The 112,617-nt window shown below is 40.0% G+C and carries 132 protein-coding genes, 2 tRNA genes, 5 pseudogenes and 1 riboswitch (2 of these 140 cut by a window edge); of the genes and pseudogenes, 84 read left to right on the top strand and 55 right to left on the bottom strand.

Going from position 1 to position 112,617, the window contains the following annotated elements; genetic code table 11:
• Positions 1-480, bottom strand: partial view of a phosphotransferase RcsD gene (gene rcsD / locus B0X70_RS15425; protein ID WP_246593312.1) — the beginning only. The gene continues 2,277 nt to the left of window position 1, outside the view; 480 of the gene's 2,757 nt are visible here — the first part of the coding sequence; it begins with the start codon at positions 478-480; its stop codon lies beyond the left edge, outside the window.
• Positions 481-627: 147 nt separating this feature from the next.
• Between rcsD and B0X70_RS15420 the strand changes: the two genes are divergently transcribed.
• From B0X70_RS15420 to B0X70_RS15410, 3 genes are all read left to right on the top strand, one after another.
• Positions 628-715 (top strand) — tRNA-Ser (locus B0X70_RS15420).
• Positions 716-1,112: 397 nt separating this feature from the next.
• Entirely contained in the window at positions 1,113-2,282 is a 1,170-nt protein-coding gene (locus B0X70_RS15415; RefSeq protein WP_217471751.1) for an RNA-guided endonuclease InsQ/TnpB family protein, read from the top strand.
• Positions 2,283-2,415: 133 nt separating this feature from the next.
• The gene (locus B0X70_RS15410; protein ID WP_052105947.1) at positions 2,416-3,042 is read left to right on the top strand and encodes a hypothetical protein; all 627 of its coding nucleotides are present in this window, start codon (positions 2,416-2,418) and stop codon (positions 3,040-3,042) included.
• 39 nt (positions 3,043-3,081) lie between these two features.
• Here B0X70_RS15410 and B0X70_RS15405 read toward each other — a convergent pair whose 3' ends face one another.
• The 9 genes from B0X70_RS15405 to B0X70_RS15365 all read right to left on the bottom strand — a co-directional run bounded on the left by B0X70_RS15405 (position 3,082) and on the right by B0X70_RS15365 (position 10,092).
• Entirely contained in the window at positions 3,082-3,750 is a 669-nt protein-coding gene (locus B0X70_RS15405) for an RES family NAD+ phosphorylase (RefSeq protein WP_036814968.1), read from the bottom strand.
• Between the two features lie 258 nt (positions 3,751-4,008).
• Positions 4,009-4,635 (bottom strand): LysE family translocator, encoded by a 627-nt coding sequence (locus B0X70_RS15400; RefSeq protein ID WP_105398069.1) that lies wholly within the window; start codon positions 4,633-4,635, stop codon positions 4,009-4,011.
• Between the two features lie 150 nt (positions 4,636-4,785).
• Entirely contained in the window at positions 4,786-5,733 is a 948-nt protein-coding gene (locus B0X70_RS15395) for an ornithine cyclodeaminase family protein (RefSeq protein ID WP_036814963.1), read from the bottom strand.
• 21 nt (positions 5,734-5,754) lie between these two features.
• Complete coding sequence (locus B0X70_RS15390) at positions 5,755-6,297, bottom strand: carboxymuconolactone decarboxylase family protein (protein ID WP_036814960.1); 543 nt, start codon at positions 6,295-6,297, stop codon at positions 5,755-5,757.
• Between the two features lie 56 nt (positions 6,298-6,353).
• Entirely contained in the window at positions 6,354-6,932 is a 579-nt protein-coding gene (locus B0X70_RS15385; protein ID WP_044467200.1) for a prephenate decarboxylase, read from the bottom strand.
• Between the two features lie 21 nt (positions 6,933-6,953).
• The gene (locus B0X70_RS15380) at positions 6,954-7,901 is read right to left on the bottom strand and encodes a branched-chain amino acid transaminase (RefSeq protein ID WP_044467199.1); all 948 of its coding nucleotides are present in this window, start codon (positions 7,899-7,901) and stop codon (positions 6,954-6,956) included.
• Positions 7,898-9,301, bottom strand: a complete 1,404-nt coding sequence (locus B0X70_RS15375; protein WP_217469749.1) for a phenylacetate--CoA ligase family protein — start codon at positions 9,299-9,301, stop codon at positions 7,898-7,900. Before B0X70_RS15375 ends, B0X70_RS15380 begins: the two co-directional genes overlap by 4 nt.
• Before the next feature lie 13 nt (positions 9,302-9,314).
• Complete coding sequence (locus tag B0X70_RS15370; protein ID WP_036814954.1) at positions 9,315-9,737, bottom strand: PTH2-like family protein; 423 nt, start codon at positions 9,735-9,737, stop codon at positions 9,315-9,317.
• Entirely contained in the window at positions 9,727-10,092 is a 366-nt protein-coding gene (locus B0X70_RS15365) for a Dabb family protein (protein ID WP_040153963.1), read from the bottom strand. Before B0X70_RS15365 ends, B0X70_RS15370 begins: the two co-directional genes overlap by 11 nt.
• Positions 10,093-10,683: 591 nt before the next feature.
• Here B0X70_RS15365 and B0X70_RS15360 point away from each other — a divergent pair.
• From B0X70_RS15360 to B0X70_RS15270, 20 genes are all read left to right on the top strand, one after another.
• A tRNA-Thr gene (locus B0X70_RS15360) sits at positions 10,684-10,759 on the top strand.
• 1,241 nt (positions 10,760-12,000) lie between these two features.
• On the top strand, positions 12,001-12,420 hold the full coding sequence (locus B0X70_RS15355; RefSeq protein WP_217469748.1) for an antiterminator Q family protein: 420 nt from the start codon (positions 12,001-12,003) through the stop codon (positions 12,418-12,420).
• A gap of 205 nt (positions 12,421-12,625) precedes the next feature.
• Positions 12,626-13,081 carry an IS200/IS605 family transposase gene (gene tnpA / locus B0X70_RS15350; protein ID WP_036810487.1) on the top strand — a complete coding sequence of 152 codons (456 nt, stop codon included), beginning with the start codon at positions 12,626-12,628 and terminating at the stop codon, positions 13,079-13,081.
• Positions 13,082-13,560: 479 nt separating this feature from the next.
• Entirely contained in the window at positions 13,561-14,109 is a 549-nt protein-coding gene (locus B0X70_RS15345) for a phage neck terminator protein (protein ID WP_472853258.1), read from the top strand.
• Between the two features lie 3 nt (positions 14,110-14,112).
• Positions 14,113-15,582: a DUF3383 domain-containing protein gene (locus B0X70_RS15340; RefSeq protein ID WP_217469746.1), complete on the top strand. Its 1,470-nt coding sequence runs from the start codon at positions 14,113-14,115 to the stop codon at positions 15,580-15,582.
• A gap of 9 nt (positions 15,583-15,591) precedes the next feature.
• A complete protein-coding gene (locus B0X70_RS15335; protein ID WP_046395662.1) occupies positions 15,592-16,032 on the top strand; it encodes a DUF3277 family protein in 441 nt (146 codons plus the stop codon).
• 114 nt (positions 16,033-16,146) lie between these two features.
• Positions 16,147-16,557, top strand: coding sequence for a phage tail assembly chaperone (locus B0X70_RS15330; protein WP_040153955.1), 411 nt, complete (start codon positions 16,147-16,149; stop codon positions 16,555-16,557).
• Positions 16,558-16,634: 77 nt separating this feature from the next.
• On the top strand, positions 16,635-16,760 hold the full coding sequence (locus B0X70_RS25995; RefSeq protein ID WP_418889044.1) for a DUF6889 family protein: 126 nt from the start codon (positions 16,635-16,637) through the stop codon (positions 16,758-16,760).
• On the top strand, positions 16,750-18,801 hold the full coding sequence (locus tag B0X70_RS15325; protein ID WP_217469745.1) for a phage tail tape measure protein: 2,052 nt from the start codon (positions 16,750-16,752) through the stop codon (positions 18,799-18,801). The genes B0X70_RS25995 and B0X70_RS15325 overlap by 11 nt, the downstream gene beginning before the upstream one ends.
• A gap of 2 nt (positions 18,802-18,803) precedes the next feature.
• Positions 18,804-19,409: a phage baseplate protein gene (locus tag B0X70_RS15320; RefSeq protein WP_046395661.1), complete on the top strand. Its 606-nt coding sequence runs from the start codon at positions 18,804-18,806 to the stop codon at positions 19,407-19,409.
• Entirely contained in the window at positions 19,394-19,699 is a 306-nt protein-coding gene (locus B0X70_RS15315; RefSeq protein ID WP_046395660.1) for a phage baseplate plug family protein, read from the top strand. The genes B0X70_RS15320 and B0X70_RS15315 overlap by 16 nt, the downstream gene beginning before the upstream one ends.
• A gap of 402 nt (positions 19,700-20,101) precedes the next feature.
• A complete protein-coding gene (locus tag B0X70_RS15310) occupies positions 20,102-20,638 on the top strand; it encodes a hypothetical protein (RefSeq protein ID WP_217469744.1) in 537 nt (178 codons plus the stop codon).
• A gap of 94 nt (positions 20,639-20,732) precedes the next feature.
• Entirely contained in the window at positions 20,733-20,909 is a 177-nt protein-coding gene (locus B0X70_RS15305) for a hypothetical protein (protein WP_201445824.1), read from the top strand.
• A 203-nt stretch (positions 20,910-21,112) separates the two neighbouring features.
• Positions 21,113-22,069 carry a phage protein gene (locus B0X70_RS15300; RefSeq protein WP_217469743.1) on the top strand — a complete coding sequence of 319 codons (957 nt, stop codon included), beginning with the start codon at positions 21,113-21,115 and terminating at the stop codon, positions 22,067-22,069.
• Positions 22,066-22,821 carry a phage baseplate assembly protein V gene (locus B0X70_RS15295; RefSeq protein WP_217469742.1) on the top strand — a complete coding sequence of 252 codons (756 nt, stop codon included), beginning with the start codon at positions 22,066-22,068 and terminating at the stop codon, positions 22,819-22,821. Before B0X70_RS15300 ends, B0X70_RS15295 begins: the two co-directional genes overlap by 4 nt.
• On the top strand, positions 22,818-23,165 hold the full coding sequence (locus tag B0X70_RS15290; protein WP_036814925.1) for a contractile injection system sheath initiator: 348 nt from the start codon (positions 22,818-22,820) through the stop codon (positions 23,163-23,165). Before B0X70_RS15295 ends, B0X70_RS15290 begins: the two co-directional genes overlap by 4 nt.
• Positions 23,158-24,351, top strand: a complete 1,194-nt coding sequence (locus tag B0X70_RS15285; RefSeq protein WP_217469741.1) for a baseplate J/gp47 family protein — start codon at positions 23,158-23,160, stop codon at positions 24,349-24,351. The genes B0X70_RS15290 and B0X70_RS15285 overlap by 8 nt, the downstream gene beginning before the upstream one ends.
• Positions 24,348-24,920 carry a DUF2612 domain-containing protein gene (locus B0X70_RS15280; protein ID WP_217469740.1) on the top strand — a complete coding sequence of 191 codons (573 nt, stop codon included), beginning with the start codon at positions 24,348-24,350 and terminating at the stop codon, positions 24,918-24,920. Before B0X70_RS15285 ends, B0X70_RS15280 begins: the two co-directional genes overlap by 4 nt.
• Positions 24,921-24,922: 2 nt before the next feature.
• Complete coding sequence (locus tag B0X70_RS15275; RefSeq protein ID WP_246593311.1) at positions 24,923-26,125, top strand: tail fiber protein; 1,203 nt, start codon at positions 24,923-24,925, stop codon at positions 26,123-26,125.
• Positions 26,126-26,149: 24 nt separating this feature from the next.
• Positions 26,150-26,572: a tail fiber assembly protein gene (locus tag B0X70_RS15270; RefSeq protein ID WP_040153208.1), complete on the top strand. Its 423-nt coding sequence runs from the start codon at positions 26,150-26,152 to the stop codon at positions 26,570-26,572.
• Between the two features lie 43 nt (positions 26,573-26,615).
• Here the strand turns inward: B0X70_RS15270 and B0X70_RS25800 are convergent, their stop codons facing one another.
• The 5 genes from B0X70_RS25800 to B0X70_RS15250 form a co-directional block, all read right to left on the bottom strand.
• Positions 26,616-26,678 carry a hypothetical protein gene (locus B0X70_RS25800; RefSeq protein ID WP_336246323.1) on the bottom strand — a complete coding sequence of 21 codons (63 nt, stop codon included), beginning with the start codon at positions 26,676-26,678 and terminating at the stop codon, positions 26,616-26,618.
• 19 nt (positions 26,679-26,697) lie between these two features.
• Complete coding sequence (locus tag B0X70_RS25795) at positions 26,698-26,847, bottom strand: tail fiber assembly protein (protein ID WP_336246294.1); 150 nt, start codon at positions 26,845-26,847, stop codon at positions 26,698-26,700.
• A 190-nt stretch (positions 26,848-27,037) separates the two neighbouring features.
• A complete protein-coding gene (locus B0X70_RS15260) occupies positions 27,038-27,970 on the bottom strand; it encodes a glycosyltransferase family 2 protein (RefSeq protein ID WP_040153211.1) in 933 nt (310 codons plus the stop codon).
• Between the two features lie 32 nt (positions 27,971-28,002).
• Positions 28,003-29,085 carry a glycosyltransferase gene (locus B0X70_RS15255; protein ID WP_040153212.1) on the bottom strand — a complete coding sequence of 361 codons (1,083 nt, stop codon included), beginning with the start codon at positions 29,083-29,085 and terminating at the stop codon, positions 28,003-28,005.
• Positions 29,086-29,178: 93 nt separating this feature from the next.
• Complete coding sequence (locus tag B0X70_RS15250; protein WP_217469739.1) at positions 29,179-30,729, bottom strand: phosphoethanolamine transferase; 1,551 nt, start codon at positions 30,727-30,729, stop codon at positions 29,179-29,181.
• A gap of 990 nt (positions 30,730-31,719) precedes the next feature.
• Here B0X70_RS15250 and B0X70_RS15245 point away from each other — a divergent pair.
• Entirely contained in the window at positions 31,720-32,508 is a 789-nt protein-coding gene (locus B0X70_RS15245) for a glycosyltransferase family 32 protein (protein ID WP_217469738.1), read from the top strand.
• Between the two features lie 604 nt (positions 32,509-33,112).
• Entirely contained in the window at positions 33,113-34,054 is a 942-nt protein-coding gene (locus B0X70_RS15240) for a glycosyltransferase (RefSeq protein ID WP_217469737.1), read from the top strand.
• 627 nt (positions 34,055-34,681) lie between these two features.
• Here B0X70_RS15240 and B0X70_RS15235 read toward each other — a convergent pair.
• The 3 genes from B0X70_RS15235 to B0X70_RS15225 form a co-directional block, all read right to left on the bottom strand.
• Entirely contained in the window at positions 34,682-35,884 is a 1,203-nt protein-coding gene (locus B0X70_RS15235) for an IS256 family transposase (RefSeq protein ID WP_105395447.1), read from the bottom strand.
• A 373-nt stretch (positions 35,885-36,257) separates the two neighbouring features.
• Complete coding sequence (locus B0X70_RS15230; RefSeq protein WP_217469736.1) at positions 36,258-36,686, bottom strand: type II toxin-antitoxin system HicB family antitoxin; 429 nt, start codon at positions 36,684-36,686, stop codon at positions 36,258-36,260.
• A gap of 24 nt (positions 36,687-36,710) precedes the next feature.
• Complete coding sequence (locus B0X70_RS15225; protein WP_217469735.1) at positions 36,711-36,893, bottom strand: type II toxin-antitoxin system HicA family toxin; 183 nt, start codon at positions 36,891-36,893, stop codon at positions 36,711-36,713.
• Between the two features lie 768 nt (positions 36,894-37,661).
• Here B0X70_RS15225 and B0X70_RS15220 point away from each other — a divergent pair.
• Both B0X70_RS15220 and B0X70_RS15215 read left to right on the top strand, forming a co-directional pair.
• Entirely contained in the window at positions 37,662-39,212 is a 1,551-nt protein-coding gene (locus B0X70_RS15220; protein ID WP_217469734.1) for a phosphoethanolamine transferase, read from the top strand.
• A 100-nt stretch (positions 39,213-39,312) separates the two neighbouring features.
• Positions 39,313-40,218 (top strand): GNAT family protein, encoded by a 906-nt coding sequence (locus B0X70_RS15215; RefSeq protein WP_214069778.1) that lies wholly within the window; start codon positions 39,313-39,315, stop codon positions 40,216-40,218.
• A gap of 114 nt (positions 40,219-40,332) precedes the next feature.
• Here B0X70_RS15215 and B0X70_RS15210 read toward each other — a convergent pair whose 3' ends face one another.
• The 5 genes from B0X70_RS15210 to dmsD form a co-directional block, all read right to left on the bottom strand.
• Positions 40,333-40,959 carry a tail fiber assembly protein gene (locus B0X70_RS15210; protein WP_217469733.1) on the bottom strand — a complete coding sequence of 209 codons (627 nt, stop codon included), beginning with the start codon at positions 40,957-40,959 and terminating at the stop codon, positions 40,333-40,335.
• A complete protein-coding gene (locus tag B0X70_RS15205; protein ID WP_246593310.1) occupies positions 40,959-41,768 on the bottom strand; it encodes a tail fiber protein in 810 nt (269 codons plus the stop codon). The genes B0X70_RS15210 and B0X70_RS15205 overlap by 1 nt, the downstream gene beginning before the upstream one ends.
• 444 nt (positions 41,769-42,212) lie before the next feature.
• Entirely contained in the window at positions 42,213-42,785 is a 573-nt protein-coding gene (locus B0X70_RS15200; protein ID WP_217469732.1) for a hypothetical protein, read from the bottom strand.
• A 436-nt stretch (positions 42,786-43,221) separates the two neighbouring features.
• Positions 43,222-44,736 carry a trypsin-like serine peptidase gene (locus tag B0X70_RS15195; protein WP_217469731.1) on the bottom strand — a complete coding sequence of 505 codons (1,515 nt, stop codon included), beginning with the start codon at positions 44,734-44,736 and terminating at the stop codon, positions 43,222-43,224.
• A gap of 421 nt (positions 44,737-45,157) precedes the next feature.
• Positions 45,158-45,754 (bottom strand): Tat proofreading chaperone DmsD, encoded by a 597-nt coding sequence (gene dmsD / locus B0X70_RS15190; protein ID WP_217469730.1) that lies wholly within the window; start codon positions 45,752-45,754, stop codon positions 45,158-45,160.
• Between the two features lie 346 nt (positions 45,755-46,100).
• A riboswitch (cobalamin riboswitch) is annotated at positions 46,101-46,287 on the top strand.
• 101 nt (positions 46,288-46,388) lie between these two features.
• Here dmsD and B0X70_RS15185 point away from each other — a divergent pair.
• From B0X70_RS15185 to cobS, 15 genes are all read left to right on the top strand, one after another.
• Entirely contained in the window at positions 46,389-47,771 is a 1,383-nt protein-coding gene (locus tag B0X70_RS15185; protein WP_217469729.1) for a cobyrinic acid a,c-diamide synthase CobB, read from the top strand.
• Positions 47,768-48,727 carry an adenosylcobinamide-phosphate synthase CbiB gene (gene cbiB, locus B0X70_RS15180; protein ID WP_217469728.1) on the top strand — a complete coding sequence of 320 codons (960 nt, stop codon included), beginning with the start codon at positions 47,768-47,770 and terminating at the stop codon, positions 48,725-48,727. Before B0X70_RS15185 ends, cbiB begins: the two co-directional genes overlap by 4 nt.
• Positions 48,728-48,742: 15 nt before the next feature.
• Positions 48,743-49,375 carry a cobalt-precorrin-8 methylmutase gene (locus tag B0X70_RS15175; RefSeq protein ID WP_217469727.1) on the top strand — a complete coding sequence of 211 codons (633 nt, stop codon included), beginning with the start codon at positions 48,743-48,745 and terminating at the stop codon, positions 49,373-49,375.
• Positions 49,372-50,523, top strand: a complete 1,152-nt coding sequence (gene cbiD / locus B0X70_RS15170) for a cobalt-precorrin-5B (C(1))-methyltransferase CbiD (protein WP_217469726.1) — start codon at positions 49,372-49,374, stop codon at positions 50,521-50,523. The genes B0X70_RS15175 and cbiD overlap by 4 nt, the downstream gene beginning before the upstream one ends.
• Positions 50,520-51,122, top strand: coding sequence for a cobalt-precorrin-7 (C(5))-methyltransferase (locus B0X70_RS15165; RefSeq protein ID WP_040149063.1), 603 nt, complete (start codon positions 50,520-50,522; stop codon positions 51,120-51,122). Before cbiD ends, B0X70_RS15165 begins: the two co-directional genes overlap by 4 nt.
• The gene (locus tag B0X70_RS15160; RefSeq protein ID WP_036777392.1) at positions 51,112-51,681 is read left to right on the top strand and encodes a decarboxylating cobalt-precorrin-6B (C(15))-methyltransferase; all 570 of its coding nucleotides are present in this window, start codon (positions 51,112-51,114) and stop codon (positions 51,679-51,681) included. Before B0X70_RS15165 ends, B0X70_RS15160 begins: the two co-directional genes overlap by 11 nt.
• Positions 51,674-52,447 (top strand): cobalt-precorrin-4 methyltransferase, encoded by a 774-nt coding sequence (locus B0X70_RS15155; protein ID WP_217469725.1) that lies wholly within the window; start codon positions 51,674-51,676, stop codon positions 52,445-52,447. Before B0X70_RS15160 ends, B0X70_RS15155 begins: the two co-directional genes overlap by 8 nt.
• Positions 52,428-53,489: a cobalt-precorrin 5A hydrolase gene (gene cbiG / locus B0X70_RS15150; RefSeq protein WP_217469724.1), complete on the top strand. Its 1,062-nt coding sequence runs from the start codon at positions 52,428-52,430 to the stop codon at positions 53,487-53,489. The genes B0X70_RS15155 and cbiG overlap by 20 nt, the downstream gene beginning before the upstream one ends.
• Positions 53,483-54,208 carry a precorrin-3B C(17)-methyltransferase gene (locus B0X70_RS15145; RefSeq protein ID WP_217469723.1) on the top strand — a complete coding sequence of 242 codons (726 nt, stop codon included), beginning with the start codon at positions 53,483-53,485 and terminating at the stop codon, positions 54,206-54,208. The genes cbiG and B0X70_RS15145 overlap by 7 nt, the downstream gene beginning before the upstream one ends.
• On the top strand, positions 54,205-54,990 hold the full coding sequence (locus B0X70_RS15140) for a cobalt-precorrin-6A reductase (RefSeq protein WP_217469722.1): 786 nt from the start codon (positions 54,205-54,207) through the stop codon (positions 54,988-54,990). The genes B0X70_RS15145 and B0X70_RS15140 overlap by 4 nt, the downstream gene beginning before the upstream one ends.
• A 13-nt stretch (positions 54,991-55,003) precedes the next feature.
• Complete coding sequence (gene cbiK / locus B0X70_RS15135; RefSeq protein ID WP_217469721.1) at positions 55,004-55,798, top strand: sirohydrochlorin cobaltochelatase; 795 nt, start codon at positions 55,004-55,006, stop codon at positions 55,796-55,798.
• The gene (locus B0X70_RS15130) at positions 55,798-56,511 is read left to right on the top strand and encodes a cobalt-factor II C(20)-methyltransferase (protein ID WP_217469720.1); all 714 of its coding nucleotides are present in this window, start codon (positions 55,798-55,800) and stop codon (positions 56,509-56,511) included. The genes cbiK and B0X70_RS15130 overlap by 1 nt, the downstream gene beginning before the upstream one ends.
• Before the next feature lie 200 nt (positions 56,512-56,711).
• Positions 56,712-58,250, top strand: coding sequence for a cobyric acid synthase (locus B0X70_RS15125; protein ID WP_217471748.1), 1,539 nt, complete (start codon positions 56,712-56,714; stop codon positions 58,248-58,250).
• Positions 58,247-58,792: a bifunctional adenosylcobinamide kinase/adenosylcobinamide-phosphate guanylyltransferase gene (cobU, locus tag B0X70_RS15120; protein WP_217469719.1), complete on the top strand. Its 546-nt coding sequence runs from the start codon at positions 58,247-58,249 to the stop codon at positions 58,790-58,792. The genes B0X70_RS15125 and cobU overlap by 4 nt, the downstream gene beginning before the upstream one ends.
• Positions 58,789-59,535 (top strand): adenosylcobinamide-GDP ribazoletransferase, encoded by a 747-nt coding sequence (gene cobS, locus B0X70_RS15115; protein WP_217469718.1) that lies wholly within the window; start codon positions 58,789-58,791, stop codon positions 59,533-59,535. The genes cobU and cobS overlap by 4 nt, the downstream gene beginning before the upstream one ends.
• Before the next feature lie 46 nt (positions 59,536-59,581).
• Here the strand turns inward: cobS and B0X70_RS15110 are convergent, their stop codons facing one another.
• Positions 59,582-59,887: a HigA family addiction module antitoxin gene (locus B0X70_RS15110; RefSeq protein WP_040149073.1), complete on the bottom strand. Its 306-nt coding sequence runs from the start codon at positions 59,885-59,887 to the stop codon at positions 59,582-59,584.
• 753 nt (positions 59,888-60,640) lie between these two features.
• Between B0X70_RS15110 and B0X70_RS15105 the strand changes: the two genes are divergently transcribed.
• The 5 genes from B0X70_RS15105 (at position 60,641) to cobT (ending at position 63,268) form a co-directional block, all read left to right on the top strand.
• Positions 60,641-60,991 carry a hypothetical protein gene (locus tag B0X70_RS15105; protein ID WP_217469717.1) on the top strand — a complete coding sequence of 117 codons (351 nt, stop codon included), beginning with the start codon at positions 60,641-60,643 and terminating at the stop codon, positions 60,989-60,991.
• Entirely contained in the window at positions 60,981-61,274 is a 294-nt protein-coding gene (locus B0X70_RS15100; RefSeq protein ID WP_246593309.1) for a hemolysin XhlA, read from the top strand. The genes B0X70_RS15105 and B0X70_RS15100 overlap by 11 nt, the downstream gene beginning before the upstream one ends.
• A 23-nt stretch (positions 61,275-61,297) precedes the next feature.
• Positions 61,298-61,519 (top strand): hypothetical protein, encoded by a 222-nt coding sequence (locus B0X70_RS25265; protein WP_229000629.1) that lies wholly within the window; start codon positions 61,298-61,300, stop codon positions 61,517-61,519.
• 77 nt (positions 61,520-61,596) lie between these two features.
• On the top strand, positions 61,597-62,214 hold the full coding sequence (locus B0X70_RS15090; protein ID WP_105395112.1) for an adenosylcobalamin/alpha-ribazole phosphatase: 618 nt from the start codon (positions 61,597-61,599) through the stop codon (positions 62,212-62,214).
• Positions 62,215-62,218: 4 nt separating this feature from the next.
• Positions 62,219-63,268, top strand: a complete 1,050-nt coding sequence (cobT, locus tag B0X70_RS15085; RefSeq protein WP_217469716.1) for a nicotinate-nucleotide--dimethylbenzimidazole phosphoribosyltransferase — start codon at positions 62,219-62,221, stop codon at positions 63,266-63,268.
• A gap of 111 nt (positions 63,269-63,379) precedes the next feature.
• Here cobT and B0X70_RS15080 read toward each other — a convergent pair whose 3' ends face one another.
• Positions 63,380-63,682 carry an addiction module antidote protein gene (locus B0X70_RS15080; RefSeq protein WP_040149077.1) on the bottom strand — a complete coding sequence of 101 codons (303 nt, stop codon included), beginning with the start codon at positions 63,680-63,682 and terminating at the stop codon, positions 63,380-63,382.
• A 585-nt stretch (positions 63,683-64,267) separates the two neighbouring features.
• Between B0X70_RS15080 and B0X70_RS15075 the strand changes: the two genes are divergently transcribed.
• Together B0X70_RS15075 and B0X70_RS15070 are read left to right on the top strand one after the other, a co-directional pair.
• Positions 64,268-64,747 carry an Hcp family type VI secretion system effector gene (locus tag B0X70_RS15075; protein WP_217469715.1) on the top strand — a complete coding sequence of 160 codons (480 nt, stop codon included), beginning with the start codon at positions 64,268-64,270 and terminating at the stop codon, positions 64,745-64,747.
• A gap of 7 nt (positions 64,748-64,754) precedes the next feature.
• Positions 64,755-65,585 (top strand): DUF4225 domain-containing protein, encoded by an 831-nt coding sequence (locus B0X70_RS15070; protein WP_217469714.1) that lies wholly within the window; start codon positions 64,755-64,757, stop codon positions 65,583-65,585.
• An 895-nt stretch (positions 65,586-66,480) separates the two neighbouring features.
• Here B0X70_RS15070 and B0X70_RS15065 read toward each other — a convergent pair.
• Complete coding sequence (locus B0X70_RS15065; protein WP_105398194.1) at positions 66,481-66,900, bottom strand: hypothetical protein; 420 nt, start codon at positions 66,898-66,900, stop codon at positions 66,481-66,483.
• 320 nt (positions 66,901-67,220) lie between these two features.
• Between B0X70_RS15065 and B0X70_RS15060 the strand changes: the two genes are divergently transcribed.
• Positions 67,221-67,865: a hypothetical protein gene (locus tag B0X70_RS15060; RefSeq protein ID WP_036777360.1), complete on the top strand. Its 645-nt coding sequence runs from the start codon at positions 67,221-67,223 to the stop codon at positions 67,863-67,865.
• The gene (locus tag B0X70_RS15055; protein ID WP_040149084.1) at positions 67,847-68,074 is read left to right on the top strand and encodes a hypothetical protein; all 228 of its coding nucleotides are present in this window, start codon (positions 67,847-67,849) and stop codon (positions 68,072-68,074) included. Before B0X70_RS15060 ends, B0X70_RS15055 begins: the two co-directional genes overlap by 19 nt.
• Before the next feature lie 27 nt (positions 68,075-68,101).
• Here the strand turns inward: B0X70_RS15055 and eutC are convergent, their stop codons facing one another.
• The 3 genes from eutC to eutA are packed head-to-tail and all read right to left on the bottom strand — an operon-like array spanning position 68,102 to position 71,765.
• Entirely contained in the window at positions 68,102-68,956 is an 855-nt protein-coding gene (gene eutC / locus B0X70_RS15050; RefSeq protein WP_040149085.1) for an ethanolamine ammonia-lyase subunit EutC, read from the bottom strand.
• Positions 68,957-68,978: 22 nt separating this feature from the next.
• The gene (locus B0X70_RS15045; RefSeq protein WP_036814474.1) at positions 68,979-70,340 is read right to left on the bottom strand and encodes an ethanolamine ammonia-lyase subunit EutB; all 1,362 of its coding nucleotides are present in this window, start codon (positions 70,338-70,340) and stop codon (positions 68,979-68,981) included.
• Positions 70,341-70,352: 12 nt separating this feature from the next.
• Positions 70,353-71,765: an ethanolamine ammonia-lyase reactivating factor EutA gene (eutA, locus tag B0X70_RS15040; protein ID WP_217471746.1), complete on the bottom strand. Its 1,413-nt coding sequence runs from the start codon at positions 71,763-71,765 to the stop codon at positions 70,353-70,355.
• 436 nt (positions 71,766-72,201) lie between these two features.
• Here eutA and cobA point away from each other — a divergent pair, with 436 nt between their 5' ends.
• From cobA to cobO, 5 genes and pseudogenes are all read left to right on the top strand, one after another.
• On the top strand, positions 72,202-72,984 hold the full coding sequence (gene cobA, locus B0X70_RS15035) for a uroporphyrinogen-III C-methyltransferase (RefSeq protein WP_036777417.1): 783 nt from the start codon (positions 72,202-72,204) through the stop codon (positions 72,982-72,984).
• Between the two features lie 29 nt (positions 72,985-73,013).
• A complete protein-coding gene (gene cobD, locus B0X70_RS15030) occupies positions 73,014-74,087 on the top strand; it encodes a threonine-phosphate decarboxylase CobD (protein WP_217469713.1) in 1,074 nt (357 codons plus the stop codon).
• Complete coding sequence (locus B0X70_RS15025; RefSeq protein WP_217469712.1) at positions 74,080-74,940, top strand: GHMP family kinase ATP-binding protein; 861 nt, start codon at positions 74,080-74,082, stop codon at positions 74,938-74,940. The genes cobD and B0X70_RS15025 overlap by 8 nt, the downstream gene beginning before the upstream one ends.
• 19 nt (positions 74,941-74,959) lie before the next feature.
• Positions 74,960-75,589 (top strand): annotated as a pseudogene (locus B0X70_RS15020) (NAD(P)-dependent oxidoreductase); the annotation flags it as partial.
• A gap of 55 nt (positions 75,590-75,644) precedes the next feature.
• Entirely contained in the window at positions 75,645-76,202 is a 558-nt protein-coding gene (gene cobO, locus B0X70_RS15015) for a cob(I)yrinic acid a,c-diamide adenosyltransferase (RefSeq protein WP_040149091.1), read from the top strand.
• Here the strand turns inward: cobO and B0X70_RS15010 are convergent.
• Positions 76,195-76,362, bottom strand: a complete 168-nt coding sequence (locus B0X70_RS15010) for a hypothetical protein (protein ID WP_036777413.1) — start codon at positions 76,360-76,362, stop codon at positions 76,195-76,197. The genes cobO and B0X70_RS15010 overlap by 8 nt on opposite strands.
• 524 nt (positions 76,363-76,886) lie before the next feature.
• Between B0X70_RS15010 and B0X70_RS15005 the strand changes: the two genes are divergently transcribed.
• From B0X70_RS15005 to B0X70_RS26095, 15 genes and pseudogenes are all read left to right on the top strand, one after another.
• Positions 76,887-77,525 (top strand): hypothetical protein, encoded by a 639-nt coding sequence (locus B0X70_RS15005; RefSeq protein ID WP_036814467.1) that lies wholly within the window; start codon positions 76,887-76,889, stop codon positions 77,523-77,525.
• Between the two features lie 583 nt (positions 77,526-78,108).
• Positions 78,109-79,131: a hypothetical protein gene (locus B0X70_RS25245; protein ID WP_236548186.1), complete on the top strand. Its 1,023-nt coding sequence runs from the start codon at positions 78,109-78,111 to the stop codon at positions 79,129-79,131.
• A 909-nt stretch (positions 79,132-80,040) separates the two neighbouring features.
• On the top strand, positions 80,041-80,568 hold the full coding sequence (locus tag B0X70_RS14995; RefSeq protein WP_217469711.1) for a GNAT family N-acetyltransferase: 528 nt from the start codon (positions 80,041-80,043) through the stop codon (positions 80,566-80,568).
• 407 nt (positions 80,569-80,975) lie between these two features.
• Positions 80,976-81,809: a gp53-like domain-containing protein gene (locus B0X70_RS25240; RefSeq protein ID WP_246593307.1), complete on the top strand. Its 834-nt coding sequence runs from the start codon at positions 80,976-80,978 to the stop codon at positions 81,807-81,809.
• A 478-nt stretch (positions 81,810-82,287) separates the two neighbouring features.
• Positions 82,288-83,772 (top strand): pyocin knob domain-containing protein, encoded by a 1,485-nt coding sequence (locus tag B0X70_RS14985; protein ID WP_217469710.1) that lies wholly within the window; start codon positions 82,288-82,290, stop codon positions 83,770-83,772.
• Positions 83,773-84,370: 598 nt separating this feature from the next.
• Positions 84,371-84,819, top strand: a pseudogene (locus B0X70_RS25235) (tail fiber protein); the annotation flags it as partial.
• 678 nt (positions 84,820-85,497) lie between these two features.
• On the top strand, positions 85,498-85,785 hold the full coding sequence (locus B0X70_RS25230) for a tail fiber assembly protein (protein WP_246593306.1): 288 nt from the start codon (positions 85,498-85,500) through the stop codon (positions 85,783-85,785).
• A 197-nt stretch (positions 85,786-85,982) separates the two neighbouring features.
• Positions 85,983-86,969 (top strand): phage tail protein, encoded by a 987-nt coding sequence (locus tag B0X70_RS14970; RefSeq protein ID WP_217469709.1) that lies wholly within the window; start codon positions 85,983-85,985, stop codon positions 86,967-86,969.
• Positions 86,970-87,465: 496 nt separating this feature from the next.
• Positions 87,466-88,053: a gp53-like domain-containing protein gene (locus B0X70_RS14965; RefSeq protein ID WP_110091321.1), complete on the top strand. Its 588-nt coding sequence runs from the start codon at positions 87,466-87,468 to the stop codon at positions 88,051-88,053.
• A gap of 2 nt (positions 88,054-88,055) precedes the next feature.
• Positions 88,056-88,478 carry a tail fiber assembly protein gene (locus B0X70_RS14960; RefSeq protein WP_217469708.1) on the top strand — a complete coding sequence of 141 codons (423 nt, stop codon included), beginning with the start codon at positions 88,056-88,058 and terminating at the stop codon, positions 88,476-88,478.
• A gap of 465 nt (positions 88,479-88,943) precedes the next feature.
• Complete coding sequence (locus B0X70_RS25225) at positions 88,944-89,852, top strand: gp53-like domain-containing protein (protein WP_246593305.1); 909 nt, start codon at positions 88,944-88,946, stop codon at positions 89,850-89,852.
• A gap of 12 nt (positions 89,853-89,864) precedes the next feature.
• Positions 89,865-90,287 carry a tail fiber assembly protein gene (locus B0X70_RS14950; RefSeq protein ID WP_217469707.1) on the top strand — a complete coding sequence of 141 codons (423 nt, stop codon included), beginning with the start codon at positions 89,865-89,867 and terminating at the stop codon, positions 90,285-90,287.
• Between the two features lie 401 nt (positions 90,288-90,688).
• Entirely contained in the window at positions 90,689-91,348 is a 660-nt protein-coding gene (locus tag B0X70_RS14945; RefSeq protein WP_217469706.1) for a DUF4431 domain-containing protein, read from the top strand.
• 313 nt (positions 91,349-91,661) lie between these two features.
• Positions 91,662-92,006: pseudogene (locus B0X70_RS25535) on the top strand (BRO-N domain-containing protein); the annotation flags it as partial.
• A 1,014-nt stretch (positions 92,007-93,020) separates the two neighbouring features.
• Positions 93,021-94,102, top strand: a pseudogene (locus B0X70_RS26095) (tail fiber protein).
• 213 nt (positions 94,103-94,315) lie between these two features.
• Here B0X70_RS26095 and B0X70_RS25215 read toward each other — a convergent pair.
• The 25 genes and pseudogenes from B0X70_RS25215 to B0X70_RS14815 all read right to left on the bottom strand — a co-directional run.
• Positions 94,316-94,408 (bottom strand): annotated as a pseudogene (locus B0X70_RS25215) (hypothetical protein); the annotation flags it as partial.
• Between the two features lie 133 nt (positions 94,409-94,541).
• Positions 94,542-95,720, bottom strand: coding sequence for a tyrosine-type recombinase/integrase (locus B0X70_RS14930; protein WP_217469705.1), 1,179 nt, complete (start codon positions 95,718-95,720; stop codon positions 94,542-94,544).
• A 1-nt stretch (position 95,721) separates the two neighbouring features.
• Complete coding sequence (locus tag B0X70_RS14925) at positions 95,722-95,940, bottom strand: hypothetical protein (RefSeq protein WP_217469704.1); 219 nt, start codon at positions 95,938-95,940, stop codon at positions 95,722-95,724.
• Between the two features lie 24 nt (positions 95,941-95,964).
• The gene (locus B0X70_RS14920; protein ID WP_217469703.1) at positions 95,965-96,183 is read right to left on the bottom strand and encodes a hypothetical protein; all 219 of its coding nucleotides are present in this window, start codon (positions 96,181-96,183) and stop codon (positions 95,965-95,967) included.
• Between the two features lie 33 nt (positions 96,184-96,216).
• The gene (locus B0X70_RS14915) at positions 96,217-96,519 is read right to left on the bottom strand and encodes a hypothetical protein (RefSeq protein WP_217469702.1); all 303 of its coding nucleotides are present in this window, start codon (positions 96,517-96,519) and stop codon (positions 96,217-96,219) included.
• 23 nt (positions 96,520-96,542) lie between these two features.
• A complete protein-coding gene (locus B0X70_RS14910; protein WP_217469701.1) occupies positions 96,543-96,782 on the bottom strand; it encodes a hypothetical protein in 240 nt (79 codons plus the stop codon).
• 14 nt (positions 96,783-96,796) lie between these two features.
• Positions 96,797-97,051, bottom strand: coding sequence for a DUF5405 family protein (locus B0X70_RS14905; protein ID WP_105396732.1), 255 nt, complete (start codon positions 97,049-97,051; stop codon positions 96,797-96,799).
• A 2-nt stretch (positions 97,052-97,053) separates the two neighbouring features.
• Positions 97,054-97,269, bottom strand: a complete 216-nt coding sequence (locus B0X70_RS14900; RefSeq protein ID WP_217469700.1) for a hypothetical protein — start codon at positions 97,267-97,269, stop codon at positions 97,054-97,056.
• Positions 97,262-97,933 (bottom strand): hypothetical protein, encoded by a 672-nt coding sequence (locus B0X70_RS14895; RefSeq protein ID WP_217469699.1) that lies wholly within the window; start codon positions 97,931-97,933, stop codon positions 97,262-97,264. The genes B0X70_RS14900 and B0X70_RS14895 overlap by 8 nt, the downstream gene beginning before the upstream one ends.
• The gene (locus B0X70_RS14890; RefSeq protein ID WP_217469698.1) at positions 97,926-98,384 is read right to left on the bottom strand and encodes a zinc-finger-containing protein; all 459 of its coding nucleotides are present in this window, start codon (positions 98,382-98,384) and stop codon (positions 97,926-97,928) included. The genes B0X70_RS14895 and B0X70_RS14890 overlap by 8 nt, the downstream gene beginning before the upstream one ends.
• 218 nt (positions 98,385-98,602) lie before the next feature.
• On the bottom strand, positions 98,603-98,818 hold the full coding sequence (locus B0X70_RS14885; RefSeq protein ID WP_217469697.1) for a hypothetical protein: 216 nt from the start codon (positions 98,816-98,818) through the stop codon (positions 98,603-98,605).
• A gap of 17 nt (positions 98,819-98,835) precedes the next feature.
• Positions 98,836-99,441, bottom strand: a complete 606-nt coding sequence (locus tag B0X70_RS14880; RefSeq protein WP_217469696.1) for a DUF669 domain-containing protein — start codon at positions 99,439-99,441, stop codon at positions 98,836-98,838.
• A gap of 11 nt (positions 99,442-99,452) precedes the next feature.
• Positions 99,453-100,109: an AAA family ATPase gene (locus B0X70_RS14875; protein WP_217469695.1), complete on the bottom strand. Its 657-nt coding sequence runs from the start codon at positions 100,107-100,109 to the stop codon at positions 99,453-99,455.
• A 6-nt stretch (positions 100,110-100,115) separates the two neighbouring features.
• Positions 100,116-100,781: an exodeoxyribonuclease X gene (gene exoX, locus B0X70_RS14870; RefSeq protein ID WP_217471745.1), complete on the bottom strand. Its 666-nt coding sequence runs from the start codon at positions 100,779-100,781 to the stop codon at positions 100,116-100,118.
• Between the two features lie 8 nt (positions 100,782-100,789).
• Positions 100,790-101,110, bottom strand: a complete 321-nt coding sequence (locus B0X70_RS14865; RefSeq protein ID WP_217469694.1) for a hypothetical protein — start codon at positions 101,108-101,110, stop codon at positions 100,790-100,792.
• Positions 101,111-101,670: 560 nt separating this feature from the next.
• Complete coding sequence (locus B0X70_RS14860; protein WP_217469693.1) at positions 101,671-102,027, bottom strand: hypothetical protein; 357 nt, start codon at positions 102,025-102,027, stop codon at positions 101,671-101,673.
• 55 nt (positions 102,028-102,082) lie between these two features.
• Positions 102,083-102,499, bottom strand: coding sequence for a hypothetical protein (locus B0X70_RS14855; RefSeq protein ID WP_217469692.1), 417 nt, complete (start codon positions 102,497-102,499; stop codon positions 102,083-102,085).
• 3 nt (positions 102,500-102,502) lie between these two features.
• Positions 102,503-103,123 (bottom strand): Nmad5 family putative nucleotide modification protein, encoded by a 621-nt coding sequence (locus tag B0X70_RS14850; RefSeq protein ID WP_217469691.1) that lies wholly within the window; start codon positions 103,121-103,123, stop codon positions 102,503-102,505.
• A gap of 31 nt (positions 103,124-103,154) precedes the next feature.
• Positions 103,155-103,439: a hypothetical protein gene (locus B0X70_RS14845; RefSeq protein WP_217469690.1), complete on the bottom strand. Its 285-nt coding sequence runs from the start codon at positions 103,437-103,439 to the stop codon at positions 103,155-103,157.
• Positions 103,440-103,543: 104 nt separating this feature from the next.
• Positions 103,544-103,777 (bottom strand): hypothetical protein, encoded by a 234-nt coding sequence (locus B0X70_RS14840; RefSeq protein WP_217469689.1) that lies wholly within the window; start codon positions 103,775-103,777, stop codon positions 103,544-103,546.
• 16 nt (positions 103,778-103,793) lie between these two features.
• Positions 103,794-104,051 (bottom strand): transcriptional antitermination N peptide, encoded by a 258-nt coding sequence (locus tag B0X70_RS14835; RefSeq protein ID WP_217469688.1) that lies wholly within the window; start codon positions 104,049-104,051, stop codon positions 103,794-103,796.
• Between the two features lie 259 nt (positions 104,052-104,310).
• A complete protein-coding gene (locus B0X70_RS14830; RefSeq protein WP_217469687.1) occupies positions 104,311-104,529 on the bottom strand; it encodes a hypothetical protein in 219 nt (72 codons plus the stop codon).
• 356 nt (positions 104,530-104,885) lie between these two features.
• Positions 104,886-105,188: a hemolysin XhlA gene (locus B0X70_RS14825; protein WP_246593304.1), complete on the bottom strand. Its 303-nt coding sequence runs from the start codon at positions 105,186-105,188 to the stop codon at positions 104,886-104,888.
• The gene (locus tag B0X70_RS14820; RefSeq protein ID WP_065391037.1) at positions 105,181-105,519 is read right to left on the bottom strand and encodes a hypothetical protein; all 339 of its coding nucleotides are present in this window, start codon (positions 105,517-105,519) and stop codon (positions 105,181-105,183) included. Before B0X70_RS14820 ends, B0X70_RS14825 begins: the two co-directional genes overlap by 8 nt.
• A gap of 54 nt (positions 105,520-105,573) precedes the next feature.
• Positions 105,574-106,260: a LexA family transcriptional regulator gene (locus B0X70_RS14815; protein WP_217469686.1), complete on the bottom strand. Its 687-nt coding sequence runs from the start codon at positions 106,258-106,260 to the stop codon at positions 105,574-105,576.
• Positions 106,261-106,342: 82 nt separating this feature from the next.
• On the opposite strand from B0X70_RS14815, the gene B0X70_RS14810 reads away from it, so the two are divergent.
• The 13 genes from B0X70_RS14810 to B0X70_RS14750 all read left to right on the top strand — a co-directional run.
• A complete protein-coding gene (locus tag B0X70_RS14810; RefSeq protein ID WP_065391039.1) occupies positions 106,343-106,567 on the top strand; it encodes a helix-turn-helix domain-containing protein in 225 nt (74 codons plus the stop codon).
• A gap of 157 nt (positions 106,568-106,724) precedes the next feature.
• On the top strand, positions 106,725-107,072 hold the full coding sequence (locus B0X70_RS14805) for a hypothetical protein (protein ID WP_217469685.1): 348 nt from the start codon (positions 106,725-106,727) through the stop codon (positions 107,070-107,072).
• Positions 107,073-107,232: 160 nt separating this feature from the next.
• Positions 107,233-107,403: a hypothetical protein gene (locus B0X70_RS14800; protein ID WP_217469684.1), complete on the top strand. Its 171-nt coding sequence runs from the start codon at positions 107,233-107,235 to the stop codon at positions 107,401-107,403.
• Between the two features lie 49 nt (positions 107,404-107,452).
• Complete coding sequence (locus tag B0X70_RS25210; protein ID WP_246593303.1) at positions 107,453-108,346, top strand: replication protein; 894 nt, start codon at positions 107,453-107,455, stop codon at positions 108,344-108,346.
• On the top strand, positions 108,327-109,730 hold the full coding sequence (locus B0X70_RS14790; protein ID WP_217469683.1) for a replicative DNA helicase: 1,404 nt from the start codon (positions 108,327-108,329) through the stop codon (positions 109,728-109,730). Before B0X70_RS25210 ends, B0X70_RS14790 begins: the two co-directional genes overlap by 20 nt.
• Positions 109,731-109,988, top strand: coding sequence for a Lar family restriction alleviation protein (locus B0X70_RS14785; RefSeq protein ID WP_217469682.1), 258 nt, complete (start codon positions 109,731-109,733; stop codon positions 109,986-109,988).
• 1 nt (position 109,989) lies between these two features.
• Complete coding sequence (locus tag B0X70_RS14780; protein ID WP_217469681.1) at positions 109,990-110,304, top strand: phage protein NinX family protein; 315 nt, start codon at positions 109,990-109,992, stop codon at positions 110,302-110,304.
• Between the two features lie 10 nt (positions 110,305-110,314).
• On the top strand, positions 110,315-110,758 hold the full coding sequence (locus B0X70_RS14775) for a YbcN family protein (protein ID WP_217469680.1): 444 nt from the start codon (positions 110,315-110,317) through the stop codon (positions 110,756-110,758).
• Positions 110,755-110,949, top strand: coding sequence for a ClpX C4-type zinc finger protein (locus tag B0X70_RS14770; protein ID WP_217469679.1), 195 nt, complete (start codon positions 110,755-110,757; stop codon positions 110,947-110,949). The genes B0X70_RS14775 and B0X70_RS14770 overlap by 4 nt, the downstream gene beginning before the upstream one ends.
• Positions 110,909-111,100: a NinE family protein gene (locus tag B0X70_RS14765; protein ID WP_217469678.1), complete on the top strand. Its 192-nt coding sequence runs from the start codon at positions 110,909-110,911 to the stop codon at positions 111,098-111,100. The genes B0X70_RS14770 and B0X70_RS14765 overlap by 41 nt, the downstream gene beginning before the upstream one ends.
• Complete coding sequence (locus tag B0X70_RS14760; protein WP_217469677.1) at positions 111,072-111,671, top strand: recombination protein NinG; 600 nt, start codon at positions 111,072-111,074, stop codon at positions 111,669-111,671. Before B0X70_RS14765 ends, B0X70_RS14760 begins: the two co-directional genes overlap by 29 nt.
• Before the next feature lie 118 nt (positions 111,672-111,789).
• Positions 111,790-112,278, top strand: coding sequence for an antiterminator Q family protein (locus B0X70_RS14755; protein ID WP_217471743.1), 489 nt, complete (start codon positions 111,790-111,792; stop codon positions 112,276-112,278).
• Between the two features lie 218 nt (positions 112,279-112,496).
• On the top strand, positions 112,497-112,617 hold the start of the coding sequence (locus B0X70_RS14750; RefSeq protein ID WP_217469676.1) for a hypothetical protein. The gene runs 215 nt beyond the window's last position; 121 of the gene's 336 nt are visible here — the first part of the coding sequence; the start codon lies at positions 112,497-112,499; its stop codon lies off the right edge, out of view.

Genomic DNA, 112,617 nt, shown 5'->3' with positions numbered 1-112,617 from the left:
CATGGAGTTATATTCATTGCGAGTGCCCCACAAAATTTCCATATAATTGGAGAGGCGTAGTGCCAACTCTACACTTGTAGCGCTGTGATGACCAAAAATAATCGTGTCGATGGTTTGATAACGATTCTCAAGCCAGTAAACATCAGGCCGTAGCTTCATTGGTGTGACGAGTTCTTGCGGTTTAAAAGATGAGCTATTGGCTTGTTTAAAGATAGAGTTAGCGTGGTAACGATAATCTTCTATCTGTAATACTACTTTGGTTGCAACACTATTTAGCGCATACTTTTTCCCCATTAGCCAGGCATTGAAGTAGTTATAACTGTATAAAAACAGGGAAATAAAAAGCAGAATAATGAACAGACCGTAGTAACGGTTTATGGTTGATGAATTAATAGAAAACTGTTTGTTATACATTCGTTGAGTAGAAGCCTTAATAATTGCTTGGCTGTTTAGCGAGCTTGTTAAATTGGTGAATCTCATGATTCGATCTATTTAGGCTAATTTTAGCAGGATTAGGGCTGGAAAGGATATTGTAGATTGAGGATTGAGCGAACAGTAAAAAAATCACAGAATTTTTACGATAGAGGCTAGACATATTATTATGTTAGGAGCATAATCCCGCGTCATGGAAGGATGGCCGAGCGGTCGAAGGCAGCGGTCTTGAAAACCGCCGATGGGAAACCATCCTAGAGTTCGAATCTCTATCCTTCCGCCAAATAGTGACCCTACGCACATAAAGTGCGTAGGGTTTTTTAGTTTGCGCAGAGGTTCATTACGCACGGGTATATTCAATGTTGCGGGTATGTTTATTATGGCTGGGGTCATAATGCTAATATGACTGATAGGGTACAGCGCATAGCAATTATAGAAGCCTTGCCACTGGGCGAGGGGAGAACAACTCAGCAAATTAAACTATGAAGATTAGAGCCTTTTACTTCTTGACCTTTTAGCAAAATCCGCCGTAAACCCTCGCCCAATGCGGGCGGTGATATAAGGCGAAAAGCCCGCAGGGCTTTCAGGTTATTAACCATCACGTTCACTGGCAGCCCGGGGGGGGGACACGGCCCAAAAAAGCGGTTAAAATACATAAACTATCCCGATGAGCGCTGATGATGTTAAGAGCCACCAAAGTCCGCATTTACCCGACACCCGAACAGGCTGATTATCTCAATGCTCAGTTCGGTGCGGTCCGTTTCGCGTACAACAAGGCGCTCCACATCAAGAAGCACGCTTATCAACGCCACGGGGTGAACCTCAGCCCGCGTAAAGACCTCAAGCCCTTACTGTCAATGGCGAAAAAATCCCGCCGGTATGCCTGGCTCAAAGCGTATGACGCCATCGCCTTGCAGCAGGCGGTGATTAACCTCGATATGGCGTTTTCCCACTTTTTTAATCCGAAGCTGAAAGCACGCTTCCCGGCGTTCAAACGCAAGCATGGCAGGCAGTCCAGCTATCATTGTGTCGGGGTGAAGGTGTTGGACGGAGCAATAAAAATACCCAAATTATCGCCGATAGAAGCCCGTCTGCACCGTGAAATGACCGGAGAGGTGAAAAGCATTACGCTGAGCCGTTCAGCCACCGGTAAATACTACGCCTCGATACTCTGTGATGACGGCATGGCCGCGCCCGCGAAGCCCGCTTTGATAACCCAGATGACAGGTTTGGATATGGGATTGTCTCACTACGCTGTCAAATCCAGCGGAGATAAGATGGCCAATCCCCGTCATCTTATCAATGCCGGCCGTAATCTGAGGCGTAAACAGAAGGCCCTCTCCCGGAAACAAAAAGGCAGCGCCAACCGTCGTAAAGCACGACAGAGGCTTGCCGCCGTACATGAGCGGGTAGCGAATGCCCGCGCCGATTTTCAACACAAACTGTCTCGTTCAATGGTTGACGAAAACCAAGCGATCATTGTGGAGACGCTGAAATCGGCCAACATGATGAAGAATCACCACCTTGCCCGCGCTATCGGGGATGCGGGCTGGCATGGCTTCATCAAGAAACTGGAATACAAAGCCGCAGCGGCAGGCGTCCATCTGGTCAAACTGGATCAGTGGTTCGCCAGTTCGAAAACCTGCCATTGCTGCGGTTACAAAATGCTGGAAATGCCGCTGCGTAAGCGGCTCTGGCAATGCCCTTTCTGTCGAGTCGAACATGACCGCGATATCAATGCGGCGCTCAACATCGAGCGCAAGGGCATAACAGAATTACAGGCGGCGGGACTCGTCGTCTCTGCCCACGGAGGCCAGCGTAAATCCGTCATAAAGACGGTGGCGGCCTGAGAAGTGGGAAGCCTCGCCGTTTTTACGGCGGGGAGTAGTCACAGCCTTTCCTTTACCCATCTGCCTCCAAGCATCAATTTGACGATTCCATAATGTGAGAATACAATAATCGTCAAGCAAGTAAGGAGGGGCTATGAACGCGATACTGACAAACCACAGCAAAAATGCTGATACCCTTAATGAGTACCAATCCCTTTTGCAACGGCGATTTGACAAATTGCTCACGTCATTGATGCCTGAGTTTAAAGAGAAAGCGCAGGCCGCAAATGCTCTTGTGCTAAGTGATAGCGAACTACTTGAACTATTATATACGACTCAACTTGAACACAAAGTCCGAACTCCAGCGCGTGAACTTCGTAAGCTTAAACGCCGTGCTGAAAACCTAGCTCTGTTCTATCAGGAACTTGATAAAATGGGCGGAACTATCAAAGCTGGAGACGTTGCAGAGATACTCTGCATAAGTCGTCAGGCTGTTAACATAAGAGTGAAAAGTGGAAAGTTGCTTGCTTTTAGAAAAAACAGTGATTACATTTTCCCTACATTCCAGTTCATTACCGGCGGAGTCTTGCCTTATTTTGAAGATGTTATGAAAGCGATGGGCGTGGACATTAACCCAGTATCTAAAATGTCTTTTTTAACAACACCATTGTCCTGCAATAGAACACCTCTTGACATTATGATGAAAAACAATGCTTCAGAAAACGAACTGGCTTTGATGCTGAGGGCCGCGTCACAAGTGGGTCATCAGATCGCAAGCTAAAATAAAAAAGAACCCCTGTTTCGAGGGGGCAACTTTATATCATTCAAGTCGGATAATTTTGAAGTTAAGCACTTCTTCCAATAATTCATCTGCTGATATGTCGGGTTCATTCCATGTACTCGGCATATATTCTGAATCCCTGTAATTAACCAGGCTTTGCATCCCTGCGTCTACAAACCGATCTTCCCGCTTTTCCCACACTGCATAACAGAAGTCTGTAGGCCAGTGGCGAGATATATAGCAAATACCATCCATTTCGTTATTTAAGAGTTCATAGAGGCAAGCCATAGCTCTTTTTGTCACTGAGTAATCTTCATCAACCATAACACTTAACGGGATATGTAACATCCCAATAAGTTTAGCAATATCGATAAAAATTAATTTCCTTAATGAACGAATGTTGCATATTCTCGCAGTACGGATCTCAGATTCATCAATAAATCGTAACCCTTCCTTATGCCATAGCCTTCCATAGCTTTCTGCCAGGGCTGTAACTGCTCGGTCGGCCATATAACATACTCGGAAAGAATTATCTGGGGAATTATATCGCCCATCGCCAAAATTGAAGTTTAGAGCAGACGGCCACTCTTTCCTTTGCCAACGTTTTAAATTCCAGTCGCCGGGAGTATAAGTCGGAATGGTATGGGTTTTATAGATTTCCCGAATTTGTTTTTCTAGATCGGGATACAGAATCTCCTTGGGTAGCATTTTATACCTACATCGAAAGCTTTTACCTATCCGGTGAAAAAAAGCAGAGCGCTTGCTCGTTGGCGCTGTAAATGTCATTGATAACAAAACAATTATACAACTTTTAACTGCATTTCCAATAATAAATATGTGCTGTGGTTTCTGGGGACGAGCTATGTCTGTAGTTTATTGTGTGTCCACGATTTATTGGTAAGAATGGTTTTCCAGGACGGATTCTTATTCAATAAAACCGTGGAAATAGTAAGAGATTAAACTTTTTTAATCGGCTTTGAACAGCATAGTTACAGCGGTTACGAACATGATGACAGCCGCACCTTTAAATAAAATCCGTTGTGCCCGTTGGCTTGATAACAAATGTCGAATACTGAGAGCGCCGAGAATAAATACCGCTCCTACGCTGAATAAGACAAGAACCGTCAGTGGTACTAACATGAACCCCCAGTTTTGCAACGAGATAGATTCCATGTTAATGACCAAAGGTAATAGTGCGAGATAGAAGGCAATCGTTTTAGGGTTACTTAGCGTTAGAGTGAGACCAGATAACCATGCCGCAGCCAACTCCTTTTTCTTAATGGGTTGGTCTTCACCAATGGATTGATGATCGGCAAACCAGAACTGCCACGCCAGATAACCCAAATATAAGGCGGCGCCCCATCTCACCACAGCAAATAAGGTGTCAAAACTGTGCGCGATAATAGACAAGCCAAAAACAGCAAAAGATAAATAAGTTAGATCGCCAATAATCAGGCCAAACAACACACAAAATCCCGCTAACGCGCCACTACTCACACTTCTGGCAACCAATGCTGCCATTCCTGGGCCGGGTATCGCCGCAGCAACAGTCAGTGCCGCTGTATAGGTTACTATTTGTGACACTTCTAGCATATCTTTCCTCTCAAAATAACACTTTGAAGTAACAGAACATAAAAATGTCACTTGCGAATGCAAGTGACAAATGGATTCTTTAATATAGACAATAACGACATTTTTCTAATGCTGAACGTCTTAAGTTTGGCATATTTTTATCCAAAATAGTTAAGACATTTTTATTAGTTGTCGAATGACTTCCCGAGAAAATACCATATCTTGAACGGCCAAACCAACGGATTGAAAGATAGTCACACCCTGATCGCACAAATTGGAATGAGATTGAGAAATGGCGCCAATTTCTATTCCAATGTCTGATCCGCTAAGAATACCTTTCTCTCTTGCTTTAATAACCGATTGAGAGGCGGCAAGTACTGATTCATTGGAATCAGTAAATAGGGTTGTATGGCTATACATATCTTCGCTAAGTTCCTGAAATTCCAGGGCCGAAGCGCCAATGGCATTGACATGACATTTAACCGGTAACTCTTTTCTACTGAGTATAGGGTCACGCGATGCTGTGGTTGTGCAAATGATGTCACTATTGAGTACCGCCTCAGCAGGTGAGGCTTTGATCGAAATGGGAAGATTGAGCGTTTTATCACACCAGGTGACAAACTCACGGCATCTTTCTGCATTACGACCCCATAAAGTGACTTCTTTAATCGGGCGTACATATAACATGGCTTGCAAATGTGCTTTTGCTTGTAAGCCAGTGCCAAGTATCGCCAACCGGCTAGCATCTTTTGCGGCAAGAAGATGGGTTGCATAGGCAGAGGCGGCGGCGGTGCGAATTTCTGTGATAGCGCCGGCATCTACCGCTGCAATCCCTGAAACTCCCGGTTCGTCGTAAACTAACACACTACCGATGTGTGAAGGTTTATCGCTGTTGCTTTGAAACCTCACTACCACCGATTTTAGCCCAAACCCTTTGTATGGCCCTTCCTTAATATAAATCGGCATGGTGCCCATTAAGCCGTCTTCGCCTTTAACGATATTACGTAAAGGTTGTTCTACTTTTCTCTCCGATTGCAATTTAAATGCTATTTCACTTAGCTTAAGACTAAGTTCCATCGTCAAATAACGTGCAACGGTTTCTTTATCGACATAAAGCATATTGATGCCTTTCAATATCAGTTAAAGGTCGTCCAGCTTGAATTTATCATCAATTTCAGTTCCGGCAATACTATTGAGAATTGTCGACATATTCTTTTGAGAAACGCCTAACACAACGTCCAACATACTCTGTTTGCTGAAACCACGGCTTAAAAATAGATCAATAGCATCTCTTTTCAATTGTCCCCGGCAGTAAATAACCTCTGTGGTAAATTCACGCAGTGCCAATAATCGTGGGGAGAGATCGTCGGTTTTTTCAATCAATGCCTTAACCGTTTTTTTGTCTACACCATTATGAATTGCAATAAAAGCGTGGGCTTGAATTGTATAATTACAACCATTTTCTATGCCGGTTGTAATCCACACTACAGCTTTTTCCTCTTCATTCAATGAACTATCAATAAATAGGTCGTGTGCTCGTTGGTAAGCGGCTAATAATGAGGGAGATTCTGACATATAACCACTTTGGTTCGGTACCCAGCCGAAGTCATTAATAGAGCTTTGAAGTAATTTTTTACTTTTTTCAGGTGTGGTAGCAATAGTGTGTAGCGTAAGTAAAGACATAGTAACCTCTGTATATTAGATCTATATATTTGCCTATTTTAAAGCAGCGTTAGCTTTTATGCGGCTGTAAATACTGACCAAAGCATTTGAATTGGTCGAATGTGAGAAATAAATTTTAAATTGTGTAATTTTGCCGCCACTTCTGTCGTGAGTGCGGCATCTACCTCTGAATTAGCGACTGCTTTTGCCGCTGAACTGGTTGAGTCTTTAAAAATGATATCCGCAATTCTTAGATTATCAGGCAACAATTCTGGAATTAAAGCCTTTGGTGCCGGATGGGTTGCAATGACGATATTATCTGTAGTTAGTTCATCACGAATAGCGATACCATAATTAGGTGTGTAATTTAAAAATGCGGATGACAAGTTAAACCTGTTATCCATATAAAACTCACTGATATTGTAATAAGCATTGGCTACCACCAATGCCTGACAATTATTTAAAATAATTTGATTGCTTGCTTCTTCGTAAGTATTACATAAAACAACTTGGTAACTTTTGGCGACTTTATTTTTAATAGCAAATTCACCAAAACGAATAGCGGATTGTTCGCTACTTGTGCCTGACGGGCCTAAGGTAGCAATATCTAGAACATCAAATGTATCTTTGTAGAAACTAAAAAAAACACATTCCATGATGTCTCTCCTGGAATTACACTAATAAACTGGATTTAACCAATGTGAGAATTTATCTATTCTGCCTCTAATTATTTCTTGATAATCTTTGGTAATAACATTGGCTATAGAATCTTCTTTTTGTATATATGACACATCGTCTATTTGCGAAACAATTGATATTTCAAGGCCAGTACCTGTTAAAAAGCAGGCATCTGCTTCATAGAGATCCTTTTGCTGAATTTCTGACTCAATACAGGGAATATTGTGGAATTTACAAATATCGAAAACAGATTGTCTGGTTATTCCATTGAGTATGCCGGCGCTAAGCGATGGTGTAATAACACAATTATCCTTAACAATAAAAACATTTGATGTACTTGCTTCTGCACACATGCCTTGTTCATTCAGCATGATAGCGTCATCAAATCCATTCTCTTTGGCATCTTCATGAGCAAGTGCGGAATTAACATAAGTGCCGGTAATTTTGGCAGATGATGGAATTGCCGCATTTGATACACGTCGCCATTTTGAAATAAGGCATTTAAAATCTGTTTTTTTAGTGTAAGCGCCCATAGGTAAAGCGTTAATACAGAGGGTTGAATTGACACCGCTTAGCTTAACGCCAAATTTTTCACCCGGCATTAACGACTTTTTAAGTGCTAATGGCCTGATATAAATATCTTGTTTGAAACCGTTTTTAATGATGATATTTTTAGTAATGTCAGTTAACTCCTGACTGGTATAGGGCAATTCAATTTTTAATGTTTTAGCTGATTGTATTAACCGTTCATAATGCTCATGCACTCTAAATAAATTAAGTTGGTTATTATCTTGATCCCAATAAGCCCGGATTCCCTCAAATATACCGGTGCCATAATTTAAAGCTTGTGTATTGGCAAGAAAGGTCGCATTGCTAAAATTAAGATATTCCCCGTCTAGAAATACGATCCAATCTTTATTAACCGGGCTAACGATATTGTTTGTCATTTAGTTGCCCTCTTTTTCATGATTTCTAAAGCTGAATTTCGTTCAATATTGTTGGTATCATCTCTCAGATCATGGATTCGTGCTGCTTTCCAGCTTACCATTGCCGCGGTTCCAATAAGTCCACCGACATCTCCTACATGGATGTCGACATTCATATTGAATTTGGATTCCATTTTTTGCTTTATCTTACTAATGAGTGACGCATCATGTAATTCGTCACACGGCTCTAAAGTGATCTTAAGCTCATCGGTACCGGCTGTATTGTTGATTTCAATAAAATATTCAAAACAATATTCGAGCTCTTCAAAGATGGCATTTTCAATATCAAAAGCATATACATTAGCATTGTTTAATACTAATACATCTTTTACTCTGCCGATGGGTTCTATTTCCCATTGATTTAAGCCTATTGCTTTACACCGAACCATATCCCCTGTTTTGTATCGAATCAGCGGCTTATTCCCTTTATATAAATGGGTAATCACTAACTCACCAGCAACGTGATTATCACCAACATTGAGTTTCTGCTGAGTAAAAGGGCAAATGAGTTCGTAATAATTATTGTACGGAATAGTAATAAGCTTATTGGTATCGTTACAAGCCGCCAGAATTGACGTTTCTTGTGAGGCATACATACAGTTGTAAATTTTAGCGCCCCAGTTCCGAGATAAATTCATTAATCTATTTGGCGTAATAAGTTCGCCAAGGACTAAAATGATTTCGATACCTAATTCTTTTGCATCACATGCGTTGTCCCGGCAATATTTTAGCAACTCAGCGGCGACCGCAGGTGTGCAAACTAAAGCGGTTATTTTGAGGTCTTGTATCAACCTGAGTACTCTATGCATGCCAACAACAGGCGAACGAGGCCACATTTTAATAACGGTATGCCCTAAACTGCGAAATACATCTTCAAAGGTATCTCCAGTGGAGTGCAATTCCGTTGGACCCATCACGCCAATAATGTGTTGTTTGCCTTCCTGATTAAAAATAGACTCATATTGCAGAGTCAGGAAGCTATTATTGACTAAAGAATCTATTTCATTGCGAGGACAAGGCGTTGATGGCCCAGTTGTCCCTGTGGTTTCATAATATATCCAGGCATGACTCAAGCTATCTGAAGATATTGTATTTCCTGCCTTACTTAAGTCTAATTTTGTGGTGAAGGGCAGTTTTTCAACAAATGAGGATAAATTATCATCATCATTTGGGTTTATTGCGTTTAGGCGATCTTGATAGAAAGTTGAACCCTTCTTCGTATAGTTTATGATTTCTTTCAACTTTTCATATTGTATTTTTTCCAATATGGGGATATCTATCTCGCCAGATAGATATCTTTTTAATTCGGTAAGGTACTTCAGCCCTAACTCATGAAGATCGGTTCTAAAAATGGAATACATATATGCTACCTGGTTATTTATAAAGTGGTAAGTTGCCAGTGAGTTTATTGATATCTTTCTTTGGTCCAACTATGCCAATTCCGGATAACTTCAATTCATCCGAATGCTCAGCAGATAATTTTCCTTCGTATTCCTCATAGGTTCTGCATGATTGCGCTAAACAGGAAAAAGGGCTTAATTTAAAATTATCGTTAGATTTTAATTCATTATGAATAGCATCCAGTACATCATGGCTTGCTTTCAAAATAGGCAAAGGCGTTTTAATGACACCGGGATAACAGATGCTATCTTTACTAAAGACATCATGCCCTACAATGCCGTTAATGTTTCTACCAATTGAAACGCTAATGACGCTCAGTGCATTCATGGCTAATCCAAGTGGCAGACTATCAGCGATAACGACGACACTTTTATGTAGGTTTTCGTCAAACTCCATACGACTTTCCTATTAACTGAGTGAAATTCATCAACTTATTTACATCGATAATAATATCAGAAACTGTCCATGTACTTATTTCTTTCCATAGCACTACGCCTTTTATATGATCGGGATGATGCATATATATGTTCAGGTCTTCGTAACTTTCAAAGTAACCAATTAAACTAAAGTCAACTGATTGCTTTCTGTCTACCGTACTGCGGCCACAAAACCATCCTTTTATTTCACTTATCTCATTTATATGATTTAGAGTCACCTTCTCTGCTAATATGGCTTTTTCACTATCCCAGCTTATTCCATTCTTGAAGGTAAATAGGACTTGATGTGCAATCAAGTTATTTTTGCCCAACATGACTTACCTCATAATTAATGATTTTGAGTTATAATAACCTATGGAAATAATTTAATTTACACTTAATATTAGCGCATGCCTGATTTAGTTTTTTTGATTTGCGTCTAATTTAAATATCATATTGCATTTATAGCAGTCAACTATTTCCCAGTGGTAATAATTTAAAGGAAAGTGGAAAAATTGTGATTTTGACAATGATAAGAAAGCTGTTATTGCTTGCCTCTTAAATGTCTTAATCTTCCACTGCTACCGAACGATAAGGTTGTTTTATGACCGGTGGTTATTTTCTGATAGGCAGTAATGGTCATAAAACATTTTGTTGTTATTTCTGATTTGTCAGTAAATGAGCTGTTTTTTTGATGTTGAAAATAGCTAGATCGTCGATTGCATCATAATAAGGAGTTAAAACAATTCTGAGGATTTGTGGCAGTAGCCTTGTGTTAGTAGGTGTGCGAATCATGGCATGCCGTTGAATATGTCACTAATGATAGGTGTTTTGGTAATATTTTTAAATAATCTATTATTTATGCTTGATTGTTTGCATTGGGTTGTAATATACTGCGCTCGCTTTCAGGGGCCCCCCTGAAATACGCCGGCTTAGCTCAGTTGGTAGAGCAACTGACTTGTAATCAGTAGGTCACCAGTTCGATTCCGGTAGCCGGCACCAAATCAAATAAGAAGCCGTTATCTTTTCAGAAGGTAACGGCTTTTTTTCTTGCTTCATCTCAGATGGTGCTGTTCATATATCCAGTGAATTTTACTATTTCCTGTTATAATTTCCCGCTTAAATGGGGTACCTGAATTTATCGTATAGTTAAACTCACTGTCAGGTCGCTCGGAATAGAACAGAGTGACCAAAAATAAAGGATATCAGACGTTCAGATAATGCGGATTTATTTTCGCGGGTAAAAACTAACAGAGAAAAATATTGGCATTTGAGGTATCAGTTTTCCAGCATGAAAAAATGTTTGCTATCGACGTGTATCCATCTATTTGTCTGGTGAAAGCCGAAAATAAGATGGGATAGGATAGAAAATAGCAGAAGATATTGATACTGCAAAAGAGTATCAGATAAAAGCAATTTCAGCTCAGAAGAATATTTTTGCTAACTATTTACTGGATAGCATGGGCTTAAAAATCTCATTGATCAGAAGAGGGTATATCTGACAGTGTTAAAATTTTTCACGTAGATATTTACCTGATAATCGGTAATTTATCGTTAGTAACATTAATCCTGTTGGTGGCTTAAATGTCTGGTTTAATCTAGTGGAGATATTTAGAATAGGGATGTTGAGATCTCACATTTACACTGGCTGGTTGTCTATCACCATGTAAACAAGCTGATTTCTGTACCTGTGGCATAGGTGTGGCAATCACTCTTAATCGGCACTTTATGACGGATTTCAAAGTCGATTCAAAATATTTTTTACACTTAAATATCCATGAGATAAAAAATCTGTGCTATTTTTTATTTAATGCATTTTTCATCTCATAATAAAAAAGGAGGTGTCATGTTGCTTGAAAACTTTTGATAAATAATAAAGAGCCTGTGTGTTGCTTTAGGTGCTAAGCGTTTTAAAGGAAGGTACATTAGAGGATTAAATGAAGATTATAAATTTGTATAATAAATACGTAGATGAGGAAGATAAACACTTTATGTCCATCCGTATTAACAACGATATTATGTGTTTTCCTCTGAAACTAAGCTTGGTCCAGAATAGGGATTGTTTACGATTTGTATTTAATAGACTAAGTAACCAGATGTATTTAAACAATGTAGTTACGTAGCAGAGAAACACAAAAATAGAGAATGAGAAATTTGTTATAATGCCGAATGCATGGATGCATGAGACCATCATGAAAATAATTTTTACTACTATTTGTTACTAAAAGTTAAGGTCAAAATGTATGCGCAATATTCAACAAGTTTTAGAGTGTTGGGGCGGTTGGGTTGATGATGCCACAGGTGTTAATTGGCCGCCAATCGCTGCTGGATTTAAAGGTCTGATTGCGTCAACTCGTTCATTACGTCCTTCCTGCTGTGATAACGATGGCTTGATCATCGATGCTTGTATCGCAAAGTTGCAGACGGTAGGTAAATCTGAAGAAATTGAAATGTTATTTATGTACTACGCTTTAGGACTTTCCAAACGGTCCATCGCGCGTTTAATTAAAGTGCCTGATATTGAAGTACGTTCCCGGTTGCAAAAGGGGGAAAGTTTTGTTCAGGGATGTTTGGCCATGCTTGATATTAAGTTAGAAATGGATGATGAAGTACAAAAACACAAAAAGCTTGTGCGTACGCAAAAAACTATGGTAGTGTACTAATTAGTTAAAGTTGCGAATAAGCCCTGATAGAAATATCAGGGCTTTTTTCATTATGGCTTTAGCCAGTTTAAGTAGCGTCAGCTGCTTAAACATAAAACCACCCGCTATGCGGGTGGAGACCCGAGGTTATACCAAGAAAAACACCTTTCCGTTACGCTATAGATGTTCAAGCTAATATACGTAACTGAAATAAGGAAAGGTGTTTATGGGGATTAAAGCACAAAGCTCAGCACATACAAAGTGGCTGTGCAAATACCATATCGTTTTTTCGCCGAAATACAGACGAAAAGTCATTTTTGCCAGTATCCGTACAAGCATAGGTGAAATATTACGAGACCTTTGTAAGTACAAAGGAGTTGAAATCATTGAAGGCCATTTAATGTCAGATCATGTCCATATGCTCGTGAGTATCCCACCGAAAATCAGTGTGTCGAGTTTTATGGGATATTTAAAAGGCAAAAGTTCGTTGATGATATTTGATAAGCATGCGAATTTAAAATACAAATTTGGCAACAGGAAGTTCTGGTCAGAAGGATACTATGTAAGTACGGTGGGGCTCAATGAAGCCACAATCCAGAAATACATAAGAGAGCAAGAAAAGTCAGATTTAATGCAGGATAAATTAAGTACACGAGAGTATGAAAACCCCTTCAAGGGGTAAGCCAAAGAGACAATGACCCTTTAGCTTGAACAAAGAGAAAGCGGCGTCATTTAGGCGCGGTCGGTAACATGCCCTTATAGGGCTAGAGCAAACCACCCGCTATGCGGGTGGTTATGATTTGGATATTGCAGGTAATGGGGAAAATAGGATTTAAGCCATTAAATTCGGTTTAAAAAACTCCTGTTATGCAATTAACTCTGTTTGGTACGAGTGAACTTTAAGTATCTTCATATTGTACTCTGATAAATAAGTGAAAATTTAAATCATAATTGTCAAGGTCGCACTGTGTTGCGGCCTTTTTCGTATTTGCCATCGCGAATCACTTGCGCATATTTTTTTACCTTTTTCGCGATCGGTATCCCTATTAAATCAATCATAACTCGGTGTTAAGAACTAACTTTCCATAAGAACTAGTCCTCAATACAGGGCTTGGTTTACCCAGGCTCAAGGTGAGTTATTGCTGTTTGATGGAGGTATTTTTGATGAGCAACGGTAGTGATAAAGCGGGTTGGTTAACGCCTGTCACTCCTGACCCTGAGTACGATGATGGGTTGGAACACATACTGAGTTGTTGGGTGTGTGGTGTTTCTGGTTTGCCTGACGATAAAGTGCGTTCTCGATGGACATCAGCACAACTGCCTCAGTTACCGGTAGATGATGACTGGTGTGATTTTGTTATCACGGATTTTATTTCGGATGCTTCGCCTGCTTTTGAGAACCAGACTGATGAGGGAACCAAGTTATGGCGTCATGAAGAAATTGTGTGCTTGATTTCCTTTTATGGCCCGAACAGCCAGCGGTACGGCGTTCGTTTTCGTGATGGGCTGGCAGTCAGTCAGAACAATGACGAGTTGGAGCGTTCCGGTCTTTCAGTAGACAAGCTCAGTCGGCTGACTTCTTTACCGGAACTTATCAATAACCAGAGGGGGCGTCGTTATGACATGACGATCACCTTGCGGCGAAAAGTGGTGCGTGAATACGGTGTTAAATCACTGGTGGAAGCGCCTGTCAAATTCTTTGGAGATTAAATTATGCAGGGTTTACCTGTTTCAAACATTATCAATGTCACGTTGAATATGGCTCCTCATGCGGCTCAGTCCCGGAACTTTGGTGCGTTACTGATTATCGGCGCCAGCAACGTGATCAATCCTCATGAGCGTTTACGCCGGTACTCGGATATCGAGGGTGTCGGAGCTGATTTTGGACTGACTTCACCGGAGTATCAGGCCGCGGCGCTTTATTATTCCCAGTCGCCACGCCCGGTTGATTTATATATTGGTCGATGGGCTAAGGATAATGTGGTCTCTTCTTTACAAGGGGCAGTATTGACTAAACCGCAGCAAATTATGAGCAAATTTTCTGCCGTTACCGATGGTTCTTTTAAATTGACGATTAACGATAAAGAAGCGGTATACAGCGGCGTCGATTTGAGTAAAGAGAGCAATCTTAACGGCGTGGCCCAACGGATAGCGGATAAGTTAAAAGATTGTTCGGTCACATATGATAGTACCTCTTCACGTTTCGCTATTATGCCGAATTCTGTCGGTGCGGTTGGCTATGTTTCACCGGCAACGACGGGAACTTATATTGGTGATTTGTTACGGCTGGACGAAATATCGGGTGCTACCGCTATCGAATCTACCAAAGCAGAAACCATTGCTGAGGCAGTAGCGGCGCTGGGTTCGGTATCCAGCGGTTGGTACGGGCTAGTCATTGCCGATGATACGTTGACGGATGGGGACATTCTCTCTGTTGCTGATTACATTGAGTCTGCATCTGTTTCCCGTATCTATGGACATACAGTGCAAAAAGCAGATGTCTTGGATGCTAATGTTAAAACTGATATCGGCTCAAAATTAAAAGAGAGAAACTATCAACGCACCCTTTGGCAATATTCAACCGGTAAATCCTACACCGTTGCTTCGCTGTTGGGCCGCATGTTTACCGTCAATTTCAACGGCAATAACACCACTATAACCTTGAAATTTAAACAAGAGCCCGCTGTAACCGCAGAAAACCTCACCGCAACGCAAGCCAATGTGTTGAAAGAGATAAATGGCAACGTTTTTGTTAAATACAACAACGATACGGCCATTATTCAGGAAGGCGTCATGGCGAATGGGGATTTCATCGATGAGCGCCACGGCCTGGATTGGTTGCAGAACTACGTTCAGAACAATCTTTATAACTTGCTTTATACCAGCACCAGCAAGATCCCACAGACTGATGAAGGTGTCACCCGGCTAATTACCAATGTTGAGCAGTCACTGGCTCAAGCGGCGACAAACGGATTAATCGCTCATGGCGTATGGGGAGGCGATCCGATTGGCGCATTGGACACTGGCGCAACATTAACCAAAGGTTACTACGTTTACGCCCCGCCAATTGCAACGCAGGCACAGGCTGATCGGGAAGCCCGAAAAGCGCCGGTTATTCAGTGCGCTATCAAATTAGCAGGCGCTGTTCACTACGCTGATGTCATTATTAATGTAAACAGATAAGGGTTGAAAATGGCTACGTATTCTTTTCTTGATGTTTCCGCTTCTATTACCGGAGTTGGCGGCTCTTTTGATCTTGGTAACGGCGCCGCGCTCTCGGATGAGGGAATTACAGTCACCATGTCGGAGAGTAAAAACACCATGACCACCGGTGCAGATGGGGAAGTCATGCATTCATTGCATGCAACCAAATCAGGAACCATCACAGTTAATTTACTTAAGACCAGTTCAGTAAACGCCAAATTGAACGCGATGCTCAGTGCGCAATCACTTTCGTCGGCGGCATGGGGTAATAATGTGATTGTGATTCGCAATAAGCAAAGTAACGACATTGCTGTTGCACGTTCCGTCGCCTTTCAGAAACAACCGGATTTGCAGAATGCTAAAGCAGGTAATACCGTTGCCTGGGTATTTGATTGCGGCAAAATCGATATCATGTTAGGCACATTCTAACCCGCTTCCTTCACAAACAGTTAAATCACCTTCAAATCTGCCGCAGCATTTGTCTCTATTTTTAACATAGGACTTATGCTGTGGCAGTTTGAGCGAGCTTGAGGATAAGTGATTATGGAATTTGAAATTGATGGTAAAAAATATCGTGGTGGTAAATTAAACGCTTTTCAGCAACAGGACTTAGCAGTGGCTTTGGCACCGGCTATTCCGGCACTTGGACCACTGATGAAAAAGATTGTGACAGCTAAAAATGATGAGGGAGTCACGGGCTTTGAAGAAGTGCTCCCTTATCTGGTGGAATCCATCAACGCGTTAGGAAAATCCAACCGACATGAAATTAATGATATTTGCTTATCAGTGGTTTCTCGTGAACAGAATGGAATATGGAGCAAGATTTATGAGCCTGATGGTCAGGTATTGATGTTCGATGACATTAACGGCTTCGAACTGCTGAAAATTGTCGGTTTTATTATTCGAGACTCATTGGGAAATTTTTTTCTCGCCCCATTAGAGAGCGCAGTGTAATCCCAGGACAACCCAATTTAAATTTTGAAACCCTCCCGAAAGGGCGTGATTACCTGTTACGCCCGGTCATTGCGGGCATGTGCCGTTATGAATCATTAAAAAACGGTGTTCTTGGCTTAGCTGATATTGCATTGATGAATGATGCCCTTGATGTTAAATCGGAAAATGAGGCCATGATAGAGAGGTGGCGAAATGAGCAATAATGTTGAAACAACTAAGGATTTCTTGGGATCGCTTAAGTTTGATGTTGATGAAGCCGGACAGAGTAAATTCATGGCTGTTATCACCGAAGTCACGGCTAATGTTCTCAAAATGGGGGAGGAAATTAAAAACGCAGCACTAGAGGTTATTAATTTCACCACTCAAGTTGCTAACGGATTGGATAAACTTTACTGGCAGTCACAGAAAACAGGTGCAACGGCTGAAAACATTAAAGCCATTGGTTATGCGGTCAGTCAAGCAGGTGGAAGTGTTGAAGGGTTTAATCAATCTCTTGAGGGCGTTGCTAATTTCCTACATAAAAATCCAGGTGGTGAGGGATTATTGAGGAACATTGGTGTTCAAACCCGAGATGTAAATGGCAGCCTTCGGGATACAGCATCTTTGGTGGCACAGGTGGGTGAACAGTTATCGAAAATGCCGATGGATCGTGCTAATCGATACGCCCGCAAACTGGGTATTGACGACAATACCTTGATGGCTATGCGTCGTGGGATTGGTCAATATACAGCTGAATATCAGGACATGACGAAAACCATAGGTTATAACCCGACTAAAGCAACCCAGCAATCTCACCAATTTATAGTGCGCATAACTGCCTTAGACAATTTGTTTGGGATGATAAAAGAAAAAATAGGCTCGGATTTGGCGGGGGGATTGGCTGGACGAGTCGAATCATTTCAACAAACTATCCTGCTTAATTTCCCTAGGGTAGAAAAGGTTATTACTCGTGTATTGAATGTCATATTGAATCTGGCTGATGACATAACATTAGTGGTCAGTCGTGTCGGTGAAGCTATTAGTGATTTAATTGGCTGGTGGGACAAACTGGATGGCGGTACAAAAACGCTTATTAAAGCACTAGGTGGCTTACTATTTGCGTGGAAAATCTTAAATACAGCCTTTATGACTTCGCCGATAGGGATGATTACTGCACTGTCAGCGGCGTTGCTCTTGCTTTATGAAGACTATAAGGTTTGGAAAGAGGGCGGTAAGCATTTTATTGATTGGGATAAATGGAAACCCTCTATTAATGAATTTCTTAAAGCCATTGAAAAAATCTCTGGTTGGATAAACCAAGGGGCTAAGGCCGTTGGCGGTTGGAGAAATGTATTAAAGGGATTTGCGACCTTCATTGCAGTTGCATGGGCTGCGAAGATGATCAAAGGAATATCCAGTGTGACAAGTGCGATTCTTAATTTGGCTAAAGTGTCAAAATCTGTTTCCAGAGGTGGAATATTAGGTAAAGCGGGAGTTGCAGGGGCAGTTGCTGTTGCATCAGAGCCATATATCGATAAAGCACTTAATCGGACTTTTGGTGGATATGACTACTTTCAGCGAATTAGGACCGCGAAAACTTGGTATGATTTTGGTGCTGCTCTGATTGGGGAAGGTAATGCCTATTGGGATAAAAAAGGGAATTGGGTAGATAAACGTGGAGAAAGTACCCTCCCGAAAGGATATTCTCAGTTTGCGGCAGATATTCCTGGTAATGCTCCTATAGTCATGCATAAACTAGATAAGACGGCGGCAGATGGGCAAAATAATCAAATACTTAATAAAGATAATCCTAAAGCCAGAATGATGAAATTGGCCAATTCTGATGTGATACAAAGATTGATTGATAACATGATAGTGGGGATAAGTGGTAATAATCCTTATTTATCAGAGCATACCAAAACAGCGATTATCGGAATACCATCTCCAGTGAATAAACCAACAAAATTGGTTGGACATTTAAATAATGTGGCTAACTCTTTGCAGAATATTCCCATTGATCGCAGAATGATCAATGGTGCGGTGGCAAATATCAACAGTATGATGAACTATCAGGTATTTACTCTCGCTTTATTACATCGTGTGCCAATATCTGCTAGCAATAATATACAGGGAATAGGAGAAGTCAATTATCATATTGAAGTCAACGGTGTTGAATCCCCGAGAGAAGCGGCGAGATTGACTGGAGAAACGGTAGAACGCACTCACAGTATGCTCCTTCGAAATATGCAAACACAGGTGAGATAACAATGGATATATTATCAGTCATGTTTTCTCAGCAAAAGAGAAAAATAGGTGTTATTGTACCGAGTGTCGTTATTTCAGAAACCCATACCGATGTATCGAATATCACTGATCATCCGGTTCAGCAGGGGGTGACATTCAGTGATCATGCTTATGACAGCCCATCAGAAGTGAGAATGGACTTAGGTTTCGCAGGTGGAGGTTCGCTGCTTGATATTATTGATACAACAAAGGTATTTGATATTTCCACCGGACTGAGCCTTGGAACCAGTCCGCGTGATATATATCAACAGCTACTGGACCTGAGAGCATCACATAAACCGTTTGATGTCGTAACGGGAAAGCGCTTATATAAAAACATGTTGATTAAAGATATCAGTGTCACAACGGATAAAACCAGTGAAAATGTTTTATCGGTAGTTTTAAACCTACGTGAAATTGTTATTGTTGAAACATCACCGAATAAGGCCGCTCCGGCGGAAAATATGAAAAATCCTGAAGATACAGCACCTGTAGTTAATATGGGAGCTAAAGTTACGGTGAAGCCATCAATGCCAAAAATTATTCTTGATTTTATTATAGAGCGAGGTAAGAAATGGCTAGGGTTGTAGAAATTCCTTTATCACCCCAAAATCAGCAATTCGATATTCAGCTAAATGGCATTAATTATAAAATGAGATTGATGTGGCGTGATATCGCAGGTTGGATTTTGGATATTATGACGCCGGACAGTGAATTTATCGTCACAGGTTTACCGTTGGTTTTTGGGGTTGACTTACTGGAACAATATCGTCATCTTGGTTTTAACGGCTCATTAATTTTTTATGGTGATATAAATCAGGAGAAACCTTTCAGGAATAATCTTGGTAAAGAAGACAGGTTATACTTTGTAGTAAGTTAACTTGATGAGAGTAACATATAATTTCAAAGTGGTTATGATAAAAAATTGTGTCCAATAACGAGAGTGGCTATATCTTTGGACGGTAATAAAATATATATTGAATGTCTTGAATGTTTTATTTCAGGAGTGATATGAATTGTAGGTAATAAAACAGGTGTGATTTACGATATTATTTTACTTGTTAGGAAATGAGATTGGTTTTGTAGGTTCTAGTAATTATTAAGGTTACAGAAACATTAATGTTGTGGATAAGGAAGATCTTACAATAAATATTATCTCTTATTACCTGATGGAAAAGAATCTATACCTTTAAGTGAACATTGGGATAATGTATAAATTTCCTGAGAAAGGATAGATAATCATTGTATGTAACTATTAGATTATTATCTAAAGGATCTTGATATGCTTTCTCTGGAAGAGATTGGTCAATTAGTGAGGAATAATCTGCAATTAATCCTTGATTCTCAAGGGTTGCCATTAGTTGTAAGTTCTATCACTGATCAGGACTTTAAAATTCTCGCTGGTGGTTTTGGTGCATTGGAATGGGAGTTTGGTTTAACAGAATATGGAAATGATCCTGATAGGTTTGAATTTTGTGTGAAATTAGTGAATACAGCAATAGAAGTAGTGCCTTCTGGGGCGGCTCTTTGCTTGTATGGTGTTAATGATAAAATTTTCAGAATTCACATGATTGAAAGTTTTTCTAGAAATGATAAAAATCATCCTTTAACAGGGCGCATGGTTTTCCTTACCTTGATGTCTGCATATTTGTTTAGTGTGGCGGTAGAAGCTGAAGGTGTTTATATTATGGAACCTGTTTCAGAGTTGTGTGATTACTATGCGAGCTTTGGTTTTACAATGCATGAATGCGGATATATTATGATTTCAGATGTTAATGGGCTACAGGCAGCCTTTGATAAATTTGTAATGACGATATAAGATTTTGTTATGAAAATAATAGATGGGCCTGTTAGTGTGATATGACGATTATCCTTAATAAAGAGCGCTAGAGCGACTCCCTGAGAGGTACATTATGAAAGGGCAGAATGTATCCAAGAAAGAAGTCAGGTTCGATACACGAGGTGTATTTACAAGAATGGGGGCGGCTGTTGATATTTTGAAGAAAGCAGCTCCAGATGCTTTTGAATGCAAGGTTGCATGTTGTGAACAGCAGGGAAAGTTGCGCGGTAGTAAAAAAGCGGTAGCATAAGTTTTTATAATATGTCTCTTTGGGGAGATAAGATTTTTGGCAGTAGGAAGTCAAATACAGTAAAGAGGTGATGACAATCCTTATTAGTGGGCATTAGTAATAGTGCCCTTTGTCGTTTATACGCCTGAAATTTTTAGCTTCACATGATTTATTACATACACCGCTTAATTGCGGTTCTTTTATTTCTATTAATTAGGTGAATTATGTCAAAACAATGGATAAGAGAATGCCACCTTATCGTTGTAGACAAAGATGGCGAAAAAGTAAATTTATCAGACCTGAAAATCACATTTAATATTAGCAGAACGGAATCTTCCAATCCTGCTACCGGTATTTTTACTATATATAACCTCAATAACGAAACTAGTAATAAATTACGTAAAAATGAATTTAAAAAGATTAAATTTGTGGCGGGTTACAAGGAGAACTCAGGACAAATATTCTCAGGCCAAATTCAATACACGTATGTAAAAAGAGAAAACGCAACGGATACTTGTGTTGTGATTCATGCAGCGGATGGGGATGAAGCACACAATTACGCGACCGTGAATACCACTATTGCGGCTGGGTATTCGCAAGCAGATTTAGATCATTTGCTAATGCGTGATATTGCCAAATATGGCATTACAGCAGGTCTACGCCCTGAATTCAATCAATCAGCATCACCTAGGGGAAAAGTACTTTTTGGTATGCACCGCAATGAAGTTTCTAATCTGGCAAAGCAATGTGACGCTAATTGGCGCTATGAAGATAACCAATTACATATTGTACCCAAAAATAAATACTTAACTGAAGCCATTGTCCTTACATCAAAAACAGGTCTTATTGGTATGCCTGAACAAACTATTGGCTCAGGTATTAACGTTAAATGCTTAATTAATCCGAATATCCGCCCTGGTACATTAATTCGACTGGACAACCGCTCAATTAAACCGGTTGATCCGGCGACTAAACAGGCTGCTCAGTCTGGCGATCATAAGGATGCAAAAACACAACCGGCAATGTTGGACGCTGACGGTGATTACATCGTTTTCAATGTGGAGTACTCCGGCGATACCCGCGAAACAGAGTGGTACATGACAATAATGTGTATCGCCAAGAGCGATCATACCTTACTGAAACAATCAACTCACAATAAGGATAAGGCAGAGAGCGAATGATAAACACTGACGAACGACTCAATAGACCCGAAGCGGTCTTTTTTGCTATGCAAGAAATGATTAGCGCCGGATTGTATGTCTCCTTGCCTTGCATTATTCAATCATTTGATGCTGATGCGGTAACCGTTACCGCGCAACCGGCCATCAGATGGAAAATCAGACAAAAAGATGGGGAGCTGGAATCGGTATCCTTGCCGCTATTAGTGGATGTGCCGGTTATATTCCCAAGGGGAGGTGGCGTGACGTTAACCTTCCCGGTAAGAGCCGGTGATGAATGCTTAGTCGTATTTGCTGATCGTTGCATCGATTATTGGTGGCAATCTGGCGGAGTACAAGAGCCGGTGGACCCCAGGCAGCATAACTTATCCGATGGATTTGCGATTGTTGGCCCACAATCTCAGCAGCAAAAAATAACTAATATCAGCACTCACACCGCGCAACTGAGAAGTGATGATGGTGCGGCATATATTGAACTCGATCCCAACAGCCATAACATCACGGTTATCACACCGGCAAAACTTATCGCTACAGCTAATGGCAGCACTGAAATCACTTCACCTGAAATCATCCTAAACGGCAACGTCACCATTAACGGCAACTTATCACAGGGTATGGGCGCTGGTGGTGGCACCGCAACCATGCAAGGACCTGTCACGGTGAGTAATGATGTGACAGCGGCAGGGATTAGCCTTAAAAACCATGTACATAGTGGTGTGCAATCAGGTGGCGGCAAGACGGGGAAACCTCAATGAGATACAGAAGAGAAATTGACAACGACTATGTATTTGGTCGTGGAGAGGCGGGTTTTCTTATCAACTCACCGGAAGCGGTTGCACAAGCAGTGAAAACTCGCCTGATGTTGCGTAGTGGAGAATGGTTTCTTGATGACAGAGAGGGAACCGATTACGACAACGTATTGGGTAAAGGAACATCGGGTTTTTATGATTTGGTTATTAGACAGCGAATATTGCAAACGCCAGGTGTGGAGAACATCACCCACTACCGTAGTGAAAGAAACCCTACAACAAGAAAAATCACCATTACAGTCACGATTGACACGATTTATGGCCAGACAGGAGTAACTGCTGATGTATGAAAGTATTATCAACACCATGTTACCTGCTATTGATAAAAATGGGATCAATGCTCCTGATTATCAAACCATCTTGAATAGCTGGAAGACGATATTCAGGGATATTTATGGGGACGATATTTACATTGAATCTGACAGTAAAGACGGTGTTTTTTTATCGTTGATAGCATACGTTATTCACGGTTGTAATAACGCAACTGTTGCTTCCTATAACTCATTTAGTCCGACAACTGCGGTGGGCGAAGGGCTTTCTCGTAATGTCAAAATCAACGGCATTACCAGAAAAAGCTCCAGTAACTCAACGGTGGATGTTTTGGTCACTGGCCGAACGGGCACAGTTATTCGCAACGCTTTCGTCCGGGATGATGCGGGAAACACCTGGTCATTACCGGATGAAGTCATTATAGATACACACGGGCAGGCTATTGTGACGGCGGTTTGTCAAAAATCGGGCGCCATTGGCGCATTGCCCCACACGGTTAACCAAATTGCTACGCCAACATTGGGCTGGCAAACCGTGACGAACCCGGTTGCGGCTACACTTGGTCGGGGAATTGAAACCGATATAGAACTGCGAATACGGCAAGCGGTTTCCGTTGCACTGCCTTCGAGAACCATTATGGATGGACTGATGGGGGCAATTGCCAACCTGCATGGGGTTTCACGTTACCGGGGATATGACAACGACTCGGACAAAACAGATGAAAATGGCATACCTGCACACAGCATTGCACTTGTCATTGATGGTGGAGACTCGAAAGAGATTGCCCGGACCATCCTGATAAAGAAAACGCCGGGTATACCGACATTTGGCACCACCGCTGAAACTATTACCGATGACTATGGCAATAAAAAAACGATTAACTTCTATCGCCCTACACTAGTGCCAATTTACGTTGAAATACACATTAAACCCTTTATCGGATACACATCAGATATTGGCAATAATATTCGTACTGAAGTATCTAACTATATAAAATCCCTTTATATAGGTGATGGAATATATGTTACGCGCTTATTTGTACCGGCAAACTTATGCAATAAAAACGGTGGACAGACATATGAAGTATTATCTGTGACAGTGGGTAAATCAGCATCGACAACCGGAACGGCGAACATTGACATAGCATTTAATCAAGCGCCGACGTGTTCAACTGAAAATATTAAAATAGTAACGGTGCTCGAATGAACAGATATATAAAGTTAATTCCTGCATATCACATGGAAGGTAACAAATATGTCAGGATGCTTGAAGCTGTGACTGATATTTTCAACCAGAATGCGCTGACAACAAATTTACTGATTAGCAGTTTTGACCTTGATAAAGCAGTGGGCAAACAGCTTGATATTATTGGAGAATGGGTAGGAAGAAATCGAATGATCCAAACCCCAATTGAATCCTATTACTTCTCCTTTGATATTGCTGACTTGGGGTTTGATAGTGGCATATGGAAAGGGAGATTTGACAGTGATAAAAGTTATATCAAACTGGATGACGATAATTATCGAATCGTCATTAAAGCTAAAATAGGCGCAAATAACTGGGATGGAACGGCTGGATCGCTTAATAACATCCTGAGTTTTATTCATTCAAATAATGGATTATCTGTATCTTTCGAAGATAACTTAGATATGTCATTCACTGTGACTATTAAAGGTAAATCAATCAGTACGATTACTAAAGAAATCATCCATCAAGGTTATCTCTCGCTTAAACCTATGGGGATAACGGTTAATTACCATATAGTGGAGGGTTAGAAGTGGCTAAAAATGATTTTAAAGCGTTTGCCATTGGTGAAAACGCGAATACTTTGTCACAAGAAGAATATGAAAGCTCAGATTTTATTGAAGAGGGTTTTAAATCAGGAATAGCAAGGAGTGAGCGATTAAATAAAGTTTGGCGCCAATCTTCGGTTATTGCCGCGGTGATAGGGAAATATATTGCGGAAAAAACTGGTGAAGACGTTATGGATGATGGTGACTTGGAGAAACTCGTAGCGCAATTGGATTTAGCATTAAAACATAAAATTACTACGGAAATTCCTGATGCTTCACTGACGCAGAAAGGTATATCGCAACTCAACAGCGCGACAAATTCTGACAGAGAAGATCAAGCGGCGACTCCAAAGGCTATTCATGACATTAGAAAAATCGCTGAAAGCAAATTAAGTGGTGTTTCTGATGCCTCATTGACTCAGAAGGGGATTGTACAGCTAAGTAGTGCGACAAATAGCGCAAGCGAAACCCTAGCTGCGACGCCAAAGGCAATTAAAGAGGTGTACGATTTTGCAAATACGGCAAATGTAGCAGCCAAAAATGCTCATGATGAAGCGAACAGGGCTACAGATAATGCCAACAGCAGATTGGCAAAAAACCAAAATGGCGCAGATATCCCTAATAAAAGTGAGTTTATAAAAAACCTTGGTTTGACGGAAACGGTGGAGTTGGCAAAAAGTGCCGTGCCGAGCAGTCGGAAAATTAACGGCAAGGCGTTGGCCGGGGATGTCAGTTTGAGTGCCGGAGATGTGGGGGCTCAACCTGTGGGCAATTATGCCGTTCATGGGGAAATCTATACCAAATCAGAATCAGATGGCAGATACCAACCCCTCGGAAACTATCAGCCAGCTGGAAATTATACAGTCAGGGGAGAAAGTTACACGAAAGGGGAATCAGACGGCAGATATGGTGTAAAAAATACTGCAAATCTATCTGCAAATGGCTGGTGGAAATGCGGGAATACAGGGTTAATCTATCAGTGGGGAATATCGGTAACGGGTGGTGTAGTTAAATTTCCTATTCCATTTAAAAATAAGTGTTTTTCTGTTATGACGAATATTTATTATGACCGTCCAGTTAAGGGTGGTGATAATCAATGGCCCGTTTTCAATCTATTTACTGATAGCTTCCAAACACAGTATAAATCAGCTGGCTGGTTCTTTACGTGGTTTGCTGTTGGGGAATAATCTACAAAAAGGATTAAATAAGATATGTATTATTACAGTCCAAAGCGGGATAATTTTTATCCAGCAGAGTTTAAGCAAGATTATATTGATGCCGGGAGTTTTCCTGATGATGTTATAGAAGTCAGTAATGATATTTATCAGGAATATGCTGCTAATAATGCGCCAGAAGGAAAATACCGTATAGCAGGCAAAAATGGTTTACCGGAATGGGCGGATATCCCTTCCCCCACAAAAGAAGAATTGCAGCAACAGGCTAAATTTCAAAAACAGCAATTAATAGCTGAAGCAACAAACCAAATCGCACCATTACAAGATGCTATGGATCTAAATATGGCAAACGATGAGGAAAAAGCACAGTTAGTAGCTTGGAAAAAATACCAAATATCACTGAGCCGTATTGATGTTACATCAGCACCAGACATTAACTGGCCTAAAAAGCCATATTGATATATATTTTTGTATCGGGCTGTATAAGCAGCCCTTATTGTTGTCATTCAGGCATCCCAAGCCATTTAATATCAGGGGCCAATGAAGTATCCACACAGTTCAGCAATACCAGATACTTTTTCCATTCAAGTAACAGTGCCTGTTTTTTCCGAAGCCAATTCAGTATCAACGGTATATTGGAGCAACGTAATGGTTTCATTAGCTTGTGTGCACAGTGTGCCGCGTAGCTGTTCTGCCTGTTCAATCTCAAATTTTCTTACTATTAGGTATAGCATTTTTCACCAACTCCACTATTTCTAATAAGCTACTCTGTTTATCAAGAACAAATATGCCATAAAATTTTTCCACCAACATTAGCAGTGATTTTATAGCTATGCCCCCCAACATTATGAATGATAATATTTATGGGTTTAATATCAAAATCATCCCTTAATGAAAGAATGGATTTCTACATCCTTTACTATTCTATTTCTTTCTTATTTTCAGAAGCTTCCTTTTAAAACTAAATCTAACATTATGATCTAACATAAAATCCAATATTGAAAGGTCTTTTACTATTTGATAGATAGAATCAGAATATTCTTTTGACAATTTATCTCCATATTTATAGATAAGCTCTATAGCATGACAAGCTGTAAGGTTTCTGAATTTTCTACCGAAAGTTTTATCTGTTACTAAGATAGCCTTTGCCATTATATTTACTTTATATTCATTAATGGAATTAGACAAACTGCCTTCTCTTTTTACGTAGTTATAGTATTTCATCTTAGTATAATAAATACTATTACACCTAGCTAAAAATAAAGGAAATGATAAGGCATCTTCATAACAAGGGACGTCAGGAAAATTATTTTCGTGTAATAATTCTTTCCTAAAAAACTTCCCTATTGAATGTGCTTGAAATTTCTTATGGATTAAAAACTCTTTTATTGCTATATCTCTATGAAGTTTTATTGAGGATATTAATATCGACCTTTCTATTATATCCAAATCTTTTCTTACCTCATTTAACTCACTGATAAATATGTCTGGTTTTTGATATTCTAAAAAGTCTAAAATATCTCTCATGGAGAAATCAGATAAAAAATCATCGCCATCAACGAAAGTTATATACTCTCCATGACTTACTTCTACTGCATATTTTCTTACTTTACCCACATTTCTAAACTCTTTTCTTATGTAAATAAAAGATTCATTTTCCTCTGAGAATTTTTTTAAGATTGATGTAGTTGAATCAGAAGAGCTGTCATCTATCAGTAAAACCTCATAATCATCAGAAGAGACTTTATATAGGCATCTTTTTATGCTCTCTAAGCATTTTCCTATTAAATCCTCTAAGTTATGTGCTGCAACTATGATTGATAACTTTTTGTCAGGATGTAAATGTGAACCTTGCATTATTATACCTCTGTATTATTTAATAGATGCTATTAAATGTTAAGTGCTGATTTCACTTTTTTTAAATAGTTTGAATCATATAGATTGGAAATCGCCATTTTTATTTCATCGCTGTCAGATAGTTTCTTCCCGTTAACTATATCCTGTAATTTATTTATTAACTCAGAGGGTTTATCAACAGGATATAGCTCACCATTCATTTCATTGGTTATAATATCAGCGGGGCCAGTTTTACAGTTAGAACTTATACAATATATACCTTGGGAATTAGCTTCACCTAATACCATAGGGAATCCTTCAAAATTTGAAGTTAATAACAGTGCTGTAATCTCTTTAATTTCACTGATAATATAGCGCCACGGCTCATTATGCCAACCGTGCCATATTATATTGCTAGTTATGCTTAGATTATCTGCTACACTGCGTAATATTTTTTCATCACAACCACTGCCAACAATATTTAACTCCCAATTACCATGGACTTGCGATAGTACCTTAAACATGCCACTAATGTTCTTATCATCATCAGTCAATCTACCTACATATAGAAATTTAGTTATATTCCCATTTGGTCGAGGGATAGTTTCGTTTTTCAGAGATACAGGATTAAAAATAGTAAAGATTTTATCTGGATTAACACCTCTATCAATAAATTGCTGAGTTATCCCTGAACTAATGGAAAGGTGATAATCAGCTTTTGTTGCATAAATACTTTTATACAATTGATCAAGAGAAAGGTGAATCCATGAGAATATAGGAGTTTTAGAAAAAATTAATTTTTTTGCCAAACTTGTTATGTAGCAACTTAGTGGATCTATAGCAATAATGATATCCGGCTTTTCTCTTTTCATAAATCTAGAGAATAAGAAAGAAAAATGTACTCTGCGAGCCTTTGTATTATATATCTCAGAGCGTATGCGATGAAATGACATGCCATTTAACCACCCATCATCTACTTCAACACATCCTTGGCGAATATCATTGATAAAGAGGAAGCTGATATCTAATGATGTGTTATCTTTCGATAATAGGGTCACTAATTTTTTGCACACAGTTTCCTTTCCTCCAAAGCCTGACATATCGTAGCCTACAAGAATAATTTTTTTCGCTTCCATAAGTTAATCCAACCTTATCTTCGTTACCTATTCAATCTCATATAAAAATCGGGTTCAACACAAATCTTGTTTGTATTTTTAATAGTATGAAATTCACTCAGAAATTTTATCTTCCGTTAATGAGCTATATCTCATGACTTTATTACTAAAGTTCAGGACATCATCTTGGTTTTCACATATTTCATTAGACAACATTTTACAATTTTCAGGTATTGTAAACTCTTTAATACCTGTCCACTCTGAAAATAGCGTTAAGAAATTCCTTGAATTGCGTTGAACGTTAATAATATTACGTGACGTATCATCGTAAGAGGTAATAAACATAGGAACCTGATAATCTTGCTTATATTTATCATTATGAGCAAGCCTCATTTTCTTAGTATCTTTCTCAAAGAAAGAACCCCCGTGATCAGCAAAATACATCAAAGACCAGCTCTTCTCATTTTTCTGTGCTTCATCAGTAATTATTGATAACAAATCATCAGTGTTTTCAATACCCTGTATATAGCAAGAGATCTGTTCTGACTTAAAGAATACTTTGTATTCATAATTTGTTCTGATACAAGCGGGGGAATGAGATCCCATTAAGTGAATAACAATTAGTTTATTTTCTCTCTTATCCTCTAAGGCTTTTTTCACAATTGGTATTATATTTGTGTCAGGCATATTTCTGTTAAGACCAGAACTGGATTCACCTTTTTTAATAAATAATGGAGAGTCAGCCCTCGCTCCCATACTGGCAACCGGAGTATCAAATATCCCCATAGAACCTTGATTTGATATCCAGTAGGTATAAAAACCAGCTTTTTTTGCTAATGTAACAATATTATTGCTTAAAATATTTTTACCATCTTTGACCATCGCTAGTGAGTTTGCCAATGATATCTGGGTCGATGGACCTGCTGAGATATAATTTGTAAAAAGCGTCCCATTGGCAGCGCTCATAAAAGGAGTATTGTGTATCGGGAATCCATATGCATTCATAAAATCTCTACGTACACTTTCTCCAATCACAACAATGTAGGTGCTATATTTTGGCTCTGTCGATACCGTTTCCCACGTATCTTTCTCACTTAGTATTTTTTGCATTTTTTTATATTCACTTTTTACCCTTATAAAGTTGGTAGTGACATCTTTAACTGCTCTAATTTCAGGGAGCCCGGAGTCAAGAATATTGAATTCCTTACCTTGTATAAAAGCTTTTAAAGGGTGGTGTATTATCGTAATTAATGCAAAAGAGAATAGAAAAACGTTAATATTTTTATGTAAATTAATGTTTACTTTCAAAGATAACAAACAAAAGATCAAAATAAACGTACTAAAGAGATAATATTCAACTGGAATAGAAGAGATAAATTCACTAGCTTCTTGTTCGTTTGTATAGAATAACGAAAGAATTGAGTTGAAGTTTGGTGAGCCATATGTAAGCCCGATAGGGGCATAAACGAGAGTTACTACACCAAGAACGATAAGTAGGGGCCTGTAAACCACTGTGGCCTTGTTTAGCAATAGAAAAATAAAGAATATAGCGAATACATACGCTATTTTTAAGCGATAGCCTAAAGCCATATGAGCTAAGAGGCAAAAGATGAAGAGTGCAACAACTGGTAGCAGCTTGATTAGGTGGTTTTTTGTAAGTTTCATATTTATTTATCAATAGAGCATCGTGTAATAGTAAAACGGAGATTCAATTTCTTCATCCAGCCGAATTTTCTATTAATACTATACTATGGATTTTTTATTATGTGAATAAGATAAATCTTAGTCGTATTTAAAACCTAAATCCTTTACTTTCAATATAAAAAAACCATATAACGCAGAAGTATCACCATAACCCCAGTATAGGAAAGTACATATAATATGCCACGCGCTAATAGATCATAGTAACAGGATAAAGTAAACAAAACAGTTATTAAATATATTTGCGGCTAATTTTTAGCGTATTTATTCCTATTGAATATTTTGAAAAACTGACTTAACAAGGTTTTCAATGAGCACAGGTATAGTTTATTACTGTCACATCAAAAGCGCACAGTGAACAGGCAACCGAGAAAAGATCATGAACATATGCCATAATTCATTTACAAGTGGGCTATGGTGAGTTGATAGGATTACTGATATATTCCGAGAATCTATAATAGATCCATGAGGGAATGTTATGTATTTTGAAGGCTTTGGATGGTATGTGTTTATGTCTCTTTTCGTATGCGGTTGGCTCACAGTCCCCATTGGGCTAATATCTTCCTATGCTGCATATAAGTACAAGAATCCAATAATGAAAATTATATGTACGCTAATAGCGTTAGTATTTCTAATTCCTGTAATTGCCTTTTTATTGGGTTCGATGGGATTAGTTGAGTTTTAAATAATGAAGTTTTATCAACTACCTACTCTTTCCACCACATTTATCATCGATACCATAAGGAATATCCGGCAAACATCTAGGGTTCTCATGAGAAATGAAGATCAGCTCTAAGATAGAAGAAGATTATGGAGTTGTGGGAAGAGAGGCTATGAGGTGGGGGATTAATTACCCTAATTGGGCTTTTTTAGGTATTGATAGCAGGGTGATCTAACAAACAGAATCCGATATACTACTTGTAAATAAAACTTGTTTAATTTTTGAGGTAGAAAATGATACCTAAGAAAATTCATTATGTATGGGTTGGTAATCAACCAAAATCCGAGCTGATACTCAAATGTATTGAAAGCTGGAAGAAACACCTTCCTGATTATGAGATAATCGAATGGGATAACGAGAAATTTGAAAGAATAAAAAATAAATATTCAGAGCAAGCTTATCAGAACAAAAAATGGGCTTTTGTTTCTGACTATATCAGGCTTTATGCTCTTTATCATGAGGGCGGAGTCTATTTGGATTCTGATGTTGAAATCACTAATAACATAGATCAATTTCTTCATTTAGATTTTTTTAGTGGTTATGAAAATTATGAGGGGCATTGTCACCCAATTACTGCTGTTATGGGTGCTCAAACAGGAAATACCATCATTGCTGATTTATTAAGTTATTATGAGAATGCTGAATTTGAAATCCCAAGTGGTCTTAATTTAGAGACAAATACAGTTCGCATTAGCCGTTATTTCTCTGAAAAATTCGGGCTTCAAGCACCTTATGATGGCTCTATCACAACCCAGCTAAATGACAGAGCCATTATTTATCCATCATATTACTTTTGTACTCCAGAACATGAGTTAGAGAACTTTTCAATTCACTTGTTTAATGGTTCTTGGTGTCCTTCTCACTCTCGCAAAGATAAATTAGTTATCTTCAATAGATTTATTTTTTCTCGATTCATTAAATTAAGAGATACAGGTGAGCTTCAAGTTACATCGAGAGAAAAAATACTCTTCAAGCTCCCTATATCTAAGAAAAAACAATATGTATTAATAATAAAAAAATAACATAACTTACAGGGAGTTATATCCCTGTAAGTAACCCAAATAACAATCAACTTAGCACATGAATTCCACGCATCTTAAAATCTTCGCTATCTATTACAACAACAGTAGTTCACGAAAATAGCTGGCAATAATAACGAGTTAGCAATACATTGTTTTAGATAAATTCATATGTATTTCCCATACTAGAAAATCATAGTTATGTTTTTATATCATGTTAATTCTCTTTTGTTTTAAATAAGTAGTTAGGTTTTAGAAATTATCTAAATATTTTGATTCACATTATGAAAAATATATAGTATAGTACTCATGAATAGTTTGAATGTTAATTCCTTTTTTAGGATGTTAGAGTACCTTTTACCATTACATTAATATGTTATCAATATAGAGATATGAAACTCATAAAAATCTATACTAAGCAGACTATTACCTGTTATTGTGCTCTTTGTTTTCCTATTGTTAAACAAGACTGCTATGGTAAGCAACTCACATTTATGCTTCTATTGGGCTGATGTATGGTTTGTCGAACTCTAATTATAGTATGGTCTTTACTTTATGATGATTGATATTTAATTATCTACGAAAATAATTAAAGGAGAATTCCTCAATGACTGAAATTAATGATATTTATGATTGTACTTCAAAGAAGTTATCAATTGTAGTGGCTGCGCATAATCTAGAGGAGTTAATTCTCAAATGTGTCAACACTATAAAACATACTTTATCTGACTGTGATCCTAAAGAGTATGAAGTTCTGCTTATAGATGATAGTTCTTCTGATTCAACTCCATCAATCTTAAAAAAGTTCTCTGAGGAAAATGAGTCATTTGTTTATATAAGAAAGGAGTTTAAGAATTTAGGTAAAGTAAAAAAATATTCAGTAGAGATAAGTAGTGGAGAGTATATAACTTTCGTTGATGGTGATGATTTTTTATCTGATTTTTCTATGAAAGAAATTTTGGACTTCTTAGAATATAGAAAACCAGATATATTTATCAGTCAGTTAAATGAAGTAAGAAAAAATACGGATATAATAGAAAAGTCTAGGTTATCGCCCCCTATAAAACTTCACAAAAATTCGGCAATAAAAGAGTTTTTAATTCATAGGAAATTTCAGGCGCATTCAATAGGGAAGTTTTTTAGGAAGGAGTTATTTTGTGGAAGTAATTTTCCTGAAGTTCCTTGTTATGAAGATGCTCTATCATTTCCTTCTTTTTTAATTAAGTGTAATAGTATCTATTATACTAATATGAAATACTATAATTATGTAAAAAGAGAGAATAGTCTTTCTAATTCCATTAATGAAGAAAAGGTAAATGTAATGGCAGAAGTGATCTTAATAACCGATAAAACTTTCGGTAAAAATTTTAGGAATCTTACAGCCTGCCATGCTATAGAACTTATCTATAAATATGAGAATAAATTATCAAAAGAATATTTTGACTCCATCTATCAGATAGTGAAAAACCTTTCGATATTAAGATTCATGTTAGATAGTAATGTTCGTTTTAGTTTTAAAAGAAAATTTATGAAAATAAGAAAGAAGTAGAATTCCAAATAATCAAGAATATCCTACCTTATTCGTATGAGGAGATCTTGGTACTATATTTATTCCATTACCTTGGTAATTTCAGAGAACCAGAAGATGTTTGCCTGTCTACTCTGAAAATCAATGATCCCAAATGGAGGGGGTTAGTTTTAATCCCGGGCTTAGAAGAAAGTCAGATTATGAATTATTCAAGCCATATAATCTGGTATGTGACATAGAAATAACATTATCAAAGAAGTATGCAAAGATAGATAAATACGCAGTCATTTTAGATAAAAGCGCGGTTAAGCATATCGGTTGGAATGACTATAATATAAATACAGATAAAGAGATAAGATAAAGAAAACGCGAGAATAGAAGGAAAATAAAGTATTTTACTTTTGGTGTAATTACAAGATGCATTTTAGTGTATCTGATTAAAGGATTTTAATTAATATCTAATTGATTCATGAGCATTAATGAACAATTTAATAGTCTAACTATAATGGTTATACAGGGGTTTAATGCAATATTAAAGAGCTTTATATCTGGTTCCTGCAAGATTTGCGGGTTTTCCTCCGGTTTTTTAACCAGTCGGTCATATTTTATTGAGGGCGTTCAGAATTCTGTGTCACGTTAATTGAGCGGTTATAACGTTATCACATTATCCAAACGTCCTTCAAAGTAAATATAGAGTTGCGACAGCGTTAGATTCCAGCTCTGTATTGGCATTGTCCATTTTTCCTGTGCATTGAGAAGCCCCAGATAAAGCAGTTTCATCAGACTGTTTTCGTTCGGGAACGCCCCTTTAGTTTTTGTCAGTTTCCTGAACTGACGGTGGACTGACTCGATGGCATTGGTTGTGTAAATCACCTTGCGGATGCCCGCCGGATAGCGGAAATAACCCGACAGGTTACCCCACTTACGACGCCAGCTCTGGATGACTACCGGATACTGTTGACTCCATTTCGCCTCCAGTTCGTCCAGTGCGCTTTCTGCGGCGTCTTTTGAGACCGCACGATACACGGGTTTCAGATCAGCCATGAAGGCTTTATGGTGCTTTGAAGCCACGTATTTGATGGAGTTACGGATCTGGTGAATGACGCACAGCTGCACCTCCGTTTGCGGGTATATGCTGTTGATGGCTTCCGGGAAGCCCGTCAGACCATCAACACAGGCAATGAGGATATCTTTCAGTCCGCGGTTTTGCAGGTCTGTCAGCACGGATAGCCAGAAGTTTGCGCCTTCGCTTTCAGACAGATACAACCCAAGGATTTCCTTTTTTCCCTCAAGATTGAGCGCCAATACGGTATAGACAGCCTTGCTGACGTAACGACCCTCCTCACGGATTTTGTAGTGGATGGCGTCCAACCAGATAAAGGGATAAATGGCTTCCAGCGGGCGCTGCTGCCACTGTTTTAGCTCGGGGAGCACCTTGTCCGTGACGGCGCTGAGGGTGGCGCTGGAAACGCTAAAGGCGTATAGGTCTTCGATTTCCCGGCTGATATCGGTGTAGCTCATCCCGAGGGCAAACAGGCGGATAATCTTCCGCTCTATCTCGTCTGATAACGTGGTCTGGTGCTTCTTAACCAGTTGGGGCTCAAAAGTCCCATTACGATCCCGTGGTGTAGCCAGTTCAAAGTTGCCGGTCGGGGCTTTGAGGGTCTTTTTGGTAGAACCATTCTTCCGGTTGGCCTCAAGGTCATTAGCCAGATAGGAGTCAAGTTCGGCAGCCAGAGCGGCTTCAGTAAGCTGCTTAATCAATGGGGTCAGGATGCCATTCTTACCGGTCAGTGCCTGACCCTCCTGAAGTGCTTTCAGGGCTTTGTCGAAATCGAAAGATTGAGTCATTTGTCATTCCTTTTTGAGATATATTACTGGAATGACACAGAATTTCTAACACTCCCATTTTATTTTGTAAATTTCAGTAAACTATCGGCTTCCTTGGTTGCACGATTATGATAGATAACTCTAAAAGAGTAGTGCATTATATAGTGCAAATTAAAGAAAACTATGTAGACTCGCTAATTTATTATCTAAAGCTTGTTCATGGTTTTTTCAAGATGAATGTATTTCTTTCTGACATCGGTATTTTGGTTATTTGCTGATCCTAATGGAGAAAGTGCAAGAACTATCCGGACCTTACATTCAACAACATCGGAGACTCACAAATATAGTATCAATTGAAATTTTTTAAACTATGGTGCATCCATGCACCATAGTGCTACCTAAGTTCATGTCTTGCTGCTTCAGCTAAAAAGTGACTTCTATCTCGATATTGTGTTGGACTTTCTTTGACGCGATTATCAATACGCTGAATAAGCGTATCGGGTAATGAGATATTAATTCGCTGTTGCTTTCCGGAAAATTCAGATAAATCAACATCAATAACAAACCAACTATCAATGTATTGATATTCTGTGTTTTTTGCATAAACCAGATAGCCAGGGTCCTTGATTTGTTCAATGGCTTTACTGTTTGCAACCATATCTTCAACAGTTAACAAGATAGCTTCACGTGCCATTATCGCAATGTCTTCTTTACTATCAGCAGCAGAGAAACAACCATAATCTTTGGTACACAACGCAGGAATAACCAATCCATACGCTGTGTTTTCATCTTTCGGCAACTCAACACCTACTGAAAAAAACATGATAACCTCCAAAGTCGGCGGGGATTAAATCCCCGCCATTTTCTTTATAGATTTGACTGTGCCGATAGGCAGATCTTTTTTGGGATGCGGGACCAGGAACGTCTTTCCAGTTATAGGTGACCACCAAATTTGGTGACTACCTCCATTATGCCTTCTAAGTTCACACCCAACAGCAGTCAGCTCTTTTATCAGGTCAGTTGATTTCATGTATCCTCCTAACCTGACATCAGGTTACACACACATACACACAAAGTAAATTTATTTATCTCAGGCAAACGATGTCAAAAAAATGGCTAAGAGGGTTTGCTAATGCGTGATAGTTGAAAAATATTGCATTGCAACAGGTCACACCTAAAATTCAAGGAGTCAAAATCTTCAGAGGAAAACGTATTGCTTGGGATACACCGTGATGAAGTTTCTAAACTTACAAGACAAGATGGTGCTAATTTTTTGCTGATTTATCATTCAAAATGTGTTCGTAATTTCTTCGCGGTTAATATCTTTCTCTTTAATTTGCCATTTTGGTTATTTATTGATACGTGAATATACGCGATCTTTACCATATTTAGATCCGTTTGACACTTTAAAAATCTGAGTTGATAAGAGTTACGGTAAATTAATGAGTTATGGCAAACCTTGGCAAGCCAGTTTTTCAAAATATTCAATAGGAATAAATACGCTAGAAATTAGCTACACATATATTTAATAACTGTTTTGTTTACTTTATCATGTTACTATGATCTATTAGTGCGTGGCATGTTGTGTGTACTTTTCTACACTGGAGGTTATGGTGATACTTCTGCGTTATATGGTTTTTTTATATTGAAAATAAAGGATTCTGTTTTGAAAAGTAAATAAGATTTATCTTATTCACATAATAAAAAATCCATAGTATAGTATTAATAGAAAATTCGGCTGGATGAAGAAATTGAATCTCCGTTTTACTATTACACGATGCCCTATTGATAGATAAATATGAAACTTACAAAAAACCACCTAATCAAGCTGCTACCAGTTGTTGCACTCTTCATCTTTTGCCTTTTAGCTCATATGGCTCTAGGTTATCGCTTAAAAATAGCGTATGTATTCGCTATGTTCTTCATTTTTCTATTGCTAAACAAGGTCACTGTGGTTTATAGGCCCCTGCTTATCGTTCTTGGTATAGCAACTCTCGTTTATGCTCCTATCGGGCTTACATATGGATCACCAAACTTCAACTCAATTCTTTCGTTATTCTATACAAATGAACAAGAAGCTAGTGAATTTATCTCTTCTATTCCAATTGAGTACTATCTTTTTAGTACGTTTATCCTGATCTTTTGCTTGTTATCTTTGAAAGTAAACATTAATTTGCATAGAAATATTAACGTTCTTCTATTCTCTTTTGCGTTAATAACGATAATACATCACCCTTTAAAAGCATTTATACAGGGTAAGGAATTCAATATTCTTGACTCTGGGCTTCCTGAAATTAGAGCCATCAAAGATGTCACTATCAACTTTATAAGGGTAAAAATTGAATATAAAAGAATGCAGGAAATATTAAGTGAAAAGGATACATGGGGAACGGTATCGGCAAAGCCCAAATATAGCACCTACATTGTTGTGATTGGAGAAAGTGTACGTAGAGATTTTATGAATGCATATGGATTCCCGATACACAATACTCCTTTTATGAGCGCTGCCAATGGGACGCTTTTTACAAATTATATCTCAGCAGGTCCATCGACCCAGATATCATTGGCAAACTCACTAGCGATGGTCAAAGATGGTAAAAATATTTTAAGCAATAATATTGTTACATTAGCAAAAAAAGCTGGTTTTTATACCTACTGGATATCAAATCAAGGTTCTATGGGGATATTTGATACTCCGGTTGCCAGTATGGGAGCGAGGGCTGACTCTCCATTATTTATTAAAAAAGGTGAATCCAGTTCTGGTCTTAACAGAAATATGCCTGACACAAATATAATACCAATTGTGAAAAAAGCCTTAGAGGATAAGAGAGAAAATAAACTAATTGTTATTCACTTAATGGGATCTCATTCCCCCGCTTGTATCAGAACAAATTATGAATACAAAGTATTCTTTAAGTCAGAACAGATCTCTTGCTATATACAGGGTATTGAAAACACTGATGATTTGTTATCAATAATTACTGATGAAGCACAGAAAAATGAGAAGAGCTGGTCTTTGATGTATTTTGCTGATCACGGGGGTTCTTTCTTTGAGAAAGATACTAAGAAAATGAGGCTTGCTCATAATGATAAATATAAGCAAGATTATCAGGTTCCTATGTTTATTACCTCTTACGATGATACGTCACGTAATATTATTAACGTTCAACGCAATTCAATGAACTTCTTAACACTATTTTCAGATTGGACAGGTATTAAAGAGTCAACAATATCTGATAATTGTAAAATGTTGTCTAATGAAATATGTGAAAATCAAGATGATGTTCTGAACTTTAGTAATAAGTTCATGAAATATAGTTCATTACCGGAAGATAAAATTCCCGAATGAATTTCATATTATGAAAAATATAGATAGGATATGTGTCGGACTTGATTTATAAATACGTGAGCGCTGTTATTATGAACTATTTAATGGATAAATTTTTTAGATGAAAACATTATTATCTCTGTTTGGGTGGAAAGAAGCTAGCATTGATGATTATCGTCAATGCTACAGTATGTACGGTGGGGGATTAGCAACACACCCCGTTGTTTTAGATTTCATTCATAAACATTTTAAATGTGATGAAAAGTACTATGTACAGAAAGATTCTAATGGGCTATTGACTGCTGCCATATGCATATGGGGAGAGCGATTTCTTGCAAACGATCCTTGTACTCCATTATCGAAATATATCCGTATAGCTATTCCTAATGACGAATTAATCATACCCGCTTCTCCGGAAGCTAAATTTGTATTGCCTATTAAATCAAAATTTATTTCTCCTTTAAATAGGAAAAATGTGATTAATTCAACATATATATTTAATGCCAATAGAAGAGTGTGCATTGCTAAAGAATTAGGTAACGGTGGAATATCGACAAAATCCCAGAAAAAATATAAAGACCGATTGAAGCGCTTTCTAAAGATTGGAGGAAAAGTCGTAGATTGTGAATCTTTCAACCCAAGAGAAATAGCAAATATTTATTTCTCTCTTACCGAGAAAAGATGGGGTTCTTGTTGTGTTGATGAGGCGCTAACTCAAGAATTATTTGAACTAATTCAACCTCTTATATGGGGAAATATATTATTTTACAAAGATGAGGCATGCGCATTTCATTTTATTACAAAGACATGTACTTTTGAACACACTATCTTTGAGTTTATCCAGGCAGGAATGGATACTTCAGATGAATTGCAAAAGCATTCTATTGGCTCTTTACTAATTTGGAGCAATATAGAAAGAGCTTATTCTCAATATGAAAATGCCAGATATTCCTTCGGCTGTCCATCCAGAGAATACAAACTCAGATGGTGTAACCTACAACCCATTGGCAGAATATTGAGTCTGTAAAATTAAAAAGATCTATCCCGGTAGATTGCAAAATAATAGCATAATATTTCGAAGATAGACTAAATAGAATGCTTTACAATTGTCATTGGGCTGCATGGGCAGCCCTTATTGTTGTCATTCTGGCATCTCAGGCCATTTAATATCAGGGACCAATGAAGTGTCAACACGGTTCAGCAATACCAGATATTTTTTCCATTCAAGTAACAGAGTCTGTTCTTCTTCCGAAGCCAATTCAGTATCAACAGCATATTGGAGCAACTTAATAGTTTCATTAGTTTGTGTGCACAGTGTGTCGCGTAGTTGCTCTGCCTGCTCAATCTCACTATCCTTTATTGCTGCTTTGTCAGACACCCACTTTGAGCCATCCCATCGATCAAAATGAGTAATAGGTTGTTTGAATGTCAGGATTTCGGGTAATTCACCCAGTTCAGTAATTTCTTGCGGCGAGCGAGTTTGTGTGTTGTAAGCTGTTTTTCCACGGTAATCGGGTACAATTTCCCAGTGATTTCCGTCTGCTGTACGCCTAACAGCCGTAGAATCGGATTCGGGAAGTATCGGAGCATCTGTATAGGAACTTGCCGGTATGCCAACTCCTTTCATCAGATATTCTGGTGTCGCGCCGATAAATTCCCTTGAATGAAGTGCTGCATGGTAGATTGTTAACCAGCCCGCTTTTTCTGCCAATCCATCTTTACCTAAGGTTGCCGTTTCCAGTTCTAAAGAATATTTTTGTTCAGTCATTATGCTGCTCTCACTATGTAGTTAAATGCAATATTGCGGGGGCGGGTTTCGTTGCCAACCAAGCCACTGTTTGAGAAATTTTCAAAATCCGCTCCGTTATTTGTGAATGGTAGAAATTGTTTCCCATCTCCATGATAAGACCCAGGTTTATTGCGCCCGCCAGTAGTCGCACCGAACTCTCCACCCCAGCCGCCATAACCACTAACGTGTTGGTGCCACTGAACTTGTTGTGGTTGCCACGACAAAATTCCACGACCACGATCTACACCGCGCCCATCATCCCAACCACGGATAAACTCGCCTCTCAAATCAGGTAATTTGCCTGATGGGTAAGCTACTGCCAATTGTGGATATAGGGATTTATTAAATGCTTGGCCGTTGCACGTCAGGTAACCTGATGGAGGATTGGGTTGCGGCCACGGGATGGGTGAACCAACTGGGATATTATTTGCTGCGTTAATGTCATCAATAGTGGCTAATGTGCCATATTTTTGGGGAAAATTAGTAACAAAAATATTTTCACCAGAGGCTTTTCGCTTATACAAATAAATAGATTGATAATCATCGTAATTAAGACTAGCTTCAATACCAAAATGTCCTCTATTTTTCTTATCGGCGGGTGGTTTAAAATAGATACGTGGATAAGTACCAGTCGTCTCAACAGTGTCAACACTACCCCGCGCAAATTTATTATCAGACTCAGATTTTGAATAAGCCCCCACATCTCCGGCATTCAAACTGACATCCTCGGTCAACGGTTTACCGTTCACTTTCCGGCTGCTAGGCACGGCACTTTTCGCCAATTCCACCGTTTCCACTAAACCAAGGTTTTATAGAATTCATAAATTAACAACAAATCGTGTCGAAGCAGTATGCTAGGGCATTAAATGGGGATAGAAAGGGTAAAAACTGGCTATATCCATGTATTAATAAATGACCAGAATGACGATTATGGGGAACGGCACTGTGATTGGTTTAATTGCAATCAATTTTTGTGCATAAAATGTACTAAAAATGGTCGAAATAGATCACACATGTTGGCAAAACACGCATCTCCCCAATCATGATGGAAACGGATTAATTATGAACTGTATCAGTCACCGTCTTTTGCTGCTTTGCATATTCTAATTCTGGAGATTTGTTATAGCTAAATGAATTGGAGAGTTATCTGAAATTTTGTATAGGATTTGGTAACTACATCAAAACAGGCAACTCTCAATTTTTAGATTAAATTTCAACTAACACATCCAAATTTATTTAACGGAGAACTCTATATTCACACTTCGGTTTCTTACCCAAAAAGCTTGACTATTATAACAAATCTGTCCTCCGCAGATGGCATTTTCAACTATATCAGGACACCCTTTAATCAATGTATACCATTCTGGGCCAGATCCATCTGAATTTGCATGACCACGACCATGCCGAAATGTTAGTGTACAATTTTCTGTGTCTGTATTGGCAACATTAATATAACTGACACTCCAATCTACAGTTTTAGTTTCATTTGTACATCCATCTACCCAGTTATTGTTATCCTTTAGATTTCCCAGATAGGTTTGGCCTGCCTCTAAACGTATTTTTTTGTCTCCACTATCGTACATGCAATTAGATGATTGCGTAACAAGGGTAATACTCTTTGTCGCGGATGAGTTTTTAATTTGTAGTGCATATGTAGCTGATAGATTGGAAATTTTACCTTCTGAAATTTCTAATGTTGCCTCCTGATCGGTAATGTTTTCTTTTGTCTCAGTAGCTAAAGCTAATTGTGTTGACGAAGTTAGAATCACAATAGCTGTACCAATTAAAGTTTTCAAAGTGATCATATTAATAAACTCCTTATGATGAAATTATTCAACATTCCATCACATTAAAGTCATTTTATTTGCATTTAAGCAAGTGTTGTTGAACGTTATTGATATCGTAACGATAATTATAAGTATAATTCATATTTTTATATATTGAATTGTTTTTTTTAAATTAAAATCCTGATGTATATAAGGATATAACCTAATGAAATATTTGCGAATATATCTTTTACGAATGTGGTTTATTATGTAAATAATAACAAATAGGTTTTATCTAACTTTAAAATAATTTCATCAATTATAAAAAAAGTATCACCTATATGTTTGTTGTTTTAATATGATTAGAGGTGATGTTTATCACATTGGACTTGAGAGAAATCGAGAAGTTTTAATTGATTTTATATTTATAAGTGAGAATAAAAAAGGCCAGCAAATGCTGGCCAATGTTAAAGATTTATTTTTTAACTTTGAAATCATTAAAAAATATTGGGCTTCTGTTACCCGCTTGATCTAAGCCATATACACAAAAGCGTACTGGGGAATCTTTCTTTTTAAGAGAAATCGGGATTCTTCTATAAATAGAGTAACCTGTGTCATCGTCGCATTTTGTGGATTTTAATGGACCTGATTTTACACGTAAGTCAACAATTTCATAGGGGTTGAAAATAGGATCAACAATCCAACTATCCTCTGTTTCAAAAACTAATCTTGTTGTTGGTTTTATTGCCGGAGGCGTGTTATCAATTTCACGTAATTTTATTGATGCGTTAGACGTACTCTGCCAGTTTTTATTTGCAGAATGTTGTCCAATGACACACATTACGTAAACTCCTTCTTTGGAAGGAACGGTAAGTTTATCCAGCGGTTGTGTCGTGACTGGAATAGGTTTGCTGTATCCTTTAGGATCTGAACAATCAGTATTACTCGCAAGTCCTCCTTTATAGCGAATATTATTAAAACCCTGCTCCTCAAGATGTAAATTCCAGGTGGCAGGTTTGTTGTTAACTGTGCTCTTGGTAATTAGTGGGCCGCCAGCGTTAATAGTGATCCCTTTTCCATCATCAAATTTACTTAAATCCAGTTTTCCATCAGGGGTAAATGCACGTGCAATTTTATCAACAGGAATGTAATAACTGTCACCTTCACGTGAAAAACCTTTATCCTTAACCAACTCACAAGGCCGATTAACACCGCAACCCGTGTAATTTTGATCGACGGTGGTATTTAATACACCAATTATCTGGGGTTTATCTTTCAATATAACCGGTGAACCAGAAGTTCCTCCCGAAACACCGGCGCAATCAACAGAAACGGCCGGAGACCAAGCCCATATACCTTCATACACAAGAGGGGTTTTTCCAGTAATGGAGCAAGCCGAATAGCGTAGATAGCGTTTATCACCCGCTATGCCATTGGCTGGAATGTGGGCAAGTTCAATCGGCTGATTTACCGATGGTTCATAATCTTTTTGTAAAGTCACCGGCAGTATTCCGCGATTTGCTAACTCACCATAAGTTGCTTTAAGTCTGAAAACTGCAAGGTCGCCGCCTTTCATTGTTGCGTATAAAACTCTGTCAACACTAACAGGTTGGTGTTTATTGATTAAGTCAATAAAGTAATTTGGTGTGTATGTCCAACCAGGGCCTACAGGTTGATCAATTATTACTTCATTGGTATCTAATGAAGAGTCAAAACAATGGCCTGCGGAGAGAATAAGGGCTTGTTGATTGGCATCAGGGGTTTCTGAACCGGCAATAAGCGTCGCGGTACACAGTCCACGACCGCTCAGTTTTCCCACATGCTTAAATCTCTCAGCGCCCGGATCGGTAGATTTTAATAATGGAGCTTCATTGCGGGTATTGTCTTGTAGATTAGCAATATTCTCGCTGTTATTTTCGGGAAGTGCTTGTACGTAACAGCTTGTTGACATAATCCCTGTAATAAGTGTAGCTAAAAAGGTTTTTCTCATGTTTTTACCTCATGTTGTTTACATTTTTAATCTTTCCATGTAATGGAAACAGACATTCAATGAAGAAAGAATTATCGCTAAGTGTTTTTAGAACTTTAATAAATCTTCTATATGAGTATTTAATGTTTATTAATTTATGAATTAATAGACAGTTTTTTTAGCGCATAAAATCATTCTATTGGATGCCAGTTATCCATAGCCAATAATAAATAACATAAAAATCAGCCAAATAGTTTTATATACTGCGATAGAGCTATAACGTTCAATGGAACGAGAACTGATGATAAAGATTTTTCTGGTATAAATTCGTTGTTATAAAGGATGAATTGATTCAATGAGAGTTAAACTCCGGGATAATTTCTATTTATTCGTTGTTACTAAATTTATCACCCGGAGCGTTTGTTGTGGAATAATAAAAGTGTTAGAAAAATAATTTTGGTCTTGCTGGAATAAGTTTCAATTCAGTTTGCAATGTTTTTAAATAGTCAATAGTAATAGTTGCTAAGATGGAATAAAAATCATTTTCCAGTTTAGTTGTCTGAACTAATTCCAGATAACGGTAGGCCCACGGCAGTAAATGTTGTTCCAGTAGTGTGCGTGCGGCAGGTTTATGTCCTTGTTCTAAGATATAAACTAAGGCCAGCAGCATCAGACCGAATTGATCTTCGGGTTCCCGTTGTTCACTGGACAGGATGATATTCTGTTTTGCCAGAAATTCCCGGTAAGCTAGCGTGCTTTCACCTGATAACGCGTTTTCTCTGTCCAGATAAACCGATCCCCAAGGTGGGGCTGGCATAACACCTTGTCCTTCGAACAGGATAGAGTAGTCATATTGTAGAGATTCGGCTGAGAAGGTGGCGATCTGTTTTGTCAGGTTCTCTATTTTACAGTTATTTGGCCAAGGAAATAATTTATTAATATCGGCAAGTAATGGAATTAGCGGGCGCACTTGTTCTGATTTCGGTGAGTAATAAAAACAGGCGCCGAGAATACGAGGTATGGAGGTATCTAATAACATAGGTAGTTCTCATTGTGATTTGTGGTTATATAGATGATGTAAGCAGTGATTTTACGATAAGAAACATCATAAGCTTATGTGATATGAATAGATAGTTGATTATGATCAATGATTAATCTATTGCGGTGTTGTTACCATCATTATCACCAGATTAACGGTGATTTTTATTATAAAGCGTATAAGTTTATCGCCGAAAATAATAAAATTATCCGCTTTATTGGTGTGGAAAAATATATTTAATCTACATTTTAATTCAACGAATTTAATAAGGTTATTATGGTAAAAGTGAATATATATCATTAGTTATCTAATGATTTAATAACTTGAAAAGTAGACCACGTTAAAAATAAATAGACCGCCGTTGGGTTAATACCACACCTTAATGGTGTGGTTGGGAAGGAGGTGGAAATCCTCCGCAGCCCCCGCTGCTGTGATGCTGACAACTCCGCTGATGCCACTGGTCGGAAAGACTGGGAAGGTTGCGGGGAAGGGTGACGCTAAGCCAGAAGACCGACCTGACAGGCATGAGACATTAACTCCTTCGGTGGGAAGCGGGTTGTCATCCGAGTGGTGTGCGCAGTATTGGCACGTCTTATTGGCGCTCATTCTCCGATCGATATATCGGGAATTTTCTATGCAATGGTCAGGCAGGAAGGCATTTGTTATCGCCGGTACCGGTAGTGGCTGTGGTAAGACTACGGTTACCCTTGGCATTTTGCGGGCATTGATGTTGAGAGGGTTGGCTGTCCAGCCGTTTAAAGTGGGGCCGGATTATCTGGACAGCGGCTGGCACAGCTCTGTGTGTGGCGTAGCATCTCGTAATCTTGATGCATTTATGCTGTCGCCCGCGACCCTTAATGGTCTTTATAATGAGCATATGCGTCATGCTGATGTGGCAGTCATTGAAGGTGTGATGGGGTTGTATGATGGTTATGGTACTAACCCAAACTATTGCAGTAGCGCTGCAATGGCTAAACAGTTGGGATGTCCGGTGATTTTGTTGGTGGACGGTAAGGCTGTATCTACTTCTGTTGCCGCGACTGTTCTGGGTTTTTGTCGTTTTGATCCCTCTCTAACGATTGCGGGCGTCATTGTTAACCGCGTCAATTCTGAAAATCATTTCGAACTTATTCGTCACGCGATTGAACATTATTGCGGTGTTCCGGTGTTAGGGCGTTTACCCGTGATGAAGGATGTGTCATTACCGTCTCGTCATCTTGGCCTGATTCCTGTCCAAGAGCAGATTGACAATGATGCTCGCTGGCAGCGGTTGGCTCAACAGGTGGAGATGTATATCAATCTTGATCGTCTGTTGGCGCTTTGTGACTGTCCTGCTTTACCAGAAGGCGAGGCGCCATTATTGCCTAATCCGGCATTGGCTGATGGCTTGACGTTAGCGTTGGCAGATGATGAAGCCTTTAATTTTTATTACCCAGATAATCTGGAGATGTTGGAACGGGTGGGAGTACGTATTCACCGTTTTAGTCCACTGCATGATCGCAGTTTACCCAATTGTCAGATGATTTATCTCGGTGGTGGTTATCCTGAAATCTATGCCGCTAAGTTGGCTGCCAATAGTGCCATGCGGGAAGCTTTACAGGATGCTCATTATCGTCAAGTTCCCATTTATGCTGAATGCGGCGGCCTGATGTACCTTGGCAAATCGTTGACCGACGGTGAGGGGGCGAGCCACCAGATGGCCGGTATTCTGCCGGGGGAAAGCCATATGGGTACGCGGCTGATGCGCTTTGGTTACTGTCAGGCGCAGGCCCGTTTTGACACTTTACTGGCCGCGAAAGGTGAGATTTTACGGGGCCACGAGTTTCATTATTCTGATTTTATTAGCTCAGTACCTTCTGTCTTTGACTGTACTAAATGGCGTGACGGGATGGCAATACAGCAATGGGCCGGAGGCTATCAGGTACAACAAACACTGGCCAGTTATCTTCATATCCATTTTGCTCAGCGTCCTAGCCTGCTTGATCGCTGGTTGAGATCTGCAAGGAGGCTATTGTGACACTTGCCGCCTGGTTTGCTGCTTTCTTGCTCGATAGCTGGTTAGGTGATCCGCCACATTGGCCTCATCCGGTGCGTTGGATTGGTAAGCTTATCTCTCTGGTACAACGGGCGGTTCGGCGCTGTTGTCACAGTGAACGTGCATTGAAGGTTGGTGGAGCAGGGCTATGGATAGTGGTTGTTGGGCTGACCTGGCTGATAAGTTGGGGATGCCTATGGCTGATGTACTCCATTCATCCTTGGATTGGCTGGCTGGTCGAAGTGTGGATGATTTATACCCTGTTGGCTGGCCGTTGTCTGAGTGACACCGCGCTAGAGGTGCATAGCGTATTGAGGCATGGCTCTTTGGATGAGAGTCGCCAGCAATTGTCATGGATTGTCGGGCGAGATACTTCTCAACTGGATGCACCGCAAATCACACGCGCAGTGGTGGAAACAGTGGCGGAAAACAGCGTTGATGGGGTTATTGCTCCGCTGTTTTTTTTGATGATTGGTGGTGCGCCGTTGGCAATGGCTTATAAAGCGGTTAACACCCTTGATTCAATGGTGGGGTACAAAACCCAGGAATACCGCGCCATTGGGTATGTTTCTGCGCGTATGGATGATCTGGCGAATTGGTTACCAGCGCGGTTGAGTTGGCTGTTATTGAGTGCGGCAGCCTGGTTCATCCGGCTTGATTTTCGCCAGGCACTGCGTATTGGCTGGCGTGATCGTTATCAGCATGCCAGCCCTAACTGTGGCTGGCCGGAAGCGACGGTTGCGGGAGCATTGGGTATCCGCCTTGGTGGTCCGAATTGTTATTTTGGTGAACGAGTAGATAAACCCTGGATGGGTGATGAACGCCGTGAAATCTCGCTGATGGATATCCCGCGCAGTATCTATTTGATGATGATAGCTTCGCAACTGGCCTTACTGTTGTTTGCGCTGTTGCGTTTACTGTTGGTCGGAATGGCTTAGAAAAGGGCAAACAATATGAACTACCTCCAGAAACCTCAGCAAATTGAACAGAATAGCTTTGCAATCATTGGCGATATTATTGCCAGCGAACGCCCCGATTATCGTTTTGTTGATGAGATGCAAGAAGCGGTAATTAAACGGGTGATCCATACCACCGCAGATTTTGACTGGTTGGATATTTTATGGTTCTCGCCGGGTGTGCTGGCCTGCATGACTGAGGCATTGCGTCGGGGATGCATCTTATATACCGATACTACGATGGCTCAGTCCGGTATTAATAAAGCACTGTTACATCAGATGGGGTGTGAATGCCGCTGCTATATCAGTGATCCGCGTGTAGTTGCGATGGCGAAAGCGCAGGGTATTACGCGTTCTATGGCCGCGGTAGATGTCGCACTGGCTGAAAAAGGCGACAAAATCTTCGTGTTCGGTAATGCTCCAACCGCGCTGTTCCGTTTGCTGGAAAGGCAGGCTTCGCCATTGGCGGTGGTTGGAGTGCCTGTCGGTTTTGTCGGTGCGGCGGAATCGAAAGCCGCGTTGATGCAAAGTGAACTGCCTTGTATCGCCGCCTCAGGCCGTAAAGGGGGAAGTAATATCGCGGCGGCGATTATCAACGCCATTCTGTACCGATTGCGGGAGGCGCCATGAGTGACACTGTTCAATTAAACACTATGCAACTAGACAGCATCTGGCATAACGGTAAACAGTATCGCAAAGGTTATACCACCGGCTCCTGTGCCACCGCAGCCGCTAAGGTTGCCGCATTAATGGTGCTGCGTCAGCAAGTTATTGATCATGTATCTATTGTTACCCCTTCTGGTGTGACATTACGCCTTAACGTTGAACAGCCGCTGATTGAAGGCCAGCAGGCGACGGCTGCTATTCGTAAAGATGGTGGCGACGACGTAGATGCGACGCATGGCATGCTGATTTTTGCCCGTGTCACTCTATGCGACCACGGTGAGATCCATCTGCGTGGCGGGGAAGGTGTGGGTACAGTTACCCGCAAAGGCGTCGGATTACCGGTAGGCAGCTCTGCGATTAATCGTACACCGCGTCAAACCATTGAGGCTGCGGTGCGGGAGGCTATCGGCCCTTTACGGGGCGCGGAGGTGGAAATTTTCGCGCCGGAAGGTGAAGAGCGAGCAAAGAAAACTTACAACGGGCGATTAGGAATACTGGGCGGTATTTCCATCATTGGCACCACCGGTATCGTTACGCCAATGTCGGAAGAGAGTTGGAAACGTTCGTTGGCGATAGAACTGGAAATGAAACGTTCGGCGGGTGCTGAAAAGGTCATTCTGGTGCCGGGCAATCACGGTGAGCGTTTTGTGCGTGAGCAATTGGGGCTCGATGGTCAGCTAGTAGTGACCATGAGTAACTTCGTTGGTTACATGTTGCAGGAAGCGGTACGGCTTGGGTTCCGCCATATCATGTTGGTGGGGCATCCCGGCAAACTGGTGAAAGTGGCCGCAGGAATTTTCCATACCCACAGCCATATCGCTGATGGCCGCATGGAAACGTTGATTGCTTATCTGGCACTGATGGGAGCGTCGCAGGAACTGTTATTGGAAGTGAGTCGCTGCGATACCACGGAAGCCGCAATGGAACTGATAGCAGAACACGGCTTGCAAGCGGTTTATGACCGTATAGCCGAACGCATTTGTGAACGCATGCGTGAGATGTTGCGTTTTGCGGTTAACCCACCGTGCTGTGATGCCATCATGTTCTCTTTTGATAATCAGATACTTGGCGCCAGTCGCCCATTGAATGACATTTTGGAGGCAATGCGATGATCACTGTAGTGGGAATTGGCCCCGGCGATACTGCGTATCTGATACCACAGGCACAGCACTATATCACTGAAGCGGAGGTATTGGTCGGCGGTAGACGCCACTTGGAGATATTTAGCGGTGTCACCCACGAAACCCGCGTGCTGGATGCTGATCTGGCGAGTTTGCTTGTTTGGCTACAGAACAACAGTACACGCCGGATTGTGGTGTTAGCGTCTGGTGATCCGCTGTTATATGGCATTGGCAAATTATTGTCTGAATATTTTACCGCAGATGATCTGCGCATCATTCCGGGTATCAGTTCAATTCAGTATCTGTGTGCCAAAGCTGCGCTGGATATGAACGATATCTATCTAACCAGCAGTCACGGGCGAGCCCCGGATTTTGGCTGGCTTCTGCAACACGACAAAGTAGGCATGGTAACTGATGGGCGCGTCGGCCCGCGGGCAATTGCGGAGGCCATTATTGAGCGTGGCCTGAGCCGTACATTGATTATTGGTGAAAACCTCTCTTTGCCTAATGAGCGTATTCACCGTCTGCGGCCGGAAGCGGTGGCGACTGACTATGACATGAATGTGGTGGTGATCCTAAATGAGAGATGATGAATTTTTACGCGGACAGAAAGTGCCAATGACTAAAGAACCTGTACGTGCATTGGCGCTGGAGCGGCTGGAACTCAGTGATGCCAGCCAATTGATTGATGTGGGAGCAGGTACAGGCAGTGTGGCATTAGAGGCGGCGTTACGCTTCCCGGAGCTGACTGTTACTGCTATTGAACGCAACCCGGCGGCACTAGCCTTGATTGGGGAGAATCGTCAGCGGCTAGGTTGTCATAATGTGGAGATCATTGCTGGAGAAGCCCCGTTAGCATTGGATGTTATGGCCGATGCGGTGTTTATTGGCGGCAGTGGCGGGCAATTGACCGCTTTGATCGACTGGGCGCTGGATCACATGCACCCCGGTGGCCGTCTGGTACTGACTTTCATTTTGCTGAATAACCTGAATGATGCACTGGAACATTTGCGGACCTGTCAGATCAGTCAATTGGAGTGCATACAGCTACAAGCATCTACTCTAGCGACCTTGGGTACGGGTCACTATTTCAAACCGAATAATCCGACTTATCTGATTTCCTGTTACAAGGAGAAGATCGATGTCTGAATATTTTGATCCCAGAAAAGTGTGGTTTGTCGGGGCCGGACCGGGTGATAAGGAGTTGATCACCTTAAAAGGCTACCGTTTGCTGCAACAGGCACAGGTGGTGATTTATGCTGGTTCATTGATTAATACCGAACTGTTGGATTATTGCCCGCCAGAGGCTGAGTGCCATGATAGCGCCGGTCTGACGCTGGAACAGATTGTTGCGCTGATGGTTGAGGGTGTCCGTGCGGGTAAGTTGGTGGTGCGACTGCAAACCGGCGATCTCTCGTTGTACGGTTCTATACGCGAACAAGGGGAAGCTTTGACCGATGCGGGCATTAGTTTTGTCTCGATACCCGGTGTCAGTGCTTTCCTTGGGGCCGCTGCGCAATTAGGGGTGGAGTACACCGTGCCGGAAGTGGCGCAAAGCTTGATCATTACCCGGATTGAAGGGCGTACATCGGTGCCGCCGCTCGAACAGTTGGAATCTTTCGCCTCTCATCAAACGTCAATGGCGATTTATCTTTCTGTACAGAAAATGAGACATGTGGCTGCGCGTCTTCAAGCTGGTGGCTATCCGGCAACGACGCCGGTCGCGGTGATATACAAAGCGACCTGGGCTGACACGCTTACTGTACGTGGTACGTTGGCTGATATTGCTGAAAAAGTACAGACAGCAGGTATTCGTAAAACTGCTTTGATTCTGGTCGGTGCTTTTTTGGGAGAAGAGTACCACTATTCCAAGCTTTACGATGCGGGGTTTAGCCATGAATATCGCCGGGCATGAGTCGATTGCGGTGTTCTGTCTGACGCCGGGAGGGGTCAGACTGGTACGTCGGTTGCAAGCTCATCTTCCTCTGACCTGTTTTACCAGCGAAAAGTTGTTGGAGCCGGGGTTTACGCCGTTTAATGGCAGCTTTGGCGACACGTTGCGCGAGGCATTTAAACACTATTCGGCGTTGGTAGTGGTGGCGGCGCTTGGCATCACGGTACGTATGCTTGCGCCAATCATAAACGACAAAATGCATGATCCCGCCGTGGTTGTGATTGATGAAGGAGGGCAGCATGTTATTAGCCTGTTATCTGGTCATGTGGGTGGGGCTAACGCGTTGACTCACCATTTGGCGGCGTTATTGGGGGCTGATCCGGTGATCACGACAGCTACGGATGTTAACGGGATGGCGGCGTTAGACACCCTTGCCACTCAATTAGATGCCGATATGCAGGATTTTCGCCACGTGGTGAAGGTGATAAATCAAATGTTGGTCAGTGGTCAAAAAGTGGGGTTGTGGTGGGATGAGCCACTACTTAATGAACGTGAGCAGTGTGATACCCGGGGTTTTGTCCCGGTAGCGAGTCTGGAGGAATTGCCAGAACTGGATGCGCTGGTGTGTATCACATTGCGAGATTCGTTGCCGGAATTGTCTCTGCTGGTTTACAAACTGGTGCCGAAACGAGTGGTGGCCGGGATTGGTTGTCGCCGGGATACGCCATTGCAAACAGTGATTGAGCTATTGCAGCAACAGATGGCGGAAAACCATTTCGATCTGATGGCGTTGCGGGCCATCGGCAGTGTTGTCATTAAAAAGGATGAACCGGCGCTGAATCAACTTGCACAGCGTTGGCGTGTACCGTTTGAGTTGTTCAGTGTTAATGAATTAAGTCTTCATGAGCAACGCTTTCCTGCTTCCGATTTTGTGCGCCAGACGATAGGAATTGGCAGTGTTTCACAACCTGTCGCCTGGTTGATGAGCGAAGGAAAATTGGTTGGTCGGACCTTGCGTCAGCAGGGCGTCACTATCACTTTGGGGGTATCACAATCATGTTAACGGTAATCGGTATTGGACCAGGCAATGAATCCATGATGACGCAGGAGGCCATTGAGGCGATCCGCGAAGCTGAAATTATTGTCGGCTATAAAACCTACACCCATTTAGTTAAGCATCTAACGATGGATAAAGAAGTGATTAAGACCGGGATGTGCAAGGAGATTGAACGCTGCCAGAGGGCGATCGATCTGGCGTTGTCCGGCCGTAAAGTTGCTTTGATCAGCAGTGGTGATGCGGGAATCTATGGCATGGCGGGTTTAGTGTTGGAATTGGTTTGCCAGCAACAATGTGATCTTGAAGTTAAGTTGGTCGCCGGGATCACCGCCAGTATTGCCGCGGCGTCGTTGTTGGGCGCGCCATTGATGCATGATTTTTGTCATATCAGTTTAAGTGATCTGCTAACGCCGTGGCCGATGATTGAGAAACGTGTTATTGCCGCCGCGCAAGCGGATTTTGTTATTTGCTTCTATAACCCACGTAGCCGTGGCCGGGAAGGGCATCTTGCCAAAGCATTTGAACTTATGCGGCCGTGGAAAGCAGCACAGACGCCGGTTGGCGTAGTAAAAGCGGCGGGACGTAAAAAACAGGATAAATGGATTACCACGTTTGGCGAGATGGATTTCTCCCCGGTGGATATGACCAGTTTGGTGATCGTTGGCAATCAAACGACCTATTGCCGTGATGGATTGATGATCACGCCACGGGGGTATGAATTATGAGCCATCCGGCTATCCATGTTTTTGGCGGAACCAGTGATGCCCGGTTGCTCTGTCAGGCGCTAGACGCAGCAGGGGCACGTTATCGGCTCTCTGTCGCTACTGATGCAGGGAGACAACTGGCGGGTGATATTCGGGGAGATGTGGTGGTGGGGCGAATGGATGCCGAGGAGATGGTGGATTACTTTGATCGGCATAAGGTACGTTGGGTGATTGATGCTTCCCATCCTTACGCAGATGCACTAAGCCGAAACGTGATGACAGCTTGTCGTCGCTTGTCACTGCGGCTTACTCGTTATCAGCGGCCCAGTGAGATTGACTTACTGAGCCATCCACTGTTGCACAAAGTGAATAGTATAGAGGCGGCTTGCGACGTTGCTCGGACACTAGGGCAACGGATCTTGCTCACCACCGGCAGTAAGCAACTGGAGCTATATCAGCGTTTACTACCGGGAAAAACGTTGTTGGTACGGGTATTGCCGACCGCCGAGGTGTTGATTCAGTGTGAAGCGTTAGGATTGGGGGTTGATCATATTATCGCGTTGCGTGGGCCATTTACGGCTGAATTCAATCATGCAGTGTATGAATTTTGTCACCCTGATGTGGTGATTACAAAAGAGTCTGGGGCCGAGGGGGGATATCAACAGAAAGTCGCTCCCTGCCTGGCGCTTAATATTCCCTGTATTGTGGTGTGCCGACCTACACCGACTTTACCGGGAGATGACGGAGAGCAGATTAGTTCGCTGGATGAGTTTGTCCAACACCTAGCCAATTGGCAGGAATAATGAGGGCAATAAAATGAAAAAAGCACTATTAATCATCAGTTTTGGTACCAGCTATCATCAAACCCGACAAAAGAATATTGATGTCTGTGAACAACAACTGGCAGCGGCTTACCGTGATCGTGATCTGTATCGTGCATTCACCTCAGAGATGATCATCCGTAAATTAAAAAGACGTGATGGCCTACAGGTGGATAATCCACGTCAGGCTTTGGAACGTTTGGTCAATGAGGGGTATCAGGATGTCGCTATTCAATCCCTGCATGTCATCAATGGTGACGAATATGAAAAGATCGTCAATGAAGTGCGTTCCTTTAGCGATCATTTCCAACGATTAGTAGTAGGTACACCGCTGCTTAACAGCTTTGCCGATTATCAACAACTGCTTGTTGCCCTGAAAAGTCAGATGCCGCCATTAGCTGAGGATGAACGCGTGGTGTTTATGGGGCATGGCGCAACCCATCATGCCTTTTCTGCCTATGCGTGCCTTGATCATCTTATGAGCGCACATAATTTCCCAGCGTTGGTTGGCGCGGTGGAGAGCTACCCGGAAATCGACCAGATCATTATTCGCTTGCGGCATCAGGCGGTGCGTAAAGTACATTTGATGCCATTAATGATAGTGGCCGGCGATCATGCGATTAACGACATGGCATCAGACGAGCCGGATTCGTGGCGTTCTCAACTGGAAGCTGTTGGGATCAAAACCCAATCTTGGTTACAGGGATTAGGTGAAAATCCGTTGATTCGCCAGATGTTCGTTCAACACCTGGCGGACGCATTACAGGCAGAACAACAGGGGGTGGTGTGATGAATGGAAGACTTTATGCTATAGGCGTTGGTCCGGGCGCCAGTGATTTAGTTACCGTACGTGCAGCTCGAATACTCGCTCGCCTTGATGTGCTTTATGCCCCCGCAGGGCGTAAAGGGGGAGATAGTCTGGCGCTCTCCATTGTGCGTGAATACCTGTTGCCCCACACGGAAATTCGTACCTGCCATTTTCCGATGAACAGTAATGGCGAAGAGAAACAGGCGGTATGGGATGAAGTGGCGCAACAACTGCAAGATGAAGTGGCAAAAGGGCTGCAAGTGGGTTTTATCACGTTGGGTGATGCCATGTTATTCAGTACTTGGGTCTTTTTGCTGGAGAGAATTGGTCGGCAGGAGTGGCTGGAAATTGTCCCAGGTATCACCTCTTTTGCTGCCATTGCCGCACGTACCGTACTGCCACTGGCGATGGAACAGCAATCAATGGCGATAATGTCTTGTACTGCGCCGGAAGCCGAGCTGGAGCAGGCTCTACAAACGCATGATTGCGTGGTGCTGATGAAAGTTTATAACCGTTTTGCCGCAGTGAGTACATTGTTGGCGCGCCTGAATTTGTTTGAACATGCCCTATTAATGGCGGATGCGACATTGCCAAGTGAACAGTGCTGGCACCGTTTGGATCAGGTGGACGTCGATCAAAAATTACCTTATTTCTCCACCATTTTAGTGAATAAACAGTGGCATACTGAAAAATAAGTGCTGGTATGGCAGCAAAAAATATTCATTGGGTTGGCAATGGCGGCGAATATTGACTAATTGGATACATTTGATCGCCGGGTCAACCCTTTCCATCAGATAAAGGGTGATTGCGAACAAGAGGCAACTTGAAAGATGACGGGTATAAAACTGAGGAGCCGCTTTTTGCTCTACTACACCAATATAAAGGAGATAGCATGATGGGCTTGTCTTTAATGTTGCAGGGTACGGCATCTGATGTTGGGAAAAGTGTATTGGTTGCGGGATTGTGCCGTATCTTTGTTCAAGATGGTTATCGCTGCGCACCGTTTAAATCACAGAATATGGCGCTGAATTCTGGTATCACTATTAACGGTGAAGAGATGGGAAGGGCGCAGATTTTTCAGGCAGAGGCGGCAGGTATCGAGCCTGACGTACGGATGAACCCAGTATTGCTAAAACCCACCAGCGAGCGTAAAGCTCAGGTTGTGTTGATGGGAAAAGTGGCCTGTAGCATGAATGCGGTGGAGTATCACCAGTACAAGCCCAGTTTACAGCAGCAAATTTGTGAGGTTTTTCATAGTCTGGCCCGTGAATATGACGTCATTGTGCTAGAAGGTGCTGGCAGCCCGGCGGAAATCAATCTGCGAGATCGAGATATAGTCAATATGGGGATGGCGGAGATGGTGGATGCTCCTGTGCTGTTGGTAGCGGATATCGATCGCGGCGGTGTATTTGCGGCCATTTATGGCACATTGGCACTGTTACGCCCGGAGGAGAAAGCGCGGGTAAAAGGGGTGATCATCAATAAATTCCGAGGTGATGTCAGTTTGCTCCAGCCGGGTATTGAACAGATTGAAGCTTTAACTGGCGTGCCGGTATTGGGAGTCATGCCTTGGCTGAATATTGATCTGGAAGATGAAGATGGTGTCGCACTGCAAACTGGCAAATATGATAGCGCGACAGAAAAGGCGTTGGATATTGCGGTGATTCGTTTACCTCATATTGCTAATTTTACTGACTTTAATGCGCTGGCGGTGCAACCGGATGTTCGTTTGCGTTATGTAACTCAACCATCAGCGTTGCAGCCGTCGGATCTGATTATCTTGCCCGGTAGCAAAAACACGTTGGGAGATTTGCAATGGCTGCGGCAGAGCGGGTTAGCGGATGCCTTGTTAACGGCACATCAGGCGGGTATTCCGGTTATCGGTATCTGCGGTGGTTATCAAATATTGGGGAAACGGATCATTGATGGCGTAGAGTCGGGTATTGAACAGATGGAGGGCCTTGGATTGCTGGATATGGAAACCCGCTTTGCCCACGAAAAAGTAACGACTAGGGTAAACGGTAAGAGCTTGTCAGCATTGCCGGGCTTGCTGTCAGACTGCATTGATCAGCCTATTCGCGGTTATGAAATTCATATGGGCAACTCGATACTGGGAGCAGATGCAACCCCGTTTGCTTGTATTACCGAGCGTAACGGCCAGTCCGGTGGTTGGTGTGATGGGGCGGTTAATCGACAGGGCAGTGTGATGGGCAGTTATATTCATGGTTTATTTGATAGCGCTAATTTTACCCGCGCTCTGCTTAACGCTTTGCGTCAGCGCAAAGGATTGGCGGCTTACCAAGGAGAAATACTGGATTATACCCACTACAAACAGACTCAGTTTGACCTTCTGGCGAAAGCCATGCGCGAACATCTGGATATAGAACGGATTTATCAGTGTATGAAAACCCATCGACAAGGTTCGGCTCCGTGATTTTGATCACTGGAGGGGCGCGTAGTGGTAAAAGTGTGCTGGCGGAGAGACTGGCGGCACAAGCGAGTGAACAGGTATTGTATATTGCTACCGCCGTAGTGACAGACAGTGAAATGGCTGAACGTATACGACTGCACCGCGAAAGTCGTCCGGTTCATTGGCGTATATGGGAGGGCTATCGCGATCTCGGTGCGGTTATCTCGACGCAAACCCGACCGGGAGAAGCAGTTATCTTAGAATGTATCACCACCTTAATTACCAACCTATTATTTGAGCAAGCCGGAGAGACGCCACCTGAACAAATGGATTTTGCGGTATTGGAGGTGGGAATTCAGCAGCAAATTAGCGATCTGCTAGTAGCTTGTACTTGCATGACTTCCCCGATATATCTGGTCACTAACGAACTGGGAATGGGCATTGTGCCGGAGAACCGTCTGGCTCGCCATTTCCGCGATATTGCCGGAAGGGTTAACCAGCGGCTGGCGGCGGCTGCCAGTGAAGTATTTTTGATGGTATCGGGAATTGAGGTAAAAATTAAATGAATCTGCGCTTGTTTCTTGCCACCTTACAATTTATGACTCGCATTCCGGTACCATCGCGCTGGACACAGGGATTAGAAATCGATCAATACGTGCGTGGTATAGCGAGTTTTCCATTGGTTGGATTGATTGTCGGTATACTTGCGGCGGCGGTTTTTACCTTGCTGACTCCTTGGTGTGGCGCTCCCTTGGCGGCACTGGGTTACGTATTAGCGCTGGCGTTGTTAACCGGGGCGCTTCATCTTGATGGTTTAGCAGATACCTGTGATGGCGTGTTTTCTGCCCGTAAACGGGAAAGAATGCTAGAGATTATGCGTGATAGCCGTTTGGGAACCAATGGTGGACTGGCGTTGATCTTCCTTATTTTGGCGAAAGTGCTGGTGGTGAGCGAATTATCTCTGCGTGGTGTTCCCATGTTAATGGCTTTGGCCGCTGCGTCAGTAGCGGGCAGGAGCGCGATTATCTTGTTAATGTACCGCCAGCGTTGTGCCCGTGAAGGCGTTGGGTTAGGGAACCTTTATATCGGGCGGGTTAATGGTTGTCAGACACTGTTGACATTGTTCAGTGGGGCAATGTTGATTGCTCTACTGATGCGATGGTCTGGTGTGTTGGCATTGGCGATCACGCTGTTGATTATTGGGTTGCTGGCGGTGTATTTGCACCGCCGTTTAGGCGGTCAGACCGGTGATACCCTTGGTGCGTCAGTGGAAGTCGGGGAGTTGGTGTTTTTACTGGCGCTACTGTGAGTAACCTCCTAACAGAATGTCCAACTCCCTAATCTTACGCTAATCATTAGCTGGCTGAGAGAATAACAGTAATAGGTGCATAATGCTTACGGGCGGAAATCTGGCGACTTTCCCAGCGATCATGAGCTGCTTGAAGGTTAATCCAAAAATCCTCATCCGTTTCAAATAAACCGGCCAATTGTGTGGCTTCTGCAACGGATAGGCGACGGGAATTATTCACAATTTGGCCAATAACCTTGCGAGAAACACCCATCGCATTCGCCAACTGTTGTTGAGTTATTTTCAACGGTTTCAAAAACTCTTCAGTCAACATTTCACCTACAGTGGTAGGTTCTGCTGTTTTGGTATCCATAAAGTTTCCTGTGAAATCCAAGAGGAATAATAAAACCATATTTACTTCACGTTCTCTGCCTTTCTTCTTTTTTGTCAGTATCAATCTTTGCTCATTGGCTTGTTGTTGGAGGTTCTGACCGTTTGATCTGTAAACTCCGCATATGCTGAAAGCGTTAGCGTTGGGTGGTATGGCAGGCAGAAAACAACAGGGCAATCGGGCATTTTTATAACAATAGGTTTAGGTCTTTTAGCTGGCATAGTTTATTCTTCCCAAGTCTTTATCTGAATTTCGTCCAGATTTAACCGGATTTCGTCGTACTTTAAGGTTTCTAGGTGGAGGCTTCAACATTGAGGATGATCTTCTGTGGGAGTCTTGTCAAACAGTTATGCGGAAAAACTTAAACTCATTAGAAAAGCCGAGGGGCTAACGTAGGTCGCATTTGCAAAAGAATTAGGATTGGGTTTGCGTACTGTAAAAAATTATGAAACGGAGCATAAAGAGCTTGGTTGATCAACTATTAGGTAAAGTCACTAACCACCCCAGATTTGAGAAATACACGATATGGTTAATGAGTAATAAAACTTTAGAAATGGGGAAAATATTTCCCGCTCTCTCACATGATGGGCGAGACGACGACATATACAATAGCTGAGGCGGCCAGAAGGTTGGTTAGCCATATATAAAATATACATACGTTGGGGGCGTGGTGGTTTTCCCTTTGTTTATAAGTTAAGAAACTCATTAAGTGAAAACATTTATGATGGTGATTAAATGAAAGACAAAAACAAACTTATTAAGAAGTTGGAAACAATAAACGCTGATACTTTCTTCAAGTTCTTGGACGCGAAGAAAGTAACTCGAATATGCCCGATGTGCCACAGTGTTGGTGAGCAAGTTATTGCTGAGACAAGCAAAGCTGTGGTTGCTGACTTGCTTCATGGGCAATCGGTTAGCAAAACATTTGTTACTTTTTTCAGACACGCACCAGAACAACCTACCGACAGTGATGCTAATTATTATTATAAACTCAGCTGTGATAATTGTGGCTATATTACCACTCATGAGGTCAGATCTGTGCTTCATTGGTTGAGTCAGCAAGAGAAGGGATCTCATGATGAGTAATATATCTTATATGAATAGTACTAAACGTAAAGGGGGTGATGATATGGATACTACCCGTAATGATGGCGGTGATGGCGGCAGTTTAGAGCCAAGAGTGGCGCGTCTTGAATCAGATGTCATGCAAATAAAGATAGAGTTAACCAAGCTAACAACTCGATCTGAAGAGTTTGCGACAAAAGGCGACCTACATAAAGAAATCAGTGCACGGACGAAGTGGTTAGCTGCAACCATAATTGGTACCGTTGGGTTGGCATTAGCTGTGGCTCGTTATTTGTTTGGGTGAAATTTCTGGTAGGTATTTTGTGAGTGTATCCAAACTGGATAGCAGGTAGTACCTTGCTGATGTTCGCCCGCAAGGGCAAGCGTATTCGTAAGCGCTTCGGTATAAAGTCCGAAGTGCAACAGTATGAACGTTGGGTAATCGCTACCCAAAACGGTATTAAATCAATGATTTCCAATCTACCCAAAAGGCTAGCGAGACATGTACTACGACACACATTCGCAAGCCATTTTATGATGAATGGATAACATGCTAAAAAACGAGTCTGAATTTATGCGTTTCTGAATTAACAGCTCTAAAACACATCTGAGGTAGAGTAACAACAATGCGACTATTTTTGGTTCGGCACGGTCAGACGGAAGCGAATCTGAGTGGTGTTTTCTGTGGTATGACGGATGTGGCGTTGACTGAAACGGGGATAAATCAGGCTCGGCAAGTTGCCCGCTATCTATCGTCAGTGACATTTTCGCAAGCGATAAGCAGCACATTACGGCGGGCGCGTCATACTGCGGAGATTATTCTGGCCGGTCATTCGCTGTCAGCTACCATTGATACGCAACTCAATGAGATGCATTTTGGCGTATGGGAAATGCGCCATCACCGCGATTTGCAACATGAAGACGCCGAAGCTTGGGCTGCTTGGTTAGCGGATTGGCAACAGGCAGCGCCGACCGGAGGGGAAACCTTTCCGGCATTTGCGGCTCGGATAGAAAATGTGGTTCAGCATCTGCTGATACAAGAAAGTCAGCATAATCTGTTATTAGTCGCTCATCAGGGAGTATTGGGCTTGTTGCTGGCGCGTTTGCTGGCTATGCCGCCTGCTGCCATGTGGCACTTTCATTTTGAACAGGGAACGTACAGTGTAGTGGAAATCCAACATGGATTGACTACCTTGCGCACATTTAATAACCGGAGTGACTGGCCGCTTGAGACACGGAAATAACACCATGCAAACATTTTCATCGATCATTAATGCTATTGTGCCGTTGGATAATGTTGCGATGGCGCGTACTGAAACTCGATTGAATGGGCTGGTTAAACCAACAGGTAGCTTCGGACGTCTGGAACATCTGGCGATTCAGCTTGCCGGAATGCGGGGATTATCGGGCCATCATATTGATCGTAAGCAGATTATCGTGATGGTTGCTGATCATGGGGTTTATGACGAAGGCGTGACTATATCGCCTAAGTCAGCGACGGCTATTCATGCGCAGAATATGATGAAAGGGATCACCGGTGTTTGCGTATTGGCGGTGAATGCGGGCGCGGATGTGAAAGTTGTGGATGTGGGCATTGACAGTGATCCTGTGCCGGGATTAGTGAACATGAAGATGGGGCGTGGCAGTGGCAACATTGCTCAAGGACCGGCAATGAGCCGCCAGCAAGCAGAAGATCTATTGCTGGCAAGCGCACTCCTGACGCTGGAACAGGCTGCAAATGGCGTGAAATTGTTTGGTGTGGGTGAATTGGGTATGGCGAATACCACACCAGCGGCGGCTGTGGTCAGCGTCTTGACAGACAACGATCCACAACAGATTGTAGGAGTTGGGGCTAACTTCCCCAGAGAACGCTTGCATCACAAAGTGGCGGTTGTGCAACAGGCGATTAAAATCAATCGGCCTGATGCCAGAGATAGCATTGATGTATTGGCTAAGGTCGGTGGTTATGACTTGGTGGGTATGGCGGGCGTAATGCTTGGCGCGGCCTCTGCCGGCTTGCCGGTGATTCTGGATGGTTTTCCTTCTTACGCAGCGGCGCTGGCCGCTTGTCGAATTGCTCCTGATGTACGTCATTACCTGATCCCTTCGCATTTATCGGCAGAGAAAGGCTCAATTATCGCGTTGCAGCATTTGCAACTGGAACCTTATCTACATTTGGACATGCGCTTGGGGGAGGGGAGCGGCGCTGCGTTGGCGATGCATTTGGTGGATGCGGCTTGCGCTATGTATAACAATATGGGACTACTCGCTGAAAGTAATATTGTGTTGCCGTGTTAATTATCAGGGTAATTTGATAACCCGCATCCGTAAGGGGGTGAGAGAAAAAGCGTTATCATCTTAGGAAAGGATAACGCCGAGAAAGCGAGATGGGATTTGAGCTATTGCCTATTATGCAATAGCTGCGAAAGTCAGACCGGTCGCATGAATAACTTTCTTCATGGTTTTCAGTGTGGGATTGCCTTTAGGTGATAATGCTCGGTATAAAGTTTCGCGTGAAAGTCCAGTTCGTTCGGAGACCAGTGACATACCGCCACGTGCTTCAACAACATGGCGAAGTGCTAGTAAAAAGCCAGCTTCTCCGCCCTCTTCATCAAGTTCTTCAAAAGCAGTGTGAAGGTATATTTCAGCGAACTCAGGGTCTTTACGGAGCATTTCAATGACTGCTTCATCGTGACTGCGTGATCTACTCATGGTTTCCTCTGTTGGTAATCTCTCCAATACTCAATTGCTTTGCTTATGTCGGCTTGCTGTTTTCGTTTGTCTCCACCCAGTAACAGCAGAACGACTTTCTTTCCTGCCAGAGCATAATAAAGCTTAAAAGCTACTCGTTAACAAGTTGAAAAAATTATCAGTAATAAATCTAGCTTATAGTAAGAAGGCGTTGATAGTCTCATTTATATTGATGTTGCAACATCTAAATATCAAAGAAGAATTATTTATCCCAATAATACTTTATTGTTAAATAGCCATTTTTATATGAGTTCATTGTTCTTGGATGATAATTTTAAAGATTCCAGTAAATAGATCTCGTAATATTTGATTGCCAATGACTTTCATTATACGTAGTTGTTTTGGATAAAAAATGAGTTCAGGTTTGATTTAAATGAAAGATTCACCGGAGTTAAATTATATTTCTAATACAAAATGATTATCTGAATTTTCCTTGTTATGAGGTTTATCACACTATTTGGCAATGAACCCAATATCTATATTATATTTCTTATCAAGATAATATATATTCATGCTTTTGAAATATTGACTAACTGATGGTTTTCTATGGCGAATATAATCTATTTAGAAATTAGGGGTGATAAGCAAGGTTTGATATCACAAGGATGTTCAACGGTTGATTCTATTGGTAACACATGTCAGCTTGGTCATGAAGACCATATATTTGTTTATGAATTGACTTCCAATATAACCAGAGGTCAACATGTTAACCATCAACCGGTTGAGATAAGAAAACCAATCGATAAATCTTCTCCTCTTTTAGGGTTAGCCATAACGAATAAAGAATCGCTGCAATGTATTTTTTATTTTTACAGAACATCAACTAAAGGTGGTTTAGAGCTCTATTATAAGATAAAACTTACCGGCGCATATATCTGTGCATTGAATGGGTTTTATCCAAATTCATCTACGCATAATGAATGTCAGCCACAGGAGAGTTTATCTTTGATGTATAAATCAATAACGTGGGAACATATTATGTCCGGCACCAGTGCATATAGCATATGGGAAGAAAACGTTTACTGAGGCTTTTATGAAAGGGATATCTCATCTTTCTTATGATTTAAATAATTACGCTTCATTATTGAAGCGTAAAGCACACTTGGCTGCCAGCTTTTTTATAGGAGATAGCCAATTGAGAATGTCATATTTAAAAGAAATTGATGATTTTGTTAATATAAAAACACGTGAGTTTAAAAATACATTTGATGTAAATGAAAAAAAGAGATTGGTTTATGAAGTAAAAGATGAATATGAAGTAACGGAAAAAGAATATCAGGTTTTAAGGCGTAAGGATTATACCAAATATATTGTAACCGATATATTTGAAGATCACGGCGTGGTTAAATATGCAAAAATAGGCGGTGGGGTTGTTGCTGGTGGTGTTCAAATGTTTGCTGGTCTTGCAGTTTTTAATTCAGGGAGACTTGTAAAATCTAGAACAGTTCAATCGGTAGGTGTTGTTTTGGCTGCTCATGGAGTTAATAACTTTTATGAATCTATTAGCCCGATTCTTTATGAGCATCAAGATATAGGCTGGGTTAGGGAAGGATATAGACATGTCTCTCATGCTTTAGGTTATGGTGATGGTGTAGCTGATGTTGCTTATAGTTCAGTTGATTTCGTGGCAAGTCTATATGGAACGTATGGGATGCTCAAGCTTAAACCGGTTAAATCTAAGAATAATATATCTGGAGGTTATCCTGTTAAACCGGGGGCAGGGAAATTGTTCAGATATATTAATTCGGATCTTGCCAGAAAATGGCAGTTAACACCAAAGCCGATGTTAACCATTCAAGTATTAAGTAGTGGATATAAAGTCAAACTTTTGATAGATGACATATATAAACTTCATGACGATTGAAATTTATTTTTATTTTAAAACGAATATAGAAAACTAGCAATTTTGAACCTGTGATTAAATTACATCTAACGGAAAAACTGTAATAAAAAAAAGATGAGATTGAAATAAATAAGTAAATTGAAAACATTAATGGAATTCCATATGCCATATCACTGAAAAACATACCTGTTATTATAAATAAGAAAATTGGAGTAAAAAATAACAATGGCATAGCGACCTCTTCGGCTATAAGTAACAGATAATGACAAAAACAGTCTGTTTTGTTTTGGTATCTATCATAAACATCAGGCTCATCTTTATATAAGGTAATAAAGTTTCTCTTTATCTTAAGCAATTCTTTTAAGGTGAATCCACTATTTAATATTAATTTTCTTAAGTCAGTTAGGTTCATTTATTTAGACTCGATTTTATTTAATTATATGGTTATTTTTATCATATTTAATTAATTGTTTCAACGATTTAATTTATTTTTTATTTTAAAACGAATATAAAATATTGCTAATTTTAATCCTGTTATGAAATTACAGTTAACAGAGTAGCTGAAATAAAATAAAGCTGATGTTGTTATTGATAGATAAACAAAGGTCATTAATGGAATCCCATATGCTTTCCCACTGAAAAGCATTCTTAATATTATAAATAAGTTAATTAGTGTTGACTATATTAACGGCATGGCTATTTCTTCACATATAAGTAATAGGTACTGGCAGAAACAATCTGTTTTACTTTTGTATTTATCATAAATATCAGGATCATCCTTGTGTAGAATAATAAAGCTTCTCTTTATCTTAAGCAATTCTTTTAAGGTTAATCCGCTATTTAGTATTAATTTTCTTAAATCAATTAGGTTCATTTTTTTAACTATATAAATTACTTGCCGTAAAATACTTATTCTTTATAACTGTTTAAGTTTTTCTTTTATTTTGAGACGAATATAGAAAATGACTAATTTTATACATGTGAAAAAATTATAACGATAGCGGTGATAAAAAGATTTATAGCATATGCATATAATTGTTGAAATGATATAAATGATCGATATTAATGATAAATTGGATATTGAATTTTCATCATAGAGGAAAACTTCCATTATTATGTAACCTACATATATGAGAGCAAAAAATAAAACGGGATCGCCTGCATCTTCAGCAAGCACTATTATAACGTTGTAAATGTTATCGCTTTTTGTATAATACTTTATCACATATTTTCTTTCATCATCATCAAGATTTTTAAAGGTCCTTTGCATCATAAGAAGCTCTTTAAATGTGAATCCACTACTGAGGGTTAATTTCCTTAATTTTTCCAAATCCATCTATTCAATCTCATAATATTTTGTTGATCTAATGACTTATCATAACATAATTACGGTTTTATTATACCTAATAAATGCATTATTTAGATCTGTTTTTCTAAAGTTTGCTGTATTTAGTAGTATGGTGCTGCTGCCGTAATAGAAATGAGAGAAAAAAGTGTTATTAGAATAGATAACGCGAAAAAACAGTATCTGATTTTTTCACTGTGCTGACAAATTTCAATATTTAACTGTTTTGGGAAAGTGTTAAGTTAAATTTTACAGATAAAACTACCTGTCATATATGTTACTAAATAACAGAAACAATGAGGAGAAGAATAATGTCATTGAAAAAAACTGTATCTATAGGTCCTCTTCAAACCGTTGAGATTTATAGTAATAAAAATATTGCAGTGCCCAATACAGTCCCAGCGGCAATTATAAAAAACAAGAGTATGGCGCCAATTAGGGCTATAAATTACTGGGCTCGTCTGATTGGAGATTATCATCAATATAGTCATGTTGATGTTTATCCTAGCGAAGTTAAAATATTCGGCGGACCTGGTGACCTTATTTACCGCTATAAAATTGTAGTCACCAATCTTAGCAATACTGAAATTGCAGAAATTGAATTTGTAATGGACCCTGCGTGGAAAAAAGCTGGAATTCCATCAAGAATGGTACATATGAATTCTAACGATGCATATGTAATTTATAATTCTGGTAATGCAGTATTACCCACTGATTTCAGTGACGCAATTATAAAAAACAATAGCATGGCAAATATTAGGGCTGTAAATTATTGGGCTGGTCCGTTTGGACATTATAATCAGTATAGCTATATTGATATTTACTCCGGTAAGACGGAAATACTTGCATCACCTCCTAATGTTGTTAATTACTATAAAATTGAATTCTACAACATTAGCAGTATTCTAAATGCAGAACTGGAAGTTATATCGCATTTATGGTTAGGCAATCAATAAAGCAGGAGGCAGGTTTTGGCCTGCCATCCTATTTTTATATTGATGATTTTCTTAATGAAGTAAAAGGGAGTTTCCACTTAAATGAAAGATTATTGTTTATACCCGTCATCTTTCAAGTTGCCTCTTTATTGGCTGCGCTCGCTCACTCCGGTCATATAGTTATCTATGCTTCCGGGGATTTGCTCCCTTGCCGTCGCGAAGCATCTTGAAATCCATAGAGTATAGCCACCATGCTATCAACGACTAAGAGCAATGCCAGAAGCTTGCTGTTCTAGCATATTTTTAGCTAGATCGACAATAATCGCTGCGGCTTCGATTGGTGGCGTGCCGCCACGATGAATATTAGAGATACAAGTGCGGTCAGCTTCAACAGTTTTTTCTACAGTCGGTTGGTAAACTGCATAGCAGGAGAGGCTTTCTGATTGCCCTAATCCGGGTCGTTCTCCAATCAGTAAGACAACTACCTTAGCTTTTAGTAACTCGCCAATTTGATCTTCGATTTTGACACGGCCATAGCGCACAAAAAACGGTGTGCCGATGCACATTCCTGCTTGTTCCAACCCTTTTAACAGTGGCGGCACAAGATCTTCGTAGTTGGTGGTAATGGCATCAGTAGAAAGACCATCGGAGATCACAACTTGTACATCGGGGCCAGTTTTGCACTGTGTTAGCAAGGTTTCTACCGCATTCGCACTGAGTTTTCTTCCTAGGTCCGGGCGAGTCAGATAGAGATTTTTGTCGCTAACTTGAGATTGCACTTCCAGCAATCCGCGTTTTTCTATCCATTCAACCGGGACTTCTTTTAACACCGTATCTTTAGAACGGGAGTGATCAGCCTGAAAACGCAGTAATGCCTGAGTACGGGGGCGTGGCCCGCTGCGGCCGGTACCGACTCTCGCCACAGTGCTACGGCGTAATTCCTGTAAGACTTCCATACGGTTCGGGCTTTGGACACCGATCCACTGCTTGGCTTCTAAGGAGCCTAAATCCGGCGTACAGCTTTCAGTTTCGTCAATGATTTCAGGGGATGCATGGGGGTTCAGGTCAGATACCAGCTCGCTTACATTCTCTTCAATTGTTTTTTGGATCATGGTGATTTATCTCAGCAAAGAATCAGAAAAAGAACGATGCATCGCCCGCACGTGGTGTTAAGCGGCCATTTGCCATCAGTCCCATATGTTCCAGCCAGCGTTCGAACTCGGGCGACGGACGCAGGTTAAGCAAATGACGAATAGTGGCGGTGTCGTGGAAAGCGGATGTCTGGTAATTGAGCATAATGTCATCACCGAGCGGCATTCCCATGATGAAATTACACCCTGCGGTTGCCAGCAAGATCATCAGGTTTTCATTCTGGTTTTGATCGGAATCTGCGTGGTTGGTATAGCAACAGTCGCATCCCATTGAGACGCCACTGAGTTTTCCCATAAAGTGATCTTCTAATCCGGCGCGGATAATTTGGCGATCATTGTAGAGGTATTCCGGCCCGATGAAGCCGACAACGGTATTCACCAGAAATGGGTCATAGTGGCGTGCCAAACCGTAGTTTCGTGCCTCCATTGTCACTTGATCAGCGCCAAAGTGAGCGCCGGCGGAGAGAGCGGAGCCTTGTCCGGTTTCAAGATAGAGGCAGTTATCGCCGGCAAGACGGCAATATTCCGCGCCAACGGCACGCGCTTCATCTAACATAGACAATTCTACGCCAAACTCTTTTAGCCCTTTTTCACTGCCGCAGATACTTTGGAAAATTAAACCACCCGGCGCACCACGCTTAATAGCTTCTATCTGGGTCGTGACGTGGGCTAAAACGCAGCCTTGGGTTGGGATAGCGAATTTGTCGATCACCTCATAGATGGTATCCAGCACGCGAGTCAGGTTTTCCACATCGTCAGTTACCGGATTAACGCCGATGACTGCATCGCCAACGCCAAACGATAGTCCTTCGTAAATCTGAGCCAGAATGCTTTGTACATCATCGCGGGTATCGTTAGGTTGCAGCCGAGCGCTGAACGTTCCCGGTGTCCCGATGGTGGTATTGGCTTTTTTGACCACCGGCATTTTTTTCGCGCCATAGATCAGGTCCGCATTGGAACTGATTTTTGCCACGGCGGCAACGACTTCGGAACTGATCCCTTTACGCAGAAAGGCGATATCATCCACGCTGGTATCATCGCTTAGTATGTATTCACGCAGTTCGCCGATACTCCAGTTTTTTATGCGGGTGTAGGCAATTTCATTAATGTCATCCTGAATAATGCGAGTCACGCAATCCTCTTCATAAGGAATGATCGGATTCATGCGAATATCCGCAATCGTCATTCCCGAGAGGACATGTTTAGCCGCGACGCGTTGCTGAGAACTTTCGGCAGCCACCCCGGCTAGCATATCCCCGGAACGCAATTCGTTAGCCATTGCCAGCACCTGTTTGACATCTTTAAACTGATAGGTCTTACCAAAAAGCTGAGTTTTCAATTTCATGTTTACGCTCTCTCAGGAAGGAAAAGCCAGTGATTTGATAGTGACGGGAACCACAGTGCCATTAAATAGTGGCGTACCAATGTCGATATAATCCCCGGTGCGGGTGATAACTTCATCGATAACCGCCAGCGGCCGTTCTCCCATCAGAGGATGCAACAGCATGCCCAATGCCTTACCAAAATCTTGACCGGCGACGATGAGCAGCGGGTGAGAAGAGGGATAGCGGGCGGCGAAATTCTGTAAAGCGGTAATGCATGTCTGTACGGCGGCATAATTCACCGGCAGGGCGTCGGGTAGGGCCAATGCATATAGATCCTGTTCGGCATTCAGATCCATTTGTGTGAGTGCATGTTGCCAGGCTTCTGCCAGCGATTCAGCGGCTTCTGTGTCAGGGTGGACGACGGGAATGTTGCGTAGTGGTAGTGATAGTGTATCGAGCCAAATGGTGCTGCCGGATAATGATAATGTATGAGCGCCGGCGCCAATGACGGTAGCACGCACGGTTTGTTTTGGCGCTTGCAGTGGTAGTTTGGTGAAATCATTATCACGATGGATAGCTTGTGCCAGCAATGGTCCTAAATCGTGAAAACGGAATAGATCATGATCCGATGCTTCACGATAACACTCGCCTACCCCGCCGGAGAGGGTGACGGCATAGAGTTCATCACAGTTTGGCAGCGGTTCGGTCATCAGTAATTGTTGCGTCAGTGGTGTGAGTTGCCCGGTGACGACTTCCCATAGCAATTGCGACATTCGCGTAGCAATTTGCTGTAATTGCGTGGCTGTCAGATGTTGAATATCTGTGTTTTCGCCAAACAGTGAATCAACGATGAGTGCTCCGGGCGGATGTGCCCGTAAGACTTTCCCTTGAGGATCGGTTTCTAATAAGCGGCCGCCGACATTTAAGCAAGCGGAGGCGATAAGTCGCCCGGCATCAAATAGCGCATAGTTGGCGGTGCCGCCGCCGATGTCAATGTTGAGCACTCTGGCCATTTTCTGCTGTGACAGCGCTTGAGCGCCGGAACCTAAACCGGCAATCATTGATTCCAGATGTGGTCCCGCTGTTGCGACAACAAAATCCCCTAATTTTTGCGCCAGTGTCATAATCGCAGGGCGTGCATTGCATGTTTTCGCGGTTTCACCCGTAATGATAACCGCGCCGGAATCAATGCTATCTGGATCGATGTTTGCTGCCTGATATTGTGCCAGGATCAAGTTGAACAGCTCGTCTTCACGCAATTGCCCGGCGAAGTCTACGGGGGTAAATAACACCGGGCTTTGCCAGATAATCTCGCGGCTAACAAACTCGTAGCGTGGCACTTGTGATACCGCGGCACGGTTCACCAGTGACAGACGCGAGAAGATCACTTGTGTAGTGGTAGTGCCGATGTCAATTCCGACACTGAATAATTCCTTGGATTCCATCGCTACGCCTCTTGTTTGTAATAAGGCGTATGTTGGCATTTTTTTTATCAATCAGTATTAAATACCGTCAATTTGGTTGAAAAGTCAACGGTAGTCACAAAAACATTAAGGGTTATAATAAAAATGGCGTATACCCGTCATCTTTCAAGTTGCCTCTTTGTTGGCTGCACTCACTCACCCCGGTCACATAGTTCTCTATGCTCCCGGGGATTCGCTTCCTTGCCGCCGCGATCCATCTTGAAATCCATAGGGTATAGATAAGATGCAGGGCGAAGTTGCTAAGGGAAACAAGCAGATAAAGCTGCAATGTGTCAGGACATATAGTTATCATCAATATATTAATAAAAATGAAGAATTATTGATCTTACACCAGATCGTGTTGCTGGCTATCGGTTATATATCTTCCAACAGACTTTCGTTAAGGGTGAGAAAAATGATGAATAGCGGAAAAGTTTGGTTGGTAGGCGCCGGTCCAGGCGATGCGGCGCTGATTACTGTCAGAGGATTGCATTGTATCCGTCAGGCTGAGGCGCTGGTGTATGATCGATTAGTCAGCCCGGACCTGTTATCCGAAGCGCCTGATAACTGCAAAATGATTAATGTCGGCAAAACGCCGAACTATCACCCCGTGCCGCAACGGCAAATTAATCAGATCTTGGTAGAGTGTGCGCAACAAGGGTTAAATGTCGTCCGGCTGAAAGGGGGAGATCCCTATGTGTTTGGCCGTGGTGGTGAAGAAGCGGAAGCTTTAGCGCTGGCGAAAATCCCTTTTGAAGTGGTACCGGGCATCAGTTCATCAATTGGTGGTCTGGCTTGCGCCGGGATACCGGTCACCCATCGTGATTATGCATCAGGTTTTCACGTTATTACCGGCCATTTGCGTCAGGGAAATGAATCACAGGATTGGGCGACGCTGGCAAAACTGGAAGGCACGCTGGTGATCTTAATGGGCATGACCCAACTGGCGAGTATCTGTGAGCAATTGATCGCTGGCGGTAAAGCGCCGACAACGCCGGCGGCGGTTGTGATGTATGCCAGCCATCAGCAGCAACAAGTCGCTAGTGCAACCTTGTTAACTCTGGCTCAACGGGTGGCGGCTCAGGGATTGACTGCGCCAGCATTGATTGTGATTGGTGATGTGGTGCGTCTGCGGGAAACATTGGCTTTTAGTCGGGATCGTTTGTTGCTCTCTTCCGTTCCATCATTGATGGCACTCTGATTTTTTGTTTAACATTCGGGATCAATTTAATGAGCGAACATGGCGGGAATGTGCTGGAAATGGCGCTGAAAATGGGTGTTACAGTCGAAGAGATAATTGATTTCAGCGCGAATATTAACCCATTAGGGATGCCGGAATCCCTAAAAGCGGCCATTATCGACCAATTAAAATGTGCAGAGTATTACCCTGATACAGAATATCGCCGATTGCATGCAGCGTTAGCGCAGATTCATCATTGTACTGCGGAAAACCTGATGGCGGGTAATGGTGCTACCGAATTGATTTATGCTGTGGTGAATTATCTTAAGCCGCGTCGTGCCATGCTCTTGATACCGGGATTTGCTGAATATCGGAAAGCCTTACAACGGGTTGATTGCCAGATTGATGAGTATGTGATGCGTGAAGCTGATGATTATCAGCCTGATCAACGTTTATTGGCGGCATTGGATCGATGTCGCCCTGATTGCCTGTTTCTTGCTACACCCAATAATCCAACCGGTTTAATGCCAGATGCTGCGTTATTGCAGGCGGTATTTGAACGTTGCCGTCAGCATAATATTGCACTGATTGTCGATGAAGCGTTTATCGATTTTCTCCCGGATACTACCGGATTTATTCCTCAGATAGCGCATTTTCCTCGTCTTTATATTCTGCGTTCACTCACGAAATTTTTTGCTATTCCGGGGTTGCGCCTTGGTTATCTGGTCAGTGGTGATGCAACGGGGATTCGGGCAATGAAGCGCTGGCGGGAACCGTGGACGATTAATGCTTTCGCGGCATTGGCCGGTGAAATTGTTCTTAATGATAAGGCTTACATTCAAGCAACACACCGCTGGTTAGCTGAACAACAACGTTGGCTTTATCAGGCGCTGACCGCATTACTGGCATTGCGTGTTTGGCCTCCCGCGGCAAATTATATCTTCCTGCGTTGTCTGCGCCCGGAAATCAATCTTCAACAAGCATTGTTGAAACAGAGAATACTGATTCGCCATTGTGCTAACTATCCTGGCTTGGACGTGGCTTATTATCGGGTCGCCATCAAGGGTGAGCATGATAATCGCCGTCTGGTATCGGCGTTACATCAGGTATTCAATTATGGCTAAAGCGCGTTGTCCCGCATCGTGTGGTGAACTTATCCAAGGGTGGATACTTGGTGGTGAGAAATTGATCTCTTGTCCGGTGAATTGGTTCAGCGAGGTGTCTGTTACCGATGGCGTGCCGGGAAAAGATGAACGTCCTCGCATGCGTCAAATGATGAAAACTGTACTGGCGTATTTTGGTTTATCGGTGGAGATGGCGCGAGGTTTACGGATCTCCTTTACCTCTACGATCCCGGTAGCGAAAGGGCTGGCAAGTAGTACCGCTGATATTGCCGCCACTGCGTTGGCGACGGCACGTTATCTGGGGGAAACACTTGATGAAACGACATTGGCTGGCTTTTGCGTACAGCTTGAGCCTACTGATAGCACGTTATTCAGCCAACTTACCTTGTTTGATCATCAAACGGCTGCTACTCAGATTACCTGTGACTGGCAGCCATCAATCGATATTTTGTTACTGGAAAGCCCGGAAATCTTGATCACGGCTGATTATCACCGTTTAGATCGCCATCCGGCATTACTGGAGAATGCCGCAGTGCTAGAGCATGCCTGGAGACTATTTTGTCAGGCTGTGACTACCCAGAATTGCTGGCGATTGGGAGAAGCCACAACACTCAGTGCTCAGGCTAGTCAAAAGTTGTTGGTAAAACCGGCGTTTGACAGTTTGTTGGAACTAGTAGAACGGAGTGGGATCTATGGGCTGAACGTTGCTCATAGTGGCAGTATTGTCGGGTTATTGTGCGACCGCCGCCATCATGATGTTGAGTATCTATGCTGGTGGCTGAAACACCGAGGCATAACGCGTTTTTATCCTCGTCAGCACTTGTTGACCATGATACCGGGTGGTGTGCGTTAACTGTAGGAGGGGACTTATGTTGGATTATTTACCGATGTTTTGTCAGATCCGGGATAAAACCTGTCTGTTAGTTGGGGGAGGTCGGGTAGCGGAGCGTAAAGCACGTCTGTTATTAGATGCCGGTGCGCATCTATTAGTTAACGCACGGGAATTCACCCCTCAATTTAAGCTATGGGGGGAGACTGACCAAGTGACACTTATTCATGGAGAGTTTGAGCCTTACTGGCTTGAGCATTGTTGGCTGGTTATTGCCGCTACTAATGATGCGGTGGTGAATGGCTATGTGAGTGATTGTGCGACGGTGCGCCGCATTTTTTGCAATGTGGTGGATGAGCCACAGCAAGCCAGTTTTATCACACCGTCAGTGATTGATCGTTCACCACTGGTGATTGCTATCTCCTCCGGTGGCAATGCGCCGGTATTGGTCAGGTTATGGCGTGAAAAACTCGAACGGTTATTACCGATGCATCTTGGTCGTCTGGCCGCTTACGGTGGAACACTTCGTCAGCGGGTAAAACGACACTTTCATCATTTGGCGGCACGTCGTCACTTTTGGGAACGGTTTTTCACTAATGAGCGATTAATGCAATCGCTGGTGAGTCGAGATCGTCAACAAGTCGATCGGGTAGTAGAAACATTATTCTCTGAGTCAACTCAAGTAAATACAGACAAAACGAACTGATTAAGATATTGGAGCCAGACAAATGAGTGAAGAGCGATATAAACAGAGAAAACAGCGGCAAAAAGAGAGATTTATGGCACAAGTTGCAGCCGCTCAGGAAAGCCGAGGGATTGTCATTATCTATACCGGTAACGGCAGAGGGAGAACCACCGCAGCAATGGGAACGGTTACACGAGCGTTGGGTCATGGATTAAAGGCCGGCGTTATCCAATTTATTAGGGATGAATGGTCAGTCGGTGAACGTGTTTTGTTGCAGCGTCATGGAGTAGAATTTCAATTAATATCAATGAACTTGACCGGAGAAATGCACAATCGTATTAAGAATATTGCCGCTTGTACCGAGATTTGGCAGCATGCGTTGCGCATGTTGCGTGATCCTGAATTATCATTGGTAGTGCTTAACGAATTGGCTTGCGTGATAAACAACAGTTATCTATTACTCGATGAAATTATCGAGGCATTAAACGGACGGCCAATTAATCAGACGGTGATAATTACCGGACAAGATTACCCTGCTGAATTAATTGAACTGGCAGATACGGTCACTGAAATGCGTCCTGTAAAATATGTTTTCACTTAATTATGCGTTTTCCAGTCATCACATCAGATAAAGAGTGATTCACATTTTTATCTTGTTTAACCAGTGCATTAATTTTTCTCATGGTGATATTTGATACTGTGCCAGATTTATGAAAACGCTCAGCCATTTTCTGCATTTTGATGAGTCGATTATTATTCATTACATGTTACCTCGATTAGTAGACCAGATGAATAAGTTGCCTTCAAGATTCTTCTCATTGATATTAAGAAAGTTTTTGGCTAATAGACTATAAACTTTCAACAGCTTATTGGCAATTTCTTTAGTTAGTGAGTTGTCGTCTATGAAAGCTGCTAAATCATCTGTGGTAAAAATTTTCATTAAGAGTATTTATTTCCCCCTATGTTTACTTAGATTAAGTATATAAAAGCAAATTAATATTGAGGTGATTAATTGACTGGTTGTGATGAACTTTATCGAATAGATATTTCATAAAGCTTGATAATACATTAAATAAATTCCATGCAATGTATCTCACCATCTAATAATTTTAATTTATTTACAAACTGGTATTTATATCTAATATTGTCGGCGGAATAAATATAACGTTAATTTAAGTTTTGATATGTGGAGCGAGTTCACGTAATCGATATCATATTCTGTTGAATATTTTATTAAGTTTCAAACAACGCATGGTTATTTAATTTATAAACTAAGAGGTTTAATATGTCTATTGAAAATACCAACGCAGCTGAACACACAACTGGTAAGGATGCAGTTGTACTTGGACGTGCAGAAGCGCCGGCAGTGCATTCTATCGCGATTGGTGCTTCCCCCCGAAGTTCTAAAACGATCAGTGAAGCGGCTATTGCCATTGGGCAAAATCAAATTGCGGGTAAACAAGGTGATACGAAGGTAGTTTGGCCCATTGCGATTGGTGCTGATTCTGTATCCAACGGTTTGGCTTCTATCGCTTTAGGGCAAAAGGTGACGGCTAGTGCGGCTCAGGCCGTGGCGATTGGTCAACACTCCTCTGCAACAGAAAAAGGGAGCATTGCGTTAGGTGCGGATTCTATTGCTAATAAACCGAATGTTGTTTCTGTAGGAAAAACCGGCCATGAACGTAAGATTATACATGTTGCGGCTGGGGAGATTTCAAATCATAGTACTGAGGCGGTTAATGGTCAGCAGTTATATGCTGAATCGGCAAGGATTGATATATTATTGGATGCAAAGAATAAGGAATTGGAAGAGAAGCTTCAATCTCTGGAAAGTGATATAGCTAATCTTACTTTGCTACTTCAAAATAGTGTGGATGATGTTGCATCATTGAAGAAACGACTTCTCGATGCATTGAATTATTAATATCCGTTGATTGTTATTTCATATATTCTTGGCTATTGGGCTGAGAATATATGATAAATGACTTAGTGGCAGGATTATTATTTGATAATGATTTGTAGAGTATATCTCAGTGAATAACAGAATAATTGTTTTGCTCGGTTTCAAACACTAACTGTATTTACTCGGGTAAATTATATAAATGGTTGTTTTGAGGGTAATGAAAATATATACAAATAACATAGTGTCGGTTTGCATTTGATAGGTCTATAAGTCATTATATTTAATAAAGCCATGTGATACATTAAATAAACCCATGAAATATATTTCATAACTAAATGGTTTTAATTTATTTACAAATTTAATTTTCTGTATAATATTCTATTTTAACGATAGTGGTGTTAATTTAGGTTCACGTAATAAATGGGAGGTATAATGATCTTTTAAAATCACGTTAAGTTTGTTTAATATTTCATAGTGACAAATTTGAAAAGAAATTATTATGTGTTATTTAGTTGTTTCTGATGAAAAATACTAAGTTATATCATTGGGTTTATTAATTCAATAATGAATTATAATAATTTAATTTCTGAATTAGGGGGTATATATGTCTACAGAGGATATGAATATAACTGCTCAAAAAATTGGTAAAGATTCCGTTGTTGTTGGGAATGCAGAAGCACCAGCAATATATGCTATAGCAATTGGTGCTTCACCACTAATTTCTAAATCAATTAGTGAGAGCGCTATTGCTATTGGGCAAAATCAACTGGCGGGTAGAGAAGAGAAAGAGAATAAGAATGATAAAGTCATATGGCCAATTGCGATTGGCGCTGATTCTGTATCCAGTGGTTCAGCTTCTATTGCTCTGGGGCAAAAGGTTGTTGCTAGTGGGATTCAGGCGGTAGCTATTAGTCAAAACTCCGCTTCAACAGGAAGCTCGAGTGTTGCAGTGGGAGCAGACTCTCAATCCAGCGGTTCGGCTGCTATTGCTCTGGGGAAAAAAGCTATTGCCAGGGGGAATCAGGCAGTAGCAATTAGTCAAAATTCCTCTGCAACAGGAAGTTCAAGCGTTGCATTAGGAGAAGGCTCTGCATCCAGCGGTTCGTCTTCTATTGCTCTGGGGCAAAAGGTTTCTGCCAGTGGGTCTCAGGCAATTGTGATTGGTCAAAACTCCTCTGTAACAGGAAGCAAGAGCATTATATTAGGATCAGACACTAAATCCAGCTCTTCGTCTTCTATTGCAGTGGGACAAAAGGTTAATATTAGTGCGTCTCAGGGAATTGCAATTGGTCAAAACGCTTCTGTAACAGCAAGTGGGGGTATTGCATTAGGCGCAAATTCTGTTGCCAGCAAATCGAATGTTGTTTCTGTAGGAAGACCGGGTAATCAACGCAAGATTGTGAATGTTGCTGCCGGGGATATTTCCAAAAACAGTACGGAGGCGGTGAATGGTCAGCAATTATATACTGAATTGACAAAAATGAAGGCATTGGATATGAAAAATAAGCAACTGGAAATGAATATTAAAAAGCTGGAGAGTACTATAAATAAGCTTACCCGTTCTATTACTGACCTTACTCTGCTGTGCCAGAAAAATTCAGATGAAGTTGCTTTGTTGAAGAAATGAATTCTTAACACATTGGATTATTAATAACAAATGGATTCGACTAAACTAAATAAGTGCATTTTCAGGAGGGGAAGTTAGTTGCTATTCCCTTAACCTTAGCATCTTTCCTTTTCCAAAGGAAAATGCACTGAAGTCCATCAATCATTAGCAGAAAGTTGAAACGAAATCAGAAAATAAAAGAATATTTCCCGAAAACAGACTCATCTTAAGATGTTTTCTTGCTAACATCTTATTAAGTAAGCAACAAAAATAACCCAGGAAATAGAAAAACGGATTAGCCGGTTAATTTAACAGGGGTTAAGCCCTGAACATAAAAGCCAGCTCAGAAACTGGCTGTTCACGTATCGGGTAAAAAAATAGACTTAAAGAAAGCGAGGTGTTGACAGGTAGACAACAACGCTATGAACACTTGAGATGAAAGATGTAACAGATTTCATGATGAACTCTCTTTATTGATAAAATGTGATTTGTTTCACGAAAATCTAAATTGTGGCTGTGATTTTAATCAGAAAAACTTCAGAGTCAAGCAGTTTTAAAAATTATTTTAAAGATTAAAATAATTTTGCATCGGTGTTTTAGATGATAAAGTGAGCAAATCTTGCAAAGGAAGATACTGAGCGTAAGATTGCATATTAGTTGGCATAACCCGTCAGTCGTTACATGAGAAAGCAATGGGACATGATGTCTGAACAATCGTTATCGGTTTGGCACAAATCTAACGAGGAAAAACCGTACTGAAAGGGTTTATTGGTTTTCCATTTATTCTCATTCACCTATGTTGTGCGCTATAAACAATCTTGGATTTCCTCCAAAGATTAACCTCAAACTAAATATCAATATTTTCCCCATGCTTTAAGCAAAACATCTATGTTAAGCTCAATATTCAAGCTAAAAGTTAGGAGTTCTTAAGTGAAGAATATAGTGATTCGCCATGTTGAAGAAGGCGATTGTGAACAAATTCGTCAGTTATACGCTAACCCACAAGTTTACTATGGTACTTTACAATTACCTTATCCTTCTCTGGAGACATGGATAAAGCGTATTACAAATCTTTCGGCAGGATGTTTTTCTTTAGTTGCTTGTATTGATGGGGAAATTGTGGGTCAGGTTGGTATTGAAATATGCCAAAACTTGCGGCGTCGCCATGTTGCTACTTTTGGTATGGGAGTACATGCTGATTACCAGAGACAGGGTATTGGTAGTGAATTAATGGAGGTTATGCTAGATACGTGTGATAATTGGTTGAACATTGAACGCATAGAGTTGGAAGTATATACAGATAATGATGCTGCTATCGCATTATATAAAAAATTTGGATTCGAGATTGAAGGAACGGCTAAACGTTATGCTTTTCGTCATGGCCGATATGCTGATGCCTATTACATGAGTAGGATTTCAGATATTAATGGGAAATTCCAATCTACACTAGAGAGCTAATTTACTTTAGACGTAATTTGACATGGTAAATATAGGGATGAAATTAGATATATTTATTATATCAACTAATGACAAAAATGACGATTTAATTGGCTTTTCAGAATGAGTAGATATTTAATTGCCAGCAAGAGTGCTGGCTTTTTATTTAATGTGATTAATGGATGGAATATACGGTTATCAGAGAAACCTCAAGAAATATATAAGTAAATTCAAAATGGACAAGGGTGATTTTTAGATATTAAATTATTTACTAATGTCAATTATATAAAAATAGTTACCCCCTTTAGTTATAAGAACATTTCATTATACTTTTTCTAGACTATTATTGATGTGAATTGCGATAAATTACCTTTCAATAATTTAATGTGCTAATTATAAAATAATGTTATTTAACTCAAAGAGAATATATGAATCCAAAGAATGATTTTAAGGCTTTTTCTATTGATAATAATGCTAATGTCATAAGTCAGCAAGGATATGAAGAGAGTGTGGAATTGCAAACTGGGTTTCCACCATATTCTATGGCGCCTCACATATTAAATAAGGTATTGCGTCAATCGTCAACCATATCGTCCGTTGTGGCTAATTTCATTGCGACACAATCGGGCGGTGATATTCTAGATGATGGAAATGTAGCTAAACTTACCGAGCAACTAAATAAAGCATTGAAACAAAAGATCACAACAGAAACCCCCAGTGCTTCATTAACTCAGGCAGGTGTTGTTCAGCTTACTGATGTCATTGGTAACAGTGATATATTGGCAGTGACCCAAAAGCTTGCTCAGGAAATAGTAAATTCATTACGTGAAGATATTAATACCAGAGTACCTAATAGCCGCAAGGTGAATGGAAGAATACTGTCGAATGATATTAGCCTCAATGCTGGGGATGTAGGGAGTTATACTAAATCTGAATCTGATGTTCGATATGGTAATAAAAATACAGCTTTAAAATCTGCAAATGGCTGGTGGAAATGTGGTGATACAGGAATAATCTATCAGTGGGGGGTTGTAACAGGGAGCGATAATTATTTGGTTAACTTTCCTATTAGCTTTCCTAGTGCATGTACAACTGTGGTTGCGACAACTGATGGTAGAAGAAAACCTTCGTCTCCGATCTGGGATCGTTGTTTTGTTGAAGTTGGTGATATTACTCGGGTATCTTTTACAGCAACAACTATTGGTGCGTTAGACACTGATTTCCGGTCGCGAGCGGTCCATTGGATGGCTATTGGATACTAAAAGTACATTATTCTTCTGAGGGGTGAATACTGTATAGGGAATAAAAATGGTTTATCAGAATAAGCCGATATTTCCACTACTAACAAAGGTATTTCCCTCATTTCTGATGTTAATTAGCTGAAACAACCAAAGTAAAAACAAAGTTATATGGTCTTGACATATTATTGACAAAGCGCTGTCTAAATAGTCAGCGCTTTTAGAATATTGAAAAATTCAATCTGGGATATGAGATATAAAAATAAGTAATGACAAAGTGAAATATTTTAGATGTTGAATATGAGTGGCCAGAATATATTTCTGGTTGAAATTTGTTGGTTTTTTTCTTGCCTCTAATGATATAAAAATAATTATTCTTCTAAGTTAGAAGAACATTTTATTATTATTTTTATGAATTAAACTATGGCTGCCGTAAATTATGATGGATTGCTTTAATAATAATTCAATATATAGATAACAATATTTAATCTAAGGGGTATATATGAGTGCTAAGAATGATTTTAAGGCTTTTTCTATTAGAAATGATGCTAATGTAGTGAGTCAAGAGAAATATGAGAAAGATCAGGGTTTGCAGGTTGGGTTTCCGCCAGATAATATTACTAGTAATCTGCTAAACAAAGTATTACGTCAATCGTCAACAATAGCATCTGTCGTGGCTAATTTTATTGCGACACAATCTGGCAGTGATATTCTGGATGATGGTGATGTAGCTAAACTTGCTGAACAATTAAATAAGGCATTAAAACAAAAAATCACAACAGAAGTTCCCAATGCTTCATTAACACAAAAAGGTGTTGTTCAGCTTACTAATGTATTAGGCGATAGTGACATATTAGCTGTTACACAAAAGCTTGCTCAGGAAATAGTAAATTCATTGCGTGAGAGTATTAATGCTAAGGTACCCAACACTCGAAAAATTAACGGGAAAGCATTGTCTGAAGATATCACCATTACTTCTCAGGATATTTTGGGCGGGCAGGCGATTAGTTTAGGTGATAAGGCGGATTTGAATAGCTACAAAACACCGGGAGTTTATCATCAAGAGTATGATGCTCATGCCAAAAATGGCCTTAATTACCCTGAATTTCTCGCCGGTGCTCTTGTTGTATTGAAATCGGCTGGGACGGTTCAACGTTATTTTGTCTATAATAGTAGTCGAGTATATACACGTAGCCAGTTTCATGATAATCCGTGGACGCCTTGGACTAGAGAATATAATACGCTGAATAAACCTACGGCTGATGAGATTGGCGCATATACAAAAATAGAATCTGATTCTCGATATATTGCGGGAATTCGCAGGGTGAATGGAAAATCTTTAGCTACGGATGTCACTATTACTTCTCAGGATATTTTGAATGGGCAGGCAATTAGTTTAGGTGATAATGTAAATTTGGATCACTGTAAAACACCAGGTATTTATTATCAGGATTATAATGCTCATGCTAAAAATGGCGTCAATTACCCAGAACCGCTTTCTGGTTCACTTATTGTGTTGAAAGCGGCTGGAATCATTCAACGCTATTTTGTCTATAACAGCAGCCGGGTATATACACGTAGCCAATTTCATGATAATCCGTGGACTTCTTGGGCGCAGGAATATAATACATTGAATAAACCTGCTGACAGGGTTATTAGCGGGTATACAAAAGCAGAAGTAGATAACTTGGTTAATGCTAAAGGAAATAAAAGTACAGCTTTGAAATCAGTGAATGGTTGGTGGAAATGTGGAGATACAGGAGTGATTTATCAGTGGGGAATTGTAAACTGGACAGCATACGATACACCGGTTAATTTTCCTATCCAGTTCCCTAATGCTTGTGTAAATGTTTCATTGACATTGGGTGATAAGTCTGATTTATCATCATCACATAATGTTGTTGCCAGACAATTGTCTGTGACAGGGTTTAGTTATTGGGCATATGAGACTGAGAACTCTGCGTTTTGGTTTGCAGTAGGATATTGATATTAACCTATAATGCAAAAATAAATGTTTTTTACTTTTGCATTGCCTCTCAAAACTTAAACAGTTTAAATTAATTGGCTATTAAAGTCTGAGCTCTGTAGTTAACGGGAGTCAGACTTTTTAATTTTTCTTTAATCTGATAGTTATTATCATCGTCAATGTATTCTTTCCGTTCTGCTGTTAGATTCTCAATATATTAAAAATCTCTCTAGGTAAAATAATGCTGACTTTAAGTGATCAGATATTTTAATCAGGATTTTAGATTTTAATCATAAAATTAGTTTGTTTTTGAAATAATTTAATATGTAAAATGTAGAGTTAAAATCAGAGCTTTTTATATAATGTGCTGAAAAATTCAGTTTATAACTTAAAACAAGAAAGTTAGATAGAAAAATGTAGAATAAAGATGAGAATAAATTTGTGAAATTTAATTTTCGTTTTTTAAATTGTATAAAAATAGTTAATATTCTGATTTATAAGAATGTTTTGTTATTGTTTTTATGAACTAGACTATTGCTGGCGTAAATTAAGAGAGGTTGTTTTTGCAATAATTAAAGGTGTTTATTGTAAATAATATTATTCAATTTGAGGATTGTATATGAGTGCCAAAAATGATTTTAAGGCTTTTTCTGTTAGTGATAATGCTAATGTAGTGAGTCAAGCAAAGTATGAAGAAAACCAGAGCTTGCAGACTGGATTTTCAGCAGATAATATTCCTGTTAATCTGTTAAATAAGGTATTACGCCAATCGTCAACAATATCATCTGTGATAGCTAATTTTATCGCGACACAATCCGGAAATGATATTTTGGATGATGGTAATATAACTAAACTTACCGATCAGCTAAATAGGTCCTTAGAACAAAAATTGCAACAGAAGTTCCAAATGCCTCATTAACACGAAAAGGTATTGTTCAGCTTACCGATGTAGTGGGTAATAGTGATACATTGGCGGTTACGCAAAAATTAGTTCAGGAAATAATAAATTCATTGCGTGAAAATATTAATACCAGAATACCAAACACCCGAAAAATTAACGGGAAAGTATTAACTGAGGATATTAATATTACTTCTCAGGATATCCTTGCTGGGCAGGCACATAGTTTAGGCGACAATGCGAATTTAGATAATTACAAAACACCGGGGATTTATTATCAAGAGTATAATGCTCATGCCAAAAATGGTAATAATTACCCTGAGCAGTTCGCGGGATCGCTGGTTGTATTGAAAGCGGCCGGGGTTATTCAACGTTATTTTGTCTATAACAGCAGTCGGGTATATACACGTAGTCAGTTTCATGAAAGCCCGTGGACGCCTTGGACGAGAGAATATAATACATTGAATAGACCTACTGCCGGAGAGGTTGGAGCATATGCAAAATCAGAGTCTGATTCTCGATATATTACAGGGCTACGTAAAATTAATGGAAAAGCTTTAGCTGCGGATATCAATATTACTTCTCAAGACATCTTCTCTGGGCAGTCGATTAATTTAGGTGATAACGCAGATTTAAATATTTATAAAACACCGGGGATTTATTATCAAGAATATAATGCTCATGCCAAAAATGGCGCGAACTACCCTGAGCCGTTCGCGGGGTCGCTTATTGTGTTGAAAGCGGCTGGGGTTATTCAACGTTATTTTGTTTATAACAGCAGTCGGGTATATACACGTAGCCAATTCCACGATAGTCCGTGAACGCCTTGGGCGCAAGAATATAACTCGTTGAATAAACCGTCTGACAAGGCTGTTGGGGAGAATACGGCAGTAGAATCTGATAATAATTATGTTGCTACTAAAGAAGAATTAATACAGCAAGCAGAACATGAGAAGTCTCAGTTATTGACTAGAATTAATAATCTTGTCGCTCCACTACAAGACGCTGTTGATTTAGGCATTGCCACCGAAGCAGAAAAAAACGTTCTATTGGAATGGAAGAAATATAGGGTAGTGTTGAGCAAAGTTGATATTTCATTGGCCCCTGATGTTGAGTGGCCGGAGCAGCCGAAATAATAAAAAAATGGTCTGAATAAACAGAACATTCATATAATGATTTTTTTGATGTCGGGGATAAGATACTGAAAGATTCAATTTGGAACTTGAAATGGAAAATTTGCAATAGGAAATTGGAGTCTAATAGGCGTGAATTTAGGTAAATCGTCTACGTAATGAATTAATATACTAATTGTAAAATAATATAATGGGGAGATATGAGTATGAAAAATGATTTTAAAGCTTTTGCTATTGGTAATGGCGCTAATGTGGTTAGTCAACAACTCTATGAAACAGATCCGAATTTGCCGCGTGGGTTTCCAGATCGGCAGTATATTGATAATCACATGTTAAATAAGATATTTCGCCAAACATCAGCAATAACATCGGTTGTAGCTGATTTTATTGCGACACAATCTGGTGAGGATGTTTTAGATGATGGTAATGTAACTAAACTCACCGCACAGTTAAATAAAGCTTTAGAACAGAAAGCGATAACAGGAATTCCCAATGCTTCATTAACACAAAAAGGTATTGTGCAACTTACCGATGTGATTGGTGATAGTGATACATTGGCGGTGACGCAAAAGCTGGTTAAGGTAATAGTTAATTCATTACTTGAAAATATTAATGGCAGAGTACCTAATAATCGGAGAATCAACGGGAAGGAGTTGACTGAGGATATTACACTTTCCGCGATTGATGTTGGCGCTAAACGACCGGGTGATATCTATTTATCTGCACATCCAGCATCAGATTTAGCTAAAGGAGAATATATTGCGAATGGTGCTGTTTACCCAATTGATTCTGCTGTTGGTAGAGCATTAAATAATTTATCTGATGCATATAAGGCGGCATGGGGAATTAAATTGAATGGTGATAAAATCAATCTCCCTAATCTGTTTGTTAATGGACGAGGGGTATTCGTGCGTGCTGGATTGACACCTGGTGTAATACAAGGAGATGCAATTAGAAATATTACAGGTGATGTAGGATTGCAGAGTTGGGGGCTTTTTGCTCGTGCCAGCGGAGCATTTTCTGGTGTAAATTTGAACTCTGAAGGAAGTGTTGCGAAAAAGAACACTCCTGATTCAGCTTCAATATTCGCATATGCCACTTTTGATGCATCGAAGGCAGTACCAACGGCAGACGAAAATCGTCCATTAAATATCAGTATGATACCAGTAATTTATTTGGGCGTATGAGGTATAAGCTGGCACTTATTTCTTGGATTGTCTGATGCAGTAATCTTTTGGTGAGTATCCTAAGAATATAGCTAGAATTTAAATATGGATTTTGGCTATATATGAGTAATATGGAAAGTTATAAGGAAAAATCTCTGTTAACGGGCCTGAATAAATAGGATTTTTATTCAGGCCATTTTTTGTTGCTATAATTAAAATATTGTAAAATTATATTCTTGATTTAAAGATAAAATAATTTCAGGAAAAAATAAAGATATGAAAAATAATAATTTATAATGTTGAATATAATGATTTTATGGATGCTTTTGATTGCAGTATATCGGATTATTTATTGTTGGCAATTATATAAAAATAGTTACTCCTTTTAGTTATAAAAATATTTCATTATTGTTTTTCTAAACTAGACTATTATCGATATGAATTGTGAGAAATCATCTTTAGTGATAGTTCAATATGTTTATTATGAAATAATGTCATTTAATTTAAGGAGATGTATATGAGTGCCAAAAATGATTTTAAAGCTTTTGCTATCAGTAGTAATGCTAATGTACCCAGTCAACAAGACTATGAAACATACCCGAATTTGCTGGTTGGTTTTCCAGGCAATCAGTATATTCCTCATCACATCTTAAATAAGATATTACGTCAAGCATCAACCATATCATCTGCTGTAGCTGACTTTATTGCGACAGAATCTGGCACTGATGTTTTGGATGATGGCAATGTAACTAAAATCACCGCACAGTTCAAAAGCGTATTAGACAAAAAAATTGCCAAATGTTGTAATCTTAATGTGAATACGGCTAACAAGGTTGTGAATGGTTGGTGGAAATGTGGTGATACTGGAATAATTATCCAGTGGGGTCAGGCAAACGGCTGTGGGTCTATAAATGATTACAGATACTTCCCGATTCCATTCCCTAATGCTTGTTTCCAGATCGTTGCAACATATTCTGAGTTTGAAAATTTTGGCGCTGGAGTCGCTGCTTTACCTGTTTCTGCAAGTCAATTTATTGTGACATGCAGAAATTCTGCATACCAGTTAGCAAGTAATTTTGTGAGATATGTAGCGATAGGATATTAATTATGTATTTTTATAGTGCAAAGACAAATGCATTTTACCCTGTAGAATTAGAACAGAATTATATTGCTTCTGGTTCATTGCCCGATGATATTATTGAGGTTAGTATTGATATTTATCAAGAATACGCTGCAAATAATGCGCCAGAAGGAAAGTATCGTATAGCAGGTCAGAATGGTTTACCAGAATGGGCTGATATTCCTCCGCCAACGAAGGAAGAATTGCAGCAGTATGTTGAAAGTAAAAAGCAACAATTTATTTTGGAGGCTAGCCAGAAAATAGCACCATTACAAGATGCTGTTGATTTAGGGATTGCGAATAAAGAAGAGGAAGCGGCTCTATTAGTATGGAAGAAATATAGAGTAATGCTGAATAGGATTGATATTTCACAGGCTCCTGATATTGAATGGCCGGAACAACCGAAATAATGAGAATGGACAGAATAAACAAGCCATTCATACAATGGGTTATTTAATGTTAGGTCATAAGTTTGACTTAAAATCAGCATATAATATTGTTGAAAGACAATTGTCTACAACAGAATTTAATTATTAAATATGCCCTAAATAAATATTTGTGTTTTGGTTTTTAACATAATATTGATATATGTTTACAGTAAAAAATAAATGCTTTTTATTTTTAGTTGTTATCCTAAAACCACCTCTTGGCGAGGTGGTCTTTTACTCAGTCCGTTTTATTGGTTTTATAATTAAAATATTGTAATGTTGTGTTCGTAACTAAAAAAAGATTGAAGGTGAAGTTGAATACAATGAGTTTTGGAATGTTTTGATTATAATTTTGGGGGTTATTGATCTCAATTATGAGAAATCATCTTTACTGATAGCTCAATATGTTTATTATGAAATGATGTTTTTTAATTTAAGGAGATGTATATGAGTACCAAAAATGATTTTAAAGCTTTTGCTATTGATAGTAATGCCAATGTGCTCGGTCAACAAAAATATGAAATATATCCGGATTTGCTGGTTGGATTTCCTGATGAACAATGTATTCCTAATCACGTATTAAATAAAGTATTGCGGCAAACATCAACCATATCATCTGTTGTAGCCGATTTTATTGCGACAGAATCTAACAGTGATGTTTTGGATGATGGTAATATAGCGAAACTTACTACGCAATTAAACAAAGCATTAGAACAAAAAATCAAAGCAAAAGTAGAATCTGATAATCGATTTATTCGGTTAAATACGAATACAAAAACATCTGGTTGTATTTTATCTAAGACAGCAAATTTATTTGACGATCAATCGCTGCGGGATTTGTCATTATCAGGTTTCTTGCGTCCAAATGGTTGGGCGGACTTAGGTGGTTTGGCAATTCATGTAGCTCACCCTAGTGCGGGGATTCAGCACTCAAGAGGAATTTCGTTTGAATACGGTAGTACATCTGGAGGTCAAGAGGGGTTTGGAATACATACGTATGCATTTGACAAAGATGGTAAGTTTAAAGGTAAAAAAAGAATTTTAACGGAAGATGATCGTAATAAAGCGATATTATCGGTAAATGGATGGTGGAGATGTGGTGATACTGGAATGATTTATCAATGGGGTAATGTACCTATTGATGATAATCAGGGAAAAATTGTAAATTTACCTATTTCATTTCCAAATAGGTTATTATCTCTTCATGTGACAGCTATTTCATCAGCACCAAACAAAAATATTGATACTTCTGCTTATGGAAAACCATTAAATAACTCTCAGATACATGTTTCTGTGTCATCAAATTACCGTGATAATGATGTAAGTAGTGTTTATTTTTTTTCTATTGGTCATTAAGGAGAAGAAAAAGTGTATTATTATAGTGCCAAAACAAACGCATTTTACCCCATAGAGTTGCAACAAAATTATATTGCTTCTGGTTCATTGCCCGATGATATTATTGAAGTTGATTTTGATATTTATCAAGAATACGCTGCGAATAATGCGCCAGAAGGAAAATATCGTATAGCAGGTCAAAATGGTTTACCGGAATGGACTGATATTCCTCCACCAACAAAAGAAGAATTGCAGCAGTATGTTGAAAGTAAAAAGCAACAATTTATTATGGAGGCCAGCCAGCAGATAGCACCATTACAAGATGCTGTTGATTTGGGGATTGCGACTAAAGAAGAGGAAGCGGCTCTATTGGTATGGAAGAAATATAGAGTAATGCTGAACAGGATTGATATTTCACAGGCTCCTGATATTGAATGGCCGGAACAACCAAAATAACGAAAGTAGCTTGAATAAACAGGCCATTCTTATAATGGTTTTGTTAACATTGGTTAACAAATCTAACCTGAGATCAGCATACACTGGATGTTTTAAATCAAGCTGCTATTAAAGTCTGAGTTCTGTATTTAACAGAGCTCAGATTTTTTAATCTCAATATCAAATTAGCGATGCTTGAAGAACTTATCCAATTCCGTATGAGGGAATAAATAGATGTGCCCAGATTATTCACAGTCGTGTAGCATCGGGCAGATTTTTTCCAGATGACTTTGAGGAAATCAAGAGTTGAAAATACAATTAGCCTCCAGAGGAAAGAATTGTAAGTTAGAAAAAATTCAGGTTGTGATTTTATCTTTAATGTATTTAAAATAATGCTGAAAAATCACCAATAGGAGTAGTGTATGAGAACACTAATAGGTTTTTTGGCATTAATACTGTGTGGTGTGTCATTCCTATCATTCGGTGCGAGCTTTGATTGCGCAAAAGCCACCAGTAAGGCTGAAAAATTAATTTGCTCGACCCCAGCATTATCCCAAGCTGATGACAACCTATATATTAATTACCTTCAGGCCAAACTGGCCACTAACAACGATGCGGACTTTAAAGCTTTGGTAAAACAGAATTGGGAACTTCGCGAAAAATGCGTGGCAGTTGAATGTCTTCAAGACTGGTATCACCGGTCATCGGAAATGTACAGAAAGATTGCCGCAGATAAAGCAACAGAGAACTGTTATAAAGAAAGGCAAAAAATTACTCTTGATGGCACATTATTAAGGATCACCTATCCCGGTCCACCAAATTACGAAAGTGTGGAAAACGGGGATAGCCCTGAAACTTATTGGGTGTTGCAACCGGATAAGGCGATAAAATGCGCTACAGGGGCCCCAGAATGGGGGGATCGTAGTCTGATGCAACTGGTGGTTGAGGATGAGTTTTATACCGTGTATCGAAGCCTTATTGGGCACCGCGTGCGCGTAACCGGAACCATTATGTACGCAGTTACGGGACATCACCATACACCGATAATGCTTGAAACCCAACGAATTGAAGCTGCTAAATAATTTGGAAGTAATAACGAGGTGTTTTGCTGAACAATATTATTCAATAAAGCCCGCATGTGATTTTTATTCAATCTCTTTTTTTGCCTTACCATGTGGGCCATTATTAATAATAGTAAGCAGACTCACTGTTATCTAAAACGTGGAGCTATCATCGATTGGGTAAAAAGAATTGAGTTGGTTATCAAGATAAACTTTAACAAGGTTTATTTGAGCATAAAATCATAACTGTTGCTAAAGATGATGATTCAGAGCGTGTTGTGAGCAAGTTTTTTTGACTGAAAATATCAAAACTCTTGAGTAGCGAGGTGACTATATGAGCGCATTAGCTAAAATTAATGCTGAAAGCAATTTCACTACATTCAAATTCGGGTCTCATGAAATCCGCGTTATCAATAAAGATGGTGAGCTGTGGTTTGTTGCTCATGATGTTTGCTCTGCTCTGGAAATTCGAAACATCTCGCAAGCCATTGGAAGATTGGATGATGATGAGCGGTCTGTGTTCAACATAGGGCGTCAAGGAGATATTAATATTGTCAGTCAATCTGGAATGTATACTTTAGTCCTTCGTTGTCGTGATGCAATTAAACAAGGCTCTGTTCCTCATCAGTTCCGCAAGTGGGTAACTGGTGAAGTACTGCCGGCAATTCGTAATAAAGGAAGTGATCACAGTTCGATGATTTCTGACTTGTCATTTAATGGACGAATCTTAATGATATTCGAAAATGGAACCGTAGCCAGTCAAAAGATATTACATTCTGATGAAGAGGTCTTAACCCTTGATACATTTATGGAACTTGCCCAGAGAGCAGGCTATTTAGTAATCCATAGGGAGAAATTTCTCAGTTTGTCTAATCAATGGTAGCTCTAAGCCAAGAGGGGCTTAACTCTGAAATCCCCTGAAATTGTTGGTGTTAGCTTTTGATAGTTTGTTGGAGCTGAAATATTGCGATCATACTCTTTCTGGGGATTAAAGGGATTTTTGTGGTTGTCATGTCAAGTCTGACTTGATACTAATTCATTAAAAAAACGATGTGAGAACATTGCGCCTTGTCCGTCTTGGTTCTCACTCAGAACTTGGTTTATGGTAAACAATAAATCTCTTTGACAGATCAGAATTAATTATAAAAATGTAGCCCTGAGAAATAGGGTTATATTTTTGTATATGCACAGGATCGCAGTAAACCACATAAAGAGGGGATTTTCCGAGTGTTAGATCATTTTTTCATTCATGTAGCCCTATGCATAATTTGTTATAGACTGGTATGGGAGATCATTCCTTATTATAGACACTTTATCGTCAGCACTTATATCTACCCATATGTTTTCAGAACTGGAGACTCAAGTGCATTGATGTGATTATGGTATTCTTGAACACGGTAGATTAGGTGTTAGGGTAAAGATTTAGAGTAGAACGTTAAGTAGATAGAATTGCAGGAATAAATGGAAGGAATAAGAGAAAAATAGTTTACAGATGTATATTTTCGATCCAAAAATATTGGGATGCTTATTGCTGGTAATGATATAAACATATTTAATCTTAATAAGTGATAAGAATTCAGCATTATTATTTTTATGAACTAGACTTTAATTGGTGTGAGTTGACAGGGGATTGTTTTTGCAATAATTAAACATGTTTACTATAAAGAAATTATTTAATGTAAGGAGAAAGTATATGAGTCAGAAGAATGATTTTAAAGCTTTTTCTATTAATGATAATGCAAATGTAGTGAGTCAAAAAGATATGAAGAAAGCAAGGATTTGTTGACTGGATTTCCACCAAATGATGCTCCCACTTATTTGTTAAATAAAGTATTACGCCAATCATCAACGATATCATCTGTCGTGGCTGATTTTATTGCGACACAATCTGGTGATGATGTTCTGGATGATGGGGATATAGCTAAACTCACCGCACAATTAAATAAAGCGTTAGAACAAAAAATTACAGCAGACATTCCCGGTGCTTCATTAACACAAAAAGGCATTACTCAGCTTACAGATGTAACAGGTAATCGTAATACATTAGCAGCCACTCAGAAGTTAGTTACTGATGTAAATAATAATGCTAATAGCAAGCTAGCCAAAAATCAAAACGGAGCAGACATTCCCGATAAAAATGCTTTTGTGAAAAACCTCAGTTTGTTAGAAACGGTGCAAAAGGCAAATAATGCAGTACCGAGCAGCCGGAAAGTGAACGGGAAAGCGTTGACTGGAGATATCAATTTTAATGCGGGAGATATAGATGCATATACCAAGGCAGAAGTTAATAATCTGATCAATGCAGTTAATAATATTCCTGTAGGTGTTCCTATGCCCTGGCCGACTGCCATACCGCCAACTGGGTGGCTGCAATGTAACGGTGCGGCCTTTGATAAGTCGAAATTTCCGGAATTAGCGAAAGCCTATCCTGATGGTAATTTACCAGATTTAAGAGGAGAATTTATTCGTGGCTGGGATGATGGTCGAGGTGTTGATAAAGATCGCAAGCTCAACAGTAACCAGAGGTGTATGACAGAATATCACAAGCATATGACTGCTTGGGGAGAGTCTGTCAACTATGATGGTTTTGGCATTTTTGGGGCCACAAATCAAAAAAATCACTCTGGAAATGCAGGTGCAATGGATAGGGATAACTTCTGGTACCATACAAACGATGGATCGGATTACGAAGGTATGGTTAATCCCCTTGGCGTCATGGGATTAGAAACCAGACCTCGCAATGTAGCATTTAACTACATAGTGAGAGCAGCATAATGACAGAACAGAAATACTCTTTAGAACTGGAAGTAAAGTAAAAGCTGGACTAACCGGCTTTATATTTATGACTGATTTACAGTACGTCGTTTATACGATGTATAAGTATTTTTCGATAAAATATTAATTAATTTAATGCTTTTAAGTGGTGGGATGATTTACTAATGGTTGTAAATGCCAGATATAGGGTTGGGTTTTACCAGAGCCAAGCCACAGCCATAAAAAAACCAACCCTAACAGGTTGGTTTTTTTGGGGAAATTTGGTCGGCATGAGAGGATTTGAACCTCCGACCCCCGACACCCCATGACGACAGTATTATCTAGCTCGAAGCCTTGTGTGATGCGGGTTTGGAGGGTTTTGACTGTGAATGCAAACAGTGCGGAATCTGCAAAATATGCATTATATGCATCAATAAGTTAAGTTGGGTTTTTCCACTCATCAGACGGCTATTTCTGCATGAGGAACCTCAACCCAATCGACATGATTTTGAGTATAAATTTTTGTGGATTTAGCATCACTGTGAGCCATTCTGGCTTGTGGATCTATTCCCTGTTCTTTAAATATATGAGCAGCCAACGCCCGAATTTCGTGAAATGTTGGCCTTTCATCAAGTGGGATACCTGCCGCTACGCCGATTTTATCCCTCAAAGAAGAAAATGCCCTGCTTAAATAATCGGGAGCAATTTGAGTTGGGTGATTAACTTCCTGGCTTATTTTATTTGATAAGCGATCCGGTACTCGATGAACAACATATGGACTTGCAATATTGTCCCGGCTAGCATCAATGATAGCCTTTATCGTTGAGCCAATCGGGATAGCTATATGTGATGCTTCTTTATGTTGGACTTTTTGTCTGTGAATATAGAGCATTCCATAGATGCCGTTTTTGGGTTCTGAATACCACATGCAACCGCAAACACCTTCCTTCGGTGATTTGATGTTGTATCTGATACGGGAAACTTCTAGCCGCGCCTGAGTCGTTTGTAATGCCAGATCCATTGCCGTTCTTAACCAAGGTTCCGCTGCATTACGGATAAGCACGAAATCATCGAATGAAAGCCTGCGACGTCTCTTTTTATCAGTACGTTTCATTTTCTTACGCTCTGCTGGATTGTCGAGCATTAATGATTCATCCATTGCGTAGCTGAAAACTTTTTTTAAGAAGCTGACTTTCCTATTTTGAACATTTGCTGACGCATCGTTATGATAATGTTTGATATAATTATTAACGTGTTCCAGTGATATTTCTGATGCTGGTATATCAGTAAAAAACGTCTTCATTCGTTCTATATCATTTCGCCAATCCGCAAGAGTGTTGTCAGACGGATTTTCATCTTTAATAATACGGGAAAAAAGGTTGTCAATATGGTGATGAAAGGGAAGAGATTCTCCGTATTTTCCGCCTGATTCTTTAACTAGTGAACTGACAGATACGGATGATTCTGGCCTCATTATATTGTTATATTCTCTCGCTATGGCAATAGCGACAGCTTTGTCGCTACCTATGTTTTTCTTTTTACCATTTGTTAGAATGAAACGATATTGACCTTTATTTCTATCAAAATATAAATAATCAGGCAAATGCCTGAATTCCTTCTTCCTTGGTCTGCTTGCCATTTTATGAATCCCTGATTAATTGACTAACGCAAGACGAAATAGAAGATTCTACGCCCCATCTCTCAGATGAATTAACCCAAACCGAACCATCAATAATTTTTCCTTTTAATTTACCTATTTCTATCCAATGCTTGATTGTTCTATTATCTGGAACCGAGCCTTTTTCAAATTCTCTGAGTCCCCATGATCTGGCTTTCATTAATTTTCCTGACATGGACATAATTTAACTCCATATAATAACGTATTATTTTTCTTTTCTAACATCCCGAACATACTGAGAAAGCCAGTTTTTCGGACTGGCTTTTTTCTTCTGATGCTCAGACATAATTAATTTAAATTTCGGTGTATATTTATCGAGTATTGCTGTGACTGCTTTATCGTCGTATTTGCTGAGAGATGTCAGCTCGCTTAAGCATTCCTTTGCTATAGTTCTGCGTCCGTTTTCTAGAACTTGGTCATTCATCTAGATTAAATTTCAAATCAGTTATTTTCATTTTTAACCCCATATTAAATCAGTTAACTCATTATTTAATAGTCTACATTTTTCAGCGGCATCAATGATTTTCTGCGCTCTTTCAATGTTAGCTTCTGTAATATCAAATTCAATTTCATCCCATCCATCCTGATCAGTTATGTATATTGAAAACCAATTATTTATCAGTGAATTATTACTTTTAATAGCTGATATTTTAATAAAGAATAATCCACAATCTAAATAAGCTATTGTCATTCTAGGTGAATTATCAAAATACCAATCATCCAACGTGTATTTAAAATCTTTCATTGAGCAAGTTAACATAATCAAGCCTCATCTAATTACACTCATATTTCAACGAGAGTTTCTTTCCAGTCGGTTCCATCTAAATCAACAATAGCTACAATTTCATATTGAGATTGTTGTGATTCAGAGTCCCAGTATCCTTTTAATTCAGACGGCTTTTTGTTCCATGCCAATACAATTCCTTTGCTTTCTGTGACTATAAATTTAGTCCAAAACGGAACTAATAATTCAATGCCAAAGTAGTTAACTGCGATCGGCTTTATTAAGCTGATTAATTTCATGTGATTTTATTTCCCTACTTTATTTTCAATGAAATTTCTGTTGCAAATTGATTTATTTTATCACTCATGTCTTGCAGTGATTTAATGTCGCTACGACGAATTTCTAATAAAATTAGCTTCTTAATTAATTGCTCCAGTCTGGGATAATATCCGATTGTTTGCAATCTCTCTTGACCGATGTTTTTACCCTCCTTATTTATTTTAATCTCATTAAGTATAAATTGATACTCATCTGATGTGATGACATATTTATCTAATCTTATTTCCATAACTAATCGCTCCAATAAGATAGTGCCTCTTGTGCAGCATCATGAGGATGAATATATTTCCAGTCTCCATCTTTTCTAGAATATGCTTCAATCTCACATGCAGCGACTTCTTTTGCTTCTGATAAACTCATTCCGCGATAGACAAGAACATTTATCATGTATCGCTTGAACATTCGTTTCCATATAAAATAAAAGTGATGGCATAAATGGTCATTCATTATTTATCTCCGGCGTGGCAGGATGAATAAATTCAGCCCATGCCAATACTTGGATATTTTTGTCTATTTCTTCATAATAAGAGTTATATTCATAATGACTATATTCTTCATGCCAGCCCACAGCATGCACCCAAGCTATAGCATCATTGTAAACGGCCCACTCAGGAATATCTCCATCTTCTTCATAATCCCATGTATCAATATGTTCTTCATCTGGTGTCGGTTTGTTTAAATAATTAAGCACAGTGACATATTCATTTATCTGCTGCGCTTTATAAAAATATTGATCCTGTCCGTTTTCATCTTGTCCGACAAAATCAAGCTGCTTTACTGTTCGACGTACATAAGCCCAGCACTTCATTTCTTCACCGACTTTAATATCTGGATGCTCTGTAAAATTCCAGTCAATATTAAGCATTGATTTAATCTTAGCAATTATTTGATTTGGCGAGCCTGTATCATCTTCCGCTTTAATACCCGCCGCATTAGCTATAGCAGCAAGACCCTTGCAAGAATCAAAAAACATTTCTTTATAGCTGTCACGTTCTTTACGAAGAAACTTCAATTTATCGGCTATCTCATTCAAAATTAAATAATCGTCACATTTAGCTGTTCTTGCTAACTCGTGACATGCAGATATTAAAGACTCTGTATTTTTAGCCATGATAGTTGCCTCTTTTAATAATCATATTTTCACAAATTTCTTTAGCTCGATGACACGTGTCAATATCGAACCAACCGAAGTGACATTCACTTGTCTTGATTCCCAATTTGTTTGCAAGCCAATTATAAGCATCATTGCGACTAAAAATAGCGCCATTAAATTTCCACAGCTTCTCAAAATAAGGCTTACATTGCTTCCGTGCATTGCGAGTTTCAGCGTCTGCTAACGTTCCTAATGGGATATTAGTAAATGGGTGCATACCAACATACGCACCACAGCAGTTACATAAATAAGCCCACGGCCAATTTCCGAAACTTTTACCATTATATATTTCTTTGTGATTGGCAATCTTTACTGATGAGCCGCAATAATTACATATTTCTGGCGGGGGAAGGGGATTCTTTACTCTAAATATTGCTTTACGACTGGGGTTCCAGGGTGTTTTTTGCATCAAAGTCACCTTTATTAATTAATATAACGATTGCCAATATATTCATTGTCCATTGAGTTTAATAATTTAGTTCTCAATTCAGTAAGAATCTGCCTTTCTTCATGCGTACTACAAGAAGTAAATGCAGTAGAATATTCAACATGATGCTTATTTAAGTCTTCATTAAACGAGATAAAAATTTCTAACTTCACAGCCATAAATCACCTCACTTAAATTAGTTAATTTTTACATCTTTCAGGATTTCCAAGAATAAACACGCGATGAGTAAAGTCGTCTGGATTGACTTTATTTTTACTCTCTCGCTTTGGTTTTTTAACTTTATTTTTCGCTTTCTTTTGACCTGCAATCTGACATTCAATACAATTGCCGTTTGACATATATCTGATAGTGTGCCCGAGTGGGCACGGGTCGCCATTAAATTTCTCACCGTACATTAACTTACCCTCATATTCTAAAATGAAGAGAAATTATCGTCGTATTGCTCGTATTGATGATTATTTTGGTAATTATTGTAGCTATTATGCTGTGATGATTTATTCCTCTCATCTTTATCCTTTAAAGTTGAAACAATCTTATTTACAGCCTCAGCAACTTTACCTTCTTCAATTTCTTGCAATGTTTGCCCGGTTTTAGCGATGAACGGAATTATTATATTAAAGCTGAATGTATCGCTCCCATCTGTTCTTTTTGTTCGCAGTGTTTTTTGAAGCACCAAGCCGATCATTTTCCCAGTCAATTCCGGTGCGATGCATGTATTCGCATCTTTCGTTACTTGAGTTAATTGCTTAACCCCGGCACAACCCATAATCGCGTTAATCATATTAATGCCATATTGATTATCTGTACCATCATTTTTCTTACAACAAACACTCAAGTAATTAACTTTTCGCCCATCTTCGGTCTCGCCAGAAATTTCAATAAAGTGAGCACCTTCTTTGCCTCTTGTAAATTTAGCTTCATTGATAGTGATAATATAAGCCCCACTTTCTGTGATAAATCCACTCTGACCGGCAGATAAAGCAAGTTCTTTGTTATAAACAAACATAACATTATTCATTTCATTTAACCTTATTTATTGATTTCGTAATAATGACAAATTGTTTCGTCGATAGCAGCTAAATCATTTTCTATTTCATATTTATCGAACATGCCCATTGGGGATTTAACTGTATCGTAACCGTTGTTTCTTGTTGAGAAAAAATAATTGTCATCCTTGACAATTGTTCTTAATACTATTGTGAACATTCCCTCAATTGTTATTTTTTCATCCAGCATTTTTCCAATTGTTTTTATCTTAACTTTCCCTGTCTGGGTCTCTTCCGTATGAGACAAGAAATAAACACGTAAATCATCCGGTGTTCCATTTATTGCTTTGTCAATAATATTCCATGCATGACTACCGATTTCCGTAAATTTATCAAATGACTTTTCATCAGAGCGGCGCATAAATTCATTTGCCATGACATATTGAAAGTCATCAATGATAACGATTTTCTTTCCGTATGAGTGAGCCTTTATTATTGCGCTCTCGATATGACTATATTTATCTGAAATGAAAATGGAGGTCTCTGGCTTTTCCCTGTCCCATAATTTCCATGAAGAGGATTTAAAAGGTAACGGTTTTCTTACCGCTTGTATCAGCAAACACTCTGCTGGATTTAAATTCATGAGACTCGTTGACTTCCCTGTCCCGGACTCACCCAAAATTAATGTTGCTGTTCCCATATTTAACTACCTCGATAACCAATAATTGATTGTGAACTTAACATTACGATCAAGATTTGGCTGTTTCAGTAGCCAGTCCAAATACCCGATATTCTCTTTCTTAACTTGCTCAAATGTCATTCCATTGTATTTTCCGAATTTAAATCTATGAAGCAAAGAAGGTTGATCACTGATTTCCAACATTTCATTATCTGACCAGCCAGATTCATTTTTGATAAGTTTAAACAGTGCTGCCGTGACAATGCAGTCATATAGCGCCCTATGTGCGTATAACCCATCCGGGACACGAACACCCAGTTTTAGCGCGTAGCGTAAGTATTGGTTGCTGTGACTTTCCATGTCAGGCCATAAGCGCCTTGCTAGTTTTAATGTGCAGATAAACGGAGCATCCATTTTCGGCATCATCTTTTTGTCGAACTCAGCATTGTGAGCAACAAAGTAATCAGCACCTTTGTAGCTCTCGATAACTTGATCAATTAGCGGAGAATTAATCACCATTTCATCAGTGATATGATGAGTTGCCATTGCTGATACTGAAATAGATTTTTGCGGGTTTATTAAATGGGATTGTTGGGTTGAATAATTGATTTGCATATCAATGATATCAATACTTGCTATTTCAACAATACCACTATCTAAATCACACGTTTCTGTATCTACTACTATATATATAGCCAAAATTAATCTCCAGTCAAAATACCACCATGACGACGCGTTGGATTATCGCCGCGGTAGTGGTCATATTCTCGTTTGTGGGTTTTAAAATATTCCCGCCACTCCAAAGTTTTTTGATTTTCTCGCTCGTTAATCAAATAACTGGGGAGGGGAGGGTGATTTAATGCGGCGTCGAGATTTGCATTCCATAGCTTTTCTGCGATTGCCATATTCGATAATTTAAAAACATTGGGGTGATGATTTCCGTTAATTATCTCCCTGACTGCCGCTATAGCTTCCTGCTTATTCTTGAAAATATCCGGGGCTCTTATTAGATATCCAGTCATGTAAAATCTCCGTTAAATTCAATAAAGCTAATCGACATATTCATATCCATTACGTGGATAGAGCGCTTATATTCAATCTCCCTGTGCTCGATAATCTCTTTATCTGAATAGCCAGTTTTTTTATAGAATTCCGTTTCTTTATTATTTCCCTGATATTGATGAGAATTCATTTTATAAAGCCTCTATTTTATAACCCCTGTTCTCGAAATATTCCTTTACTTCGTTGAAATAAAGATTAGTTGAATTAAGTACTTCCTCGGAATTTCCTTGTATAACAACATTTCCGATTATTTCAATTTCATTTCCTTTCTTTGTGTGATTAACTTTAAAAGAGTCACAATTGACTATAAGCATAATTACCTCAAAAAAATTAAAATTAACGTCGAGAAGAGAACCAAACAAGCGGGAAATAACATAGCAAAGAGCCACTCTTTAACTATCTTCATATGCTAACCTTAAATATTGCATAGCTATAAACCACTCTATTTGACATTCTATTTTGAATGCTATCTTTGCTTTAGATTGAGCTAAAGCGAAAAGTTGTTTGTTTATTTTCATAATTAATTACCCGATTCGTGTTTAATGTCCATGCATAATTTATAAGCCTCGTTGAAGTCCTTTTCGAGAATTAATTTATAAAGTTGAATCTGATGTCGTTTGAGAATAGCGCATAATTTAGCGTGCTTCTTAAGTTCCTTCTCAATTTGATTCAAATCACCCTCTCTGAACATTTGTCTACAGAGAGAGTTAAAATTTTTATGTTTTGGTATCCATTGTTTACCGTTTTCATATGTCAATTTTGCTACTTCTGTTATTTCGTGTATTTTAGTTGATACATAAATGATTCCATCATTTGATAAATAAAAACGCACACCCTCATAACTAAATGGCGGATAAACAAATTTAATATTTTCCATTATAACCCCTGTTTTATATTACGAATGCCATCCTCTGGCGTCACTACTCCATTTATTAAAACTCACCCTTGTTTATTTTAATTAATGCATCAAAATGTTGCTGAGCGGCTTCTTTAGTTAAATGAATAAAACCTATTTTTAGCTGTAAACAATCTAATTCACCACCATACCAGAAGTCTTGACCATAACCATCTCCATCTCTTGAGTATAAATTCGGATAAAAATATTCAACTCCATAATCTAATTTATAATCAACAGGCTTCGGAAAACTCACTTTGCCGACTGTTATCATTTCAGGCTTTCTGCGATAAGTACTTCTATAATCCCAAGATGGATGAGTGATTACATTTTTCCACAACCCCATATTGTCATCATGATATTCCCACAGTTTCCACGGTTCATCAGTTTTCAATGCATCTTGTGCATATAAAGCCATGCTTTCGGCGTGCACGTGTCCTTTATTGTCTGACATTGTTTAACCCTCGCTTTTGGGTATGCCGATCATTTTATTTAAATCTTCAACTTTTACTGAAAATGAAGTGTTTATGATTCTCACTTCTTCGGACGGAATTAAATCTTTCGCTTCCGGCCAGACTTCAATAAGTCGCTTTGTTGTCGTAACTGAATTTAAAATGGCGTAAACGTTATTTTCAACTTCCTCCCGTTTACATATCAATTTATCTCTTACTTCTTCAATCTTATTAAAACGAATAGAGAGTTCATGTTCAGCACTAAATAAGCAATAGCTCTTTGCTGGTGTAATTAAGCGGATTCGCTTTTCGTTTTCATCGAAACCATAACGCAAGCATGTTGAACTGCCGCCAAAAGCCGCATATATCTCATCTGACATCACATTCCAGATTTCAATTGATTTATCTATATGAGTAGTAAATTCTTTGACTTGACTAAGAATATTTTCGTATAGCTTATCCCAATATTTAACTTTATCTTCGCCGCCCAGTGCGGCGACTCTGACGTCTTTTGCTAATTGGTGCCGATCCAATTCTATTTGCTTAAATCCTTCTTTGATGCCGGCTAATAAGAACGCGTTATTAACTATTTCTTTCTTTAAATCTTTCGTTAATTTCTTTGACATACTTTAACCCTTATATTTAATTGCAGTATTATCAAGCTATTTTAGTGAAAATTTCACGAAAATCGTTGCAGTCGACATTAATCAAGTTTAGATTTTCATCTTTGATAACTAACCATGAGCCAGTAGTACCTATAGAATAGACCTTATATTCTTCATATTTATTGAAACAATGAAAAGTGCCATTAATTTTAACTGAGAAATTATAAATATTGTCATTGCGATGAGGAGGAATTATTTTGCTAGGATTGTTTTTCATCCAAAGATAGCTTACTTTAACCAAATCCTTTTCATTGAATTTTACTTGATTAGTTTTCATTTTGTTTACCTTTGAGTTTGTTAATTTAATAATTGGCTTCCCTGCCGATGATTCCCTGTTTTTCCCAAGCGTGGCGAAATAAACTCACACAATTAATCCTGCGATTATTTTTTCTGAGTTTGTTTTGTTTCATTTAATTTTTTCAATCTCTTAGTCAACTCTATTTTTTTACTATTTAGAGCATCGATAAGAAATTTATTGTCAGCTGGAGCATTAAAACGTGGCTCATTAATCACAGATATACACAATCCATCCGCTTTGAGATAAATTACATGCTCTATACGTTCGATATCATTCTTTACATCACGTATTTCTTTTAATAACTTTTCAAGTTCCACTTTTATTCTCCTGTAATTAACCCCTTGCTGTAATATTGCTATTTTTCTTGCCGACTGAGTAGAGAAAAGAATTGGGTAAGCAACGGTTATTAAATGATTCAACTGTCTTATTTTGTTTGATAACTGACAGTGAGACGGCCTTTAATATTTTTGTTGAGCACCCCGTTAAAGTGGCGACGATCTTTCTTTCAAGATTGCGGTTAGCTTTAAGAGTCTTTTGCTCTTTCATACGTCGATTTTTGCGGCGTAATTTGCAACGCTGTTTTGCATTCATAAGAACCTCCGTTAATTAGCTTAATTGAGACCCTGCGCCGGTCATTCGTTACTGAGAGTTTTCCTTGCGGGACTTATCTTGTAACGTCAACTGCGGCCAGTTTCATCACACCCCAAAGCTAACTTCGCTTTGGTGTACACCTCGCGGCATACGTTTCATATTGTTAAAGAGCGGAACATCCTTTTAGTTACTTTTCCTAAATATCAGCCCTCTATAGTTAAAAGACTGGTATTTAAGGCTCCTTGCGGGGCTATATGCATTACTTCTTAAATCCCATCATGCGTAACCAGCTATTCAGATCTTTGCGGCTTTTGAAAACTGTAGTGCATAATTTGCCGCCATCTTCACATGACCAGTCGTGATACACTTGTACGTTTTGTGCATATTGAGTAACTCTGCCGCTATTGCCGTTCTGTACCAGATATTGCTTGCCTGTGTGCTTATCGATGTACATTGTTGCGTTGTTGTATGCGTTCATCGTGATCATCCTCTGTTGTTCGTTGCGTCTGTTTCTTAGCACTTGCGAATCATCCGGTTCTTCTTACGCCACCGGCAGCTACTTCGTGGGCTTTCCCTGCCTGTTCGCTGTGTGCTTTTGATGTGATAATGATGAACTATTAGTACAATATTGTAAAGTACCAATAGTACAATTTTTTTGTTTGGATATGTACTTTTGGTTTATTTGATTGATTTTAAAGGAAATTTATTTTTTAAAAGTTTTTTCTAAATGGAAAGTTGGCTTGAGAATAAGATATTAAATCTATTATCTTATTGATTTTGATGGAAGAGAGAGAATAAAAGCCACCCTAATCGGGTGGTGGGTGATATATGTCTTTAGAAGATAAGCTTTGCAATACCAATTGCTAGGCCAGTTATTCCTAACATTGTGGCAGCAATCCATTTGGTTTGAGTTGCAATAGATTGGTGAACCTCAATTCTCACAGATGCGATATCTTCCTTTGTTGCATAGTTAGCTTTCATAACTGCGAGATCGGTTTTGATGAGGTTCAGATCATCTTCAAGTTTTTTTACTCTAGCTTCAAGCATATCGCTACCTCCATCACCACCATTACCGCCAGAGTTGAAAGTTGGTAAATCACCCCTAAACGGAATTACATTATTTTTCGGTTCACTCATCACTATCTTCCTCAATGATAGCGGGATATTTTTGCTTTATCCACTCAAGAACCTGAACAGCATCTATAGTCATAGTATTCCCACATTTTTTACAAGCAACTAGAATATAAAAATTGTTTGCATTCTCATGATAGATGCTTTCTGCCTTAAACACATTCACATAAGTACCAAGTTTCATGTTTATTGGCATATTGCATCCCGCACTAACTTGTGGAACGCTAAGAGATGCATGACCACAAAGCATGCAATGTGGAGTAACTCCTTTTGAATCGAAATACTCACTTAATATTTCAGCGGTAATTAATTCAAAATCTTCATGTATTGAAGGCATCTATCCCCCTGATTGTTAAGGTAATGTTTTGATAATTAAATCAAATTATTTACATTAGATAATGTCATCATCATCAATATAACGCGTATTTTTTATAATAGCCGATACATAATGAATCATTGCCACATCATTCTTAGGAATTGTTATTGGTCGATGATCACTGTTTATACTTGAAAACTGATAATCGCCATTTCGTGTTATATTCATGATTTTTATCATGTTATGACCATTACTTGTTCTAACAAAAACTTCATCACCGGGATGTACTGGGGTATTCGGCTCAATAACAACAAATTCACCGGACTGTATACGGGGCCACATGCTATCGCCTTTTACTTTTAATCCGTACGCATCCCGATCGGAACTACAAATACGCAACCATCCAGCATGGAATTCAACCATATCTACAGCGCCATCAATGCCGAGAACAGCTTCGCCGACTACTCTAACAAGTCCATTTTTTAGTTTGCCGACATACTCTACTTTTCCTTGTTCATCTGTATTCTTTGCTATTCCTAGTTGAAGCCATGCCAAATCAACTCGCAAATAATCAGCGATACCTTTCATTGTGGCTTGTCTGGGAAGTGATTCAGCGTTAAGCCATTTGCTTGCTGCTTTTGGTGTAACTCCTAAAGCTTTTGCAAGGGCAACACCTCTCCCATGTTCATCTAAGCCGAATTTTTTGCAGGCCAGTGCAAGCCTATCGGCGAACTCTTTTCGCACTTTTTCTGTTTGTACCATAGGTTCAATAATAAACTACTTGCAAAAACTTTCAGTTCAATAATAATATGTACTAATAGTACAAATAAGGGATTGGAAAACGATGGACATCGGCATAGCAATAAAAGACATAGGTGTTTCTCATGTCGCTACTGCGTGTGGTGTTACGAAAAAAGCGGTTTATAAGTGGCTAGAAAAAGGCTCACTACCAAAAACCGAATTTTTCGAAAAAACAACTTACGCAATAACAATCGAAAAAATTTCTAAGGGCAAATATCTGGCTAAAGATCTTTTAGAAGCAAGCAAAAGAAATTTATTAGCCGAATAAACCGCGCGAGCCGGCATAGCTCGCATCGCTCTTTAACAATCCGCCTCCCCGCCACTGTGGGGATTCTATGCCGCGAGGTGTAGACCATTTCTTCGCGTAAGCGGGGAGCGTAGCCCAACTGGGCTATTAACATTATTTTATTTAGGAAATTTAACATATGGATATCGCAAAAAATATCAAAATTACTTGTAGGCCGGAGGCGTTAGAGAGTTTTTGGCTGCGATGTATTTTGGAGTACGGGAATAACGAGTTTGCCAAGGAAATTGGGGTTCACCCCTCAACATCAAGCCGTGATAAGAACCGAATATTTAAGCTGGCGTGTAAAGCTGCGGCTTTGTTCGGTCTACCGGAGGGTTCTGTTGAGCTGCCTGAGCAATCATCAAAAATTGTATTTGAAGGTGAATACGCAGAGATGCTGATCCAGGCGCTGGAGCGGAAAGGAAAAGTGAAAAGAAAAGCCTCAACTGTTACTGAGGCTTCTGATCAAATCGAACTTTCAATATGAGTCAAGCGGGGGAACTCTCACTTTCCCCTATCACTAATAGCGAGGCAATCATGACAGAGAAACCAATTATTTTCAATGCGAAATGGTCCGGGAAATTTCGTCAGCCGTGGGAGTCAATTTACACTGATTCACTCATTGGTAACGAGTGGGGTGATTATAAATGAAACAAAGGCTTAATTACAGCGCTGTGCATAAAAACATCATGCGTGATCGGACTGTTCGCTCGGTCACGGAGCAGGGAGCAAAGAAACTTCGGGAAGCGTTAGACGATGCTCAACTGAGGTTGGAGCATCGTGAAGCCCTGTTAAAAGGGAAGAAAAGCCATGAGTAACGTTGCATACGCTGACTTTGGAGCGAGAAAGACTTCAAGGAGTACACGGATGGAGAACCAAAAACAGGGGCATTTCGCTCTGTTCAGGAGTCTTCTGTCCACGGAATGGGCTAATGATACCGCTAAACTGGCATTGTGGGTTCGATTAATTGGAATGGCTCAATACAAGCCCCGCAGTGTTGAATTTAGCGGCGTTCAATGGGAGTTGGGATCTGGTCAATTGGTGACAAAAATCCCCATTCTAGCTAGAAAGCTCAGAGATTCTAAAGGCAATGAGAAGACACAAAAACAGGTTAGAGACATGTTGGAATTCTTTTCCTCTGAGGGGATGTTAACGTTCAGTGGCAACCGGCATGGGACAGTGATCACCATCACAAATTACGCTGATTATCAGGGTGATTTTGAGGTAACAAATGAGGTAACTAATCAGGTAACAAACAAACCCAGTGATGACGCGGCTTTAGAGCGAAGTCAGGTAACAAAGTTGGTAACAAATCAGGTCAAACAGAGTAAGAAGTTATTAGAACAAGAATATATAACTACATCTAACGATGTAGTTGGTGAGTTTTCTGACGAAAACAACCTGCCGCAGCCTGTTAAGAAATTAGACCCCGTTCCCTATCAGGCCATGATCGACGCCTATCATGAAATTCTGCCAGAGATGGCCAAGGTTACTGTCCTGCGAGACGGTAGAAAATCCAAGATGCGCACGTTCTGGCAACGAGCGAACAAGGAATACCAGGTTAAGCACAAGAAGCCGTTTACTCTGGAAAACTGGAAAGGTTATCTCAGCTACATTGCTGAGCACTGCCGGTGGATGATGGAAGACCGCCCGAATGGCAAGGGCGGCTACTGGAGAGCCAAAAATTTAGATTATCTGATCACTGACCAATGTTACGTATCCGTCAAAGAGGACCGAGCGAATGACCGTAAACAGCGTTAAACAAGTCCCCCACAGTACCGAAGCGGAACAAAGCGTTATCGGGGCATTACTGCTTGATCCGCAGAGTGATAATTCACAGCAAGTATTTTCAATACTGACGCCTGATGTATTTTATGTTCGGCAGCATAAAACTATCTATGCTGAAATGCGTGAAATGAATGAGCGTCTTCATGCAATAGATATTATTACCGTATCAGACAGCTTGGAGCAGACCGGGAAAATAAAACAGACGGGTGGATTTGCGTATTTGGCCGAAGTCGCGAAATCAACCCCCAGTACTGCAAACGTGCTCTTCTATGCAAAAAAGATCCGTGAGACTGCCGCAGAACGTTACACAATTGAGAAAACTAATCAGATTCAGCAATTATTTTTGACTCCCAGCAATCTGTCATTTGATGAAAAAATAAACATGGCTCAAACATTAATAGCCGAAGCAGTGGAGAATGGCAAAACGGGACGAAGAACGGGTTTAACACGAATTGATGATGTCATTGGTGATTGGTTTGCTGGTGTTGAAGCGCGTTTCAATAATCCTGAATTACACGCTGGACTGAAAACCGGCATTCGTGATCTGGATGAAATGCTGGCTCCCAAATACTTGGTTAACGGTGCGCTGTTTGTTGTTGGTGCTCGTCCGAAGATGGGAAAAACAACGGTACTCTCTGAGATTGCTAAGAACGTTGCAACGGAATCACCTGTTGCGTTATTCAGCATGGAAATGACCAACGAGCAGATTGTTGAACGTATGGTCAGCCAAAAATCTAACGTCAACACAGACACGCTTTACGGTGGTACGGATAGCGATACTGACTGGAATTTGATTGGTATGGCTATGCTAGAACTGAAACAAAATCCAAATATTTGGGTGGACGATACACCGGCAATGTCCCTGGCTCATATTCAGTCTGAATGCCGAAAACTTAAGCGCAAAGTTGGTCGTATTGGTTTTATTGGTGTGGACTATTTAACTCTGATGAAGGCGGAAAAAGCCGATCGTAATGATCTCGCATACGGAAATATTACGAAAGGGCTTAAGAACCTGGCTAAAGAGTTGAATACCGTTGTTGTGTTACTAACACAACTTAATCGTAATCTAGAAGACCGGGCTAACAAGCGCCCGATGCCAAGCGACAGCCGAGACACCGGCCAGATTGAACAAGATTGTGATTATTGGATGGGTATCTATCGCGATTCTGTTTATCACGATAACGCGGATAAGACGCTAACAGAGCTGATTTTACGTTCAAACCGTCATGGTAAAACCGGAACTGTCTATGTTGAGCAAAAGGGGCTTTGTCTCTTCCCTATCGATCAAATTGAAGGCGAGCGACGAGCGAATCGCAACGAAGAAAAATCCCGCAAACCCTACAGGAAGGATTTTTAAATGATTTATGACACTAAATTGCCTTACGGAATGACTCTTGATAAATGCCCGTTCTGTCAATGTGATGCTGAATTATTTGCCGATGGAGATGGTATTTATGCAGGCTGTATTGGTGATAAATGTTTAATTAAGCCGATTACTCTCACATATAGAACTAAGCGAGATGCTATTAGAGCGTGGAACTTGCGAGCGCCAAATTCTGACTCAGATCCGATAATTCATGTCGGTGGAAAATTAAAAATTGTAAAAGGGGAATAATATGAAAATGAAAATAGAAAATTTAACAGGCCGTGCGCTAGATTATGCTGTTGCTATTTGTGATGGTTGGAGTGTAGAGTATTTGAATAATAATCTTTACAACATACCTTATTATTCAACAACGTGGAGCGAATGCGGTCAACTGATAGATGAATATTTCATCAGCGTTATTGAGCGAGGCGATCACTGGGTAGCAGACAGACCGGGGTTTGATGTAGTGAAAGGCAGTACAGCAAAAGAAGCGATATGCCGTTCGATGATAGCTAAACTAGATGATGAGATAGAAATTCCTGATGAGCTATTAGAGAATAAATAATGGGGGATAAATGGAAGCTGATTTTTGTTTTCATGAATCAAATAAATCTCAGGCATGGGAAATATTGAAAGAAACTCTTCAAACGAAACAGCCGCATCGAATTATTATTAAGCCGTGGAAAGATATTCGATCAATTCCACAGAATTCCACGTTTCATATGTGGTGCGGTGAGATAAGTCGTTATCTGAATAAGAATAATGCCAAATTAACGCCGGAGGATGTTAAAGAGGCACTTAAACATACATTCTTGGGTTATGAGGTCATAGAAGCTATTGATCTCACTACGCAGCTTACAGAGCGCATCAGGACTCTGAGAAAGACTTCAAAATTAGATACGGGTGAAATGTTTTATTTCATGACGCAAGTAGAAAAATGGGCCTTTGATATTGGTTGCTTAGTGACTATTCCAAATAACTCGCAATATATGAAATTAAAACAGGAGCAAGATAAATGATAGCAGGTAATAAACACTGGTGTAATTTCTGCGGTAAATCGCAAGATGAAGTAAATGCAATAGTTTCAGGAATGAATAACAGTGATATTTGCGATAGTTGCGTTCTTCGTTGTATTGGGACGTTAATATTGAAAGATGGAAATAAATTAAATGAGTCAGAAAACATCACAGACTCAGCGAGTCATCAATAATCTAATCTATAACATTCCATCAAATAAAAAATCAAAACCAGTTCCCGCGGAATCCGAAGTTAAAACGTTTGATTACGTTCATGAACTATTGAAATCAAAGTGGGACAGACGGAGAAATAGAAATGAAAAAGCCATCAAGGAGAAAGTGTAAAATATGCTGCGAGTGGTTTATACCGAAATATCCAAATATATATTGGTGTAACCCGGATCACGGAGCGGAATTAGCAATCAGAAAAAGAAACAGAGACAGAGAGAAAGCAGAGCGGGAACTTAAAAAGAAACAGCAGCAAGAATTAGCAGAGAAGAAAGATAAACTTAAAGCACGTCGATTAGCAGTAAAGCCTCTCTCTTATTTTAAGAGTCAAGCACAGCAAGCATTTAATGCGTTTATCAGAGAAAGAGATAAAGAACAGCCATGTATTAGTTGTGAGAGATTTCATGAGGGGCAATATCACGCAGGGCATTATCTAACAATTAAGGCTCATCCAGAGCTGAGATTTGATGAAGATAATTGTCACAAACAATGCTCTGCATGTAATAACTACTTATCAGGAAATATCATTAATTATAAACTTTGTCTGATTGAAAAAATTGGGCAAGAGCGATTCGACAGATTGATGTCTCATCATACTTTGCAGAAATGGAAACGTGATGATTACGAGCAGATCCGAGATTATTACAAAGATAAACTCAGGAGATTAAGTAATGACAATCTTCACTGATATATCAGCGGCGATAGAAGAGGCTCGCTTCAGGAGTGGTATTACAGGCAAGTCATTTGCAGTTCTGCAATGCAAATATGGCTCACTAAAAGTCATTCGGTTCTCCGGGGGTAAGATGATGGGAATAAGAAATTATGAACTCACTAAAGAGCAACACGACTGGATTGATAGCTGGTTAAGTTTATGGGGGGGATGGGTTTATAGTGGCCGGATTGATAAGCGCCAGATGAACATGATTTATAAATTCATGGTGAGCGTAGAACCCCGAGAAAATCGAGACAGACCGGTGTGTAATGATGATGATGGAATGCTGATTTCTCAGGTCGTCGATTCCGTTATGTACATTGACACTAAAGCCTATGGAATACTTCTTAGTTACTACGCTCACGGTTTAACAAAGTACGCAATAGCATCTTACTACCATAGAAACGCAAATCCTCGCAAAATGAAAACAAGGGGAGGGGATAGGCTAAAACGCCCGTCAATGAGTACATGCCGACGTGAAATTGACGGAATACTGAAAGCTAGTCAATGGATGATCTTCTTTCCTCTGGAAAATGCGTTTAAAAGTCGTAAACGTGTAGAGAAAATTAAAAAACTTGCTTAGTTCTTGTTGACACGAAAGAGCAAATGAGCAATCATATTGATATAAGCTCGCCTTAGTTGTTTCTTAAGTGGATTAATCAAATCCCAAGCCTTGCTATTCTGCGAGTTTTTTCATATATAAAGCCCACATCCCCCGTTCTCAGATAATGGCTGGTGTGGCATCTATTTCAGGCTGCGCATGGCGTGGCTTTTTTCTTTATTACTGTCGAGAGGTCAAGAATGAGCTTTGGCAAACTATCTCCAGAATCCCAAGAACAGGCGCGATTAGCACTCATTACTATTTTGGCGCAAATGGTACCTGATGGACTGAGTGATATTGACGCAACATTTGTAGGCGAGG

Origin of the sequence: Photorhabdus akhurstii, assembly GCF_019090985.1 — a bacterium.
Classification (GTDB): Bacteria; Pseudomonadota; Gammaproteobacteria; order Enterobacterales; family Enterobacteriaceae; genus Photorhabdus; species Photorhabdus akhurstii.
Note: the sequence above shows the minus strand (reverse complement) of the source record. Positions and strands in the feature narration are given on the sequence as shown.

What these genes read in the sequence shown, in the direction of transcription:
- B0X70_RS15300 (WP_217469743.1), top strand. Translation starts at nt 21,113, where the DNA reads ATGTCAAAACAATGGATAAGAGAATGCCACCTTATCGTTGTAGACAAA.
- B0X70_RS14925 (WP_217469704.1), bottom strand. Translation starts at nt 95,940, where the DNA reads ATGTCCATGTCAGGAAAATTAATGAAAGCCAGATCATGGGGACTCAGA.
- B0X70_RS15025 (WP_217469712.1), top strand. Translation starts at nt 74,080, where the DNA reads ATGGCTAAAGCGCGTTGTCCCGCATCGTGTGGTGAACTTATCCAAGGG.
- B0X70_RS14825 (WP_246593304.1), bottom strand. Translation starts at nt 105,188, where the DNA reads ATGAGTGAACCGAAAAATAATGTAATTCCGTTTAGGGGTGATTTACCA.
- B0X70_RS15385 (WP_044467200.1), bottom strand. Translation starts at nt 6,932, where the DNA reads ATGGAATGTGTTTTTTTTAGTTTCTACAAAGATACATTTGATGTTCTA.
- B0X70_RS15045 (WP_036814474.1), bottom strand. Translation starts at nt 70,340, where the DNA reads ATGAAATTGAAAACTCAGCTTTTTGGTAAGACCTATCAGTTTAAAGAT.
- B0X70_RS15100 (WP_246593309.1), top strand. Translation starts at nt 60,981, where the DNA reads ATGATGAGTAATATATCTTATATGAATAGTACTAAACGTAAAGGGGGT.
- B0X70_RS14895 (WP_217469699.1), bottom strand. Translation starts at nt 97,933, where the DNA reads ATGGCTAAAAATACAGAGTCTTTAATATCTGCATGTCACGAGTTAGCA.
- B0X70_RS14775 (WP_217469680.1), top strand. Translation starts at nt 110,315, where the DNA reads ATGGAAGCTGATTTTTGTTTTCATGAATCAAATAAATCTCAGGCATGG.
- B0X70_RS14785 (WP_217469682.1), top strand. Translation starts at nt 109,731, where the DNA reads ATGATTTATGACACTAAATTGCCTTACGGAATGACTCTTGATAAATGC.
- B0X70_RS25225 (WP_246593305.1), top strand. Translation starts at nt 88,944, where the DNA reads ATGAGTACCAAAAATGATTTTAAAGCTTTTGCTATTGATAGTAATGCC.
- B0X70_RS15285 (WP_217469741.1), top strand. Translation starts at nt 23,158, where the DNA reads ATGTATGAAAGTATTATCAACACCATGTTACCTGCTATTGATAAAAAT.
- B0X70_RS14835 (WP_217469688.1), bottom strand. Translation starts at nt 104,051, where the DNA reads ATGAATGCAAAACAGCGTTGCAAATTACGCCGCAAAAATCGACGTATG.
- B0X70_RS14800 (WP_217469684.1), top strand. Translation starts at nt 107,233, where the DNA reads ATGAAACAAAGGCTTAATTACAGCGCTGTGCATAAAAACATCATGCGT.
- B0X70_RS14985 (WP_217469710.1), top strand. Translation starts at nt 82,288, where the DNA reads ATGAGTGCTAAGAATGATTTTAAGGCTTTTTCTATTAGAAATGATGCT.
- B0X70_RS15215 (WP_214069778.1), top strand. Translation starts at nt 39,313, where the DNA reads ATGAAAACATTATTATCTCTGTTTGGGTGGAAAGAAGCTAGCATTGAT.
- B0X70_RS25210 (WP_246593303.1), top strand. Translation starts at nt 107,453, where the DNA reads ATGGAGAACCAAAAACAGGGGCATTTCGCTCTGTTCAGGAGTCTTCTG.
- B0X70_RS14770 (WP_217469679.1), top strand. Translation starts at nt 110,755, where the DNA reads ATGATAGCAGGTAATAAACACTGGTGTAATTTCTGCGGTAAATCGCAA.
- B0X70_RS14760 (WP_217469677.1), top strand. Translation starts at nt 111,072, where the DNA reads ATGAAAAAGCCATCAAGGAGAAAGTGTAAAATATGCTGCGAGTGGTTT.
- B0X70_RS15395 (WP_036814963.1), bottom strand. Translation starts at nt 5,733, where the DNA reads ATGCTTTATGTCGATAAAGAAACCGTTGCACGTTATTTGACGATGGAA.
- cbiK (WP_217469721.1), top strand. Translation starts at nt 55,004, where the DNA reads ATGAAAAAAGCACTATTAATCATCAGTTTTGGTACCAGCTATCATCAA.
- B0X70_RS15235 (WP_105395447.1), bottom strand. Translation starts at nt 35,884, where the DNA reads ATGACTCAATCTTTCGATTTCGACAAAGCCCTGAAAGCACTTCAGGAG.
- B0X70_RS14920 (WP_217469703.1), bottom strand. Translation starts at nt 96,183, where the DNA reads ATGAATGACCAAGTTCTAGAAAACGGACGCAGAACTATAGCAAAGGAA.
- cobT (WP_217469716.1), top strand. Translation starts at nt 62,219, where the DNA reads ATGCAAACATTTTCATCGATCATTAATGCTATTGTGCCGTTGGATAAT.
- B0X70_RS14790 (WP_217469683.1), top strand. Translation starts at nt 108,327, where the DNA reads ATGACCGTAAACAGCGTTAAACAAGTCCCCCACAGTACCGAAGCGGAA.
- B0X70_RS14855 (WP_217469692.1), bottom strand. Translation starts at nt 102,499, where the DNA reads ATGTCAGACAATAAAGGACACGTGCACGCCGAAAGCATGGCTTTATAT.
- B0X70_RS15175 (WP_217469727.1), top strand. Translation starts at nt 48,743, where the DNA reads ATGAACTACCTCCAGAAACCTCAGCAAATTGAACAGAATAGCTTTGCA.
- B0X70_RS15415 (WP_217471751.1), top strand. Translation starts at nt 1,113, where the DNA reads ATGTTAAGAGCCACCAAAGTCCGCATTTACCCGACACCCGAACAGGCT.
- eutC (WP_040149085.1), bottom strand. Translation starts at nt 68,956, where the DNA reads ATGATCCAAAAAACAATTGAAGAGAATGTAAGCGAGCTGGTATCTGAC.
- B0X70_RS14880 (WP_217469696.1), bottom strand. Translation starts at nt 99,441, where the DNA reads ATGAATAATGTTATGTTTGTTTATAACAAAGAACTTGCTTTATCTGCC.
- B0X70_RS14765 (WP_217469678.1), top strand. Translation starts at nt 110,909, where the DNA reads ATGAGTCAGAAAACATCACAGACTCAGCGAGTCATCAATAATCTAATC.
- B0X70_RS15165 (WP_040149063.1), top strand. Translation starts at nt 50,520, where the DNA reads ATGATCACTGTAGTGGGAATTGGCCCCGGCGATACTGCGTATCTGATA.
- B0X70_RS14970 (WP_217469709.1), top strand. Translation starts at nt 85,983, where the DNA reads ATGAGTATGAAAAATGATTTTAAAGCTTTTGCTATTGGTAATGGCGCT.
- B0X70_RS15315 (WP_046395660.1), top strand. Translation starts at nt 19,394, where the DNA reads ATGGCTAGGGTTGTAGAAATTCCTTTATCACCCCAAAATCAGCAATTC.
- B0X70_RS15065 (WP_105398194.1), bottom strand. Translation starts at nt 66,900, where the DNA reads ATGGATTTGGAAAAATTAAGGAAATTAACCCTCAGTAGTGGATTCACA.
- B0X70_RS14815 (WP_217469686.1), bottom strand. Translation starts at nt 106,260, where the DNA reads ATGGTACAAACAGAAAAAGTGCGAAAAGAGTTCGCCGATAGGCTTGCA.
- cbiD (WP_217469726.1), top strand. Translation starts at nt 49,372, where the DNA reads ATGAGTGACACTGTTCAATTAAACACTATGCAACTAGACAGCATCTGG.
- B0X70_RS15255 (WP_040153212.1), bottom strand. Translation starts at nt 29,085, where the DNA reads ATGGAAGCGAAAAAAATTATTCTTGTAGGCTACGATATGTCAGGCTTT.
- B0X70_RS15130 (WP_217469720.1), top strand. Translation starts at nt 55,798, where the DNA reads ATGAATGGAAGACTTTATGCTATAGGCGTTGGTCCGGGCGCCAGTGAT.
- B0X70_RS15290 (WP_036814925.1), top strand. Translation starts at nt 22,818, where the DNA reads ATGAGATACAGAAGAGAAATTGACAACGACTATGTATTTGGTCGTGGA.
- B0X70_RS25795 (WP_336246294.1), bottom strand. Translation starts at nt 26,847, where the DNA reads ATGCTATACCTAATAGTAAGAAAATTTGAGATTGAACAGGCAGAACAG.
- B0X70_RS15125 (WP_217471748.1), top strand. Translation starts at nt 56,712, where the DNA reads ATGGGCTTGTCTTTAATGTTGCAGGGTACGGCATCTGATGTTGGGAAA.
- B0X70_RS15070 (WP_217469714.1), top strand. Translation starts at nt 64,755, where the DNA reads ATGAAAGGGATATCTCATCTTTCTTATGATTTAAATAATTACGCTTCA.
- B0X70_RS14910 (WP_217469701.1), bottom strand. Translation starts at nt 96,782, where the DNA reads ATGAAATTAATCAGCTTAATAAAGCCGATCGCAGTTAACTACTTTGGC.
- cobS (WP_217469718.1), top strand. Translation starts at nt 58,789, where the DNA reads ATGAATCTGCGCTTGTTTCTTGCCACCTTACAATTTATGACTCGCATT.
- B0X70_RS15355 (WP_217469748.1), top strand. Translation starts at nt 12,001, where the DNA reads ATGCGCAATATTCAACAAGTTTTAGAGTGTTGGGGCGGTTGGGTTGAT.
- B0X70_RS15080 (WP_040149077.1), bottom strand. Translation starts at nt 63,682, where the DNA reads ATGAGTAGATCACGCAGTCACGATGAAGCAGTCATTGAAATGCTCCGT.
- B0X70_RS14945 (WP_217469706.1), top strand. Translation starts at nt 90,689, where the DNA reads ATGAGAACACTAATAGGTTTTTTGGCATTAATACTGTGTGGTGTGTCA.
- B0X70_RS15145 (WP_217469723.1), top strand. Translation starts at nt 53,483, where the DNA reads ATGTTAACGGTAATCGGTATTGGACCAGGCAATGAATCCATGATGACG.
- B0X70_RS15055 (WP_040149084.1), top strand. Translation starts at nt 67,847, where the DNA reads ATGGTTAGGCAATCAATAAAGCAGGAGGCAGGTTTTGGCCTGCCATCC.
- B0X70_RS15340 (WP_217469746.1), top strand. Translation starts at nt 14,113, where the DNA reads ATGCAGGGTTTACCTGTTTCAAACATTATCAATGTCACGTTGAATATG.
- B0X70_RS14850 (WP_217469691.1), bottom strand. Translation starts at nt 103,123, where the DNA reads ATGTCAAAGAAATTAACGAAAGATTTAAAGAAAGAAATAGTTAATAAC.
- B0X70_RS14830 (WP_217469687.1), bottom strand. Translation starts at nt 104,529, where the DNA reads ATGAACGCATACAACAACGCAACAATGTACATCGATAAGCACACAGGC.
- dmsD (WP_217469730.1), bottom strand. Translation starts at nt 45,754, where the DNA reads ATGTTATTAGATACCTCCATACCTCGTATTCTCGGCGCCTGTTTTTAT.
- B0X70_RS15380 (WP_044467199.1), bottom strand. Translation starts at nt 7,901, where the DNA reads ATGACAAACAATATCGTTAGCCCGGTTAATAAAGATTGGATCGTATTT.
- B0X70_RS14820 (WP_065391037.1), bottom strand. Translation starts at nt 105,519, where the DNA reads ATGCCTTCAATACATGAAGATTTTGAATTAATTACCGCTGAAATATTA.
- B0X70_RS15225 (WP_217469735.1), bottom strand. Translation starts at nt 36,893, where the DNA reads ATGAAATCAACTGACCTGATAAAAGAGCTGACTGCTGTTGGGTGTGAA.
- B0X70_RS15140 (WP_217469722.1), top strand. Translation starts at nt 54,205, where the DNA reads ATGAGCCATCCGGCTATCCATGTTTTTGGCGGAACCAGTGATGCCCGG.
- B0X70_RS15330 (WP_040153955.1), top strand. Translation starts at nt 16,147, where the DNA reads ATGGAATTTGAAATTGATGGTAAAAAATATCGTGGTGGTAAATTAAAC.
- B0X70_RS15185 (WP_217469729.1), top strand. Translation starts at nt 46,389, where the DNA reads ATGCAATGGTCAGGCAGGAAGGCATTTGTTATCGCCGGTACCGGTAGT.
- B0X70_RS14755 (WP_217471743.1), top strand. Translation starts at nt 111,790, where the DNA reads ATGGGAATAAGAAATTATGAACTCACTAAAGAGCAACACGACTGGATT.
- B0X70_RS15005 (WP_036814467.1), top strand. Translation starts at nt 76,887, where the DNA reads ATGTCTATTGAAAATACCAACGCAGCTGAACACACAACTGGTAAGGAT.
- B0X70_RS14890 (WP_217469698.1), bottom strand. Translation starts at nt 98,384, where the DNA reads ATGCAAAAAACACCCTGGAACCCCAGTCGTAAAGCAATATTTAGAGTA.
- eutA (WP_217471746.1), bottom strand. Translation starts at nt 71,765, where the DNA reads ATGGAATCCAAGGAATTATTCAGTGTCGGAATTGACATCGGCACTACC.
- B0X70_RS15325 (WP_217469745.1), top strand. Translation starts at nt 16,750, where the DNA reads ATGAGCAATAATGTTGAAACAACTAAGGATTTCTTGGGATCGCTTAAG.
- B0X70_RS15230 (WP_217469736.1), bottom strand. Translation starts at nt 36,686, where the DNA reads ATGTTTTTTTCAGTAGGTGTTGAGTTGCCGAAAGATGAAAACACAGCG.
- cbiG (WP_217469724.1), top strand. Translation starts at nt 52,428, where the DNA reads ATGAATATCGCCGGGCATGAGTCGATTGCGGTGTTCTGTCTGACGCCG.
- B0X70_RS15200 (WP_217469732.1), bottom strand. Translation starts at nt 42,785, where the DNA reads ATGATCACTTTGAAAACTTTAATTGGTACAGCTATTGTGATTCTAACT.
- B0X70_RS14965 (WP_110091321.1), top strand. Translation starts at nt 87,466, where the DNA reads ATGAGTGCCAAAAATGATTTTAAAGCTTTTGCTATCAGTAGTAATGCT.
- B0X70_RS14810 (WP_065391039.1), top strand. Translation starts at nt 106,343, where the DNA reads ATGGACATCGGCATAGCAATAAAAGACATAGGTGTTTCTCATGTCGCT.
- B0X70_RS15160 (WP_036777392.1), top strand. Translation starts at nt 51,112, where the DNA reads ATGAGAGATGATGAATTTTTACGCGGACAGAAAGTGCCAATGACTAAA.
- B0X70_RS15270 (WP_040153208.1), top strand. Translation starts at nt 26,150, where the DNA reads ATGTATTATTACAGTCCAAAGCGGGATAATTTTTATCCAGCAGAGTTT.
- B0X70_RS14885 (WP_217469697.1), bottom strand. Translation starts at nt 98,818, where the DNA reads ATGTACGGTGAGAAATTTAATGGCGACCCGTGCCCACTCGGGCACACT.
- B0X70_RS14930 (WP_217469705.1), bottom strand. Translation starts at nt 95,720, where the DNA reads ATGGCAAGCAGACCAAGGAAGAAGGAATTCAGGCATTTGCCTGATTAT.
- B0X70_RS15245 (WP_217469738.1), top strand. Translation starts at nt 31,720, where the DNA reads ATGATACCTAAGAAAATTCATTATGTATGGGTTGGTAATCAACCAAAA.
- B0X70_RS25240 (WP_246593307.1), top strand. Translation starts at nt 80,976, where the DNA reads ATGAATCCAAAGAATGATTTTAAGGCTTTTTCTATTGATAATAATGCT.
- B0X70_RS15090 (WP_105395112.1), top strand. Translation starts at nt 61,597, where the DNA reads ATGCGACTATTTTTGGTTCGGCACGGTCAGACGGAAGCGAATCTGAGT.
- B0X70_RS15010 (WP_036777413.1), bottom strand. Translation starts at nt 76,362, where the DNA reads ATGAATAATAATCGACTCATCAAAATGCAGAAAATGGCTGAGCGTTTT.
- B0X70_RS15250 (WP_217469739.1), bottom strand. Translation starts at nt 30,729, where the DNA reads ATGAAACTTACAAAAAACCACCTAATCAAGCTGCTACCAGTTGTTGCA.
- B0X70_RS15110 (WP_040149073.1), bottom strand. Translation starts at nt 59,887, where the DNA reads ATGGATACCAAAACAGCAGAACCTACCACTGTAGGTGAAATGTTGACT.
- B0X70_RS15310 (WP_217469744.1), top strand. Translation starts at nt 20,102, where the DNA reads ATGCTTTCTCTGGAAGAGATTGGTCAATTAGTGAGGAATAATCTGCAA.
- B0X70_RS15410 (WP_052105947.1), top strand. Translation starts at nt 2,416, where the DNA reads ATGAACGCGATACTGACAAACCACAGCAAAAATGCTGATACCCTTAAT.
- B0X70_RS15155 (WP_217469725.1), top strand. Translation starts at nt 51,674, where the DNA reads ATGTCTGAATATTTTGATCCCAGAAAAGTGTGGTTTGTCGGGGCCGGA.
- B0X70_RS14915 (WP_217469702.1), bottom strand. Translation starts at nt 96,519, where the DNA reads ATGTTAACTTGCTCAATGAAAGATTTTAAATACACGTTGGATGATTGG.
- B0X70_RS14805 (WP_217469685.1), top strand. Translation starts at nt 106,725, where the DNA reads ATGGATATCGCAAAAAATATCAAAATTACTTGTAGGCCGGAGGCGTTA.
- B0X70_RS15375 (WP_217469749.1), bottom strand. Translation starts at nt 9,301, where the DNA reads ATGTATTCCATTTTTAGAACCGATCTTCATGAGTTAGGGCTGAAGTAC.
- B0X70_RS15220 (WP_217469734.1), top strand. Translation starts at nt 37,662, where the DNA reads ATGAAACTTACAAAAAACCACCTAATCAAGCTGCTACCAGTTGTTGCA.
- B0X70_RS15295 (WP_217469742.1), top strand. Translation starts at nt 22,066, where the DNA reads ATGATAAACACTGACGAACGACTCAATAGACCCGAAGCGGTCTTTTTT.
- B0X70_RS15060 (WP_036777360.1), top strand. Translation starts at nt 67,221, where the DNA reads ATGTCATTGAAAAAAACTGTATCTATAGGTCCTCTTCAAACCGTTGAG.
- B0X70_RS14845 (WP_217469690.1), bottom strand. Translation starts at nt 103,439, where the DNA reads ATGAAAACTAATCAAGTAAAATTCAATGAAAAGGATTTGGTTAAAGTA.
- B0X70_RS14960 (WP_217469708.1), top strand. Translation starts at nt 88,056, where the DNA reads ATGTATTTTTATAGTGCAAAGACAAATGCATTTTACCCTGTAGAATTA.
- cobA (WP_036777417.1), top strand. Translation starts at nt 72,202, where the DNA reads ATGAATAGCGGAAAAGTTTGGTTGGTAGGCGCCGGTCCAGGCGATGCG.
- B0X70_RS15075 (WP_217469715.1), top strand. Translation starts at nt 64,268, where the DNA reads ATGGCGAATATAATCTATTTAGAAATTAGGGGTGATAAGCAAGGTTTG.
- B0X70_RS15240 (WP_217469737.1), top strand. Translation starts at nt 33,113, where the DNA reads ATGACTGAAATTAATGATATTTATGATTGTACTTCAAAGAAGTTATCA.
- B0X70_RS15390 (WP_036814960.1), bottom strand. Translation starts at nt 6,297, where the DNA reads ATGTCTTTACTTACGCTACACACTATTGCTACCACACCTGAAAAAAGT.
- B0X70_RS15280 (WP_217469740.1), top strand. Translation starts at nt 24,348, where the DNA reads ATGAACAGATATATAAAGTTAATTCCTGCATATCACATGGAAGGTAAC.
- B0X70_RS15370 (WP_036814954.1), bottom strand. Translation starts at nt 9,737, where the DNA reads ATGGAGTTTGACGAAAACCTACATAAAAGTGTCGTCGTTATCGCTGAT.
- cobO (WP_040149091.1), top strand. Translation starts at nt 75,645, where the DNA reads ATGAGTGAAGAGCGATATAAACAGAGAAAACAGCGGCAAAAAGAGAGA.
- B0X70_RS15195 (WP_217469731.1), bottom strand. Translation starts at nt 44,736, where the DNA reads ATGAGAAAAACCTTTTTAGCTACACTTATTACAGGGATTATGTCAACA.
- B0X70_RS25995 (WP_418889044.1), top strand. Translation starts at nt 16,635, where the DNA reads ATGTGCCGTTATGAATCATTAAAAAACGGTGTTCTTGGCTTAGCTGAT.
- cobD (WP_217469713.1), top strand. Translation starts at nt 73,014, where the DNA reads ATGAGCGAACATGGCGGGAATGTGCTGGAAATGGCGCTGAAAATGGGT.
- B0X70_RS14875 (WP_217469695.1), bottom strand. Translation starts at nt 100,109, where the DNA reads ATGGGAACAGCAACATTAATTTTGGGTGAGTCCGGGACAGGGAAGTCA.
- B0X70_RS25245 (WP_236548186.1), top strand. Translation starts at nt 78,109, where the DNA reads ATGTCTACAGAGGATATGAATATAACTGCTCAAAAAATTGGTAAAGAT.
- B0X70_RS14865 (WP_217469694.1), bottom strand. Translation starts at nt 101,110, where the DNA reads ATGACTGGATATCTAATAAGAGCCCCGGATATTTTCAAGAATAAGCAG.
- tnpA (WP_036810487.1), top strand. Translation starts at nt 12,626, where the DNA reads ATGGGGATTAAAGCACAAAGCTCAGCACATACAAAGTGGCTGTGCAAA.
- B0X70_RS15320 (WP_046395661.1), top strand. Translation starts at nt 18,804, where the DNA reads ATGGATATATTATCAGTCATGTTTTCTCAGCAAAAGAGAAAAATAGGT.
- B0X70_RS15405 (WP_036814968.1), bottom strand. Translation starts at nt 3,750, where the DNA reads ATGCTACCCAAGGAGATTCTGTATCCCGATCTAGAAAAACAAATTCGG.
- B0X70_RS15365 (WP_040153963.1), bottom strand. Translation starts at nt 10,092, where the DNA reads ATGTTGGGCAAAAATAACTTGATTGCACATCAAGTCCTATTTACCTTC.
- B0X70_RS15105 (WP_217469717.1), top strand. Translation starts at nt 60,641, where the DNA reads ATGAAAGACAAAAACAAACTTATTAAGAAGTTGGAAACAATAAACGCT.
- B0X70_RS15335 (WP_046395662.1), top strand. Translation starts at nt 15,592, where the DNA reads ATGGCTACGTATTCTTTTCTTGATGTTTCCGCTTCTATTACCGGAGTT.
- B0X70_RS15260 (WP_040153211.1), bottom strand. Translation starts at nt 27,970, where the DNA reads ATGCAAGGTTCACATTTACATCCTGACAAAAAGTTATCAATCATAGTT.
- B0X70_RS14780 (WP_217469681.1), top strand. Translation starts at nt 109,990, where the DNA reads ATGAAAATGAAAATAGAAAATTTAACAGGCCGTGCGCTAGATTATGCT.
- B0X70_RS15305 (WP_201445824.1), top strand. Translation starts at nt 20,733, where the DNA reads ATGAAAGGGCAGAATGTATCCAAGAAAGAAGTCAGGTTCGATACACGA.
- B0X70_RS14905 (WP_105396732.1), bottom strand. Translation starts at nt 97,051, where the DNA reads ATGGAAATAAGATTAGATAAATATGTCATCACATCAGATGAGTATCAA.
- B0X70_RS14860 (WP_217469693.1), bottom strand. Translation starts at nt 102,027, where the DNA reads ATGGAAAATATTAAATTTGTTTATCCGCCATTTAGTTATGAGGGTGTG.
- B0X70_RS14900 (WP_217469700.1), bottom strand. Translation starts at nt 97,269, where the DNA reads ATGAATGACCATTTATGCCATCACTTTTATTTTATATGGAAACGAATG.
- B0X70_RS15400 (WP_105398069.1), bottom strand. Translation starts at nt 4,635, where the DNA reads ATGCTAGAAGTGTCACAAATAGTAACCTATACAGCGGCACTGACTGTT.
- B0X70_RS15210 (WP_217469733.1), bottom strand. Translation starts at nt 40,959, where the DNA reads ATGACTGAACAAAAATATTCTTTAGAACTGGAAACGGCAACCTTAGGT.